The 115,343-nt window shown below is 60.2% G+C and carries 92 protein-coding genes and 1 riboswitch (2 of these 93 only partly in view); of the genes, 54 read left to right on the top strand and 38 right to left on the bottom strand.

Annotated elements, in window-relative coordinates; all coding sequences use genetic code 11:
* From BLU71_RS06745 to gspG, 9 genes are all read right to left on the bottom strand, one after another.
* A protein-coding gene (locus tag BLU71_RS06745) for a filamentous haemagglutinin family protein (RefSeq protein ID WP_083352620.1) crosses the window boundary here: on the bottom strand, window positions 1-10,516 show its 5' portion. It extends 1,970 nt beyond the left edge of the window; only the first 10,516 of its 12,486 coding nucleotides appear in the window; its start codon is at window positions 10,514-10,516; its stop codon lies beyond the left edge, outside the window.
* A gap of 192 nt (window positions 10,517-10,708) precedes the next feature.
* Window positions 10,709-11,815 (bottom strand): substrate-binding domain-containing protein, encoded by a 1,107-nt coding sequence (locus tag BLU71_RS06740; protein WP_064362798.1) that lies wholly within the window; start codon window positions 11,813-11,815, stop codon window positions 10,709-10,711.
* A 438-nt stretch (window positions 11,816-12,253) separates the two neighbouring features.
* The gene (gene gspF, locus BLU71_RS06735; RefSeq protein ID WP_083352619.1) at window positions 12,254-13,465 is read right to left on the bottom strand and encodes a type II secretion system inner membrane protein GspF; all 1,212 of its coding nucleotides are present in this window, start codon (window positions 13,463-13,465) and stop codon (window positions 12,254-12,256) included.
* Window positions 13,465-14,871 (bottom strand): type II secretion system ATPase GspE, encoded by a 1,407-nt coding sequence (gspE, locus tag BLU71_RS06730; protein WP_083352618.1) that lies wholly within the window; start codon window positions 14,869-14,871, stop codon window positions 13,465-13,467. Before gspE ends, gspF begins: the two co-directional genes overlap by 1 nt.
* A gap of 2,007 nt (window positions 14,872-16,878) precedes the next feature.
* Window positions 16,879-19,248 (bottom strand): type II secretion system secretin GspD, encoded by a 2,370-nt coding sequence (gene gspD / locus BLU71_RS06725; RefSeq protein WP_083352617.1) that lies wholly within the window; start codon window positions 19,246-19,248, stop codon window positions 16,879-16,881.
* Window positions 19,245-19,793 carry a type II secretion system protein GspM gene (gene gspM / locus BLU71_RS06720; RefSeq protein WP_083352616.1) on the bottom strand — a complete coding sequence of 183 codons (549 nt, stop codon included), beginning with the start codon at window positions 19,791-19,793 and terminating at the stop codon, window positions 19,245-19,247. Before gspM ends, gspD begins: the two co-directional genes overlap by 4 nt.
* Window positions 19,786-20,907, bottom strand: a complete 1,122-nt coding sequence (gene gspL / locus BLU71_RS06715) for a type II secretion system protein GspL (protein ID WP_083352615.1) — start codon at window positions 20,905-20,907, stop codon at window positions 19,786-19,788. Before gspL ends, gspM begins: the two co-directional genes overlap by 8 nt.
* Entirely contained in the window at window positions 20,904-21,824 is a 921-nt protein-coding gene (gene gspK / locus BLU71_RS06710; protein WP_083352614.1) for a type II secretion system minor pseudopilin GspK, read from the bottom strand. Before gspK ends, gspL begins: the two co-directional genes overlap by 4 nt.
* 47 nt (window positions 21,825-21,871) lie before the next feature.
* Complete coding sequence (gspG, locus tag BLU71_RS06705) at window positions 21,872-22,330, bottom strand: type II secretion system major pseudopilin GspG (RefSeq protein WP_042606813.1); 459 nt, start codon at window positions 22,328-22,330, stop codon at window positions 21,872-21,874.
* Between the two features lie 148 nt (window positions 22,331-22,478).
* On the opposite strand from gspG, the gene gspI reads away from it, so the two are divergent.
* The 3 genes from gspI (at window position 22,479) to BLU71_RS06690 (ending at window position 24,132) form a co-directional block, all read left to right on the top strand.
* The gene (gene gspI / locus BLU71_RS06700) at window positions 22,479-22,853 is read left to right on the top strand and encodes a type II secretion system minor pseudopilin GspI (protein ID WP_083352613.1); all 375 of its coding nucleotides are present in this window, start codon (window positions 22,479-22,481) and stop codon (window positions 22,851-22,853) included.
* Between the two features lie 269 nt (window positions 22,854-23,122).
* Window positions 23,123-23,854, top strand: coding sequence for a hypothetical protein (locus tag BLU71_RS06695; RefSeq protein ID WP_083352612.1), 732 nt, complete (start codon window positions 23,123-23,125; stop codon window positions 23,852-23,854).
* A gap of 38 nt (window positions 23,855-23,892) precedes the next feature.
* Window positions 23,893-24,132, top strand: a complete 240-nt coding sequence (locus BLU71_RS06690; RefSeq protein ID WP_083352611.1) for a hypothetical protein — start codon at window positions 23,893-23,895, stop codon at window positions 24,130-24,132.
* A gap of 76 nt (window positions 24,133-24,208) precedes the next feature.
* On the opposite strand, the gene BLU71_RS06685 is transcribed toward BLU71_RS06690, so the two are convergent.
* Window positions 24,209-24,568, bottom strand: coding sequence for a DUF6124 family protein (locus BLU71_RS06685; protein WP_016774969.1), 360 nt, complete (start codon window positions 24,566-24,568; stop codon window positions 24,209-24,211).
* 546 nt (window positions 24,569-25,114) lie between these two features.
* Between BLU71_RS06685 and BLU71_RS06680 the strand changes: the two genes are divergently transcribed.
* The 5 genes from BLU71_RS06680 (at window position 25,115) to BLU71_RS06660 (ending at window position 29,325) form a co-directional block, all read left to right on the top strand.
* Window positions 25,115-26,257: an XRE family transcriptional regulator gene (locus tag BLU71_RS06680; protein WP_231982474.1), complete on the top strand. Its 1,143-nt coding sequence runs from the start codon at window positions 25,115-25,117 to the stop codon at window positions 26,255-26,257.
* On the top strand, window positions 26,247-26,828 hold the full coding sequence (locus tag BLU71_RS06675; protein WP_034115143.1) for a hypothetical protein: 582 nt from the start codon (window positions 26,247-26,249) through the stop codon (window positions 26,826-26,828). The genes BLU71_RS06680 and BLU71_RS06675 overlap by 11 nt, the downstream gene beginning before the upstream one ends.
* A 99-nt stretch (window positions 26,829-26,927) precedes the next feature.
* The gene (locus tag BLU71_RS06670; RefSeq protein WP_231982469.1) at window positions 26,928-27,977 is read left to right on the top strand and encodes an adenosine deaminase family protein; all 1,050 of its coding nucleotides are present in this window, start codon (window positions 26,928-26,930) and stop codon (window positions 27,975-27,977) included.
* Window positions 27,974-28,534 carry a non-canonical purine NTP pyrophosphatase gene (locus BLU71_RS06665; RefSeq protein WP_083352610.1) on the top strand — a complete coding sequence of 187 codons (561 nt, stop codon included), beginning with the start codon at window positions 27,974-27,976 and terminating at the stop codon, window positions 28,532-28,534. Before BLU71_RS06670 ends, BLU71_RS06665 begins: the two co-directional genes overlap by 4 nt.
* Window positions 28,531-29,325 (top strand): SIR2 family protein, encoded by a 795-nt coding sequence (locus BLU71_RS06660; protein WP_083352609.1) that lies wholly within the window; start codon window positions 28,531-28,533, stop codon window positions 29,323-29,325. The genes BLU71_RS06665 and BLU71_RS06660 overlap by 4 nt, the downstream gene beginning before the upstream one ends.
* A gap of 286 nt (window positions 29,326-29,611) precedes the next feature.
* Here the strand turns inward: BLU71_RS06660 and BLU71_RS06655 are convergent, their stop codons facing one another.
* Together BLU71_RS06655 and BLU71_RS27270 are read right to left on the bottom strand one after the other, a co-directional pair.
* Window positions 29,612-30,826: a hypothetical protein gene (locus tag BLU71_RS06655; protein WP_083352608.1), complete on the bottom strand. Its 1,215-nt coding sequence runs from the start codon at window positions 30,824-30,826 to the stop codon at window positions 29,612-29,614.
* Window positions 30,827-31,321: 495 nt separating this feature from the next.
* A complete protein-coding gene (locus BLU71_RS27270; protein ID WP_156889216.1) occupies window positions 31,322-32,752 on the bottom strand; it encodes a HEPN domain-containing protein in 1,431 nt (476 codons plus the stop codon).
* Window positions 32,753-33,087: 335 nt separating this feature from the next.
* Here BLU71_RS27270 and BLU71_RS06650 point away from each other — a divergent pair, with 335 nt between their 5' ends.
* The 4 genes from BLU71_RS06650 to BLU71_RS06640 all read left to right on the top strand — a co-directional run bounded on the left by BLU71_RS06650 (window position 33,088) and on the right by BLU71_RS06640 (window position 37,103).
* Window positions 33,088-33,666, top strand: coding sequence for a hypothetical protein (locus tag BLU71_RS06650; RefSeq protein WP_083352607.1), 579 nt, complete (start codon window positions 33,088-33,090; stop codon window positions 33,664-33,666).
* Window positions 33,667-34,129: 463 nt separating this feature from the next.
* The gene (locus tag BLU71_RS06645; protein WP_083352606.1) at window positions 34,130-35,263 is read left to right on the top strand and encodes a hypothetical protein; all 1,134 of its coding nucleotides are present in this window, start codon (window positions 34,130-34,132) and stop codon (window positions 35,261-35,263) included.
* Window positions 35,264-35,717: 454 nt separating this feature from the next.
* Window positions 35,718-36,020, top strand: a complete 303-nt coding sequence (locus tag BLU71_RS27265; protein ID WP_156889215.1) for a hypothetical protein — start codon at window positions 35,718-35,720, stop codon at window positions 36,018-36,020.
* Between the two features lie 504 nt (window positions 36,021-36,524).
* Window positions 36,525-37,103 carry a hypothetical protein gene (locus BLU71_RS06640; protein WP_083352605.1) on the top strand — a complete coding sequence of 193 codons (579 nt, stop codon included), beginning with the start codon at window positions 36,525-36,527 and terminating at the stop codon, window positions 37,101-37,103.
* Between the two features lie 285 nt (window positions 37,104-37,388).
* On the opposite strand, the gene BLU71_RS06635 is transcribed toward BLU71_RS06640, so the two are convergent.
* A complete protein-coding gene (locus BLU71_RS06635; protein WP_083352604.1) occupies window positions 37,389-37,826 on the bottom strand; it encodes a type II secretion system protein N in 438 nt (145 codons plus the stop codon).
* 120 nt (window positions 37,827-37,946) lie between these two features.
* Between BLU71_RS06635 and gspH the strand changes: the two genes are divergently transcribed.
* Window positions 37,947-38,393: a type II secretion system minor pseudopilin GspH gene (gspH, locus tag BLU71_RS06630; RefSeq protein ID WP_083352603.1), complete on the top strand. Its 447-nt coding sequence runs from the start codon at window positions 37,947-37,949 to the stop codon at window positions 38,391-38,393.
* Window positions 38,390-38,998 (top strand): prepilin-type N-terminal cleavage/methylation domain-containing protein, encoded by a 609-nt coding sequence (locus BLU71_RS06625; protein ID WP_083352602.1) that lies wholly within the window; start codon window positions 38,390-38,392, stop codon window positions 38,996-38,998. The genes gspH and BLU71_RS06625 overlap by 4 nt, the downstream gene beginning before the upstream one ends.
* A gap of 180 nt (window positions 38,999-39,178) precedes the next feature.
* Here BLU71_RS06625 and BLU71_RS06620 read toward each other — a convergent pair whose 3' ends face one another.
* Genes BLU71_RS06620 through BLU71_RS06610 form a run of 3 tightly spaced genes read right to left on the bottom strand, consistent with a single transcriptional unit; the run spans window position 39,179 to window position 41,420 of the window.
* Complete coding sequence (locus BLU71_RS06620) at window positions 39,179-40,117, bottom strand: FecR family protein (RefSeq protein ID WP_083352601.1); 939 nt, start codon at window positions 40,115-40,117, stop codon at window positions 39,179-39,181.
* 32 nt (window positions 40,118-40,149) lie between these two features.
* On the bottom strand, window positions 40,150-40,701 hold the full coding sequence (locus BLU71_RS06615) for an RNA polymerase sigma factor (protein ID WP_042606800.1): 552 nt from the start codon (window positions 40,699-40,701) through the stop codon (window positions 40,150-40,152).
* Window positions 40,698-41,420 (bottom strand): secretin and TonB N-terminal domain-containing protein, encoded by a 723-nt coding sequence (locus BLU71_RS06610; RefSeq protein WP_083352600.1) that lies wholly within the window; start codon window positions 41,418-41,420, stop codon window positions 40,698-40,700. Before BLU71_RS06610 ends, BLU71_RS06615 begins: the two co-directional genes overlap by 4 nt.
* Window positions 41,421-41,585: 165 nt before the next feature.
* Here BLU71_RS06610 and BLU71_RS06605 point away from each other — a divergent pair, with 165 nt between their 5' ends.
* Window positions 41,586-41,873 carry a hypothetical protein gene (locus BLU71_RS06605; RefSeq protein WP_231982518.1) on the top strand — a complete coding sequence of 96 codons (288 nt, stop codon included), beginning with the start codon at window positions 41,586-41,588 and terminating at the stop codon, window positions 41,871-41,873.
* Window positions 41,874-43,177: 1,304 nt separating this feature from the next.
* On the opposite strand, the gene BLU71_RS06600 is transcribed toward BLU71_RS06605, so the two are convergent.
* On the bottom strand, window positions 43,178-43,618 hold the full coding sequence (locus BLU71_RS06600) for a carboxymuconolactone decarboxylase family protein (RefSeq protein ID WP_083352598.1): 441 nt from the start codon (window positions 43,616-43,618) through the stop codon (window positions 43,178-43,180).
* Between the two features lie 313 nt (window positions 43,619-43,931).
* Here BLU71_RS06600 and BLU71_RS06595 point away from each other — a divergent pair, with 313 nt between their 5' ends.
* The 3 genes from BLU71_RS06595 to BLU71_RS06585 all read left to right on the top strand — a co-directional run bounded on the left by BLU71_RS06595 (window position 43,932) and on the right by BLU71_RS06585 (window position 46,605).
* Entirely contained in the window at window positions 43,932-45,365 is a 1,434-nt protein-coding gene (locus tag BLU71_RS06595) for a PLP-dependent aminotransferase family protein (RefSeq protein WP_083352597.1), read from the top strand.
* Window positions 45,366-45,488: 123 nt separating this feature from the next.
* Window positions 45,489-45,782 (top strand): antibiotic biosynthesis monooxygenase family protein, encoded by a 294-nt coding sequence (locus BLU71_RS06590; protein ID WP_064363423.1) that lies wholly within the window; start codon window positions 45,489-45,491, stop codon window positions 45,780-45,782.
* Window positions 45,783-46,203: 421 nt separating this feature from the next.
* Entirely contained in the window at window positions 46,204-46,605 is a 402-nt protein-coding gene (locus tag BLU71_RS06585; protein ID WP_064363424.1) for a cupin domain-containing protein, read from the top strand.
* 160 nt (window positions 46,606-46,765) lie between these two features.
* On the opposite strand, the gene BLU71_RS06580 is transcribed toward BLU71_RS06585, so the two are convergent.
* Together BLU71_RS06580 and BLU71_RS06575 are read right to left on the bottom strand one after the other, a co-directional pair.
* The gene (locus tag BLU71_RS06580; RefSeq protein WP_042606793.1) at window positions 46,766-51,661 is read right to left on the bottom strand and encodes an NAD-glutamate dehydrogenase; all 4,896 of its coding nucleotides are present in this window, start codon (window positions 51,659-51,661) and stop codon (window positions 46,766-46,768) included.
* A gap of 479 nt (window positions 51,662-52,140) precedes the next feature.
* Window positions 52,141-53,535: a hypothetical protein gene (locus BLU71_RS06575; RefSeq protein ID WP_083352596.1), complete on the bottom strand. Its 1,395-nt coding sequence runs from the start codon at window positions 53,533-53,535 to the stop codon at window positions 52,141-52,143.
* 292 nt (window positions 53,536-53,827) lie between these two features.
* Here BLU71_RS06575 and BLU71_RS06570 point away from each other — a divergent pair, with 292 nt between their 5' ends.
* From BLU71_RS06570 to BLU71_RS06515, 12 genes are all read left to right on the top strand, one after another.
* Window positions 53,828-54,184, top strand: coding sequence for a hypothetical protein (locus tag BLU71_RS06570; protein WP_083352595.1), 357 nt, complete (start codon window positions 53,828-53,830; stop codon window positions 54,182-54,184).
* Between the two features lie 519 nt (window positions 54,185-54,703).
* Window positions 54,704-55,447, top strand: a complete 744-nt coding sequence (locus BLU71_RS27260) for a YcaO-like family protein (protein ID WP_159245439.1) — start codon at window positions 54,704-54,706, stop codon at window positions 55,445-55,447.
* 468 nt (window positions 55,448-55,915) lie between these two features.
* Complete coding sequence (locus BLU71_RS06560; protein ID WP_064363428.1) at window positions 55,916-57,622, top strand: ATP-binding cassette domain-containing protein; 1,707 nt, start codon at window positions 55,916-55,918, stop codon at window positions 57,620-57,622.
* A 167-nt stretch (window positions 57,623-57,789) separates the two neighbouring features.
* Window positions 57,790-58,749 carry an AAA family ATPase gene (locus BLU71_RS06555; RefSeq protein WP_007913915.1) on the top strand — a complete coding sequence of 320 codons (960 nt, stop codon included), beginning with the start codon at window positions 57,790-57,792 and terminating at the stop codon, window positions 58,747-58,749.
* Window positions 58,750-58,754: 5 nt separating this feature from the next.
* Window positions 58,755-59,699 (top strand): DUF58 domain-containing protein, encoded by a 945-nt coding sequence (locus BLU71_RS06550; protein ID WP_083352594.1) that lies wholly within the window; start codon window positions 58,755-58,757, stop codon window positions 59,697-59,699.
* A complete protein-coding gene (locus tag BLU71_RS06545; RefSeq protein ID WP_042606790.1) occupies window positions 59,696-60,193 on the top strand; it encodes a DUF4381 domain-containing protein in 498 nt (165 codons plus the stop codon). Before BLU71_RS06550 ends, BLU71_RS06545 begins: the two co-directional genes overlap by 4 nt.
* Window positions 60,186-61,265 (top strand): vWA domain-containing protein, encoded by a 1,080-nt coding sequence (locus tag BLU71_RS06540; RefSeq protein ID WP_083352593.1) that lies wholly within the window; start codon window positions 60,186-60,188, stop codon window positions 61,263-61,265. Before BLU71_RS06545 ends, BLU71_RS06540 begins: the two co-directional genes overlap by 8 nt.
* Window positions 61,262-62,998: a vWA domain-containing protein gene (locus BLU71_RS06535; protein ID WP_083352592.1), complete on the top strand. Its 1,737-nt coding sequence runs from the start codon at window positions 61,262-61,264 to the stop codon at window positions 62,996-62,998. The genes BLU71_RS06540 and BLU71_RS06535 overlap by 4 nt, the downstream gene beginning before the upstream one ends.
* Window positions 62,995-64,626 carry a BatD family protein gene (locus BLU71_RS06530; RefSeq protein WP_083352591.1) on the top strand — a complete coding sequence of 544 codons (1,632 nt, stop codon included), beginning with the start codon at window positions 62,995-62,997 and terminating at the stop codon, window positions 64,624-64,626. The genes BLU71_RS06535 and BLU71_RS06530 overlap by 4 nt, the downstream gene beginning before the upstream one ends.
* 153 nt (window positions 64,627-64,779) lie before the next feature.
* Window positions 64,780-66,024 (top strand): exonuclease SbcCD subunit D C-terminal domain-containing protein, encoded by a 1,245-nt coding sequence (locus BLU71_RS06525; protein ID WP_083352590.1) that lies wholly within the window; start codon window positions 64,780-64,782, stop codon window positions 66,022-66,024.
* Window positions 66,021-69,662 (top strand): AAA family ATPase, encoded by a 3,642-nt coding sequence (locus tag BLU71_RS06520; protein ID WP_083352589.1) that lies wholly within the window; start codon window positions 66,021-66,023, stop codon window positions 69,660-69,662. Before BLU71_RS06525 ends, BLU71_RS06520 begins: the two co-directional genes overlap by 4 nt.
* Window positions 69,659-70,261: a glutathione S-transferase gene (locus BLU71_RS06515; protein ID WP_083352588.1), complete on the top strand. Its 603-nt coding sequence runs from the start codon at window positions 69,659-69,661 to the stop codon at window positions 70,259-70,261. The genes BLU71_RS06520 and BLU71_RS06515 overlap by 4 nt, the downstream gene beginning before the upstream one ends.
* Before the next feature lie 64 nt (window positions 70,262-70,325).
* On the opposite strand, the gene BLU71_RS06510 is transcribed toward BLU71_RS06515, so the two are convergent.
* The 8 genes from BLU71_RS06510 to BLU71_RS06470 all read right to left on the bottom strand — a co-directional run bounded on the left by BLU71_RS06510 (window position 70,326) and on the right by BLU71_RS06470 (window position 77,074).
* Window positions 70,326-70,583: a hypothetical protein gene (locus BLU71_RS06510; RefSeq protein ID WP_083352587.1), complete on the bottom strand. Its 258-nt coding sequence runs from the start codon at window positions 70,581-70,583 to the stop codon at window positions 70,326-70,328.
* A complete protein-coding gene (locus BLU71_RS06505; RefSeq protein WP_042606783.1) occupies window positions 70,580-70,792 on the bottom strand; it encodes a hypothetical protein in 213 nt (70 codons plus the stop codon). The genes BLU71_RS06510 and BLU71_RS06505 overlap by 4 nt, the downstream gene beginning before the upstream one ends.
* 257 nt (window positions 70,793-71,049) lie before the next feature.
* On the bottom strand, window positions 71,050-71,229 hold the full coding sequence (locus BLU71_RS06500) for a hypothetical protein (RefSeq protein ID WP_016775003.1): 180 nt from the start codon (window positions 71,227-71,229) through the stop codon (window positions 71,050-71,052).
* Between the two features lie 156 nt (window positions 71,230-71,385).
* Entirely contained in the window at window positions 71,386-72,561 is a 1,176-nt protein-coding gene (locus BLU71_RS06495) for a lactonase family protein (protein ID WP_083352586.1), read from the bottom strand.
* Window positions 72,548-72,859, bottom strand: a complete 312-nt coding sequence (locus BLU71_RS06490) for a DUF5629 family protein (RefSeq protein ID WP_083352585.1) — start codon at window positions 72,857-72,859, stop codon at window positions 72,548-72,550. The genes BLU71_RS06495 and BLU71_RS06490 overlap by 14 nt, the downstream gene beginning before the upstream one ends.
* Window positions 72,860-73,025: 166 nt before the next feature.
* The gene (locus BLU71_RS06485) at window positions 73,026-74,606 is read right to left on the bottom strand and encodes an aldehyde dehydrogenase (NADP(+)) (protein WP_083352584.1); all 1,581 of its coding nucleotides are present in this window, start codon (window positions 74,604-74,606) and stop codon (window positions 73,026-73,028) included.
* 9 nt (window positions 74,607-74,615) lie between these two features.
* Window positions 74,616-75,608 (bottom strand): AraD1 family protein, encoded by a 993-nt coding sequence (gene araD1, locus BLU71_RS06480; protein ID WP_083352583.1) that lies wholly within the window; start codon window positions 75,606-75,608, stop codon window positions 74,616-74,618.
* A gap of 143 nt (window positions 75,609-75,751) precedes the next feature.
* Window positions 75,752-77,074 carry an MFS transporter gene (locus BLU71_RS06470; protein WP_042606778.1) on the bottom strand — a complete coding sequence of 441 codons (1,323 nt, stop codon included), beginning with the start codon at window positions 77,072-77,074 and terminating at the stop codon, window positions 75,752-75,754.
* Window positions 77,075-77,266: 192 nt separating this feature from the next.
* On the opposite strand from BLU71_RS06470, the gene BLU71_RS06465 reads away from it, so the two are divergent.
* Window positions 77,267-79,003, top strand: coding sequence for an IlvD/Edd family dehydratase (locus BLU71_RS06465; protein ID WP_042606777.1), 1,737 nt, complete (start codon window positions 77,267-77,269; stop codon window positions 79,001-79,003).
* Window positions 79,004-79,188: 185 nt separating this feature from the next.
* Window positions 79,189-79,908 carry a FadR/GntR family transcriptional regulator gene (locus BLU71_RS06460; protein ID WP_042606776.1) on the top strand — a complete coding sequence of 240 codons (720 nt, stop codon included), beginning with the start codon at window positions 79,189-79,191 and terminating at the stop codon, window positions 79,906-79,908.
* A gap of 274 nt (window positions 79,909-80,182) precedes the next feature.
* Here BLU71_RS06460 and BLU71_RS06455 read toward each other — a convergent pair whose 3' ends face one another.
* Window positions 80,183-82,567 carry an efflux RND transporter permease subunit gene (locus tag BLU71_RS06455; protein WP_042606775.1) on the bottom strand — a complete coding sequence of 795 codons (2,385 nt, stop codon included), beginning with the start codon at window positions 82,565-82,567 and terminating at the stop codon, window positions 80,183-80,185.
* Window positions 82,564-83,607 (bottom strand): WD40/YVTN/BNR-like repeat-containing protein, encoded by a 1,044-nt coding sequence (locus BLU71_RS06450; protein ID WP_064363440.1) that lies wholly within the window; start codon window positions 83,605-83,607, stop codon window positions 82,564-82,566. The genes BLU71_RS06455 and BLU71_RS06450 overlap by 4 nt, the downstream gene beginning before the upstream one ends.
* Window positions 83,608-84,043: 436 nt before the next feature.
* On the opposite strand from BLU71_RS06450, the gene BLU71_RS06445 reads away from it, so the two are divergent.
* From BLU71_RS06445 to BLU71_RS06415, 7 genes are all read left to right on the top strand, one after another.
* Window positions 84,044-84,634, top strand: a complete 591-nt coding sequence (locus BLU71_RS06445; RefSeq protein WP_007968626.1) for an amino acid synthesis family protein — start codon at window positions 84,044-84,046, stop codon at window positions 84,632-84,634.
* Between the two features lie 32 nt (window positions 84,635-84,666).
* The gene (locus BLU71_RS06440) at window positions 84,667-85,500 is read left to right on the top strand and encodes an alpha/beta fold hydrolase (protein ID WP_042606773.1); all 834 of its coding nucleotides are present in this window, start codon (window positions 84,667-84,669) and stop codon (window positions 85,498-85,500) included.
* Window positions 85,497-86,978 carry an aldehyde dehydrogenase gene (locus tag BLU71_RS06435; protein ID WP_083352582.1) on the top strand — a complete coding sequence of 494 codons (1,482 nt, stop codon included), beginning with the start codon at window positions 85,497-85,499 and terminating at the stop codon, window positions 86,976-86,978. Before BLU71_RS06440 ends, BLU71_RS06435 begins: the two co-directional genes overlap by 4 nt.
* 12 nt (window positions 86,979-86,990) lie before the next feature.
* The gene (locus BLU71_RS06430; protein WP_042606771.1) at window positions 86,991-87,476 is read left to right on the top strand and encodes a flavin reductase family protein; all 486 of its coding nucleotides are present in this window, start codon (window positions 86,991-86,993) and stop codon (window positions 87,474-87,476) included.
* Between the two features lie 134 nt (window positions 87,477-87,610).
* Complete coding sequence (locus BLU71_RS06425) at window positions 87,611-88,000, top strand: carboxymuconolactone decarboxylase family protein (RefSeq protein WP_024013190.1); 390 nt, start codon at window positions 87,611-87,613, stop codon at window positions 87,998-88,000.
* Between the two features lie 57 nt (window positions 88,001-88,057).
* On the top strand, window positions 88,058-88,822 hold the full coding sequence (locus BLU71_RS06420; RefSeq protein ID WP_042606770.1) for a GntR family transcriptional regulator: 765 nt from the start codon (window positions 88,058-88,060) through the stop codon (window positions 88,820-88,822).
* A gap of 1 nt (window position 88,823) precedes the next feature.
* Complete coding sequence (locus tag BLU71_RS06415; RefSeq protein WP_065616190.1) at window positions 88,824-89,387, top strand: NUDIX hydrolase; 564 nt, start codon at window positions 88,824-88,826, stop codon at window positions 89,385-89,387.
* Between the two features lie 122 nt (window positions 89,388-89,509).
* Here the strand turns inward: BLU71_RS06415 and BLU71_RS06410 are convergent, their stop codons facing one another.
* The gene (locus BLU71_RS06410) at window positions 89,510-89,806 is read right to left on the bottom strand and encodes a DUF1330 domain-containing protein (protein WP_083352581.1); all 297 of its coding nucleotides are present in this window, start codon (window positions 89,804-89,806) and stop codon (window positions 89,510-89,512) included.
* A 68-nt stretch (window positions 89,807-89,874) separates the two neighbouring features.
* Here BLU71_RS06410 and ribBA point away from each other — a divergent pair, with 68 nt between their 5' ends.
* The 5 genes from ribBA (at window position 89,875) to BLU71_RS06385 (ending at window position 95,225) form a co-directional block, all read left to right on the top strand.
* Window positions 89,875-90,984, top strand: coding sequence for a bifunctional 3,4-dihydroxy-2-butanone-4-phosphate synthase/GTP cyclohydrolase II (gene ribBA, locus BLU71_RS06405; protein ID WP_016775017.1), 1,110 nt, complete (start codon window positions 89,875-89,877; stop codon window positions 90,982-90,984).
* Window positions 90,985-91,306: 322 nt separating this feature from the next.
* Window positions 91,307-92,332 carry an ABC transporter substrate-binding protein gene (locus BLU71_RS06400; protein WP_016775018.1) on the top strand — a complete coding sequence of 342 codons (1,026 nt, stop codon included), beginning with the start codon at window positions 91,307-91,309 and terminating at the stop codon, window positions 92,330-92,332.
* On the top strand, window positions 92,329-93,237 hold the full coding sequence (locus BLU71_RS06395) for an ABC transporter permease (RefSeq protein ID WP_064363445.1): 909 nt from the start codon (window positions 92,329-92,331) through the stop codon (window positions 93,235-93,237). Before BLU71_RS06400 ends, BLU71_RS06395 begins: the two co-directional genes overlap by 4 nt.
* Window positions 93,238-93,243: 6 nt before the next feature.
* The gene (locus tag BLU71_RS06390) at window positions 93,244-94,053 is read left to right on the top strand and encodes an ABC transporter permease (RefSeq protein WP_007918021.1); all 810 of its coding nucleotides are present in this window, start codon (window positions 93,244-93,246) and stop codon (window positions 94,051-94,053) included.
* A 17-nt stretch (window positions 94,054-94,070) separates the two neighbouring features.
* Window positions 94,071-95,225 carry an ABC transporter ATP-binding protein gene (locus BLU71_RS06385; RefSeq protein WP_064363446.1) on the top strand — a complete coding sequence of 385 codons (1,155 nt, stop codon included), beginning with the start codon at window positions 94,071-94,073 and terminating at the stop codon, window positions 95,223-95,225.
* Between the two features lie 201 nt (window positions 95,226-95,426).
* On the opposite strand, the gene map is transcribed toward BLU71_RS06385, so the two are convergent.
* Both map and BLU71_RS06375 read right to left on the bottom strand, forming a co-directional pair.
* Window positions 95,427-96,218, bottom strand: a complete 792-nt coding sequence (map, locus tag BLU71_RS06380; RefSeq protein ID WP_083352580.1) for a type I methionyl aminopeptidase — start codon at window positions 96,216-96,218, stop codon at window positions 95,427-95,429.
* Window positions 96,215-96,442: a ParD-like family protein gene (locus tag BLU71_RS06375; RefSeq protein WP_003225727.1), complete on the bottom strand. Its 228-nt coding sequence runs from the start codon at window positions 96,440-96,442 to the stop codon at window positions 96,215-96,217. Before BLU71_RS06375 ends, map begins: the two co-directional genes overlap by 4 nt.
* A 115-nt stretch (window positions 96,443-96,557) precedes the next feature.
* Window positions 96,558-96,752, top strand: a riboswitch (cobalamin riboswitch).
* Window positions 96,753-96,892: 140 nt separating this feature from the next.
* On the opposite strand from BLU71_RS06375, the gene BLU71_RS06370 reads away from it, so the two are divergent.
* Genes BLU71_RS06370 through BLU71_RS06360 form a run of 3 tightly spaced genes read left to right on the top strand, consistent with a single transcriptional unit; the run spans window position 96,893 to window position 99,680 of the window.
* The gene (locus BLU71_RS06370; RefSeq protein WP_083352579.1) at window positions 96,893-97,906 is read left to right on the top strand and encodes an ABC transporter substrate-binding protein; all 1,014 of its coding nucleotides are present in this window, start codon (window positions 96,893-96,895) and stop codon (window positions 97,904-97,906) included.
* Window positions 97,903-98,919 carry a FecCD family ABC transporter permease gene (locus BLU71_RS06365; RefSeq protein ID WP_083352578.1) on the top strand — a complete coding sequence of 339 codons (1,017 nt, stop codon included), beginning with the start codon at window positions 97,903-97,905 and terminating at the stop codon, window positions 98,917-98,919. The genes BLU71_RS06370 and BLU71_RS06365 overlap by 4 nt, the downstream gene beginning before the upstream one ends.
* The gene (locus BLU71_RS06360) at window positions 98,916-99,680 is read left to right on the top strand and encodes an ABC transporter ATP-binding protein (protein WP_083352577.1); all 765 of its coding nucleotides are present in this window, start codon (window positions 98,916-98,918) and stop codon (window positions 99,678-99,680) included. Before BLU71_RS06365 ends, BLU71_RS06360 begins: the two co-directional genes overlap by 4 nt.
* Here the strand turns inward: BLU71_RS06360 and BLU71_RS06355 are convergent.
* Together BLU71_RS06355 and metE are read right to left on the bottom strand one after the other, a co-directional pair.
* Window positions 99,619-100,170 (bottom strand): GNAT family N-acetyltransferase, encoded by a 552-nt coding sequence (locus BLU71_RS06355; RefSeq protein ID WP_083352576.1) that lies wholly within the window; start codon window positions 100,168-100,170, stop codon window positions 99,619-99,621. The two genes, BLU71_RS06360 and BLU71_RS06355, sit on opposite strands and share 62 nt — an antisense overlap.
* A gap of 186 nt (window positions 100,171-100,356) precedes the next feature.
* Window positions 100,357-102,645, bottom strand: a complete 2,289-nt coding sequence (gene metE / locus BLU71_RS06350) for a 5-methyltetrahydropteroyltriglutamate--homocysteine S-methyltransferase (RefSeq protein WP_083352575.1) — start codon at window positions 102,643-102,645, stop codon at window positions 100,357-100,359.
* Window positions 102,646-103,089: 444 nt separating this feature from the next.
* Between metE and BLU71_RS06345 the strand changes: the two genes are divergently transcribed.
* The 3 genes from BLU71_RS06345 (at window position 103,090) to BLU71_RS06335 (ending at window position 106,420) form a co-directional block, all read left to right on the top strand.
* Window positions 103,090-104,466 carry a pyridoxal-phosphate dependent enzyme gene (locus BLU71_RS06345; protein ID WP_083352574.1) on the top strand — a complete coding sequence of 459 codons (1,377 nt, stop codon included), beginning with the start codon at window positions 103,090-103,092 and terminating at the stop codon, window positions 104,464-104,466.
* Window positions 104,463-105,635, top strand: a complete 1,173-nt coding sequence (locus tag BLU71_RS06340; protein WP_083352573.1) for a cystathionine gamma-synthase — start codon at window positions 104,463-104,465, stop codon at window positions 105,633-105,635. The genes BLU71_RS06345 and BLU71_RS06340 overlap by 4 nt, the downstream gene beginning before the upstream one ends.
* A 254-nt stretch (window positions 105,636-105,889) precedes the next feature.
* A complete protein-coding gene (locus BLU71_RS06335; protein WP_083352572.1) occupies window positions 105,890-106,420 on the top strand; it encodes a hypothetical protein in 531 nt (176 codons plus the stop codon).
* 50 nt (window positions 106,421-106,470) lie between these two features.
* Here BLU71_RS06335 and BLU71_RS06330 read toward each other — a convergent pair whose 3' ends face one another.
* Entirely contained in the window at window positions 106,471-108,099 is a 1,629-nt protein-coding gene (locus tag BLU71_RS06330; protein ID WP_083352571.1) for a hybrid sensor histidine kinase/response regulator, read from the bottom strand.
* A 114-nt stretch (window positions 108,100-108,213) separates the two neighbouring features.
* On the opposite strand from BLU71_RS06330, the gene BLU71_RS06325 reads away from it, so the two are divergent.
* A complete protein-coding gene (locus BLU71_RS06325; protein WP_065616177.1) occupies window positions 108,214-108,816 on the top strand; it encodes a LuxR C-terminal-related transcriptional regulator in 603 nt (200 codons plus the stop codon).
* A 7-nt stretch (window positions 108,817-108,823) separates the two neighbouring features.
* On the opposite strand, the gene BLU71_RS06320 is transcribed toward BLU71_RS06325, so the two are convergent.
* A complete protein-coding gene (locus BLU71_RS06320) occupies window positions 108,824-109,822 on the bottom strand; it encodes a bile acid:sodium symporter family protein (protein WP_083352570.1) in 999 nt (332 codons plus the stop codon).
* Window positions 109,823-109,905: 83 nt separating this feature from the next.
* Between BLU71_RS06320 and BLU71_RS06315 the strand changes: the two genes are divergently transcribed.
* Window positions 109,906-110,694, top strand: coding sequence for an AraC family transcriptional regulator (locus BLU71_RS06315; protein WP_065616175.1), 789 nt, complete (start codon window positions 109,906-109,908; stop codon window positions 110,692-110,694).
* Window positions 110,695-110,933: 239 nt separating this feature from the next.
* Window positions 110,934-111,908, top strand: coding sequence for a TerC family protein (locus BLU71_RS06310; RefSeq protein WP_083352569.1), 975 nt, complete (start codon window positions 110,934-110,936; stop codon window positions 111,906-111,908).
* Window positions 111,909-112,023: 115 nt separating this feature from the next.
* Here the strand turns inward: BLU71_RS06310 and BLU71_RS06305 are convergent, their stop codons facing one another.
* Together BLU71_RS06305 and BLU71_RS06300 are read right to left on the bottom strand one after the other, a co-directional pair.
* Window positions 112,024-113,124: a polyamine ABC transporter substrate-binding protein gene (locus BLU71_RS06305; protein WP_064363459.1), complete on the bottom strand. Its 1,101-nt coding sequence runs from the start codon at window positions 113,122-113,124 to the stop codon at window positions 112,024-112,026.
* A gap of 255 nt (window positions 113,125-113,379) precedes the next feature.
* On the bottom strand, window positions 113,380-114,786 hold the full coding sequence (locus tag BLU71_RS06300) for a purine-cytosine permease family protein (RefSeq protein ID WP_083352568.1): 1,407 nt from the start codon (window positions 114,784-114,786) through the stop codon (window positions 113,380-113,382).
* 322 nt (window positions 114,787-115,108) lie between these two features.
* Here BLU71_RS06300 and BLU71_RS06295 point away from each other — a divergent pair, with 322 nt between their 5' ends.
* Window positions 115,109-115,343, top strand: partial view of a flavin reductase family protein gene (locus BLU71_RS06295; RefSeq protein ID WP_042606747.1) — the 5' portion only. The gene runs 251 nt beyond the window's last position; only the first 235 of its 486 coding nucleotides appear in the window; it begins with the start codon at window positions 115,109-115,111; its stop codon lies beyond the right edge, outside the window.

The raw sequence follows: 115,343 nt of genomic DNA, 5'->3' as shown, positions 1-115,343 counted from the left end.
CGGCGGACGGGCCGGCATAGATCGAACCCTGTGCCGCGACTGCGCGCAGGATCGACGGATAGACAAAGCGGCCATCCGTCGGCGCCGTGTTGCTGCCGGTGACCAATTGGCCGTTGTAGAACTCGGCCATCTGGGTGCTCGGCGCGAGATTGCCGCCAGCGGAAAACAGCTCGATGGCGGTGTGATCGGTCCACAGCGAAAAACTGCTCAAGCCGCCGCCGGCATGCTCGACGCCGTCATGATCGGTGAACGGCGTCGAGTTCTGCAAGCGCACCCGACCTGGATCCGCCGCGCCACCCAACACCAGATCGCCGCGTGTGCTCAAACGCATCCCCGAGTCGCCGGGGATCAGCGCCAGGCCTCCGCCGGCATTGCCAACCGTTGCCGTGAACGGATCGTAGGCACGTACTTCGCGCGGGTCCTGCAGGGCGGCTGACGCGCCGTACTGCAAGTTGATGCCGCCCAGCGCGGCACTGTTCATCTCGGCCGCACCGCGCAGGTTGATCAATGCGCCTTGCAGGTCATGGCGCGGTACCGAAATGCCGTTCTGCCCTGCCCGAGCCTGCAACGATGGGTTGAGCGTACCGCCGATGCGAATGTCCATGTCGCCGCCGCCGGTCAGTTGCAGGCTGCCGTCGCTGGCGACTCGCCCGGTACTGCCCACCGCCACGATCAAGCCCTGACTGCGCGGATTGAACTGCGTGTCGCCGAGCGTCTTGAGCATGCCGGCATCGCCACCGGCGCGCAGGCTGATATTGCCGCCACCCAGCGTGCCAAATCCGGTGAAACCCACCAGATAAGGCCCGGTATCGACACTTTGATCCGGCAGCGGTTGGGTCGCATAGCTGCCGAAATTGATCCACCACGCAGTGGGCACGTCAGCGTTGCCACTGCCCTGGCGCCACAGCCAGTTGCCCACCGAGACACTGGCGACCTGTTCGCGAAGGTCGGCTTGCGAGTTGACGGCGCGACGGCCAACCGTATCGCCGGAAAGCGACCCGCCGGCATGGACAGTGAGATTGCCGCCAAGCGTCGGATACCAGGCCTGGTAGAGACTGTCGGCACCGCCATCCACCCACTTTTCATAGTCGGCGCCGCCGCTGCCCAATACGCTGCCGTTGTCGGTCAGGCGGCCGCGCGGCTGATTGAAACGCGGATCGACATCGCTGGCCTGGGTGCCGGCGGTGTACACACCGAACGGCGAGTCCATGCTCAGATTGCCGGCCGCCAGCAGGTCGAGATCGCCAGTGCCGGTGCGCAGCACGCTGAACATCTGCGTGTGCGGAGAAACCGTGATGCCGCCCTTGTTTGGCGTGCAGGACGCAGGATCGGCATCGCACCAGAACATCTCGTCATCGGTGACCGGCGTACCCGCCGGCATGCCGGCGATGTTGTCCGGGGCCCAGAGGAACTTGGCCGGTGCGATGCAGGCGCCCGGCAGGATATCGCACAGGTACAGGTCGTCGGCGCTGACCACATCGCCCGCCGGGTAACCCATAGGGTTGCCCTCAGCCCAGACGGTATCGAGTTGTTTCTCGACCACTTTCAAACCGTAATGGGTGTCGGCCAGACGCAGATCACCGTCGCTGGTCAACGGTTTCACCGCGCGGGTATCGGCCGCCGCCAGATCGGCGCCGGCCACCACGCGCATCGACCACGAGGCACTGCCCGATGGCAACAGGCTCGCCACCGCCCAGTTGCTGCCCTGCTGGGTGGCGTTACTGTAACCACGCAGCTCGATAAACGCAGTGCCGTCGGCCAGGACCACGTCGGTCATCGACGGAATCAGCGACCCGCGCAACAGCGCCAGGGCGCCGCTCAACTTGACGCCGACGGTGGTGTTGTCGACACCCAGCGCGCCGGGCAGTGGCACACCCTTGGGCCAGAGCATCGCTTGCAGCGCCGTGGCGTTGCTCAAGCGAGTGCCGGCGCCCAGGCGACTGCCGGCAGGCAGACTGACGCTGTCGCGCAGCAAGGTGCCGGCGGCGTACAACAAATTGCCCGACGCATCGTGGATCGCACCCGCCAGCACGGTTCCGGCGCTGATTGTGTAAGCCTCGGCCAGCGTCCCGTCAGTGGGCAGCACTGTGCCGCTGGCTAACGTGCTGGCCTGAATCGGCAGGTCGTAGTTCAGTGTTGTGCCCGAGGGAAATTGCGTACCTTCGGCCAGGGTCACGCCGCTGCCGGGCACGATCAGGTCGCCGCCAAACGGCTGTACCCCCGGCAGCAGCTTCCAGCCGGCGTCATCGACCGTTTCCGGCGGCGGCGCGAAACCGTCGTTGAGACTGCCGTGGATATCGAGATTGCCACCGGCGCGCATGACCAGGCTGCCGGATTCGCCGGAGCCGTAAACCGCGGTCTTCTGCGTGTGCGGATTGAGGCTCGCATAGCGATAACGTGACAGGTCGATATCACCCTCAACCAGCAGATCGCCATCGCTGCGGTTGCTGACAATCTCGACCCCCGGACGCAGATGGAACGCATCGGCATACGTGGCATTGTTCAGGCCGGCGAGTTTGCGTTGCAGCAGATCCGAGTTGGCCAGCGCGGCATCAATGAAGTAGGTGCTGTCGACATCGATGCGATCGAACAGCGCCTGATCGATCACTTGATACGGCCGGCCACTGGCGGCCGGATCAACGCCGTCGCGGGCATCGCTGTAGCGGCGCACACCGTTGAGACCGATGGAGCGTGCGCCTTGCACGGTCAGCGTACCGCTGGCGTCGATGGCGATGTCGTTGCTGCCCAGACGCGGCGCATTGAGTTCAAGCGTGCCGCGCGGCAGACCATCGTTCTGCCCTGGCAGATTGCCGACCGGCGCATCGGTGCCGTGGCGCAGATCGATACGGGCACCGGAGGCGAGAGTCAGCGTGCCGTCCCCGGCGTTGAGTTCGACCATGGCGCGGTTCGGTGCGTCGATGAGCTTGCCGTAGCTGTCGACCCGCAGCACCCGGCCGTGAGCATCGAGCAGCGCATTGCCGGCCACTGTCAGACCGTTTTTCGCCGACAGACGAATGTTGCCGACCCGCTCGCCACTGGCGTCAATCACGCCGGCCACGGTGAGGCTGCCATTGTCCACTGAGACATTGACCTCACCGGCCCTGAGTCCATCGCCAATCAGCAGATCACCTTGCTTGAGCTGGAAGCTACGGCTGCCGAACACTTTGCCGGCATTCAAGCGCTGGTTGAGCGCGGCGAATTGCTCGCTCAGCTCGCCGCCCAGGTTTTGCGCCCGGATATCCACGCCGCCGGCCTTGTACGGCACCAGCGTGCCGCCGGCGTCGTAATAACCGCCGCTGGCGCCAAGGATCTCGCCTTGCAGGTCGACTACCCCGGCGTCGGCCGCAAGCGCCACTGCGCTGAGGCTGCCCGCCTGATGGTTCTGCGCCGACAGATCGATTCGCGAGCCAGCGGCCTGGCGGATATTGCCGTTGTGGCTGAACAACGCCACATCACCGCCCCAGCTGTATTTGTTGACATCGTTGAAGACCAACGTGCGACCGGCCAGATCCAGCCCTGCGTTGCTGGTCAGCGTCAGGTCGTCCTCTGCCTTGACTGTCAATTTGCCGCTGGCCAAAGCGATGCGCCCATCGATCACGACATTGCGCGCCGCGAGCGTCAGCTCGGCGCCCAGCGCATCGGCCGATGCCTGGCCGCCGCTACCGGTCAGGAGCAAATCGTTGCCGGCCCTGAAGGCGTTGACCGAAGCCGCTTCGCCCGTGAGCAAAGGCGTGCGCAGGGTCAGATTGCCGCCGCTGTAGGCGTAGCCGTTGACCGGGTCGTACGCGCCCTGTTGCTGATACACCGCGAGGCTGCCCTTATGGTTGGCGGTGATGCGCTCGCTGGCGCTCAGGTTGACGTTGGCAAACCCCAGCGCAAGGCGATCGTTCTGATCCAGGCCGCTGGCTTGCGGGTTCGGGCCGTAACCGAATTCGATGCGCTGCGCCTGAATGTCCAGTGTGCCTGCCCCGGTGCCAGCCCCCAGGCTGACGACACTGCCGGGACGCTGCGGGGCGCCGTTCCAGGTGAGCCGGGCAGTACGGAGGGTGGCCACGTCAGTAGCCTCGCCCTGACCGTAAATGGCCGGCGTGGTCAGAATCAGATTCTGCAATCGGCTCTGGCCGGTCTGCCGGTCCAGCGTATCGAGGGACAGACTGCCGAAGAAATTGAAAGCGTCGCGGGCGGTCAGGCTCAGGGTTTCCAGTGCGGGAGCGCCGTACTGCGTGTCGCCCTGCAGCAGCCGGTCAAGCACGTTCTGGCTGAGGGTCAGCCCCGCCGGCACGCGCTCGCCCGCTGCGGCCAGCGCCTGGGCACTGCCGGCGTTCACATTGCCCACGGCGAGGGTCAGGTGGCGGGTGCCGAAGCGTACCGACTCGCCGAGTTCGAACTGTTTGTCAGTGGCGGCGGTGATACTACCGGCCGAATACAGCAGCGCCGGCGCCTTGCACACCTGCGCCAGGCAAGTGCCGATGCAAATGGTCCCGGCCGCCGTGCTGTCGTTCACTTCCGGCGCAAGGACGTTGGTCCAGCCGTTGGATGCGAGCAGCAGGCTCGCCGCGCCCGGCTGATAGATATAGCCGGCCGAAGAGTCGTACGACACCTCACCACGGCCGAGCGTGTTGATCCCGGCGCCGGCTTCGACCGTGATGCCACCGCGCGCTGTGTTGGTCCGCAAGACCACCTCGGGGGCCGACAGAATCGCCCCTTCGCGCAAGGTGATCGCCGACATCGCGCCCTCGAACGAGATGATATTGCCAGCCGTGGCGTACTGCACGGTTGGCTGTGCACCGAGGGTCAAGCGCCCGGCGTTGAGCCTGTTCAGGGTCTCGGCATACAACGACACGCCGCTGAAACCGGCGCTGCGCTGGTGTCCGGCACCGAGCACTTCAATCTCGTCCGCGCCGCCGCGTACCACCGCGCCACCGGTCATGCCGCCTGCGGTCGGCTTGAACAGGACCTGGCCATTGAAATCCACGGCACTGTCGCGCTCGCCGCCCTGAAGCAATAGCAGGTTGAGGGTTTTGCCGTCCATCGGCGCCAGCGCTCGCGGCACGCCACGCCGCGCGGCGTCACTGCGCACGAAATCGGTGAAGCTGGTTTCGTTGTACTGCGAATAACGGCGCAGCACGTCAGCCGAAGTAATGATGAGCTGGCTGGCGATACTGTCGCGCACGCCGGTGTTGGCGATCGACATCTGCCCGGCACTGTTCCATGAGCCGTTGCGCATTTGCTGCGCGGCGCCTGTGAGACTTTGCGCAACCTGACCATTGACCTCGACCCGAAACGCGCCGGGCAGCAAGGCAAAGGTCGAGGGCAGCAGCGTGTAGGTACCAGCCGCCAGGCCCGGCACGCCGACGCCAATCGTCACCTGCTGGCCAATACGCGGATCGACCGCACCCGCCTCCCCCAGCATCGGCGCGTAGGCGCTCTGGTTGCCCGGCACGATCGCATAGACCGGATTACTGGCCAGCCCCGGCAGACTGAAAGTGCCGTCGGCGGCATTGCGCACCAGTGGGTTGAAACGGGCATCGGTGGAACCGCCGCGTCCCGAGACAAACCCGGCGCCGCGCAGATCACCGCCACCGGACAGATCGATAACCGCGCCGTTCTGCACATCGACATATTGCGATTTCAGCGTGACGCCTGCAGGCCCACCGGCGATGCCCTGCAACACCACCGACGCGCCGTCATAGCGATAGTCGATGCCATCGGTGGTGCCGCCATAAGGCATGAGCAGACCGGCGCCGCTGACCGATGTAACACTGCCCGGCAGCAGGTTCAGCTCGCGGGTCTTGGTGAAGATATCATCGCCCAGGCTGATCGCGCCAAGTGGTGCGCGCAGCGTGCCGCCCTGCTCGATGTGGCCGGCGATCAGCGACAGGCTGCCAAACACCGAGTAAGGCAGCGCGACCGGTGCCGGCCCGTTCTGAGCGACGCGCAGGGTATGCACCGGGTCGTCAGTGCCGTCCTGATAGCCGACGCGCACTTCGGCGGTAACGCCGCTGGCGGGATAGATCTGCGCTGCCGTGAGATTCAAGTCGCCCGCCGTCCACAACTGCGTTTTGCTTTTGTCGGCCGGCGCGAGGAAACGCAGGTCGCCACGGCTGCCCAGCGTCACCTGTTCGAAGCCGCGTCGGCTGACCTCGCTGGCCGGCGCATTCAATTGCGCGACCGAGCCCTTGGCGCCGAAAGACAGGCTGTTGGCCACATCGAGCAAATCCGCCGACGCTGTGAATTGCGCGGACGACAACGCCGGGGTCGGGCTGTTGAGCACTTGCGGACGGATAGAACCGGGGATGGAAAAATACGTGCCGATGCCGGACAGGCGAATGTACGGCGCCGTCAGATTGATACGCGACGCGTCCGGCGAATTTTCTGCCAGCGACAACGCACCGGCATACACATTCAGGCTCTGCTTCATGTGCAGATCGACATCGCCATCGAATGACAACAGGCCGTTGCTGAACAGACTCAGATTGTCGAAACCGCCGGACATCAAGCGGTCGGCGCTCAGACGTGCCTGGCCATAGTGCAAGCCGTCATCGGCAGCGCCTGGCTGCAAATCATTCGGCAGCAACGCGGCCTGCGCTTGCTGACCGATGACGATTTCACGCGGACGGCGCACCGTGTTCTGCGCTGCCGACAGCAGGTACAGCGGCGTATCCAGCGCAATCTCCAACTGCCCGCCTGCAGCCGTTGCACCACCCGCCGCAGCCTGAAGCTGACCATCGATGTACAGGCCGTTGTAGGAACTCAGACTGATCCGGCCACCGTCGCTGGCGACTCGGGTCTGACCTTGCCCCACGACATCGATCACCGCCTCGGTGCCGCTCGCCTCCAGCCGCGCGCCCTCGCGCACAATGATGTAGGCATCCGCCGCCGTCGCCGTGGCCTGTTGCGCATTGATCTCGCCGCCAATGACGATGCTGCCGCCCTTGTCGACCTTGCCGTAGGTACGCCCCAGCACATCGCTGGCCGTAGCCGATCGACCGGCGACATCGAGCACTGCCTGTTCACCGATCCAGATCGAGCGATCATGAGCCTGCGGGCCAAGGTTGTCGCCGAAGGTTGCCGGGTTGATCGCAGCAAACTGCTGCTGGCGAATGTCGATGGAGCCGCCCCAGGCATTCAGTTCGCCGTTGACGGTGATTTGCCCGCCGCCGCGCAGGTCGATGCGCTGGCCGGGGTCGACCGTGATCCGCGAGCGCTGGCCCAGCGTCAGGGTGCTGGTAGTCGGGTCGATCAACCCGATCCGGCTGGCGCCGGCCTGCAACGCAAGACTGGCGCCCGCGCGCTGGGTCAGCACGCCCTTGAGCGGATCCTGCTGGTACAAGTCCGGGGTCCACAATTGCAGTGCCGAGCGCGGATCGGCACCGCTGGCCTGGCTGGCAGCCGCCTCGGCAAAGCGGTACACCGGCATCGTTACATCGATCGCCGCACCGTCGGCAAGGTCCAGCCCCTTCAGGCCGATGACGCTGTAAGCGGCGAAACCTTTATTGAACAGATTCGAATTCAATTGCAGCGTGTCATCGGCCAGCGCCTGGTCGGTCTGGCCGATCAGCACTTTGCCGGCCTGAATCGTCAAGGTGCCGCCGCCCGTCACGCCATAACCACGAATGTCGCCGTCGAGACGCAGATGCGTGGCGCCCGGGGCGGTAATGGCGTTGGACTCCAGCGTCACATCCCCGCCCTTGCCGCCGCGGGTCTTGCCGTTGACCAACACCGCACCGCCGGAAGTCGCGTCGAGCAGGCTGCCACTGCCGATCTCGATATCACCACTGCTGCGTATCGCGACGCGGCCAGCGTTCACATAGGCCAGGCTGGCGCTGTCATCCGGGTTGGTGCGCAGGTTGCTCCACAGCCCGCGAGTGTCGAGGCGCACGCCGTCGCCGAGCGAAACTCGGGTCGGCTTGCCCGCTTGCGCGGTGATCAGCGTGTCGGTGCGGGTGGTCGACAACAGTTGATTGAGCACGTTGCCCAGTTGCAGGCTGCCGCCGCGTGCGGTCAGGTCGGCGTTGACCTGCACATCCGGCGCGTACAGGGTGATGTCGCCACCGGCATCCACGCTGAGTGCATCGTTGACCTCGATGCGGTCTCTCGCAGCAATCTTCACTGCCCCCGGACGCCAGCTGTCGAGCTGCGCGGTGTCGAGATACAACTTGCCCTGGCGCGCCTCGGCAACTGCCCCGGCAAGTCCGGTATCACCGGCATCGACCGGGCGCTCGCCGCCGAGCTGCACCTGATCGAGCAACGGGTTGAGGCTGTACAACAAGCCCCCGGCCGACGCGATATACGCCGGGTCATAACTGCCGACGATCAATTGCCCACGCCGGGCCAGCGCGGTCTGGCTCTGCGCGTAGCCATCGATGACCGCACGCGGTGCCTGGGTCTGGCGCTCGCCCTGATAGACCTCACCGAGCATCTGCCCCTCAAGTACGGCATTACCGGTGGCAATCACCAACTGACCGGCATCGCGGCCCACGGTGTAGCCGGATTCCCGACGACTGCCCGGCGCGATCAACGGGCTGTAGTAATAGTGGCTTTGGCCCCAGCGTGCGCTGCTGTTCTCGTAGCCTTTGTACAACCCGGTGTAGAGCAGGTCTCCCGGTGCGCGGGACACCTCGTACAACTTGCCATCCGCGCCGCGCAGCCAGCTCTGGCGAATCTCGCCGCTTTGCACATCGAGCGTGCCGCCCGACAGATTGATCAGCGAACCTTTCTCGGTGACCACATCATTGCCAGCGAAGCTCAGCGTACCGCCCTGCGCCATCCACTCGCCGATGCCATGACCCTGGGTGCCAAGGTAGCCGCCCACCTCAAGCAATCCGCCCGCCGTGTACCAGCGATCCGTGGCATAACCATTGGTGCCGGCCGGCACATGCACCAGTTCACGCACGTCGACCCAGATATCGTTGCTGTTGAGCGCACCTTTTTCCCGATTGACCGACGCATCACGCTGCTCGTTGCCTTGCACGTTGATCTTGATGCTGTTGTTTTCCATCGCGACTTTCACGCCAATGGCCCCCGACACATCGATCATCGCGCCGTCGCGCACCACGCTGCGACGCCCCGCTGTCACCGCGACCTGACCACCGGTCGCGAGGGTGATCGAACCCTGCTGGAACTCGACGCTGCCGCCACTCTGAATGTCGATGCGCGACTGATCGCTGCGGATTCTGTTGTTGGCGTTGACCCCGGTCAGCGCCGCCTGGTGCTGGCTGTCGAGCGCCGTCAGGTCACTGCTGTCGAGCAGAATGGCCGTGGCACTGCCCTGCCCCAGCGTGACACTGCCGGTGCTGTCACTTGCCGGGTTGAGCAAATGCACGGTGCCGCGCGTGGCCACCGAAGTGCTGGCCAGCGCCACGCCGTTTTGCTGCACGTCATGCCCGGTCAGGGTGATGTCGCCGGTTGCTGCCTGAATCAAGCCCTGGTTACTGACTTTGCCGGCGGCGGAATCGGCGTTGAAGCCGGGAACCACCTCGTTACCGAACGTCGTGGAAAAACCGTTGCCCTCGGTACCCGAGCCTTTGCGGATATAAAAACGATCGCCCGCGCCAAGCACGGTCTGGCCTTTGGCGGTGCTGATGCTGCCGTCGTTCTGCACTTCGTTGCCGAGCAGCAAGGCATAGCCGCCGGCATCGGTGGACTTGCCGGGCTTGTGGGTTGCAATCGTGGCGCCGCGCTCTACCAGTACCTTGCCGGCGGCATCAGTGAAGGTCGGTTGACTGGCGCTACTGTCGACATACAGCCCACGCTCGCTAAATTGAATGTCGGTGATATTGGCAGCGGCGGCGACCAGATTGCGTACGTTGACCTGGCTGCTGCCGCTGAAGACGATGCCGTTGCGGTTGATCAGCATCACCGTGCCGTCGCCCTTGATCTGGCCCTGAATCTGACTCGGCCGCGCCGTCGGATCGTTGACCCGGTTCAGAACCGCCCAATTCGCCTGCTGGGCAAATTCGACGGTAGTGTTACGGCCGACGTTGAAGGTTTCCCAATTGAGAATCGCCTTATCCGCCGTCTGCTCGATACGCACTTGGGTCTTGCCATCAGCCTGGGTCTGCTGCGGGCCTTTGGCGTTCTGCCAACCCTGCGTCAGGCTGTTGTCGACCTTCAGACCGCCCTCGCCGAGACCGTCCGGGACGAACTGCACCGAACCCAACGCAGTCGCCCGACCGGCCGCCTGCGCAGCCTGTTGCGCGGCGATCGCGGCCACCGTGTTGTTCAACGTCTGAATCGAGCGTTGCAACTGCTGAGTGGCTTTCTGCTGCTGTGCCAGCGGCGGCGCCATGCCCGGCAACCCGCCCGCGTTCGGTCGGGCCGCTGCGCTTTGCTGGGCGGCACCCTTGGCGGCAAACCAGCCCGAGCTGAATGCCGTTTGTGCGTGCGCGCTGCCAGCCACCAGACACAACGCCACAGCCTGCGCCAGCGGCTTGAGCAGCCACAGCGCCGGGTCAGCGGTTTCTCGTTGGGACGAGGGGGCGTTGTTACGACGACGGGACGGGCGAGCAAGCATCACGACAAGATCCTTTTCTGATAAGCCGCAGATCGGCAACAACCTGCTGTCAGGACGTAGGCGGTTGTCGCCGGCCACGACCGAACAGATGTCACACAAACTTCATGAATGAGGAGTAACGGCGCCCCAAGGCAAAAAAAATGGCAGCCCGAAAACGGGCTGCCATTCGTGTTGCCGGGTGAAACCGCAGGCTTATGGGCGGCCGATGGCGTTGCACACGCTGGCGTTGTTGATGTCCAGCTTGTTGCCCGAAGTGTTGCTGACGAAGTTGGCGGTAATCGCGTTCTTCCAGTTGGTTGGCACGATGCTGAAGCCGTGCGCGAGGGTTGCGGCGGCGTTGCCCGGCACGCTGTAGTGGGTGGTCAGGAACGCTTTGACGTCAGCGGCCACAGTCGCATCCTTGTAGCACTGACCCAGGATCAGGTTGGTGTAGGCGGAGATCGGGTAACCGCTGGCCGGGTTGGCGACCACCGGAGCCCACTGCTCAGGTTTGGTCGGATCAGTCGGCAGAGCGGCGGTCGACAGCGCCGCCGTTACGTTGGCCTGAGTTGGCTGTACGCCGTTGACGCGGGCAACCACCGCGTTGTTGGCGGCGGCAACACCGTCCGGACCGACATAACCGAGCGAACCGTCAACCAGGTTTACGGTTGGCGCTACGTTGGCGGTATCGGCAACGCCTACCCAGTTCGAAGGCAATGCAGAACCGGCTGGCAGGCGCGCATTGGTGAACGTCGAGTTGGTGGCGAACTTGGTTGGGCAGATCGACGCCAGGTGACGGCTGAAGATTTCCGTGGTGCCGCTGGAAGTGCTGCGGTAAACGATGCGGATCGGCGTGGTGTCAGCGGTGCCGAGCAATTGACCCCAAGTGGTCTTGGTGCCGGAGAACGCGTCGCACAGTTGCGCGCTGGTCAGGTTCAAAGCGGTCTGACCGGACTTTTTGTATGGCACGGCAACCGAAGTGGCTACCGATGGCAGCTGGATCAGCGGGCCGTACGCAGTGCCGAAGTTGGTGGTGTAAGTGGTCAGCTCAGCGGTGCTCAGTACCGAATCGCTACCGGCGAAGTGCACGGTGCCGGTGGTGTTGAACAGTGCCGAGTTGTTGGTCAGGAAAGCGCTCTTGCCAGTGCCGCTACCGGTGCCCAGGTAGCTGAAGTTGGCTGGCAGGATGCTGTTGGCAGAACCTTTGTACAGCGCGGCAGGCAGCGTCGCGCCACCACCGGTAACGTTGGCGGCCATGGCCTGGGCGGAAGCCAGAGCGGCGACGGTCAGTGAGGCGGCGATCAGAGTGCGCTTGAACATGAAGAATCTCCTTTTCAACTTGGTTTGGAACACAGGTTTCGGAAGGCTTGCATGACACCGGGAGGGTCCACCGTGGTGGAGCCGCAGGGAGAAATTCGCAGTTTCCGGTGACAGATAAAGGAAAAAACCTCGGGAGCTGCGCGGGGATTTTTGTGCGGATTTCTCGGGTGTTCGCGGGGTATCGCGGGGCGTCTGGATCGCGGGTTTGGCTGAATCGGGCTGGAGCCGTTGGCGGGTGGTTGCAGATGACAGAATGGAGAACCCGAGGATGGTCGGATTGGCGCTCGGGTGGTGCTGAGGCTGGTGAAAAATATTTGAGTTTTTTCGTGTCGGGACCGGCGCTTTCGCGAGCAGGCTCGCTCCTACAGGGGAACGCTTTCCAAATTGTAGGAGTGAGCCTGCTCGCGATAGGGCCAGTCCAGCCACAACCGATTCTGCCTATTGCACGAGTTGGTTGATCTCAATAATCGGCAACAACACCGCCATCACAATTACCAAAACCACCCCGCCCATCACCACAATCATCAGCGGCTCGAGCAACGCGGTCATGCCCATCGCCCGTCGTTCGATATCCCGCGATAGGGTCTGCGCCGCGCGCTCAAGCATCGGCGGCAGCGAGCCGGTTTTCTCGCCGCTGGCGATCAGGTGAATCAGCACCGGCGGGAACACATTCTCCACCCGCAACGCGGCGGCGAGGTTGACGCCTTCGCGCACTTTCGCCGTGGCCTCGCTGACGCTCAGGCTCAAGCGGTCGTTAGACAGGGTCTGCCGCGCCGCTTCCAGTGCGCGCAACAGCGGCACCCCCGCGCCGCCGAGAATTGCCAGCGTAGATGCGAATCGCGCGGTGTTCAGGCCGAGAATGAAACGCCCGAACAGCGGCAATTTCAGCACCCGGTGATGCCAGCTCAACCGCGCTGCCGGACTGCGCAAGTACAAACGCCAACTCCAGAACGCCCCGGCCATGATCGCTGCGCACAACCAGCCCCAGGCGCGAATGAAATCACTCGCTGTGAGCATCGCCAGCGTCAAACCGGGTAAATCCTGCCGCGCCTGGGAAAAAGCGCTGACCACCTGCGGCACCACGTAACTGAGGAGGAAAATCACAATGCCGATCGATACCAGCCCGACCACACCGGGATAGATGAACGCAGTAAGAATCTTGCCGCGCAGGTTGTTGCGTTCCTCGATGTAATCGGCCAGGCGTTCCATCACCTGGGCCAGATCACCGGACTCTTCGCCGGCGGCAATCAGCGCGCGGTAGATCTCGGGGAAATCCCGTGGCCGCGACGCCAGCGATTCCGCCAGACGCATGCCGCTGCGCACATCGGCGCGTACGGCGCTGAGGGTCTGGGCGATGTGTTTTTTTTCGGCCTGCTCGACCGTGGCACTCAGCGCTGCTTCCAGCGGCAGACTGGCGCCGAGCAGGCTCGCCAGTTGCCGCGTGGCCCAGGCGAGGTCGTTGTCGGAGAGTTTGGCGCTGAACAAACCACCGCCACCGTGTCGGGCGACGTTGCTTTCCTCGTGCACCGACAGCGCCGTCAAACCGCGCCCGCGCAAGGCACTGAACGCAGCACTCTGGCTGTCCGCCTCAAGGTGCCCGGACTCGATTTTTCCCGCGGCATCCGCCGCTTCAAAACGATAGCGATTCATCAGGCGTCCCGTGTCACACGAAGGATTTCTTCCGGCGCGGTGGCACCGCTGCGAATCCAGCGTTCGCCGTCCTCGCGCAGGCTGAACATCCCCGCTTTCGACGCCGCCGCGCGCAAGGCCTGCTCCCCTGCCCCTTGGTGAATCAGCGTGCGGATGTCGTCGTCGATGCAGAACAATTCATGGATGCCGGTGCGACCGCTGTAACCGGTGTGGTTGCACGTCGCGCAGCCGACCGGGCGCCAAGTGCCAGGGGTGGCCGGGTCTTCCTGTTTGCACTGATTGCACAGGCGCCGCACCAAACGTTGCGCAAGGACGCCAAGCATTGATGACGCCAGCAAGAACGGTTCGACGCCCATGTCGATCAGACGATTGACCGCCGACACTGCGTCGTTGGTGTGCAGCGTCGCCAGCACCAGATGCCCGGTGAGCGAGGCCTGCACGGCGATTTGCGCGGTCTCGAGATCGCGGATCTCGCCGATCATGATGATGTCCGGGTCCTGCCGCAGAATCGCCCGCAGTGCGAGGGCAAAGGTCATGTCGATCTTGGCGTTGACCTGAATCTGACTGATCCCCGGCAGGTCGTATTCCACCGGATCTTCTACGGTGAGGATGTTGCTGGTGCTCGCATCCAGACGCGCCAGCGCCGCGTAGAGGCTGGTGGTCTTGCCGCTGCCGGTCGGCCCGGTCACCAGCACGATGCCGTGGGGCTGGCGGATCAGGTGGTCGAGTCTGGCCAGCACCTGTGCGTCCATGCCGAGGGTTTCCAGCTGCAGGCGCCCGGCCTGTTTGTCGAGCAAGCGCATCACCACACGTTCGCCATGGCCGGTCGGCACTGTCGAGACGCGGATATCGATCGGCCGCCCCGCTACGCGCAACGCGATCCGCCCGTCCTGGGGCAGGCGTTTTTCGGCGATGTCGAGCTGGGCCATGATCTTGATCCGCGACACCAGCGCACCGTGCAACGCCTTGCGCGGCGAGACCACGTCACGCAGGGTGCCGTCGACGCGGTAGCGCACCACCGAATGGGTTTCAAACGGCTCGATGTGAATGTCGCTGGCCTCGTCGCGCGCGGCCTGAGTGAGCAAGGCGTTGATCATGCGAATTACCGGCGCGCCGTCCTGGGTGTCGAGCAGGTCGGTGATTTCCGGCATGTCCTGCATCAGCCGATCGAGATCGACCTCGTTCTCGGCCGCGCCGACCACCGCCGCCGCACTGCCGGTGTCGGCGTAAGCGCTGGCGAGCAAACCGTCGAGCTCATCATCGCGCACCCGCTCGACCTGCGTCGCACCGAACTGCCTGCGCACTTCACTGATCGACCAACCGGGCGTCGACGGGCACACCGTCAGCACATCGTCACGCAGCAGAATCCGCTGCGCCTTGGCCCAGGCATAAGGCAATCTACTCACGAAACACTTCTCCCAAAGACCCACGACTGCACCTGATCCGTGTGGCTAGGGAGCCCGAGCACTGAACAGCGAAGACCGAAACAGAGGCCACCCCTCCCAAACTCCAACACACCCCCTGTGGCGAGGGAGCTTGCTCCCGCTGGGCTGCGCAGCAGACCCAAACCCGGCAAACCGGTTTTTTCAGGTACACCGAGTGCAGCGAATTCGCGGCGGCTGCGCCCCCGAGCGGGAGCAAGCTCCCTCGCCACAGTCATCATTCGGCTCAGGAGCATGGGCACTCTTGGACAGCGAAGACCGAAGCAGAGACCACCCCTCCCAAAAGCGCACATCCCCCCTGTGGCGAGGGAGCTTGCTCCCGCTGGGCTGCGCAGCAGACCCAAACCCGGCAAACCGGTTTTTTCAGAGACACCGAGTGCAGTGGACTTGCGGCGGCTCCGCCCCCGAGCGGGAGCAAGCTCCCTCGCCACAGGCATCATTCGGCTCAGGGGCATGGGCACTTTTGAACAGCGGAGATCGAAGCAGAGACCATCCCTCCCAAACCCCCACACACCCCCTGTGGCGAGGGAGCTTGCTCCCGCTGGGCTGCGCAGCAGACCCAAACCCGGCAAACCGGTTTTTTCAGGTACACCGAGGACAGTGGACTTGCGGCGGCTACGCCCCCGAGCGGGAGCAAGCTCCCTCGCCACAGTCATCATTCGGCTCAGGGGCATGGGCACTCTTGGAAAGCGAAGACCGAAGCAGAGACCACTCCCAAATGCCCACACCCCCCCTGTGGCGAGGGAGCTTGCTCCCGCTGGGCTGCGCAGCAGACCCAAACCCGGCAAACCGGTTTTTTCTGATACACCGAGGACAGCGGACTTGCGGCGGCTGCGCCCCCGAGCGGGAGCAAGCTCCCTCGCCACAGTCATCATTCGGCTCAGAGGCATGGGCACTGTTGAACAGCGGAGACCGATGCAGAGACCACCCCTCCCAAACCCCCACACACCCCCTGTGGCGAGGGAGCTTACTCCCGCTGGGCTGCGCAGCAGACCCAAACCCGGCAACCCGGTTTTTTCAGACACACCGAGCACAGCGAATTCGCGGCGGCTCCGCCCCCGAGCGGGAGCAAGCTCCCTCGCCACAGTCATCATTCGGCTCAGGGGCGTGGGCACCCTTGAACAGCGGAGACCGAAGCAGAGCCCACCACTCCCAGACTCCAACACATCCCCTGTGGCGAGGGAGCTTGCTCCCGCTGGGCTGCGCAGCAGACCCAAACCCGGCAAACCGGTTTTTTCAGACACACCGAGTGCAGCGAATTCGCGGCGGCTCCGCCCCCGAGCGGGAGCAAGCTCCCTCGCAGTCATCATTCGGCTCGGGGGCATGGGCACCCTTGAACAGCGAAGACCGCAGCAGAGACCATCCCTCCCAAACTCCAACACACCCCCTGTGGCGAGGGAGCTTGCTCCCGCTGGGCTGCGCAGCAGACCCAAACCCGGCAAACCGGTTTTTTCAGATACACCGAGTGCAGCGAATTCGCGGCGGCTGCGCCCCCGAGCGGGAGCAAGCTCCCTCGCCACAGTCATCATTCGGCTCAGGGGCGTGGGCACTGTTGAACAGCGAAGACCGAAGCAGAGCCCATCCCTCCCAAACGCCCACATCCCCCAGTGGCGAGGGAGCTTGCTCCCGCTGGGCTGCGCAGCAGACCCAAACCCGGCAAACCAGTTTTTTCAGATACACCGAGCACAACGGAGTTGCGGCGGCTGCGCCCCCGAGCGGGAGCAAGCTCCCTCGCCACAGTTATCATTTGGCTCAGAGGCATGGGCACTGTTGAACAGCGGAGGCCGATGCAGAGCCCCCCCCTCCCAAACGCCCACACACCCCCTGTGGCGAGGGAGCTTGCTCCCGCTGGGCTGCGCAGCAGACCCAAACCCGGCAAACCGGTTTTTTCAGGTACACCGAGTGCAGCGAATTCGCGGCGGCTGCGCCCCCGAGCGGGAGCAAGCTCCCTCGCTACAGTCATCATTGGGCTCATAGTCGTGGGCCTGCTTCGATCGGAACCGCTTTAATCGTGGCGCGAGGACCTGAAGGTGGGACGCCCTCGGCCGCCGCGGGCAATTGCGGCGCTTGCATGTCCGGCATCGCCCAGCTGCGTTCCGGTTGCAAGCCGCCCTGGGCGCGGCGCATGAAGTCGTAGCGATTGAGGGTGATGCTGCGCCCCGCTTCGCTGTCGCGGATGATGTACGGGCGCAGGAATACCATCAGGTTGGTCTTGGTGATGGCCCGGCGTTCGTTGCGAAACAGCGCGCCAAGTCCCGGAATCGTCGACAGCCACGGCACCGCATCATTGCTCTGGCTGTAACCGTCCTGCAGCAACCCGCCTAGGACCATAATCTGCCCATCGTCGAGCAGAATGCTGGTGTCGATCGCACGTTTGTTGGTGACGATGCCCGCCGAGGTCACGCTATTGGAGGCGCGCTCATCGATGCTGCTGACTTCCTGATAAATATCCAGCTTCACCGTGCCGCCCTCGGAAATCTGCGGGCGTACGTTGAGCTTGAGGCCGACTTCTTCGCGGGTCACGGTCTGGAACGGGTTGTTGCTGGTGCCCCCTCCGCCGGTGACGTAGCTGCCGCTGACAAACGGGATGGTCTGGCCGACAAATATGCTCGCCGCTTCGTTGTCCAGGGTCAGCAGGTTCGGCGTTGACAGCACGTTGGTGCCGCCCTTGCTCTTCAGCGCCCGGGCCAGCACTTTCAGGTCGAGAATCTTGCCGATGCCGGGAATGTCGACGGTGCCGTTGACGTAGCCGAGGTTCAAACCCTGCGGCAGTACGTCGATGCTGTTCTTGGCACCCGTGTTGAGACCCGCGCCGCCGAGATTGGCGCCACCGATCACGCCTTTGCCGCCAAGATTGCCGGTCTGCCATTGCACACCGAATTCACTGGCATCGTCCTCGCCAACCTCAACGATCAGGCTTTCGATCACCACTTGTGCACGGCGCTGATCAAGCAAATCGATGACCTCGCGCAAGTTGCGATACAGCGGCTCCGGTGCGGAAATCAGCAGCGTGTTGGTGGTGGCATCCGCCTGAATCGTCACGCCACCAGCGCTGAAAGCCACGTTCTGTTCGCTACTCTGCGTACCGCCATTGCTGGCCGCACCGCCACTGCCCTGCGCATAGCTGCCGCCAGTTCCGCCGCTGCCAGTCGACGTTGTCGTGCCCGTGCTCGGCGTGCTGCTCTGGCCGTTCTGCCCGGCATTGCCGCCGGTGCTGCTGCCCATCGCGCTGAGCACCGATCGCGCCGCGTCGCTGCTGCCGCTGTCGCTCTCGCCGGTGAGCAAACCGCGCAACGCCTGCGCCAGTTTCGCCGCTTGCGCGTTGCGCAGATAAACCACATGCAGATTGCTCGGATTGCTCTGCGCATTGTCGAGTTTGTAGATCAGGTTGCGCGCCAGCTCGGTGCGCTCGGGGCTGCCGGCGCGGATGATGATGGTGTTCGAGCGCGGGTCGCCAATCACCGCGATTTTCTGCGTCGGATCGTTACCCGGTGCGTCGAGCAAGTCAGCCACCATCGGTGCGATATCGGCAGCGATGCCGTTCTGGATCTGCACCACATCGGTGTCGATCGCGCTCGGCGTGTCGATGCTCTCGATCAGTTGCGCGACGCGGGTAAGGTTCTCGGCGTAGTCGGTGATCACCACGGTGTTGTTGCCCGGATAGGCATTGATCGGATTGTTCGGCGAAACGATCGGGCGCAGCACCGGGATCAGGTTTACCGCGTTCTCGTATTGCAGGCGGAACGTGCGCGTGAGCATGCCGTTGCCGGCCGGTTTGTCGGCGCTGTAGATCGGCCCGCCGAGCAGTTTGGCGTCGGCCTCGGGAACCACCTGCGCAACGCCGCCGACATCGACCACGCTGAAGCCTTGCATGCGCAACGCCGCGAGCAGCATGTCGTAAGCCTGACGGGCCGGCACCTGACCTTCCGAGACCAGGGTCAGATTGCCCTTGACCCGTGGATCGATGAGAAACTGCTGCCCGGTGGCACGCGACAGCGCACGCACCACCGCCTGAATATCCGCCTCGACGAAATTCAGCGTGACCGGCTGCTCGCCCAACGGATTACGCGCGACCGAGTTGCTCGGCGCGCCACCGCTACTGCGCCCGCGCTGACTGATGTTGTGCAATTGCTTCGGCACCGGCCGCGCCTGGGCCTGCGCACGCTCGCGATCGGCCACCGCATCGCCGCTGCGCTGGGTGTTGGCCAGCGGCCTGCCGAGTTCACTGTCGACCAATAACGGCGGCTGATTGTGCGGCGCCGTCGTGCTGTTGCACGCGCTCAATGCCATCAGCAACAACGGCAGCGCCAGACGTGCCGGTTTGCAGCGTGACTCCTTCATGAAGCTTCCTTAGCGCCCTGCGCCTGATCCATGCGAACGGTGCCTGACAATGTGCCGGCGGTGACGTCGGTCGAGGCCTCACTTGCGCGCTGCAACTGCGCCTCGACCACCTGCAGAGAAAGTTGTGACGGCTGGCTGAGCAGCCAGTCCAGCAGCACATCGGCCGGCGCGGCGTCGACATTCAACTGCCACGCCCCGCCGTCTGCCGCTTGTAATTGGTAATGCCCGGCCAGCCCCGCCGCTTGCAGACTTTGCTCCAGCGACTCGCCAACGCTTTGCCCTTGCGGACGCACATTGACGCTGCGCAACAGCACTTCCAGCGCCTCGGTTTGCGCGCGCAACTTGGGCGTTTCGCTCTGCCAAAAAGTGATCCTGGCCAACGGCGGCTTGACCAGCGTCAGCCAGATCAGCAGACCGACGAGCACCGCCGCCATGCCGGCGACCATGCGTTTTTCACGCAGCGCCAACGGCTGCCAACGCGCCTGCAACTGGCTGCTGAAGCGCTGCCAGCGCGCACGGTAAATCGCCAGCGTCGCTCTACTCATCGTCTGCTCCGCTGTCGTCGTCTTCGTTGGTGTTGGCGGTGGATTCATCGGTCGGGCGCAAGGTCCAGCCTTGGTCATCGGCGGTGACGCTGATGCCGGCCTGGGCCAAGGTGCTTTGCCAGTCCATGTCGCTACCGCCACGGTTTGCATCGCTGAGTAGCGCCAGTTGCAAGACACCGTCGCGGAAAGTCAGGCGCTCGACACTGCCGGCCATGAACGGCATGCCTGTACCGGCCTGCAACACCAGCCGATTGAAGTTCTGCGCCGGGTCATCGACCGCGCCTTTTTGCCGCTGCTCCAGTTGCTGACGCGCCTGTTGCAGCGGGTTGAGAATCACCGGTAATTCGGGAAACGCCTGTTTCACCCGCTGACTCATCTGCGCCTTCAACTGCTGGCCCTGACGCGCTTCGCGAGCGGCGTACAGATTCAGCCCGACCACCCAAACGACCACGGCCAAAGCCACACAGCCGAGCGCACGACCCCAGCCGCGTTGTTCGCCGCCGGTTTGCTGCAGACCACCGTGCAAACCCCAACCGGGCAAGGGACCGATCCAGCGTTGTGCTGAACCGGCTTCAAACGATGCCTCATCAACTTCGTCACCGAGCAACGGCTCAACCTGCGCGTTATTCAAACTCTCGCGTTTGAGTACGTGACCGTCCGCTACACAAGCGACAACCCCCGGCAGAACCGGCAGGCTATACGGCGCCGGATACAAACCGCGCAGACTCAACCCTGCCTGCTTCAGCACCTTAGCCAGACGCTGCAAGTGCTGCCGCGAGACCCAGGCAATCTGCACCTGCCCGCCCTCATCGCGAGGGCTGTGGCCGATATGCATCTGGCTGCTGTCGCCGAGCATCAACGCCTGCGCCGCGCACTGCACAGCGGCCGCCGTTTTGTTCGCGGGCAGCGGCGGCAGATCAATGCTGGCGAGCAGGCTGTCGGCCGGATGCAGAAAACACAGCAGCGGCGGTTGCTTTGGCCGTTGCCCCAACTCGATAAGACTCAGCCGCTCTTCATGAGTGACCTGCCCCTGACGATCCAGCCAGGCGCAGCTCACTTCGCTGTGCAACTCCAGCTCCGCCAGCGGCAGCAAAGCGACGCGCAACTGGCTCATGCGCCCACCCGCGACCAGATCACCTGCGGCAGGCGATCTTCACTACGGTGCAGCAAAGCGTCGAGGCTGACCCGGCGCTGATCCCGTCGCGCCTCACCGCGCAAACGAAACCAGTCACTGGTGATGCCGACCTTGACGCTGCTCATTTCCAGCTGCGGCATGCGCAAGCGGTTCACAAAATCGCCGCGATTGATAAACCAGCGCCCCGCGTCACGCTCGGCAATCAACGCCGTCGCCCGCTCCAGCGAAAGCCCCGGCACATACGCCGCCAGCACCTGCGCCGTAGCGGTATTGCCGTTGATCCACGTCGTCGCCGGAATTACCGTCACGTACGGCGCCAGTTGGCCGATCAGTGCATCGGTGACCCCTTCGACGCTGCGCAGATCATCGAGTGTGCGCAGCATCGGCACCTTCGGCGGTTGCGGTTTATGCGCGGCATCCGGCGAAGTCGCGCGGCCACTGTCGAAACCCGCTTTGCCAGTCGCACCAATTTGCGCATTGAGCAAATGCGGATAACCGGCAATCACCCGCTGACGGATGCGCTGGCTGACAACGCCACTCACGCCGACGAGCTCGCACAAACGCTCGAACGCCTGCACTTGCGCCGCATCGATCCGCTCATTGGCCACCAGATTGCGCAGGTTGAACTTGCCCTGCTCGTCCTCCAGCCGCCCGGCAAAACCCGCCGCCAGCAGCGGCTGCGCCCAGGGCTGATCACGCCGGGTCAACGGATCACGCAGGCGCGCATCCCAGAGCAACTGCCGGCTGATCTCCAGACCACCCTGCGCCACCCAACGCCCCTGCACCCGCTGCTGATCGGCCTCCAGCGCCCGGGTCGCCACGCTCTGACGCGTCAACATCCCCGCCGCAATCACCGCCACCACCGCCGCAATCAACAAAGCGCTGATAATCGCCATGCCCCGTTGCTTCGCCCCGTTGAGCGAACCTGTGTTCACGGCCGGCCTTACAACTGCCAGGAACCGATATCGGCATTCACGCCATCGCCGTCAGGCTGACCATCGGCGCCGAGGGAAAAGATATCGACCTCACCATTCGCGCCCGGGTTGAGGTACTGATAAGGCCGGCCCCACGGGTCGTTCGGCAAACGCTCCAGATACGAACGCCAGTTGCTGTTCTTCGCATCCGCCGGCCGCTCGACCAGCACCTTCAGCCCCTGATTCATGCTCGGATAGGTGCCGTGATCGAGGCGATACAACTTCAACGCCTGCATCAACCCACCAATATCCTGCTTCGCCGCCGTCGCCCGCGCCTGATCCGGCCGGTCGAGCACCTTGGGCACCACCATCGCCGCCAGAATCCCCAGAATCACCACCACCACCATGATCTCGATCAAGGTAAAACCCTGCTGGCTACGCGGCATGCGCGGCGACTGACTGAGCGTTTTCAAAGGTGCGATATCCATCTCGACATTCCCTGGCTTGACCTGATTTCGACGCGCAGTGTTGCAAGAAGATATGTCAGGGATGTTGAAAATCCTCGGGTGTTTCCGTCGTCAAGCCGTCAAGGACGGGGGTTAGCGTCGAGGGCTGGGTTTTGCTTTTGGGCCATGTATGCGCGCGCGTTCGCGAGAGGAAGGATTCACTCTGATTGAAGTGCTGGTGGCACTGGCAATCATCGCCGTCGCCATGTCCGCCGCCGTGCGCGTGGCCGGGTTGATGACGCAGAGTAATGGGCTGTTGCGGGATCGATCGATCGCGTTGATTGCCGCGCAGAGCCGGATGGCTGAGCTACGGCTGGAAGGTCGATTGCCGAATGGGGTGAAGGCTGTTGAATGTGATCAAGGGCGGCTTATGTTGCGCTGCGAACAGGTGATCGCCAGCGCAGAACATGGACGGCTGCTCAAGGTTGGAATCCAAGTATTCGACCGCAATCAAGACGCCCCGCCACTCGCAAAACTCGAGACCCTACTGACCCGCCCACCGTAGGAGCTGCCGAAGGCTGCGATCTTTTGATCTTCCTCCCGCAATAAACACAAATCCCCCTGTGGGAGCGAGCCTGCTCGCGAATGCGCAGTATCAGGCACCGAAATGGTCACATGTGCCACCGCCAGCCTCGCCAGCCAGGTTCCACAAATTTGAGCGTTCATGACGGTCTCCAATCCGGCTTCAAAATCCCGTCGCTAGTATTGAAAAATAATGATGTGATTACGGTTGAGCCAAAAGTGTTGGCCTGAGAAAACAACCTAAGGATGGCTATGAGCAAATCTACAGTCCGTTTTGCACCATGGGTCGGCGCCCATTACGAGCGCGGCATCCACGGTCTACGCATTCTCGTGGTCTGCGAATCTCACTATGGCGCCAAAGAACATGAACGCCCGACAGCCACACCCGAGGTATTGAAGGCCCTGGCCTTGGGTCAGAAACACCCTCAAGCGACAGCTAAGCTTCGGCAACATGCACATTTCACCAAAATAATGGCTTCTATCCTGAATGCTAAAAAGCACTTTTCCAAAGCAGATAGGAGTGATTTTTGGCATAGCATTGCCTACTACAATTTCATCCAAGAGTTTTTACCCGGCATCCGCAAACCGCCATCGGCCGCAGCTTGGGAGAAAGGTAAACAATCGTTTACTGAAGTCTTGGAGGTGCTGGCACCAGAGTTGATCGTCTGCTTCAGCAAACGAAACAGAGGTCGAGTTACCGCGCTAGCGGGCGGTATACCTGTGGCAGTGGTTAATCACCCTTCTTCGCAGTTTGCTTACTCCAAAGTCAATCCCATCATCGCTAAACAGATCAAGCAGGCATTGGCGCGCAAGGCGCAACTAACAGATTTCGCCAGTACCAGCGTTCTGTATTCACGTTGGTGCGAGGCCACAGCTTCCGCCTTGCCTACACCAGGAAAACGTCTTTCGGTTTCGGACGAGCTTGAGCTAATTGCGAAGCGCAGGGAATCGATGGCTGCGGTCGACGAAGCTGCACTGGCGTAGATCAGCGCCATAAAGGCAGGGGAAAACGAGCTATGAGTATGAAACATGAACTTTGGTTGGAACCTGATGGTTGCCAGACTTTCTGCCTGGCCGGAATTCACGGTGATGACGCGCGCAGTCTACTTTCACCAAACTCCCAGCTGATCTGGACAGTCGAAGCTGACAGTTACTTCGAGGCGATGACCAAATACTATTCCTTCATGGAGTGGGGTGAATACCGGACAGACTTTCCGGAGCATGATCAGATGTCCTACGCAGAGCACGGATGGGATGAGTAACGGGGCCACGAGATAGGATCGCGAAGGCGCCAGCTCTGACGACAAATCACCTTTCTGGCGCCCACGGACATCTACCTCACCCCGCCACCTCCAAATTATCCATCACCCGATTCACCGCCAGCTCCCCCAACATGATCAGTTGAGCAACCCCCAACAACGCCCGCCGCTGCGGCGCCGGCAACAGACTGGAAATGTCCTGAGCAATCGTCTTCGCCGAAGCCAGCGTTTCACTCGCATCGGCCAGCAGTTCTTCATTCTTGGTATCCGCCGTTACCGCATACATCCCACGTGCCTTGCGCGGCGGAGGCAGGAGATTGTTGGGCGACAGGTAATGATCGAGCGCGCGGTCGGCGGCTTCGTGGAGCTTGTTTGAATCGAGGGATTCGTACGGAGACGTGGGGTCGGTTTCGGGTGGGTTGGGTGTTGGTTTGATCATGGTAAAGCTCCTTGATGACTGGAGCCGCCACCGTTCGCGGTCAAACAAACAGGGTGGCAGCTGTACGCGGGTTGACCGACCGGACATCAAGGAATCCGGCACACCCGAAGGTGTCCCACGCACAGCCACCGCAACAGAAATTCAGACAATGCCTGAATACGTGCAGAACGCTGGCGCGCCTTGATATTGGGCGGACGGTCAAATCCGATCGCTGATTCGTCAGCGACCGCACCACAATAGAACCCGCCCCCTAGGCGCACAAGCCGGCGGATTCTGGCTTAGCTGTAGGCAAAGGCGCAAGGATATGTAGCCTGGGAGAGTGACTGGAGATGTCTTTTTAAACGCTTGTGTTTACTAGGAGCAATCGCGCCACATTGGGCGGGGCAGATTCTTCCCGCGTCGGCCTGTTGAGCTTACTTTCACGCGTGCAAACGGGTGCTATCGGCCAAAAGCGGCCTTTGATCATCGGCAAAATCAGGATCTATTCAGACTGGAATGAACGGGCTACTACATTTAGGATCGTCATGCCCCACAAGGAGAACGGGTATGACAATAAACCTGATAGCGTTGGGCTCGAAGTTGTCTCGCTATCGCGAACAGCTTCAGCTGAGTACTGAGGAAGTGAGTTCGGCCATTCGCATCTCTCCCGACCGATTACGGTCCGTTGAGGCGGGTATTTTGGAGCCCTCGGGCGATGAGGTGCTTATGCTGGCCGATCTCTATCGTTGTGACTTCAAATTCTTCATCTCGAATGAGCAGCTAGCTCCGTTTGAGCAGACGGATATTCTTTATCGTAAGCACGGTAGTGAGTTCACCAAGGACGATCGCAGGGCCATTCAAGAGTTTCTTTACCTCTGCGAAACTGAGCACTTCCTGATGGAGGAGCTGAATGCCACCCATCGCGAGTTCTCGGCCCCCCCAGTATCGGGACATTTCAAGACCGACGGGATTAAAGCGGCTGAGGCTTTCCGCCGCTTCAATCAGCACCAGAGCAATGAAGTTCCAAGGGATGTTTACAGTGAAATCCGCCAAACAGGCGTGCATGTGTTTCGCCACAAGCTAGGCAATTCCAATATCTCAGGCTTGTTTCTGGCCCATCCCAAGGCCGGCAAATGCATTCTGGTTAACTACAGCGAGGATGTGTATCGGCAGCGATTTAGTGCAGCTCATGAAATGGCACATGCGCTTTTCGATGCGAAGGGTGGCCCCAGCATCACCTATTCCCGCATTGATAAAAACGATTATGTAGAACTGCGCGCAAACACTTTTGCTTCCCGATATCTAATGCCCCCGGAAGTCCTCCGGCAGCTTCCCAATCCCGAGCGATGGACCCCAGCCGACGCCGGGCATTGGGCACAAGAGCTTCGAGTAAGTTGCCATGCCTTAAGCATAGGCCTAAAGGCCGAAAGGCTCGTCAGTGAACACGCATTCCAACGAATCAAATCCGGCCGTGTTCCCCGGGCCAGCAAGATTGACCCTGAGCTGCCGGCTCATCTGACAGACCGGCAGCTAGAACGCAAAATGCGTCTATTGGAAAGAGGGCTTTCTAGTAGCTACGTCGCGCTATGTTTGGATGCCGCGAGCCAGGGGCTTATAACTCAAGGCCGTCTAGCTGAGGCACTTCTGTGTGACTCCGCAGAGCTGCAGGGTTTGCTCGCTCTTTACGGGAGGGCGCCCAATGTCGATTGATCCGTCCCGCTTCCACCCCATCAACGTGACAGATACGTGTTCGGTCTGGAATCTCTTATCTTCAGTCACGTTGTACAGAGCTGCGCTCGCCGCTCAATGCCACTTCTGTGTCACCGGTTTCGTGAACTATGAGTGTTTAATCAAGCCTCGCACGTTGCCAACCGCTGTCACCCGTGAGCTTCAACATCGATTGGAAGAGGCGCGTTGCGCCGGCCAGTTCGAAATCCATTCCTGTAACCTGGACGACCTTCAGATCATCAGTATGCTGGAAGGCCGTAAGCGACTGGGTAAGGGCGAACTGTCATCAATCGCCTTCGCTATGGGCCGCGGCCTAGCTGTGCTAACGGATGACCAAGGGGCAAGGAAGCTATCATCGGCAGCAGGTAACCACCCTACGCAGACGACTCCTCACCTGCACAGCTGGCTGATCTTTACAAGGAAGCTTGATGACTCAGACCACTCGAATGTGCTGAGCCAACACCGTCAAATGGAAGGCAGCCTGGCGCGTCATCTCCAGGATGCGTATTTCCTAGCGCTTCAATGCGCTCGCAACGCATTACCTCCAACTTAGGCTGAATCTGCCTCACCGTTGCGTCAACGCAGTATCCAGTACCTAACCGGCCAACCTATACCCACGTATGACGCTCGTTGAGCAAACTAAGGAAAGTTATTGAACCAGAGCCAACCCCATTTACCTTGGATGCAGGGCGGTGTCAGCAGAGGCAACGAGGCAGAACACGGCAAGGCGAAGGCAGCCAGTGCACGCGACCGAGGAGAACTCCACGTGCACTTCAATGGAGCGATTCCCACACCTATAATTCGAGAGATTCTAGCCGACGAAGCAACCGAGCTGCCGCCCGGGTTTCTGATCGAGCGTGACCTGCTTCGAAACACTCCCTGCCAGTCCTTGGCGTCATACTTAACTCCGTGGCAGGCACTGAGGCTCTTTCCCAAGAAGCGCGAGAACTTGGATCGCATTTCCAGGGCAGTCTTCGCTGGCTTCGTGGAGAACGGAATACGCTTTGTCGAACTACGAAGCAGCGTCTTGTACCTCGCCCATCTGCAGAATTGTTCGCCCACACAAGCGCTAGAACATCTGATCGAATCAACCAGACACGCCGCGCATTGCCACGGCATTCATCGCGGTCTGATTCTTACAGTGACGCGCGGCGACTACGGTGCGGTTTGCCTTTCCACACTACTACAGGCCTATCAAGACCTCGGTGAGCCGAAAGACGTGGTGGGGCTCGATCTTGCGGGTGATGAGGAAATCGCCTATCCATCGGAGTTGCCGTCACTCTTCCGAAAGGCAAAAGATCGATTCGGACTCGGGGTCACCATACATGCCGGAGAAACCGGCCGCGTGGAAAACGTTCGGGCTGCTGTTGAGTTATTTGGTGCCGATCGTATTGGCCATGGGACAGCAGCAGGTAAGGATCCTCACCTGCTAGACAAATTGGGAAAGCAGGACATCTGCATCGAGGTATGCCCGATTAGCAACAGACTAACCGGCGCGGTACCTTTCGATGAAGCCCATCCTCTTCAAGAATTTCGGCGCTTTGGGGTTCCGTTTGTTATCTGCTCAGACAACCCTGCAATTCATCAGCGCGGTCTTGTGGATGAACAAAGGATCGCGCTGGATGAGGGCCTTACCGCCAGCGACCTGGACCGGCAGTACGAAGCAGCTAAGCGCTACTCATTCATAAGGGATCTAGATTGAAAATTCGATTCATGTCTGGAAATGCGCACAAGATCGCCGAGGTGCAACGGATCTTGGTACAGGCTGGTGTGGAAATAGTGCCTGTATCAAGAAAGATTGAGGAGTTGCAGACCGAAGATGTTGATCGCTTAGTACGGGACAAGCTGATTAAGGCATTCGAGGTTATCGGCCGTCCTCTTTTCGTAGAGCACACTGGCCTGTACTTGAGAGGTCTCAACGATTTACCGGCAGGATTGACTCAAATCTTTTGGGACAAGCTGGAGGCGGATCGCTTCGTCAACCTCGTCGCGGGCCTCGGAGATACGACTGTAATGGCGAAGACGGTACTCGGCTATTGTGATGGGCGCGAGATTCGCCTGTTCGAAGGTTCCATTGAAGGAACAGTGCCACCTGCGCCGGTTGGCCCAAGGGGCTTCCAGTGGGACTGCGTTTTCGTTCCGAATGGACACATCCAAACCTTCGCTGAAATGGGTGAGGCCAAAGACGAAATTTCAATGCGTCGCAAAGCCCTTGACCATTTCGCGGCATACCTCAATTCCGTAAGAGGCGTGAAATGAACGCTGAACTACTTCACGCTCACCGCACCAACAAGCTGATGCTTTTTGTAGGTTCCGGAGTGTCTGCCAATCTCAACCTGCCGACCTGGAGCCAGCTGACAGCACACATCGCAACGGAACTGGGTTACGACCCTAAGATTTTCGATACCTACGGCTCCAACCTAGCTCTTGCGGAGTTCTACAAGAAGAAAAAAGGAAGTATGGGGCCGCTAAGAAGCTGGATGGACCGTGAATGGCACAGGCCCGATACAGATATCACTCAATCGGAGATTCATCGGCTGATTACCCTAGGGAAATTCTCGCGGATCTACACAACCAACTACGACCGGTGGCTGGAAATCGCCCATGAAAAATTCGGCGTTCCCTACGATAAAGTCGCAAGCGTAGCCGACCTCGTGTCCGTTACAGACGGCCGTCGCCAGATTGTGAAGTTCCATGGGGACTTCGATGACGACGCATCAATCGTCCTTGATGAGACCAGCTATTTCCAGAGGTTAAATTATGACTCGCCATTGGACATCAAACTCAGCAACGATGTCTTAGGGAACTCAGTTCTCTTCATCGGATACAGCCTATCCGACATCAATATCCGACTCCTTTTTTATCGACTGACAGAGATGTGGGGCCGTTCCGCCATCTCGTCTGCAAGACCCAAGTCCTACGTGTTTACGAACCGACCCAACCCGGTTGCACAGGAGGTTTTGGGGCAATGGGGAATCGAGATGATTGTTTCAGAGGAGGACGACCCGAAGAAAGCACTGACCGATTTCCTTAAGGAACTTGTGAGTTAATTAAGGCTGGCCGCGATTGGGTGGCTATTTTCTTTAAGGATGGAGTCAACCCGGAATTTGCAGGCGTTGCTGGGTGGCCGCTTCTGCCGGTTTGCTGCTCTTTGCGGCGGGCAGCTAACGACCCATAGCGGTCGTTCAAAATGGGCAACTGATGGTCATAAGCTGCAAGTAAACGCCTACAACCAAGAAATAGAGGGATAAGGGGGCAGATTTAGTTCAAACCTCATATCCCTCAAAAATAGAGCTGGCCCGTTTTGAGCCTGTGCGTCAACTATTGACGCGCCCGCTATCTATTGCGTTTGCGAGAGGCTTTCGCAATTTTCCTTGTTTGCTTTTTTTGAGACTTTGCGCCCTCCCTTTTTTTCCTGATATTGGCCACTTTCCTTAGCTCTTTCGCACAGTATTCGGGGTTGAACCTCTCGAAGGTCTCTGTTTTCAACTGGTCGATTAACAAAGGAGGTAAGATATTGGTGTGAAATCGCGAGACTATGAGTGGATGATTTCCTTGCTGGTAGCACCCACAGGCATCCTTGGAGAACTGAGCCAACTGGGAAAATAGCTCTATATCAAGAGGGTTGCTGGCATATGGGTTGTGGAACACATACAGGCCGTCCAGCAAGGTCTCCGGGTTGTCCGAAGTAACCTCATGTAGCCGAAAGTGAGGTTGCTCAGTAACATACCTGACATTTAAGATACTGTCGAAGGTGGGGTTGTTGGATTTGTAGAGAGAGACGAGCTTTCCTAGGGTTAGCGTGCTGCTGAAAATCACAGCGGAAACTTCATGGTGTGAGGCGTCAGTAAATAATCCCAGGTTTATGTCTGCATTTGTTCCTGGTTTTTTAATTGAGGATTTACTTGCGTACTTTTTAGTCAGTGGATCGAAATACTGACCGTAAAGCAAGGCATTCATCGAGTAGGTGAATTCTCGGCCATACGAAATTTGATCATAAGAAGAAATTGCTATAATATACGGTGTGTTTTGATCGACCCAGTCACATTCAACGTAACCCTTGGTTTTTTTGCCTTTATTTTCAAATCCACGATATTTCTTTAGCTTAGAAAAGAAGGCGCTAGAGTGCCGGACAATGGCTTCATCAATAAGCTCAGCAAATTCTTCGCGGGTAGAAATAGGATGCAAGTTCCGTTCGACATCCTCAATAGTTCTATGCTCTTCGGACTTTCCGTCTTTGCGAATTTCAGAAACTACGGCTTCAATGTAAAAATTGGCAGGCTCTCTAATGATGAAGTCCGGCCGGCTATGCAAGGTGCATTGAGTAAAACCTAGTTCCTTAAGTACAGCATGAAGGTACAACTCCCAGAACGTTGAGTGGAAGGTTGTTTGGAATTCAGTTTTTGCCTTCTTATCTTTGTCATGAAAATCCTGTCCCCAGCCAGAGATTACCTCCTTGGCCCCCATGTAGCCAAACTGGTTGCACAAGTCATTAAACTTTGGATGCAAGGTATCCAAATCGGTATTTTTATCAATCTCGAAGAAGTTCATTAGACTCGTCCTTGTCCATCTTTAAATTTAATTTTGTTTTACGGAGTTATTTTTGCATGCTAGTCAATATTTTAGCTATGCATTAATGCACGAAATTAACAGTAAGCTATGTAGTGCGTCAGCACACGAAGATGGTTCGTTGAATAGACCGCTCTAGGCCTTGGGCCATCAAGAATCGTGAAGCACGACCTTCGCAGCCTATCACACAAGGATAATGTCACCATACCATAAACACCTAACGTCCTCCGAAGACGTCCTAGGACTAGTAGTGAGCAAGTTCAGTCGATTCTACCGACTCCGATCGGCAGGTCGAAAGCCGCCGTTCGCAAGTGACCGCTTTCGACCCATAGCTGCCCTTCGGAACGGGCGGAGACTAGGCCGGTAACAGTCATGTGACGATGCCCCGCACTTTAGAAGCAGGAGTCAATTGTTATGCGGTATGCGCCTGGTTCCTCTTACTTTTGAGAATTCGGTCAAGAATTAATTTAGTTCGCTCTACTTGATATGGAGCCCAACTTCGTTGAGGGTGTATTTGATTCTACTGGACGCGCGACCAGTGCTGAGCATGTTAAGTAAAAGCGAGTCATTTACTCCGCATAGTTTGAGAATTATAGCGGGATAGATATTACTAAGCGCATTGTTGAGCGAGTAGATTTTTGCCAGAAAATCTCCATAACCTCCTGGCGTACGCTGCCCTCCAAAATGTGAAATATCATTACGTTTGCCAGCGCACTCGTTACAAAAATCGCGAAGTGATTCTGCTGGAAAATTTAACGGCAAAAGTTTTATACATTCAACCAAGCGTTCGGCGAGAGAGGGTTCGGCAGAATGCTCAAGTTTAGCTTCCAACCATTTTCGATCCTTGGCCACTGTAATTTGCCCAATAATGCGTTGAGCTTTCAGCTCTAGCTTCGTCGGAGGTGCGTCTTTATTTAGTGTGCGATGCAACGATTCGAGCCCCCATATTAAATTAACAAATCGATGCTCAACGTATAGCTCGACGCCACGGCGCGTTCCTAGATATAGGCTCATTCCGGGCCCTAACTCCTCCCTTTTAATTTGCCACTGTTGAAAAAGACGACCAAATTCTTTTCGAATAGCTGGGAATGTTAACAAGCAATTATGACGTATGGGTGGAGCGGCTGAGTTTCTAGATCTTAAAAAATAAAACTTATATGATTTAGTGTTGCTTGCAGTGCGACCTATTGTTAGAGATGGCCACTCCATATTATAGTCTGAACCAGTTAAAATTAAGAAAAAATCCGTAATAGAGAAAAAGTACTTTTTAAGCTCTGATGATGTTTTCTTGGGTTTGGATAGGTACTTAAAGCTGATTCTCTCAGTGATGTTTATCACGTGATTTAGTTGATTGCCGAACATTGGGGCAAGCAAGTCAAACTCTATTGATATAGTACTGCTGTCTTCTAGCGTGTATTTAATATTTTTCTGTGTCTTGTGGGTTGCTGTTAGCTTTCTTTTTGTTCTACTCGTCTCAATGGAGCCTAAGCCTAGCCATTCCTCAAATCCAGTCAGCGGAATTGAAAGACCGTCAAACATTATTTCCCCTTTCGCTTCGGGGAGCGGTTTAGAACCAATTAAGCAATTTGTTGCTCCATAGTTTTCATAAGAAATTCCACCAAAGGATGCTTTTCCTCCTTGGGTATAGACGTCCGTCAGTAGCACATGCTCGCTTGAGTTTTTGAGCCGGCCTTCAATATCAGGGCATGAATTTCCCGACCCCACAAAAATTCTGGACATCGGGTGATCCGCTGAGGGTAAATACCCATGCAGCTCAATGCTTATTCGTCCGTCATCAGTAATTATCAAATCACCTGCTACTGCTGACTCCGGGACAATGTCGTCCTCAGGAATAGGCTCGTTTCGCCACCAAAAGTAGCCGCTTTCCTCAATCGTCTTGCTTTCCATAATCAACCCTATTTTTCATGTTTGGATGCTTGTAGGCTTGGCAGGCTACACAGCGAGACCTCAAGGTAGCCAGTAAAAGGGCTCACGTCGACTGCCCTACTGATTGCCTCAACGCGACTAATGCAGGAATAAGAAAGGTCGTTTCGACCTCCCTTATGCGCTGCATGCCTAGACAAGTGGCAGCGTTCGCCATCTGACGAAACCAGAGACGCGTAAGTCGTCTGCTTTTGGCCGTTTTCTGACGGTCTAGAATACAAAGTGATGGTCAAGTCAGTAAAATTACTGACGCCTGACAGAGTGCTATGATAAGGCCATTATTGAATAGGTACGTGTGTATGAGCTTCCTTGAAACGTATGGCAAAGAGATCTTTGCGGTGATCGTAGCAGCAGTTCCTTGGCTGCTTGATCGATTCAAAGGAAAGGCCCGTCTTCAGTACTCTCAGTCGCACAGCCATAATTTTTTGGTGCAGCAGCCACTTTTCAATCCGGATGGGGAGCTAGTTCGTGAGGTGCAAACGGCGAACACAAGATCGTTCATTGTGCACAACGCTGGTCGCGAAACGTCGACAAAGGTCGAGATTGTCTTCAATTGGAAACCGATCTGTAATATTTTGCCCTTAAGGCATCATACAGAACACGTAATGCCTGATAACCGCTACGCAATTGTGTTTGACAGCCTCTCTCCAAAAGAAAGTATAAGTATCCATATCCTCGCCGTGAATGAAGAGCTACCGATGCTCACGACTGTTCGAAGTGACCAAGCGGTTGCTGAATATGTGGACACGCATCCCATGCAAATTGTCAGCAGATTCAAAATCCGCATCTTTACCGCGATGTTCTACATTGGGCTTTTCACCTGCGTTTACATGCTTCTTCTTGGCGTGCAAAAACTAGGGCTGATACCTGCTACATAGAATCCCTTTTTTCTCCCAATACGTATTTTGAACGTGGCTCATTCAGCTTTGCCAGACATACGCAGTAAATGCTCTCTGTCGTACAACGAGGTGGCTGCGGATGGCTAGTGCGGTGTTTTATCTACCAAAGCCAATAACGACTTGATTTTAGATTCGACTCGCTTCAGCGCCTTGAAGAGTTTAAGGCTGATTCAGCTTTCAAGTATTTTGTAGTTTTGTGTTTGGAGGATATTAATAATATAGACATGAAAAGATGTCAGGTGGTGCGCATTTCCAAACAATTGGAGAGATACACCAAGCTTTTAAGAATGAGCAATGCGCTTACTCCTGAAAAGTGAGCTATCTGATAAGTAGGCGTGATTTCTAGAGCTTCTTCGAGCACCAACGTAGACGTTGGAGGCGTGATGGGAATCGGTCGTACTGGTAAGATGCCGCCTCTCAATATTTTGGAAGGGATGCGTCTGTGAGCTTCAACAAAAAGGAAGATAGACTGAAGTCGGCTTGGATCTGGATCGGGTTCGCCGTCTTCGTTTTCGGGGTCGTCCTCTTCACTATCTATGGCGTGAAGCTAGGAGCTATCTCACATGATCACACTGCTTGGTCCAGCTTCGGTTCACTGCTGGGCGGCTTCTTCATGATTGCCAGCACAGGTGCAACGGTAGCCACGCTTTTCTTCCTTGCGCACCAGAACAAAGAGATACAGAGGGTCAACGTTTACCAGCGTGAAGTAACACAAGCTCAACTGGCTGCCATGAATTTTGAACAGTACATCAACCATCGTCGGCTCTTCATGGACCGTCTGGTGGAGCTACAGACCTCCTACGAAAACAAATTCGTCTTCGTGGATGGTGAGAGTTTGTACAACAAGATCTTCACGAAGAACGGTCCCACCAATCTTGTGTTTAAGGTTGACCTTGACGACACAGAGGATGGCGAGAACCTGCTACGCCGTATTGGCACTCGGCTGGATCGATTGGATAAATTCTTGGACCAGTCCCAATGGAATCACAATGAGACTCGCAAGCTCGTTGGTATGCTGATTGACGTGTACGGTGATCTTCAGATTCGCTGGACCGGCGAAGCCTTCGACGGCGATGTTATGTTTTTTGGAAAGCATACAGGGGTTAACATTTACTCCTTGGACGATTTTCTAGCCATAGCCAGATCTATCTATAACTCTCTTTTATTTTACACCGGCAACAAAAAATATGATGGGCTGAACAAATCAATGATGCGTTACCCTTGCGATGCCTTGATTGAATTCTTCCTGGAGTACCACAAGCTCAAAGATGCAATTGACGTGGTAAAAATAATTCCGGGTCTTGCGGTGATAGAACGTCTGTATTTGGATTTGGAATCCTTTCGAGGATTCGACAGTGATTGGCTGCTGAAGAGCACTTATTCTTCCTTGCTCGATGTGTTTAGGAGTAAGGAACACGTTAGGACGCTAAAAGATGATGTTTTTATGGCCAATTTTGTTTCAGTCGCCATGAAGGAGTGTGCTTTGGCTCTGGAGACTGTTGGTGAAGAGGGTGATAATTACCCATTGCTCCTAAAGGCTCAGGAAGAAATTAATTCGCTACATTCTCGATACTGATTTCTTCCTTTATATAGAAGCCAACCTTGTTGGCTTTTTTTACGACTGCTATTTATTGGGGACAACAATTTTGAAACCTCTTGCTGATAGATTGAGAGACGATATAGCCAAGGCTACTGAGTGACCTCGCAGAAAAGCAGAGCCCGCACATGCGGACTTTTTCTCGAGGTTCCGCACCGCCAAAAAAAGTTAGGAACGACCGACCTCTTCTGGCCGAATGCTGACTGTCGCGATAGGCAGCAATCGGCCGATTGCTGCCTGTATATACTCTCAGTCACGTTGATGACTGTGCAACGTTTATAAGCACTGCCACTGGTCGGAAAACAATGTCGCGCACTGAGTCTGCGCTATACATAAGCTTAATAAGAGGTCTCGTAAAATTTTACTAATAGCGACCAGACAGTGAGATTCCTGCATTTGTGGGAAAATCATCTCTCAAAATTGGAGGCGCAAAATGTCAGACGACGTAGCCGAAATTCAAAAAAAATTGAAAGCTGAGTTTGCCAGCGTTGAGCGAGCTGATGGATATTTGGTGATTTCAAGATATGGTTTTAAGAAGACTGAAGTTGCTGGCAAATATTATCTTGAACCCATGAGTAAAGACGAAGCCGATGCCATCCATTCTCCAGCTGCCCCCCATCCTCTAATAGGCTATTGTATTACAGCATCTGCTGGGCAATGCATTCAAGCAGACGGATGTAATTTCTGTCAATCTTATATTGCAAATGGTTCATTCTATTGTAGTTGCACGCGCTAATAGCCCGTCGGGGAACGAAAAGGGGGCTGATCTAAGATCTGTCCTTTTATCTATCGAGCAAATTTAGGAGAACGTCATGTCCAGTTGTCGGTCTATGGCGCCTCAGTGGGTAGTTGAAGAGGTACGCATTGGAGGTAGATGCTCTGATAAGTTAATCCCATTATCGCATGGGCCGATATGTTCCTGCGTGGGATATTGGAACGCATTGACCTTAGTCGGCAACCCACGCTACACGCAGATCAGCAGATCCGCTCCAATTTTCCCAAGATATTACTGTGTTTTTGGAAGAAATCTGCTCCAGAAAACATCACGTTTTTAGTTGTAACGTTCTCATAAGTCATCTCCCTGAGAAGCAATGTGCTTTGCATGTAAGAATATTCACAGCTTTTAACTGTAGTTGATCTCCCGATAAAGCATTGAGGCATTAGCGATAGTGCCATTGTTTACAATAGCGATTTAATATAACTGATAATCTGATCTCGTTTTACAATGGATTAAATTACTTTGAGTGCCGTCATTATGCCTTCATATAAATTTAAAGTCATTTCGGCATCAATTGCTGAGTTGAAAGAAAGACTTCATATTATTCACTTTTTAGCTAGACTAGTGCCCGCAAAGCCGGGAAATGATAAGCCGTATATTTACATGTTCAGATTTGGCTATGACTACACGCCGGGTAGCGGTCAAGTCGATGTGTTTGGCGGAAACTTGTGGGTCTTTCATCAAATATTGGCTCAAAGCGATAAGTTTGACGACTCAATAAATATCGTCTTGAAAAAGTCGATAGAGGAGTTTCATAGCGCTGAGTATGATAACGCCTATCACATGTATAATTATTATCCAGGAATAATAGACGGCACTCACATCGACATAATTGAAATAAAAAAAAATCTGCCCCAGAAAATTGTTACGAATTCATGTGGTCAAAAAGGATTCACTCCGAGTAATTTTGAAAGCCAGCAGGCAACTTACGAATCAGCTCGGTCGAACACGCCTCTGCTAAGATCCTGGTTCCAGCATTCGGTAATCAGCAGCCCACATCAGAGCCTCCTTGCCTATGGTTGCTTCCTTGGCAAAAGTTAGGAACGGAGCAGCACAAATCTAACCAAGATCCAGAGCGTTATCATTCGTTAAAATCTTCACGAACGCCACTAGTTTGACACCACTGTGACGTGCTTGGAGAATTTCGTTTGAACGTTCATTACGAATGTAGATAGGCGTATGAGCATCACCGGTATAACCGCGGTGCGAAGGTCGTTAGCCGTGGCCCCTTGATTCCCTTACCGATCTCAACGACAGGCAGCTATTGGCCGATAGCGGACAGACACAATTGCAACGCCAAGACCTATGGATTGTCCCTTTTCCGCTCTACAATTCGGGCCTCACTAACCTCGGCAACACCACCCCCTCCCCCAACCTCTCAACCCCCAACCGCACCCTCTCCCCACCCCGTTCAATCACCACCCCATCCCCCTCAACCCCCACCAACTTCACCCCAACCCCAACCTTCTCCCCCACCAAAAAACTCCTCGGCGCGCCATCGTTCAGACTCAATATCGCCACCGTCCCACTCCCGCCCGCGATCACCCCGCTCACCTTGATATCCACCGGTGCGGTCTCATTGGAAAACCACTGTAACGCCCGGCTATCACTCCTCCCCGCCAGCACTTGCGGTGTCGCCGCTGGTGTGTGCGATTCCGCCGATGTCAGCAGCAGCGACGACCACGTGGCGACGCCAACCAGGGCGGCGAGCAGTGCCAGGGTCTGGACGGTTTGTGCCGGGGTAATCCGTGCGGTGAATTTCATGGGTTGTCGCTCCTTGTTGTCCCTGTTGCCAGCCTACGCGGTAATTCTCTCCGTTTTATTTCACATGCCTTACATGTTCGCCGGGCACGATAGGGTGGGACGCCAAGGAGCGCGTGGGTGATGAGCAGGCAACGTGGTTTTACGTTGATCGAGTTGATGGTGGTGCTGGTGATCATCGGGATTGCCAGCGCGGCGATCAGTTTGAGTATCAAGCCTGATCCGTTGCAGTTGTTGCGCAAGGATGCCGAGCGGGTTGCGCAGTTGTTGCAGGTGGCGCAGGCGGAGGCTCGCGCCGATGGGCGGCCGATTGTGTGGGTGACGGATGCCAAGGGGTTTCGGTTTGGGCGGCGCGGGGATGATGGCGTGGGGTTTGAGTCGTTCAAGGAGGATGCGCAATTGCGGCCGCGTGCGTGGCAGAGCCCGAAGGTGGAGGTGCGGGTGGAGCCGCGGCAGACGGTGGTGTTGAATGCCGAGTGGATCAATCCGCCGTTGCGGCTGATTTTGTCTGATGGGGCCAATCGGCTGAGTGTGCTGCGCGATGGCAGTGGGCGGATGAGTATTCAATGAAGACTCAGCAAGGGTTCACTCTGATTGAGGTGATGGTCGCGATTCTGCTGATGGCGGTGGTGAGTCTGATTGCCTGGCGCGGGCTGGACAGTGTGACGCGGGCGGACAGTCATTTGCAGGCGAGCAGTGAGCAAAGCGATGGGTTGTTGCGGGTGTTGAATCAGTTGCAGCGCGATGTGGACATGCGCGCGGGGGTGGAGTTGAGCGAGCCGCGCAAGGTCGGGGCTGAGGATGAGGCGCCGACCGCGCCGCCGGCGGTGACGGTGCGCAGTAGTGACAGCAAGGGGTTTCGGCTGGACATTATTCGTAGCGCGGCGGATCAGCCGGGGGCGTTGCAGCGGGTGCGCTGGTGGGTCAAGGGGGATACGTTGTATCGGGCGGTGGCTGAGGCGCGCAGTCGCTATCCGTTGCCGGCGCCTGGGAATGGGGTTGCGGTGTTGAATGAGGTGAGTGATGTGCAGGTGCGGGTTTGGGAGGTGGATAAGGGGTGGCGGCAGTTGAGCGGGAATCGGCGGGAGGATCCGTTGGGGTTGGAGATTAGTTTGAGTCGGCAGACGGCGCAGGGGGTTGAGCGGTATCGGCAGGTGATTGGGTTGTTGCAATAGCCGGGATCACCGCGGCTTTTTTGTAGGAGTGAGCCTGCTCGCGATTGCGGTGGGTCAGTCAATGTTGTTGCCACTGGTAGACCGCTTTCGCGAGCAGGCTCGCTCCCACAGAGAGCGAAAGCAAGATCAAAAGATCGCGGCCTTCGGCAGCTCCTACAGTTGGATCGCGGTCGGCTTTGGTTAGCTGAGGACGACCACGCCGCCGGGGAGTTCGGTGCATTTGATGCCGTAGGCGTCGCGGATAAGCAATGCGACACCCGCGAGTTGGTCGAGGTTGAAGCGGGCCTGGACGCGGCGTTGGCCGAGTTCGCGGTTGAGCAGCAGGAGCATGCCGGGGCGATAGCGGTTGATTTCGTCGATCATCTGGCTGAGGGTCGCGCCGTTGAACACCAGCACTTGTTGGCGCCAGTTCATCACGGCGGCAGTGTCGACGGTTTGTACGTTGCCCACCTGACCTTTGTCGTAGGTGATTTGCTGGCCCGGTTGGAGGCGCAGGCTAAGGCCTGCAACGTCCACTTCGACCGCGCCGTCGAGGCAGGTCACGCAGACTTGCTGGTCGGTGTTGCGCAGGTTGAAGCGGGCTTGGCTGGCGCGCAACCACCCTGCTCCGGCCTGCATCGCCAGCGGCAGGCGTGCGGTTTGCACTTCGACTTCGCCGCTGACCAGTTCAAAACCCTGCACGCCGTTTTCGACGCTGCGCTGGTTGATGCGGGTCTGGGTGTTCAGTTCGAGGCTGACGCCTTGTGCCGGCTCGACCCGGCGTTGCTGGCCGACTTCGGTGATGTAGTCGGCGCCCAAGCCTTCGAAGCCGCCGGGAATCGTGCCGCGCACCAGCAGGAATGCGGCGGACGCGGCAACCGCGCCGCCGAGAAATGCCCGTCGACCGAAGCTCCGTCGGCCTTGCAAGGCTTCTGCGGCCGGTTGCAGGCGATGCCACAGGCGCTTGGTTTCTTCGAACGCCTGGGCGTGTTCGCCGCTCTGCGCACACCACTCGCGCAGGGCGCGGGCGTCGGCGACGGTGGCGCGGCCCGAGGTCAGCAGGATCAGCCAGTCGCGGGCTTCGCTGTGCAGGGACTCGTCGGCCGAAGGCTCGGCGGGTTTCAGTCGAAAGATGTTCAAACGCGCAAATTCTCAACGGATTAATCGGGTCACTATTCGCTAGACGGTTTTCCGGCCCCGCGACCGAACCGCTGAAACACTTTTCTTTCCAGTTTCGCCGCGCAGAAGCTCAACGCGGCTTTGATTTCCTTCTCGACCATGCGCGTGGAAATGCCGAAACGCTGGGAAATTTCCAGGTGCGGCGCCTCCTCGAGCCGCGCGGCGATGAAGATCCGCCGACGCCGTGCGGGCAGTTCGTACAAGGCGCTAAGCAGGGCCTGCATCTCTTTTTGCCCGCCGACGACCCGCGCCGGATCGAGGGCTTCGTCGCCCAGTTGCAGCAGTTCCTCGACTTCGGTGCCGGTGAGCAAACGCGCATCGGCCTGACGTCGGTCGGCGGCAATGTTGAGGGCCATGCGATACAGGTAGGCGTTGGGCTTGAGCAGGTTCGGTGGAGTCTCCATGCGATCGACGCGCAGCCAGGTTTCGTGCAGCACGTCGTTGGCCAGGTCCTCGGAGCCGAGGCGGCGGCGCAGGCGCACGCGAAAATCCTCGTAGGAGCTGAGGAACAGCTGGCCCATCAAGCTTTGTCCGGCGTCTTTCATCCCCCGGAAACTCCTTCCCATCTGGTGCATTCCATGCGTTTCCCTGACGACTCCGGTAACAACAGCAACGTGACCGGCTGGCGCAAGGCGCTGGGCGTCGGCCGATCGATTGTGAGGTTGCGAAAACTTTCCACCAGCGCGTTATCGCGCCGTACATCGCCGGTCGACGTCACCAACCGGTTGTGCTGCACCACGCCGTCGCGCCCGACCCACACCTGCAACACCGCGCGATAACTGCCCGGCCGTGTCAGCGGCGAACGGCACAGTTTGCGCTCGATCGCTGCTTGCACCGCCGTCGCGTAACTGCGATTGACCGCGACAGCGGCCGGCGTGGGTTTGTCCGTCGGCGCTGGCAGATCCTCCACCTGCGCCGCTTGCAAGGTGAACGCGTCGGCGCGGGCGTAGCGTGCCATCAACCCGGTGCCGCCGAGCAAATGGCGCAAGGCGTCGGCGGCGGTGTATTCGCCATCCACGGCAAGGGAACGACGGCCCCGGCTCAACTGGCTGTCGACCAACACCGCGACGCCGGTGGCACGGCTGTACTGATCCAGCGCCCGGGCCAGTTCCTGCGCGGGGATGTGCAAGGTCATGCGCATATCCGCCGGTGCAGCATCGGCATTCACTGCGCTGGCCAGCAGACCAAGCAGCCACCCCAGACCCGCGCGGCGCACAAGCGTCGCCGAGCGCTGAAGACTGATCCGCGAACTGCCTCGCTGCACGACTGGCGCACCCCTGAAAATCGCTATCCTGCGGGGCATTTATGACTCTGGTATGACGGGCGGTGCAAAAAAACCATCACGGGTTTTGCGCCGCGCTTGCACTAGACTCAAACCCCAGAGCTGCCCAATCGGGCGGGCCAGGAGGCGGACATGAAAACACGGTGGATGTGGGTCTTGCTGATGACGGTGGGCACGGCGCAGGCGGAGGAGCCGCTGGGCTGTGTCGAGGTCACGGTCGGCGGCTACAAGGCGCCGAATTACGACTGCCTGAGCCAGCAGATGGGTAACAATCCGGACGGCGCGGCGGCGGCGCAGAAGAACATGGAAGCGTTGAATGTGCCGGTGCACAAGCGACCGCCGAATCAGGTCGGGCTGGCGACACCGGCGGCGACGAGTACGCGGATGGGGAATACGTTTGGCACCTCGGTGAAGCCGCAGCGGCCGGCCCACTGAAAACCATGCATTGAGGTGATCAATCTCTGTGTGGGCTGAGATTGCCATTTTGTAGCGAGGGAGCTTGCTCCCGCTGGGGTGCGTAGCGCCCCCAAACCTGCCGAACCGATTTTGCCTGACACACCGCATGCTCAGGCTTCGCGACTGCTGCGCAGCCGAGCGGGAGCAAGCTCCCTCGCCACAGGGTTGTGTGGTGATCAATTTCTGTGTGGGCTGAGATTGCCTTTTGTGGCGAGGGAGCTTGCTCCCGCTGGGGTGCGTAGCGCCCCCAAAACTACCGAACCGGTTTTGCCTGACCCACCGCATGCTCAGGCTTCGCGACTGCTGCGCAGCCGAGCGGGAGCAAGCTCCCTCGCCACAGGGGTGTGTGGTGAACAGTCTCCGAGTGAGCTGAGATTGCCATTTTGTGGCGAGGGAGCTTGCTCCCGCTGGGGTGCGTAGCGCCCCCAAAACTGCCGAACCGGTTTTGCCTGACACACTGCATGCTCAGGCTTTGCGACTGCTGCGCAGCCGAGCGGGAGCAAGCTCCCTCGCCACAGGGATGTGTGGTGAACAGTCTCCGAGTGGGCTGAGATTGCCATTTTGTGGCGAGGGAGCTTGCTCCCGCTGGGGTGCGTAGCGCCCCCAAAACTGCCGAACCGGTTTTGCCTGACACACCGCATGCTCAGGCTTCGCGACTGCTGCGCAGCCGAGCGGGAGCAAGCTCCCTCGCCACAGGGTTGTGTGGTGAACAGTCTCCGAGTGAGCTGAGATTGCCTTTTGTGGCGAGGGAGCTTGCTCCCGCTGGGGTGCGTGGCGCCCCCAAAACCTGCCGAACCGGTTTTTCCTGACCCACTGCATGCTCAGGCTTTGCGACTGCTGCGCAGCCGAGCGGGAGCAAGCTCCCTCGCCACAGGGATGTGTGGTGATCAATCTCTGTGTGGGCTGACATTGTCATTTTGTGGCGAGGGAGCTTGCTCCCGCTGGGGTGCGTAGCGCCCCCAAAACTGCCGAACCGGTTTTGCCTGACCCACCGCATGCTCAGGCTTCGCGACTGCTGCGCAGCCGAGCGGGAGCAAGCTCCCTCACCACAGGGATGTGTGGTGAACAGTCTCCGAGTGGGCTGAGATTGCCATTTTGTGGCGAGGGAGCTTGCTCCCGCTGGGGTGCGTGGCGCCCCCAAAACCTGCCGAACCGGTTTTGCCTGACCCACCGCATGCTCAGGCTTCGCGACTGCTGCGCAGCCGAGCGGGAGCAAGCTCCCTCGCCACAGGGTTGTGTGGTGATCAATCTCTGTGTGGGCTGAGATTGCCGGTGTGTGGTGATCAGTCACTCGGGGTCTGGCGGAAGCTGACGGCGAGGCGATTCCAGCTGTTGATGGTGCTGACGGCAACCGTCAGGTCCACCAGCTGACCTTCATCGAACTGCTTGCGCGCCTGCTGGTAGACGTCATCGGGCACGTGGCTTTCGGACAACAGCGTCACCGCCTCGGCCCAGGCCAGCGCGGCCCGTTCGCGGGGGTTGAAGAAGTTGCTGTCGCGCCACACGGCGATCGCATACAGGCGCCGGTCGCTCTCCCCGGCTCGCCGCGCGTCCACCGAGTGCATGTCGGTGCAGAACGCACAGCCGTTGAGTTGCGAGGCGCGGATTCGGATCAGTTGCAGCAGCGGCGCTTCGATACTCAGGTTGCTGGTCAGCGCCTCCATGGCAATCATCGCTTTCATCGCCTTGGGCGAAGCGTTGTAGTAATCCAGACGCAGGGACATGGCGCGGCTCTCGGCAGGCGGAATGATGAGTTCACGGTAAGGGCTGGGATGACCGCATGACAGACCCAATTTGACGATTAATGAGGACACCACCGAACCACGGCCACACACATTTCCCTGTAGGAGTGAGCCTGCTCGCGATAGCGATCTGTCATTCAACATTGATGGTGGCTGATTCACCGCCATCGCGAGCAGGCTCACTCCTACAAGGGACATGCGCCAATTTGCGGTTTTTACTCCACGCAACTACTGCCAAAAGCCCAACAACGCTAATCTGACCGACACTTCATTCACCTCCGGGAGCCTCGTCGGTATGGAACTTCATGTCGTGATCAACGGCCGCAAGGATCTTGCCGGTCAGTTGTATCAGCAGTTGCGCGCGGCGATTGAATCCGGGCGACTGGCGGCGGGTACGCAGTTGCCGCCCAGCCGCTTGCTGGCCGAGCAGTTGGGCATCTCGCGCAAGACCATTTCCGACACCTATGCGCAGCTGACCTACGAAAATTTCCTCACCGGGGTGATCGGCAAAGGCACCTACGTCAACGCCCGCCCCGCCCAGGTGCAGCGCAAGCAGAGCCACACCGAGCTGGCCAGTGCCGAGGTGATCGAGAGCTGGCGCAATCTGCCGGTGTTTCTGCGTCACCCGACGCTGGAGGGTTCGCTGCGCTACGACTTCATCGGTGGCGCCACCAGCAAGGGCCAGTTCCCGCAGGATGACTGGCGCCGCTGCGTCGCCCATGCGATGCGGCAGATGGCGCAGTCGAAAGGTTTCTACAGCGTCGCCGAAGGCTTGCCCGCGCTGCGCAACGCGATCGCCCGGCACATCGCCTTTTCCCGTGGCATCAATTGTCAGGACGAGGACATCGTCGTATGCAACGGCGCACAACAGGCGCTGGACCTGATTGCCCGCGTACTGACCCGTCCCGGCAGTCTGGTGGCGATGGAGGATCCCGGTTATCCGCCCGCGCGCTTGCTGTTCGGCACGCACGGCGCCGAGGTGGTCGGGGTGCCGGTGGATGTCGAGGGCATTCAGGTCGAGCAGATTCCCGACGGCACAAGGCTGATTTATGTAACGCCGTCGCACCAGTTTCCGCTGGGCATGGCAATGAGTCAGGCGCGCCGCGAGGCCCTGCTCGCCCGCGCTCATGAACTGGGCGCGATCATCATCGAGGACGACTACGACAGTGAATTCCGCTACGAAGGCCGGCCCACCGATTCGCTGTACAACCTCGATCAGCGCGGGATCGTCGCCTACGTCGGCACCTTCTCGAAAACCCTGCTGCCGGAGTTGCGCCTGGGCTACGCGATCTTGCCGCCGTCGATCATCGAGGCGGTGATTCGTGCCAAACAGTTGACCGATCTGCATGCCTCGACCCTGCCGCAATGGGCGCTGGCCAAGTTCATCGCCGAGGGCTGCCTGCTCAAGCACATTCGCCGCTGCCACACGATCTACGCGCAACGGCGCGAACGGATTCTCGAGCGCATGGCGACCGATCTCGCGCCATGGCTGCAAGCCGTGCCAGCCAGTGCCGGGTTTCACATGGCGGTGTTCTGCAAGGTGCCGATTGATTTACCGCTGGTCATCGAGCTGGCGAAAAAGGTCGAAGTCGGCTTGTATGCGATCAGTGGTTTCTACTACCAGCAGCCGGCGAAGGAAGGCTTGTACTTCGGCTTCGGCGCCATCGAAACCCTTGATATCGACACAGCCCTCGATCGCCTGCGTGACATCCTCGAACAGCTGTCATGAGCCATTGGTATAAGGCTTTTACCGCCGATTGGTTATTGGTGATTCATGGCGGCAGGCCTATTCTGCACAGGCGTTATCCCTCAGTGAGCAGGATTCGTCCGGCCTGATTCAGGAGTGTGAGCAATGTCCAACGAAGTGATCAACACGGTTCAGGTGAAGGCTGTTGCGGGCCGCTCGGAAGAGCTCGGCAAGCAATTGCAGAAGATCGTCGACACCCTGCGCGAAACCCCGGGCTGCGATTCCTACCTGGTCGACCGCTGCCCCGAGGACAGCCACCGCTGGACGGTCAGTGCGCGCTGGCAGTCGGAAGCGGCGATGCAGGCGCATTTCAACCGGCCCGAGGCGCAGGGGTTTATCGACCTGATCGATAGCCGCCTGGCCAATAGCGTCGATTTCAACAGCTTCCCAATCGTTTAAAAGCAAGATCAAAAGATCGCAGCCTTCGGCAGCTCCTACTCTGGAATGCGTTCCCCTGTAGGAGCTGCCGAAGGCTGCGATCTTTGCTTTTGACAAAGATTGGTCACCTGATCTTCCCGCATTGGCCGTTTGCCCCGGCCCGCAGGGGCAACAGCTTTCCCATCGTCTAGCACGCACCTGTGGGAGGGAGCTTGCTCCCGCTCGGCTGCGCAGCAGTCGTCAAACCGGGCAAAGTGATTCTCCTGAAGGAATCGGATCGCAGGTTTTGGGGGCGCTGCGCACCCCAGCGGGAGCAAGCTCCCTCGCCACGGTTTCTCGTCTTGCCTGGATTGGTCACCTGATCTTCCCGAATATTGGCCGTTTGAACCGGCCCCTTTGCGGCCTACTGTGATTACACCTCAACCCTCACAGGTAAACCGCCATGAAAGCCCTGCCCTTCTTCGCCGCTGCCCTCGCCTTCACCCTGTCCGCATCGGCGATGGCCCACGATCCGTCCGAGAAAATTACCGTCCTGCAGGAACAACTGCTGAAAAACGCCCCCGGCAAGAAAGCCATGATGATCGAAGTCGACTACAAACCCGGCCAGTCCTCGATCGCCCATAAACACGAAGGCACCGCGATGGCCTACGTGCTGGACGGCGAAATAATTTCCCAAGTGAAGGGCGAACAGGCGATCACCTACAAGAAGGGCCAGTTCTGGTACGAGCCGGCCGGCTCCGAGCATCTGGTGTCGAAGAATGCCAGCTCGACCAAGCCTGCCAAGTTGCTGGTGTTCATGGTGCTGGCGCCGGATGAGCAGGTGCTTATCCCGTTGGAAAACTGATGGCCGGGTGATCAGCCATCGATCAGCAGGAGGATGTACAGGTGGCGGCGTTGCAGGAGTGAGCCTGCTTTCGCCTTTCGCTGCGCCGATGCGTTCTGAATGACGGACAAGAAAAAGCCCCGCCTCTTTCGAGAGCGGGGCTTTTTCATTCAGCCACTACTTACGCCAGTTCAAGCTCGGCATTCGCGGTGGCAGCAGGCACGATCGCTTGCCCGCTCAACGCCAGATCCAGCAGTTCACGGTTGGCCACTGCGTACATGGCGTAGTCCGTGCCGCTAGCCGCGCGGATTTCCACCAGCATGGCGCGCCAGCGCTCGATCATGCTTTCGTGCTGGGCCATCCACAGTGCCAGGCGTGCTTCCACGTCCTGGGAGCCGTCGCCCTGTTGCAGGACGGAGATGGTGATCGCCCGCTGCTGCCAGTCGACGTCATCACGGAACGCTTCACGGGCCAGGGCCTGCCAGTTGTTTTCCACCGGCAGCGCGCTGATCTGTTGCAGGTACCAGGTGATGTCCAGCGCAGAGCCGACGGCGAAGTAGGCCTTGGCCACTTCGGCCGGGTTCTGCCCGGTGACGTCGGCCGCTTCGATGATCGGCAGCAACGTGTACAGGTGCGAAGTGCCCGCAACCATACGCGCCAGCAATTCCGGCACACCGGCTTCGACGTAGGCCTGATAACGCGACTGCCAGTTCTCGCGGATTTCGCCGCTGAGCAGTTCGTCGAGTTTCAGACCCAGTTCTTTCAGGTGCGGACCGAAATGCGCGACGTCACGGGCAGCGTTCTGCTCGTTGCGACGGGCACGCAGGAACCAGCGGGTGGCACGGCGCCCCAGACGCATCAACTCGTCCATCAGCTCCAGCTGCACGTCAGCGGAAACCTGGTAGTCCAGCGCTTCGATCTGACGGAACCAGTGCGGGAGGTGGAAGATGTCACGCACGATCACGTAAGCGCCCGCCACGTTCGCCGGGCTCATGCCGGTCGACTCTTTGAGTCGTTGCACGAAGGTGATGCCCATGTGGTTGACCAGATCGTTGGCGATCTGGGTGCTGACGATCTCGCGCTTCAGACGGTGACGACGCATGGCTTCGGAGAACTTGCTGACCAGGGTCGGCGGGAACGCCGTTTCCATGTCGCGGGTCAGGTAGTCGTCGTCCGGCACCAGCGAACCGAGCAACTGTTCCTTGAGGTCGATCTTGCTGTAGGAAATCAGCACCGACAGCTCAGGACGAGTCAGGCCGTGGCCCTCCGCGACGCGCTCGGTCAGTTGCTCTTCGGTCGGCAGGAACTCGATGGCGCGGTCCAGCTTGCCACGGCCCTCGAGATCGCTCATCAGACGCTTGTACTCAGCGATGCGCGCGTAGGCACGGCGCGCCGCCAGGGACAGGGCCTGGGTCTGCTTGTAGTTGTTGCCCAGCACCAGATTGCCGACTTCGTCGGTCATGCTCGCGAGCAACTGGTTGCGTTGCTTGTCGGTCATGTCACCGGCCTGAACCACTTCGTTCAGCAGGATCTTGATGTTCACTTCGTGGTCGGAGCAGTCCACGCCACCGGCGTTGTCGATGAAGTCGGTGTTGGAACCGCCGCCATTGAGACCGAATTCCACACGACCCAGTTGGGTCATGCCGAGGTTACCGCCCTCGCCCACGACTTTGCAGCGCAGCTCGTTGCCGTTCACGCGCAGCGCGTCGTTAGCCTTGTCGCCGACATCGGCGTGGCTTTCGGTGCTGGCCTTGACGTAGGTACCGATACCGCCGTTCCACAACAGATCCACCGGCGCCTTGAGCAAGGCATTGAGCAGTTCGGTCGGGGTCAGCTTGTCAGCCTGGATGTCGAAGCGTTCTTTCATCTGCGGCGAGATCGCGATGCTCTTCGCGCTGCGCGAGAAGATACCGCCACCTTCGGACATGATGCTGGTGTCGTAATCGGTCCAGGCCGAACGCGGCAGGTCGAACAGACGCTGACGCTCGACGAAGCTGGTCGCCGGGTTCGGGTTCGGGTCGATGAAGATGTGCATGTGGTTGAACGCAGCGACCAGTTGCAGCTTGTCGGACATCAACAGGCCGTTACCGAACACGTCGCCGGCCATGTCGCCGACGCCAACCACGGTGATGCTGTCTTCCTGGACATTGATGCCGCGCTCGCGGAAGTGGCGCTGTACGCCGACCCACGCGCCCTTGGCGGTGATGCCCATTTTCTTGTGGTCGTAACCGGCCGAACCACCGGATGCAAACGCGTCACCCAGCCAGAAGCCGTAGTCGATGGCGATGCCGTTGGCGATATCGGAGAAGGTTGCAGTGCCCTTGTCCGCTGCGACCACCAGGTACGGGTCATCGTCGTCATGACGCACGACATTGACCGGCGGCACCAGCGCGCCGTCCTTCAGGTTGTCGGTGATGTCCAGCAGACCGGAAATGAAGATGCGGTAGCAGGCGATGCCCTCGGCCGCGATCTCGTCACGGCTGCCGCCCAGTGGCAGGCGACGCGGCAGGAAGCCGCCCTTCGCGCCCACTGGCACGATGACCGAGTTCTTCACTTGCTGGGCTTTTACCAGGCCGAGCACTTCGGTACGGAAGTCTTCTTCACGATCGGACCAGCGCAGACCGCCGCGAGCGACGTTGCCGAAGCGCAGGTGCACGCCTTCGACGCGTGGCGAGTAGACGAAGATTTCGAACTTCGGCACTGGCTTCGGCAGTTCAGGGATCGCATGCGGGTTGAACTTGAAGCTGAAGTACGACTTGTTCTGGCCGTTGGCATCGGTCTGATAGAAGTTGGTGCGCAGGGTGGCTTTGATCAGGTCGAGGTAACGACGCAGGATGCGGTCTTCGTTGAGCACCTGAACATCGTCCAGTGCGGTCAGAATCGCTTGTTCCAGACGCAGCTGCTTGTCTTCCAGATCATCGCTGCCGAGTTTGCGCGCCAGGTAGAAACGGGTCTTGAACAACCGGGTCAGTTCGCGAGCGATGTCGGTGTGGTTGTTCAACGTGCTGGCGATGTAACCCAGGTCGAAGCCCAGACGAATCTGCTTCAGGTAACGGGCGTAGGCACGCAGCAGCGCAACGTCGCGCCATGGCAGACCGGCGGTCAGCACCAGACGGTTGAACGCATCGTTCTCGGCGTCGCCACGCACGATGTGCACGAACGCGTCCTGCAGGGTGTCGTTGAGTTGCTGGATGTCGAGGTCCAGACCTTCGGCGGCGGTGAAGGCGAAATCGTGAATCCAGAATTCGCGGCCGTTGGTGTGGCGCAGGCGATACGGGAATTCACCCAGTACGCGCAGGCCGAGGTTTTCCAGAATCGGCAGGACGTCGGACAGCGCCAGCGGCGTGTCGGCGTGATACAGCTTGCAATGCAGCTCGCGCTGGCCGGAGACCTGGCCCAGCGGCTGGTAGAAACTCATCACCAACGGATTTTTTTCGTTGAGGCTCAGCAGGTGCTGCATGTCGACCACGGCCGAATGCGCCGCGAAGCGCTCGCGGTAACCGGCCGGGAAGCCTTTCGGGAAGTCGGCCAGCACGTTGGTGCCATGGGCTTCGCCGAAGCTTTCGACGGTCAGTGCGGCGTAGTCGTCCTGCCAGCTGCGGCAGGCCTGGACCACTTCTTTTTCCAGCAGCACCGGGTCGATGTCGAGGCGGTTCTTCGGATCGACGCGCAGAATCAGCTGCACGCGGGCCAGAACCGACTCGGAGAAGAACGTCCAGAATTCGCAGTCAGAGGCTTTCAAGCGCTCCATCAGCACTTGCTGGATCTTCTGGCGGACTTCGGTGGAATAGATGTCGCGCGGCACATAGGCCAGGCAGTAGCAGAAGCGACCGTACGGGTCTTTGCGCAGGAACACGCGGATCTTGTTGCGTTCCTGAATCTGCACGATCGACATCACGGTGGTGAACAGTTCGTCGACCGGGGTCTGGAACAGGTCGTCACGCGGCAGCACTTCGAGCACCTGCGCCAGTTCCTTGCCCAGGTGAGCCTTGGACTGGAAGCCCGAGCGGCGCTCGATTTCTTCGACCTTGCGGCGGATGAACGGGATGACCCGCACGCTCTCGCCATACACCGACGAGGTGTACAGGCCCATGAAGCGGTGTTCCTTGATGACTTTGCCGTCGGCGTCGATTTCACGGATCGACACGTAGTCCGGGTAGGCCGGACGGTGCACACGGCTCGGGTGCGCGGCCTTGGCGAACGACAGCAGGGTCGGTTCGCGCAGATAGGCCACGGCGTAGTCTTCGATGCGCAGGTCTTCGTAGGTCAGGCCGGTGCGCAGCAGTTTGGTCAGGCCGAGGAAGGAGTTCTGGTCGTACTCGATGTGGCCGCCATCGGCCTGATCTGTGACCACGAACTCTTCGTAGCCGAGGAAGGTGAAGTGGTTGCCCACCAGCCATTCCAGGAAGCTTTTGACTTCGTTCTTCTCGTCGGCATCAACCGGATAAGCGCTGTTGTCGAGACGGGTGAGGATGTCCTGCACCTTGGCTTTCATCGGCTCGAAGTCAGCAACGGCGACGCGCACTTCACCGAGCACCTGCTCAAGCTCTTTGCTCAGCACGTTCAGCTCGGCCGCGTTGGCGCAACGGTCGATTTCCAGATACATCAGCGATTCGTGCAGTACGCCTTCGCCGGTGCTGCCTTTTGGCAGGATTTCCAGCAGTTCGCCCTTGCTGCCACGACGCACGCTGAGCACGGTGGTCTGCAGGGTGTGAATGCTGTAGCCGCGACGGTTCAGCTCGGTACGCACCGAGTCGACCAGAAATGGCAGGTCGTGGTGCAGCACTTCGACCGCGGTGTGGGTCGACTGCCAGCCGTGGCGTTCGTAATCGGGGTTGTAGACACGCACTTGCGGTTGCGCGTGATCGAAGCGCTCAAGCAGGCGCCACGCAGAGAGAGTACAGCCAGCGAGGTCGGAGAGGCGACGTTGAGTCAGCTCGTCCAGGGAAATGATGCCAAAGAATTGTTCAGCGAACAGCGCCACTTGTGGCAGTGCCTGTTCACTGATGTGCTGCGCCAGTGCCGCTTGCAGTTGGTGCTGGAAGTCGGCTTTGCTGGCTGCGGTGAAGAACGCCATCTGTGGTACTCCGCTTAAGCTTGTTATTGATGGAAAGCGTCGCGTGCAACAGCCCTTTCGGGCCTCGTGTCGCCCTGTTCCTGATTCTCGGGCAGAGGAAACAGGGAGACAGGTGGGTGAAGCTGGACGGGACACTCAGGTCACATTCACCTTCCATGAATGAGCATCTGCAAAAGCGACTGCCAGCGCCGCCAGCAATGCCTTTACGGGTGCTCATCCGTTGCGCAGCTTAATGGGTGCGACAATGTGTCTGCTTGCGGTGCTGCGACATATTCGGTCATTGGCACGTAAATGCAGGGTTTCGCCTGCTTCAACACTAGCAGGCGTGGACTCAAACGCAGGTTCGAAACCCCGGTTTCACGGGACTTTCGTGCCAGTACGGTCGCCAGGAACGTTACATATCCGGAAACGAAAACGCCCAAGGCCCTTTTATCGACCCTGAGCGTGGCATCCGGTTCAGCGCCAGCGGATGACGCGGATCAGTCTGGCAGCTCCTCAAAGGCTCTGAATTTGCTCACCGTGGCGCAGTCGTAGCACATCGTTTGCAGGATCTGCTTGTCCATGCTGGCGTCGATGTTGCTCGAATCACATTCGCGACAGAACAGGCGCAGATGGCTGAGCAAGTCGCTGTCGAACGCTACGGCGCTGAAGAATTGCGGGACCAGTTCGTCACGCCAGTACATGCCCGGCGATTTGGAAAACCCGGCGCCACTGTCCTTGAGCACGACGTCGTAAAGCAACCGCTGCAAGGCCGTTTGCGGCACCCGCGCATCGCGATGGGCATTCTTGCGCCAGTTGCGCGCCAGCGCGTCCTGCGCCGTGCCCAGCATGTTGCGTGGAATGGTGTTGGAGGCGTGACTGCGCCCTTTGGAATTGCCGGTGGCATAGAAATGCGCGGCGTTTCTCACTGCCAGCCGGGCGAAGTAATAGAGCTGGCTGACCGAAAAGTCCTGCAGCAACTGCCCGACCACCTCCTCGGCGCGGGCTTCGGCCGTGAAGGCGAAGTCCACTTCATGGGCCAACACACGGATGTATTGAATGGACTCTTCGCGGGCCAGACTGAAAACCAGCGAATAGATTTCGCTTTTCCAGGCAGCTTGTACGCTGCCTGACAACTCCTGATACAGCATCAGGTACAGATTCTCTCGGGTACTGCGCGCGGCGCCGTCGAGCGTGACGTTGGGCAGCCAACGCACCGCGCTGTACTCGCGAATGCTGCAGCCCTCACTGCGATCGAACGCGTTGATGTCGGAATCGGTGGAAACCGTCAGCACCCCGGCTTCATGCAGGCTTTTGAGCAACTCTTCTCGAGCCTCATAAGTCTGGGCGAGCAGTTCCTCTCTGGATGGCGCATTCAGCGGCGCAATCCATTCAACGTTGGCGCCATAGCCGTCATCCAGCAAGGCGAGCAACGTCAACTTCTGCACAAACCCCAGATTGGCGTAAGGCACTGCAGGTTTTCGCGCGGCATATCGCGCCTCCAGCTCCAAACGGTCCCGCGCGGCCCGGACCGCCAGTTGCTGCTGGCGCAACTTGAAGCATTCCTTGCAGTTGCATGTGGTGTGGCGGCGATTGGCGGCGGTCACGCTGTGCTGGTGTTCACAGCGTACGCATTTGAAGGTACTGCGCAGCGAAAGCGGCGTGCCTCTGGCGTGTCGGCGCACCCACATCGGCAATTCGCAATAGGGGCAGGTGAGGTCTGCACTGACAATCGGTGGCAGAACCCTGAGCAGACTGCGCACCGTAGAAGGAATCTGGAACTCCTCCATCAGTTGTGCAGTTTTCTCGCCTTCCAGATAGCGCTTGTAGATCTCCTCGATCTGCTCATCGGACAAGTGGCGGATTTCTTCGGCGCGTTCGAAATATTGGGTCATGGCAAAGGTCCTTTTTGGGGTTTGGGTAACGCACTCCATTGCGCAAGAGCGGCGAAACTACCGATAAAAAGGTGGCTATCACAAGCGAAAAATCGCAATTACGCCCGAATTTTGCGCATCCGGTAATTGCCTTACGCTGACGTCGGATTTCCCCTTCTCGCTACTCGGAAGTGGGCGACGGAAATGTCCTGCTTTGCCACTTTTTGCCGATGCAGGCAGCGCGAATGAGCAGAGACTGGCAAAATCGCGCCTTCGAACAGGTTTAACGCCGCCACTGCCCAGGATTTTCCCCATGCAAATGACCACCGCCCTACTGATCGTCAACCCGTGCGACGAGGAAGAAGACAACATGGCCATGCTGTGCTGCCACAGCGACAAGGGTGAGATGTTCCTGATGAGCCGCTATCCGGATGAGGATGAGCTGGAGATCACCCTGGACGGAGAGCCTTCGACGCTGGACGGGGTCAAGGTCACGCTGACTTCGAAACTGCTGAAGATCGAGATCGCTGCGGCGGATGCCGATGCTTTGAATGGGGATGATGTGCTGGAGATCAGCTTTAACCCGGATATGGTGGATATGGATGAGGTTATCGAGACTTTGACGAATATTCTCGATGGGACCGGGACTTTTGTAATTAATCTGGAATAACCAGTTCGACTCACATGGCAAGATAAATGACGACGGCATTTGATCGCCCCTTATGCCATCGTCATTAATTACACGCTGATCGATACCTCTACAAGCTCTAAACACCTGCAAACCATAATTCGCGCTAATTTTCTGCATAGAACGCCGCTGTGTTTAACAGCACGAAGTTCGATCCTACTACTCCTCAAGAAGCGTCCTACGCAATCATCGGAAGCCGTCTGATTGCGGGCCCAACCCTCCCTTGTTATTACTCGTTGCGCTTGCAAAAAAACATGCAAGCTCGGCGCACAAAAAAGTGCCGACAACGTGATATTCAATGGAGTCATATGTAATGGGTAGAAAACGTTCTGAAATAAACACCTTCGATGATTTGCCTTATGGCTCGGGCCACTTTGAAGGTTTCCTGGCGACGGAACTGGACTTCTTCGCCTCCCTGACCCGCTGACTCGGCCTCCCGATCAGCCAATCCTGAAAATGCCGAAAGTCGATCTTTCGGCATTCAAGCCCACGAGGCTCACCATGTCAGAGCGTGAGATTTCATCCAGCGAAGCGTTTGTCCGAATAAACAATGTTATCCAGACACTGGGTTTGAGAGCGCGAGTGCGCTATGTCGATGACGGTAATCTGGTCGCTACTGCCGAACTTTATAACGAATACAACACGCTGATTGAATCAGGCGCAGGCAAAGGTCCCGACGCGCTTGTAGGTGCACTTGCTGAAAGCCTTGAGCACTACGCAATGTTTCACGCCGAGCCGCCATTTTGCACAACGCTTGGTTGCAGTGACATCGCTTCGCAGAACGGGGTCGAGTCGGACGGCATTTTCACAAGTCTGCAAAAAAACATCGAGCCTCTACAGTGTCTGCAGCTTGCAGCACTCGACGGCTGCGCCGGGCTTTTTGTGCCATGCGCCCTGCTGTATCCGGTCAAAGATGAACGTAAAACAACGAGTCAACCGACGCGCTTTTTAAATCGCTACGCCTCTAACTCAGGAACTGCTTTCGGCTGCACGAAATCAGAAGCACTGCTGCACGGTACCCTGGAACTGATTGAGCGACACCTGTTGTCCCGGTTTTTCATGGCCGTCTGCAGACTGATACCTCCGATCGATCTCTACTCACCATCGGCGCCCCTGCTTGCGCAAGCCCTGTTCAACAACTCATACGCGCTACGGGCTGCCGAAGCTTTGCAGATCATCATTATCAAAGACGAGTCAGAAGTTTATCTGGCAGTTGCATTCCCACGAACCGGCCCCGGCGACTGACATATATCCGCAATCGGCTCCGGCTGTTCTTTGGACATATTTATCGCCATCCAAAGAGCGGTAACGGAGCAGTTCCAATCAAACGCCTTATACGACGCCAACGATGAAATCGCGGACCGAAAGGTACTTGATGTGCTTTGTCAATCCGAGAAACTGAAACAGCTGATAGACTTCGCACCTGTTAAAAACTTGAAACTCAATACCCTGGCACCCTCAAAAAACCAACCTGCACTCTCTGTTCCTGAACAACTTGCCTTGCTCCGAAAAAACCTGAGCGGCATGAACAAAGTCCTATTTTTCAGAACAGTCATGGAGTATCCCGGGACCAACGTAGTTACCCAGACTTATATCCCGGGTCTCGAACGATTCAACATAATCAGAAATGGCCAACCCGTAGCTCCTCAGCACATTTTGCTCGGCACCAGGAGTTCGCCAACGGCGTGATTCAAAACGACCACAGGCACACTCATGCATACATTTATAAGAACAGCCTGCGAGAAACATCGACTCCTGCTGGTGATGACAATAGGCGCAACCATCACCCTGAAAATCCTGGCCCTGGCCCCTCCTTTGTTGTTGGGCAAGATCGTCGATTCACTAAACGATGCCGATCACACAACGCTGCGTACGCTGCTTTTTTTCACCGCAGCTTTTACGCTGGCCGGTTGCATTCAGTCGATGACCACCCCCCTGCAAACGCTGCTGCTCTCAAAGCTCGTCCAGCGAATTGTCATGGATGCTTCCATCAATTGGATGGCGCGGTTGATGGGCAAGGACTTTTCCCAGTTCGGCACGTGGCGAATAGGACAGTTCATCAAGTCGGTCGAGCGCGGAATCACTGCCCACGAACAGTTGCTGATGTTCTTCGTCACTACGGGTTTTCCCCTGTGTCTGGAATTTCTCATTGTGGCCGGCGCATTCTGGTATATGGGCGGAGCCTGGGTTTTCTGCGCGCTAGCAGGCCTCGGTGGCTGTTATCTCTATGCAACTCACCGGATTATTCGATGGCGCAGAAAACACATCGATGCTGTTAATGACCAGGAGGATGAGCTGAGTGCAACCTTGGTCAATACTTTGAGGGCTGGTAAATCGATAAAACTGGAACGCGCCGAACGCACGGCCCTGCAACCCTTGAACCGAGCGTTTGAGCGCTACGCCAATGCTGCGGTGACCGTAGCAGGCTCGGGCGGACTGTTGAGCGCGGCGAAGATTTTGTTTATCAGCCTGTCCACCGGCGGTTTGTTGGCTTGGGGAGTCATGGATCAGACGTCCGGACAAGCAAGTATCAGCGTCGGTCAGTTGGTCGCCATTTTCTCTATTGCTGGTACGTTCCTGTTGAATGTATCGGCGCTGACCGAAGGCTATCGGGTGCTGGATCAATTCTCGGCTGATCAACGGCGACTCAAAGAATTACTTGCAACTGGTGACTTCGATAACGATCGCCGCAATTACTCTGATGCGTTGCATAACCTATCAACATTACGGCTCGAGCCCTGCGAGATCACCCATAACGGCGTTGCGCGGCTATCAATTGCCCGCCAGATCAGCTTCCGACAGGGCCAATCCGTCGCGATCATCGGGCCCAGCGGCGCTGGCAAATCCACGTTACTCGAAGCGCTGGCAGGACTGGATTTTTCGGTGCGGCCTCGGCTGTTCATCGACGAGCTATGCATAGATCGCTTAAATGCTCGCGCTCATCTGGAAACGGTGCGTTACAGCCCCCAGTCTCCGCAGTTCCTGGAAGGAAGTTTTGAACAGTCCGTACTTTTCGGTGTTGAGCGGTCGAAGACCTTGAACGAGGCAATTCAATGCCTCCAGCTTGATGAAATCATTGGCCGAGGTCACATCGCTGAAAACGCCACCAATATCTCCGGAGGTGAAGCGAAGCGGCTTTCGTTGCTGCGACTCCTGAATCGACCGGGCAAATTCAATCTGTTTGATGAGCCGAGTGCTTCGATTGAACCGAAACTCGCCACACCAGTGTGGGATTTGCTATTCAAGACATTCGCTGGACAGGGCTTTATATGTGTCACCCATGATGTTGAACATCTCCATCGTTTTGACCGCGTGCTCGTCATGCAGCAAGGCGCCATCGTTGATGAAGGCAAATGGTTCGAACTGCTTGAGCGCCCCGCCATCAAGGTCATATTGCACAGCTTGCACACGCAGACCTGAATCGCAAAAACGTCCAGAAACGGCCCCACACAGTGCAAACGAGGGCCGATACTGACAAATCGCGCAAATGCCGTTAGTCGCCGCCCCCCGCGATGGATTAAAGTAACGCCCCCAGCCCCGGCGTTATCCGAACGCCCCGGCCACTCCTTTTCCAGGAACAGTCACCGATGGAACATCGTGAAGCGCTGCTAGCGCTGCGAACCTTTCTTTCAACGCAGATTCTCGGCCAGGAAAAACTCATCGAGCGCTTGCTCATCGCCCTGCTCGCCGACGGCCACATGCTGGTCGAGGGCGCTCCCGGTCTGGCCAAGACCAAAGCGATCAAAGAACTCGCCGAGGGCATCGAAGCCCAGTTCCATCGTATTCAGTTCACCCCCGACCTGCTGCCGGCCGACATCACCGGCACCGAGATCTACCGCCCGGAAACCGGCAGTTTCGTGTTCCAGCAAGGGCCGATCTTCCACAACCTCGTGCTGGCGGACGAAATCAACCGCGCGCCGGCCAAGGTGCAATCGGCCCTGCTCGAAGCGATGGCCGAGCGTCAGGTCAGTGTCGGGCGCAGCACTTATGAACTGTCGCCGCTGTTCCTGGTGATGGCGACGCAGAACCCGATCGAACAGGAAGGTACCTACCCGCTGCCGGAAGCCCAGCTCGATCGTTTCCTCATGCACGTCAAGATCGGCTTCCCCGACGCCGCCGTTGAACGCCGCATCCTCCAGCAGGCCCGTGGCGAGGCGTTGAACGGTGAGACCAAGCCCGAGCGTCGGGTCAGCCAGCAGGCGATCTTCGCCGCGCGCAAGGAAATCCTCGGTTTGTACATGGCCGACGCCGTGGAGGAATACCTGGTGCAACTGGTCATGGCCACGCGCAACCCGGCCAAGTTCGACCCGGAAATGGCCGAGTGGATCGCCTATGGCGCCAGCCCGCGCGGTTCGATCGCGCTGGATCGCTGCGCCCGCGCCCACGCCTGGCTGGCCGGTCGCGACTTCGTCAGCCCGGAAGACATTCAGGCCGTGCTGTTCGACGTGTTGCGTCACCGCATCATTCTGTCGTTCGAAGCCGAAGCCGCTGGCATCGATCAGGACCGCGTGGTGCAGCGGATTCTCGACGTCGTCGCCGTCGCTTGACCCCCATGAACGCTGCCCTGCCCCCCGAACCCGGTATCCGCATCAGCCTCGCCGAGCTGATCGAGATGCGTCACCGCGTGCGCGAGGTGCAACTGTTTTCCACGCCGAGTCAGCGCAGCCCGTTGATCGGCCTGCATCACTCGAAATTTCGTGGCCGTGGCGTCGACTTCGATCAGGTGCGGGTGTATCAGGCCGGCGACGATGTGCGCACCATCGACTGGCGCGTCACCGCGCGCACCCAGGAGCCGCACACCAAGCTGTTCCATGAGGAGCGCGAGCGGCCGATTTTCATCATGGTCGAGCAGAGCACGCGGCTGTTTTTCGGTTCGGGGCTGATGTTCAAGTCGGTGCTGGCGGCACAAGTCGCGGCGTTGATCGGCTGGGCCGCGCTGGGGCACAACGATCGCGTCGGCGGGCTGGTGTTCGGCGACAACGAGCACTACGAAATCAAGCCGCGGCGCAGCAAGCAGAGCCTGCTGCAATTGCTCAACCGCCTGGTCAAGGTCAATCAGTCGCTGCACAGCGAGCGCGAGCCGGATCGCGATGCCTTCGGCGTGGCCCTGCGCCGCGCGCGGGAAGTGCTGCGGCCGGGCAGTCTGGCCATCGTCATTTGTGATGAGCGCGCGTTGTCCGACAGCGCCGAGCGGCAACTGAGCCTGCTGGCGCGGCATTGCGATCTGCTGATGTTGCCGCTGTCCGATCCACTCGATCACGCCTTGCCCGCCGCCGGCCTGCTGCGCTTCGCCGAGCGTGGCGCACAGCTGGAAATCGACACGCTGAATTTCGACCTGCGCCAGACCTACCGCGCCCAGGCCGAAGCGCGCATCGCTCGCTGGGAATTGCTCGCGCAAAAGCTGCGAGTGTTGCTGATGCCGTTGAGTACGCAGAGCGAAATGGTCGAACAGATGCGCGAGTTCTTGAACCCGCAGCGTCCGGGGAAAGGTCGATGAACGGCCTCGAGCAACTGCAACCGCTGATCTCACCGCCGCCGATTGCCTTCTGGCCGCCGGCGCCGGGCTGGTGGCTGCTGCTTCTGCTGTTGCCGCTGCTGGGTTTCGCCGTGTGGAAGCTGCGCCGTTTCATTCCGATGAAGAAACGCCCGGTGGTGCGTGCCGAGCAACCGCTGGACCCAGTGCGCATCGCCGCCCTCGCCGAATTGGCGCAAATGCCCAAGCCCTACGACGGCGCCCCGGCCGGCGCCTGGCTGCAACAACTCAACGGCCTGCTCAAGCGTCTGTGCCGCAACCACTATCCGTACAGCCAAAGCCACACCCTCAACGGGCGCAAATGGCTGGCCTTCCTCGACAACCGCTGCCCCGCTGCCGGCCTGACGCGCTGGATGGTGCTGGTCGAAGGCGCGTACAAACCGGAATGCAAACTCGATGACAAAGCCATCGCCGGCCTGACTCAGGCAGTCGACACGTGGATTCGCAAACATGTTTGAGTTCGCCTGGCCGTGGATCTTTGCGCTGCTGCCGCTACCGTGGTTGATGCGTCTGGTCCTGCCGGTGGCCGACAGCGGCGAGCCGGCGCTGAAAGTCAGTTTCCTCGCCGACCTCGAAGGCCTCGCCCGCCGCCGTGCCCGCGCCAACTTGCCGGCATGGCGGCAGCAGGCGCCGTTCATTCTGTTATGGCTGATCCTGCTGACCGCCGCCGCGCGCCCGCAATGGCTCGGCGAACCGCTGCCGATTGCCGCCAGTGGCCGTGATCTGCTGGTGGCAGTGGACGTCTCCGGCTCGATGGATTTCCCCGACATGCAGTGGCAGGACGAAGAAGTCAGTCGCCTGTCGCTGGTGCAGCATTTGCTCGGCGATTTCCTTGAAAGCCGCGATGGCGACCGCGTCGGTCTGATCCTGTTTGGCAGTCAGGCCTACCTGCAAGCGCCGCTGACCTTTGACCGGCGCACCGTGCGGGTGTGGCTCGACGAGGCGCGGATCGGTATCGCCGGCAAGAACACCGCGATCGGCGATGCCATCGGCCTGGCCTTGAAACGCCTGCGTCTGCGTCCGGCGCAAAGTCGCGTGCTGATTCTGGTCACCGACGGCGCCAACAATGGCGGCGAAATCAATCCCCTGACCGCTGCGAAACTGGCAGCCAGCGAAGGCGTCAGAATCTATCCGATCGGCATCGGCGCCAATCCCGAGGACAGCGGCTCGACCGGCCTGCTCGGGGTCAATCCGAGCCTTGACCTGGATGAACCGGCGCTCAAGGCCATTGCCGAAGTCACCGGCGGCCAGTACTTCCGCGCCCACGACGGCAAAGAGCTGCAAGCGATCAAGGACACCCTCGATCAGCTCGAGCCGGTGACCCAGCAACCGACTCAGGCACGCCCGGCGCAGGCCTTGTATCACTGGCCGCTGGCGTTGGCGCTGTGGTTGAGCCTGTTGCTGGTGGTTCGCGAATTGTGGCCGGACAACCCGCTGCAACGCCTGTTCAGCAAGCAACTGTATTTGCAAAGTCCGTTGCCGGACTGGCGTGAGCGCCTGCAACGTTTGCGTCTGCGGAGGCGCCGATGATCGCGCTCTGGCCGCACTGGTTCCGCCCCTGGTGGCTGTTGCTGTTGCCGTTGCTCGGCTGGCTGCTCTGGCAACTCTGGCACCGGCAGAAGCGCGCCGGTCGCTGGCAGATGATTCTGCCACCAGCGTTTCACGCGGCCCTGCTCAGTGGTGGCAGCGGGCGCCAGAGCAAATTGCCGTGGATCGCCCTTGGCGTGGCGTGGTTGCTGACCATTCTGGCGCTGCTCGGGCCGAGCTGGGAGCGCGTCGAACAGACCAGCCAGAAACCCGCCGATCCGCTGGTGGTGGTGCTCGAACTGACGCCAGAGATGCTCGCCACCGACTCGCCGCCAACACGTCTGGAGCAGGCGCGGCGCAAGCTGTTCGACCTGTTGCAGGCGCGCAGCGATGCGCAGACTGCCATCGTGGTTTATGCCGGCAGCGCGCACACGCTGGTGCCGCTGTCGGATGATCTGGCGACCAGCCGTAATCTGCTCGATGCACTCAAACCGTCGCTGATGCCGCAAAGCGGTCACCGCGCCGATCTGGCAGTGGACAAGGCACTGGCCTTGCTCAAGCAAGGGGCGCTGGGTGAGGGACGGATTCTGTTGATCGGTTCGTCGCTCAATGAAGAGGAACGGCGCGGTATTCGTCGCGCGCTCAATGGCGAGTCGACGCAACTGCTGATGCTCGGGATCGGCACCGCTGAAGGTGCGCCGATTGCCCAGGAGGACGGCAGTTTCCTCAAGGACGAGCAAGGCGCGATCCGCGTGCCTCAACTCGACAGCCCGGGTTTGGCGACCTTCCTCAACAGTGTCGGCGGCGAGTATCGCTCGGCGCGACTCGACGAGGCTGATCTCGGCGCCCTTGGCCTGCTCAACGGCCCGCGCAGCCTGCGTGACGATGGCCAGACCGTGCGCCTCGACACCTGGGCCGATCAGGGTTACTGGCTGCTGTTGCCGCTGCTGTTGCTGGCGGCCTGTGCCGGGCGTCGCGGCTGGCTGTTCTGCCTGCCGCTGCTGTGGTGCCTGCCGCAACCGAGCTACGCTTTCGACTTCGAAGACTTGTGGCTGCGCCCTGACCAGCAGGGTTTGCACCTGCTCAAGCAGAAGCGCCCGGCCGAGGCCGCGCAGCATTTCGATGATCATCAGTGGCAAGGGGTGGCGTTGTACGAGGCCGGCGACTACAGTGGCGCCGCTCAGCGCTTCGCCGAGGGCAGCGATGCCCGCGCCCACTACAATCGTGGCAACGCCCTGGCAAAAAGCGGTGAGCTGGAAGCAGCAATCGACGCCTACGAACAGGCGCTGGAGCTGCAAGCGGATCTGCGTCCGGCGCAGACCAACAAGGCGTTGGTGGAAAACCTGCTGAAGCAGAAAAACGCCTCGCCGCCGACCGAACCGGATAACCAGCCGAACCAACAAAGTCTGCCCGGCGATGAGCCCTCGCCGACCACCGCGCCCCCTCCGGCGGTGACCAGCGAAACCCAGAGCGAGGCGCAACCGGCCGAGTCCGCGAGCGAACCACCTCCGACCGCCCCGCCACTGCCAGGCCCCAACGAAATCCCCGGCAGCAACGAGGAAGAGGAAACCGACACGGTGCCGACCCTGCGCCCGAGCGAGAACAATCTCGAAGGCGAACAGCGTCAGGCGCTCGAGCAATGGCTGGGCAAGATCCCGGACGACCCGGGTGAACTGCTCAGGCGCAAATTCTGGTACGAACAGCAACAACATCAGGATCAGGAAAACATTCGATGACCCGCTTCACCGCTCTCTTGCTGCCCCTGCTGATCAGCACGTTTACCGCTCAGGCGGCCGAGCTGACCGCCAGCGTGGATCGCAGTCGCCTGAACTCCGGCGAGACGGTCGAGCTCACCCTCGAAACTGATGACGTCACCCAGTTCGGCAAGCCGGACCTGTCGGCGCTGGAAGCGCTGTTCGAAGTGCGCGGCACGCGTCAGGTCAACCAGCTCAACACGCTCAACGGCGACACCCGTGCGACCACGCGCTGGATCATCACCCTGCTGCCGAAAGAGAACGGCAGCGTGACTATTCCGCCGCTGCAACTGGGCGAAGCGCATAGCCAGCCGATCACCGTGCAGGTGTTTGCCAGCGATCACCGCGAAGACACCAACAGCCTCGATCCGGTGTTCATCGAAGCCAGCCTCGATCAGACCAGCGTCTATGTACAGGCCCAGGCCATCCTGACCCTGCGCATCTATCATTCGGTTTCGCTGTACGACGACAGCAGCCTGAGCCCGCTGCAAATCGCCGATGCGCGCATCGAACAGCTCGGCGACACGCGCGCCTACGAAAAAGACATCAACGGCCTGCGCCACGGCGTGATCGAGATGCGCTACGCGATCTACCCGCAACACAGCGGCCTGCTGACGATCGCCCCGCAGACCTTCAGCGCCACATTGGTCGATACCGCGCCATCAGCAGACGCCTCGGGGCCGAAGCCCGGCAAATTGATGCGCGTCAGCTCTGCGTCGATCCCGTTGACGGTCAAACCGAAACCGCTGACCTACCCGGTCGACGCACCATGGTTGCCGGCACGCAGTCTCAGCCTCAGCGAAAGCTGGAGCCCGGAACCGGATCACACCCAGGTTGGCGATTCCCTGACCCGCAGCCTGACCCTGAAAGTCGAAGGCCTCGCCAGCTCGCAGTTGCCCGCCCTGCCCGCCACCGACGTCAACGGCCTGCGCCGCTACCCCGATCAACCGGTGCTGAGCAACCAGAGCAGCGACCGCGGCATCATCGGCAGCCGCGAAGAACGCGAAGCCCTGGTACCAAGCCGCAGCGGCGCGATCGACCTTCCGACCGTCGACGTGGTCTGGTGGAACACCTTCGAAGATCACCTCGAACACAGCAGCCTGCCCGCACGCACTCTGCAAATCGCGAACAACCCGAGCCTGCAAATCGACACCCCGGCCGGCACCCTGCAACCGAGCACACCCGACAACGACACCCTGTGGTGGTGGAAACTCAGCACCCTGATCCTCGCCTGCACCACCCTGCTCGGCTTCGGCCTCTGGTGGCGCGCCCGCTGGCAACCGGCAGTCCACCGCGCCGCGCAGGCCGGCCCGAGCCCGCGCACCCTGCTCGACGACATCAAACGCGCCAGCCAGGCAAACGACCCGCACGCCACCCGCCAGGCACTGGATGCCTGGGCGCGGCAACAACCGGAGACACTGGCGGACATGGCCGCGCGGTTCGTGCCGTTGTCGGATGCGTTGGACGGGTTGAACGGCGCGCTGTACAGCGAGACCGGACAGCATTGGCAGGGTGAGGATTTGTGGCGGGCAATCCGTACTATTCCAGCGGCGGAGCGAGTGCAGGATCCGGTGAGTGAGAGTGGCTTGCCGCCGCTTTATCCGAAGTAACACGCCAAAGATCGCAGCCTTCGGCAGCTCCTACGGATTCTGTGCAGGAGCTGCCGAAGGCTGCGATCTTTTGATCTTGCCAGTAAACTCACCTTTCTCAAGCCGCCCCGTTCTTTTGCGGCCATCACCTCTTTTAACGTTGCGGAGTCCACCTTGCGTCTGTTCCACACCTCCGACTGGCACCTTGGGCAAAACCTGCACGGCCAGGAGCGCGATTTCGAGCACGCGTGTTTTCTCGAATGGCTGCTGCGTCAGTTGCAACTGGCGCAGCCGGATGTGCTGCTGATCGCCGGGGACATCTTCGATACGGTCAATCCGCCGGTCAAAGCTCAGGAACGCCTTTACGACTTCATCGTCAGCGCTCACGAACAGCAGCCGCTGCTGACCATCGTGATGATCGCCGGCAACCATGATTCCGGCTCGCGGATCGAATTGCCGGCGCCTCTGATGCGGCGTTTGCGCACCCACGCGTTGGGCCGGGTGCTGTGGCTGGATGACGGCCAGCTCGATGCCGAGCGCCTGTTGCTGCCGCTGCCGAATGCGCAGGGCGAAATCGCCGCGTGGTGTCTGGCGCTACCGTTTCTGCGTCCGGCGGAAGTTACTGGTGCGCATCTGGGCGACAACTATTTGCGCGGCATCGGTCAGGTGCATGAGTGGCTGATCGCGGCGGCGAATGCCAAGCGTCAGCCCGGGCAGGCGTTGATCGCTATCAGCCACGCGCACATGGCCGGCGGTTCGGTATCGGAGGATTCCGAGCGCAGCCTGATCATCGGCAATGCCGAAGCGCTGCCCGCCAGCCTGTTCGGCGAAAGCATCAGTTACGTCGCCCTCGGCCATTTGCACAAGCCGCAGAAGGTCAACGGCGAGGAGCGCATCCGCTACAGCGGCTCGCCGATTCCGCTGTCGTTCTCGGAGATCGGTTATCAGCATCAGATTCTCGATGTCGTCCTCGACGGTGAAACTCTGGTCAGCGTCGAGCCGAAACTGATTCCGCGCTCGGTCAATCTGCAGCGCATCGGCCCGGCGCCGCTGGCCGAGATTCTGCTGCAACTGGCTGACCTGCCGAACGTCGATCTGCTCGCCGAAACCCAGCGCCAGCCATGGCTCGAAGTCCGTGTACGCCTGGATGAGCCGCAGCCGGATCTGCGCCATCAAGTGGAGACCGCACTGCAAGGCAAGGCCGTACGTCTGGTGCGCATCGCCGCTGAATACGCCGGCAATCGTGGCGCCGATGGCAGCGATGACGGCAGCACGCTGATCGAACTCGACCAGCTCACCCCGCAGGAATTGTTCAGCCGCGCCTGGCTCGACAACTACGGCAGCGAGGTCGATGAGCAGACGCTCAAGGACTTCGCCGAGTTGCTGCAAGACGTGCAACTGGAGGGCGAGCAGCCATGAAGATCCTCGCCATTCGTTTGAAGAACCTCGCCTCGCTGGCCGGGCCGTTCGAGATCGATTTCACTGCTGAGCCGTTGGCCAGCGCCGGTCTGTTCGCGATCACCGGCCCGACCGGCGCCGGCAAAAGTACCCTGCTCGACGCTTTGTGCCTGGCACTGTTCGGCGCCGTGCCGCGCCTGAACAACACTGGCCGCGATGCCAAAGTCCCCGACGCCGACGGCGAGATCGCCACTGGCGACCCGCGCACCTTGCTGCGTCGTGGCACCGGCGAAGGCTATGCCGAAGTGGATTTTGTCGGCGTCGATGGCCGCCGCTATCGCGCACGTTGGGAAGCCAACCGCGCTCGCGAGAAGGCTGGCGGCAAGTTGCAAGCGAGCCGGCAGAGCCTGCGCGATATCGATCAGGATCAATTGCTCGCCAGCCAGAAAGGCGAATACAAAACCCAACTGGAAGCCGCGCTGGGCCTGAATTTCGAACAGTTCACCCGCGCTGTGCTGCTGGCGCAGAGCGAATTCAGCGCGTTCCTCAAGGCCGACGACAACGACCGCAGTGAGCTGCTGGAGAAACTCACCGACACCGCGCTGTACACTCGCCTGGGCCGTCGCGCTTTCGACAAGACCAAAGAAGCTCGCGAAGCGCACAAGCTGCTGCAGGATCAGGCCACCGGGGTCACGCCACTGGCACCTGAAGCGCGCGCCGAACTCGACGAGCGCTTCAACACCGCGCAGCAACAAATGAAAGCGCAACAGGCGCAGCTCAAACAGCTTGAGCAACAACACGGTTGGCTGAAGGATTTGCGTCTGTTGCAAGACGCGCAAAAAGCCGCCAGCGAACAACTGCAAACCGCGCAACAGCAATGGCAAGCCCTGGCTGGAGAGCGGGTGAAACTGACGCGTCTGGAGCAGCTTGGCCCGCAGCGTCATCAATTTGCGCGCAAGGCCGAGCTCGATGCGCTGCTGACACCACTGGCGGCGCAGATTGCCGCGCACACGCAAGAACATGCGGCCCTCGGGGAACGCCAGACGCAACTGGCGCAAAACCTCGACGCAGCAAAAGTCGCCCTGAGCCAAGCGCAACAACGCCAGAGCGAAAACGCGCCGCTGCTGCGTCAGGCATTCGAAGAACAAAGCACCCTCGCCCGCCTGATCAAGGACACTGCCAGCAGCGCCGAAGCCCGGCAAGCGGCCGAGCAAGCGTTCAAGGATGGCCAGAGCGCGATTCAGGCTTTGCAGGAAAAACAGGCTGAGGTCGCCGAGCGTCTGCAACGCATCGCCACCGGGCTTGAGCAGAGTGTGCATCTGGCGCCGTTGAGCGATGCCTGGAGCGCCTATCGCGATCGTCTGCAACAGCTGATGCTGATCGGCAACCGCTTGAACAAGGGCCAGACCGAACTGGCGTCCCTTGAACAGAACGCCGCGCACAGCGCTGAACAACTGGCTGCGCATAAACAGCAACTGGAAGTCCTGTTCAAGGAGGCCGGTGCTGAACCGGATGCGGTCGCCGAACAGATCGGCCTGCTCGGCACTTTGCTGCAGGACAACCGCAAACAGCTGCGCGCGATCGAAGACCTGTCGCGGCTGTGGGCGTCTCAGCAGGATCTCGACAAGCGCAGCGCCGAGTTGCAACAACGTCAGCTCGACGCGCAGCAGCAACGTGAACGTCTGACCCAGGACGGTGTGAAAACCAAGGCCGAACTGACCGTCGCCGAGCAGACCCTCAGCGTCACTCGCGAACTGCTCGAGCGTCAGCGGCTGGCGCGCAGTGCCAGTGTCGAAGAGTTGCGCGCGCAGTTGCAGGACGATCAGCCCTGCCCGGTCTGCGGCAGCAACGAGCATCCCTATCATCAGCCCGAAGCGCTGCTGCAAAGCCTCGGGCGCCACGATGAAAGCGAACAGGCCAATGCCCAGCAAGTGGTCGATCAGCTCAAGGAAAAACTGATCGAGCTGCGCGGCGAAGTCGGTGGCGTGATCGCGCAACAGAAAGAATTGCTCCAGCAACAGGAACAATTGGCTGCGCAGCAACAAGCCCTGGCGCCGAGCCTCGATGCGCATCCGCTGGCCGCGCAACTGCTCAATCAGGACGCCGACAAACGCGACGCCTGGCTCAGCCGCCAGAACGAGCAGTTGAACCAAAGCATCACTCAGGACGAACAACGCCAGAGCGCCCTGCTCACCTTGCAGCAGGACGCCGCGCGCCTGTCGCAGCAATTGCGTCAGGCCGAGGTCGCCCATCAGCAAGCGGCGCAACAGCTGAGCCATCAGCAACATGAGCTCAACAGCGACCGTCAGCGCCTTGAGGAGGAACTCAACGCGTTCGGCCCGCTGCTGCCGGCTGACACCCTCGAAGCACTGCGCCTTGAGCCGGCCGCGACGTTCCTGCAACTGGATCGGCAGATCGCCGAGCGTCTGGCCCAGCTCGAGCAGCAAAAGGAAGAACTGAGCGAACAGCAGCAACGCCAGCAAACCCTCGAGAAAGAACAGGATCGCCAGCAGTTGCGCACTCAGCAACTGCAAAGCGTCGAGGAGCAATTCACGGCGTTGACCGAGCAGCAGCAAAGCTGTCAGGAAAAACTCGCGCTACTGATTGGCGACCACACCAGCGCCGAGCATTGGCAGCAGCAGTTGGAACACGCGGTGGAACAGGCGCGTATTGCCGAGACCAGCACGGCTGAGGAACTGCAGACCGTACGCACGCAGCTGGTGCAAATCGCCGCTGAGCTCAAGGCGCAGCAGGATCGCCTGCAAGCACTGCAAGCTGAAGATCTGGCACTCGCCGCCAAGATCGCTGATTGGCGCGCCAACCATCCGGAACTGGATGACGGCGGCCTCGAAGACTTGCTGCGCTTTGATGACGCGCAGGTCGCCGAACTGCGCCAGACTCTTCAGCACAACGAAAAAGCCATCGAACAGGCCCAGGTCTTGTTGCAGGAGCGCGATCAGCGTCTGCTCGATCATCAGGCCCGGCAGGACGGTAATCTTGACGCCGAACAGCTCGATAGCGCCCTCGCTGAATTGCAAAAACAGTTCGCCGTCAGTGAGCAGCAGTGCGCCGAGTTGCGCGCCGAACAGGTTGAAGACCAGCGCCGGCAGAACGCCAATCAGGCGCTGGCCCGGCAGATCGCCGAGGCTTATGCCGAGTATCAGCGCTGGGCGCGGCTCAGTGCGTTGATCGGCTCGGCCACCGGCGACACCTTCCGCAAGATCGCCCAGGCCTACAACCTCGACCTGCTGGTGCATCACGCCAACGCCCAACTGCGCCAACTGGTCAAACGCTATCGGCTCAAACGCGGCGGCAGCATGCTCGGCCTGCTGGTGATGGACACGGAAATGGGCGACGAACTGCGCTCAGTGCATTCGTTGTCCGGCGGCGAGACGTTCCTCGTCTCACTGGCGTTGGCGCTCGGTCTGGCGTCGATGGCGTCGAGCACGCTGAAAATCGAATCGCTGTTTATCGACGAAGGTTTCGGCAGCCTCGATCCGGAATCGCTGCAACTGGCCATGGATGCCCTCGATGGCTTGCAGGCGCAGGGGCGCAAGGTGGCGGTGATTTCCCATGTGCAGGAAATGCACGAACGCATCCCGGTGCAGATTCAGGTGCGGCGCCAGGGCAATGGTTTGAGCACGCTGGAGGTGAAATGAACACGCTGTATTCGTTCCGCCGCTGCCCTTACGCGATGCGGGCGCGGATGGCGCTGCGTTATGCGGACGTACAGGTGGAGATTGTTGAGGTCAGCCTCAAGGACAAGCCGGCGCAGATGCTCGCGCTCTCGCCCAAGGGCACGGTGCCGGTGCTGAACGCCGATGGCGTGGTGATTGATGAGAGCCTGCAGATCATGCGCTGGGCGTTGGCGCAGAATGATCCGGATGATTGGTTGCTGGCCGGAGATTCATTCGCGGCGCTGTGGATGGAAAAGCTGATTGAGGGCAATGATCAGATTTTCAAAACAGCTCTGAACCGCTACAAGTATGCCGAGCGCTACCCTGAGCAGCCGATGGAAGCTTATCGGGCTGAAGGTGGATTGTTTCTGCAAAAGCTGGATGAGCTGCTCGAAGGCCGCGAATATTTGCTGGCCGATCATCAAAGCCTCGCCGACATCGCCCTGCTGCCCTTCGTCCGGCAGTTCGCTCATGTTGATCGGGAGTGGTTTGCGCAGACTCCGTACGTTCGTTTGCAAGCCTGGTTGCAGCGTTTCCTCGAATCCGAACTGTTCACTTCAATCATGAAGAAGTCGAGCTGAATCTCGGCCTCACACACACCTGTGGCGAGGGAGCAAGCTCCCTCGCCACAATGGTCCGCGTTGCCTACGCCAGTGCTTGGCACATGCCCAGTGCCATGCAATCCACTTCAAACGGTCCGAGAAAATCCACTGCGACCTTGGCCGGTGGATTGCCGGCCATCAGCCCCAGCGTGTTGGCGCGTTCGATGTTGTGCGTGATGTTGTGGTTGGCCTCTATGGCCCGGGCCAATCCGCCCACCGAGCCCTGGCCGAACCCCAGCAATGAGGCGCCGTTGGTCATCAATGCCAGACTGGCGATGACCCAGAGTCTGTAGCCTTTCATGCGCCGCCGACTCCTGCGAGTTCGGCCCTGTCGACCATCGCGCTTTGCGAGCGCAGTTCGAACTGGATGCCAGGGTGGGCGACGTCGATCGGGGCTTCGAAGCTGTGTTCCATCTGCGCGCCGATGCTGACGAACAGCACCACGGCCAGGTACAGACCGATGGCCAGATAGGCGCCGCGTTTGGCGGAAGTGAGGATTGCGCTGGCCATGGTGTTCTCCGTGGGCAAAGGTTTCGATGGCCACAGAATCAATCAAAAAAGCCGAGGCAACCACTCAGGGTTTGCCATAGTAAACATCAGCTTCGTTGATTATTTAGCCGCTCTATTTGCCGGCGAGAGAAAACCTATGAGTGGAGAACGCGTACGCGCGTAGGAGCTGCCGAAGGCTGCGATCTTTTGATTTTGCTTTTGAAAAACAAGATCAAGAGATCGCAGCCTTCGGCAGCTCCTACAGGGAGACGGGAATTTCAGGCTTGGGTTTTGTGATCCAGCGCGGCGTAGAAGTTGGCGCTTTGTTGCAGGTATTTCTGGGTGTAGCTCTGGGTGTGGGATTTTTTGCTGGCGATTTCGACGTTGGCACCGGCTGGCAATACCACGGTGGCAGAAATGGCGGAAGCGGCGATAACGGAGAAGAGATTGAAGTTCATGGCGGTAACCCTCGTGTTCGTTTGCATGTTTTGCCCGGTCGGGCTGTGAAACAAACGTAACGCTCGAGGGTTGTTCCCTTGAAATCTTTTGTAGCATTAGCCGTTATCAGTGCAATTAATACAACGATGCAGGCCCCGCAGACCGGGGCCTGTGGCTTATTGTCGCACTATAAATTTCAGATCGCTTGGCGCGTCGATCGGCAGTTTTTGCACGGTTTTGCCGAGCAGACCGGTCTTGGCATCACGTTCGACGACGACAATCTGGTTGCTCTTCTGGTTGGCGATCAGGACGAATTTACCGCTCGGATCGAGGGCAAACTCGCGCGGGTGATCACCCTCGACCGAGCGTTTTTGCAGCTCTTTGAGCTGGCCGCTCGCCGGGTCGATGCTGAACACCACCAGTTGATTGGCCGTGCCACGGTTGCTCACGTAGAGAAACTTGCCATCAGCTGAAGCATGCAGCGCCGCGCCCGCCTTGTCCGAGGTTGGCTGGCCCGCGGCGAGATCGACGAGTTGCGTCTGGGTCAGCACGCCATCGTTGTAATCGAACACTGCAACCTGCGCGCTCATCTCCATGGTCAGCCAGGCGTGTTTGCCGTCGGCGCTGAACAGCAGATGACGCGGGCCACTGCCGGCCGGCAAGGCTACCGAAGCGGTTTTCGCCGGAGTCAGCGGCAGGTGCGGGTTGGCCTTCGGATCATATTGATAGATGAAAACCTTGTCCGCGCCCAAGTCATTGGAGAACACGTAGCGACCGTCCGGCGAAGACACGGTCGAGTGCACGTGGTTGGAAGCCTGGCGCTCAGGGTTGACCCGACTGGCCGGGTGGCCGCTCATCTGCACCACCGGTTTCAGTTGACCGTCGCCATCGACCGGCAACACCGCCAGGGTGCCGCCCGGATCTTCCATCACCGAGTAGTTGCTGACGAACAGATGCTTGGCATCAGCACTGAGGCTGGAATGGGTCGGCTCGTTGCCCAGGCTCTGCACTTGATTGATCAGGCTCAGCGCATGGGTTTTCGGGTCGATGGCATAGCTGCTGACACGACCGACCGGATCGGTCTGGCCGGGGCCGTTTTCGTTGACCACGAACAGGCGTTTCTGGTCTTTCGAGAGTGTCAGCCACGATGGGTTTTCAGTCTTGACCACTTGCAGCGGCTTGGCATCGATCTGGCCGGTGGCGCTGTCGAACTGCATGCGGTAGATGCCCTGGCTGGAACCGGCGGTGTAAGAGCCGACCAGCAACTGCAAGGTCTCGGCGCTGGCGCTGGACAGGCCCATCGCGCCGACGCTGCCGGCCATCAGCAGGGGCCAGAAATTACGCATTTTCATTATCGTCATCCTCGTCGTCGCTGCTGCTGACTACGTCGCCGAGACACACCAGGCGATGCTCGCCCGTGGTCTTGGTGTCGCTGGCGAATCCGATGATCAGCCAGCTCTGCAGCGTCTCATCGAACGTCGCCGCCGCGACCTGCGCCGGGGTGAATTCCCAGTGCCTGGCTTCGCGACCGATCATGCATTCGATATGCAGGTTATCGTCCTCGTCGAGGGCGAATTCGAAGGCGTGCAGGCCATCGATTTCGACCATACCGCAGTGTTCGAGGGCGTTGAGAAGGGTTTGGGCAGTCATGGCAAACAGTCTTTCTAGGGGGGAAAGGGCCAATGATAGCTCATTGTCGAAACAGTCCCCTTGTAGGAGTGAGCCTGCTCGCGATAGCGGTGGGTCTCCAGCAGAGATGCTGAATTTAAGACCGTAATCGCGAGCAGGCTCACTCCTACAGGGGTTGTGGTTGGCTTTAGATCGCCTCACGCGATGGCTTGCCATCCACCAGGCGCTGGATACGCAGCGGGTTGGCGTTTTTCAGTGGCTCGGGCAGCAAGCTGTCCGGGTAGTTCTGGAAGCACACCGGGCGCAGGAATCGATCGATCGCCAGCGTGCCGACCGACGTGCCGCGCGCATCGGACGTCGCCGGGTATGGCCCGCCGTGCACCATCGAATCGCACACTTCGACACCGGTCGGATAACCGTTGAGCAGGATGCGCCCGACCTTCTGCTCCAGCAGCGGCGTCAGTTCGGCGAATTGCTCGAAGTCGGACTGTTCGCCGATGATCGTCGCGGTCAGTTGACCGTGCAGGCCATGCAGCGCCGCGCTGAGTTGGGCCTGATCGGCCACTTCAACGATGACCGTGGTCGGACCGAACACTTCTTCCTGCAGCACTTCGTCACCGTTGATCAACAGGCTGACATCGGCTTTGAACAATTGCGGCTGCGCCTGATTGCCCTGCTGCGGATTACCGGCCAGATGCTCGATGCCGCTGTGCGCCAGGAGTTTTTCCAGGCCTTTGCCATAGCTGCCGAGGGTGCCGGCATTGAGCATGGTTTGCGCCGGTTGATCGCCGATTGCAGCAGCGACTTGTTGGACGAACGCGCTGAACTGCGGCGAGCGGATACCGATGACCAGACCCGGGTTGGTACAGAACTGACCACAGCCCTGCACCACCGAAGCGGTGAGGTCACGCGCAACGGTTTCCGAACGCGTGGCCAGTGCCTGTGGCAGCACGATCACCGGGTTGATGCTCGACATCTCGGCAAACACCGGGATCGGTTGCGGACGTGCAGCGGCCATGTCGCACAAGGCGCGACCGCCCTTCAGCGAACCGGTGAAGCCAACCGCTTGAATCGCCGGATGCTTGACCAGCCATTCGCCCACGCCGCCACCGTAGATCATGTTGAACACGCCGGCGGGCATGCCGGTTTTTTCCGCTGCACGAATGATCGCGTCGGCGACCAGTTCAGCGGTGGCCATGTGGCCGCTGTGGGCCTTGAACACCACCGGGCAACCGGCGGCCAGTGCCGCTGCGGTGTCGCCGCCAGCGGTGGAGAACGCCAGCGGGAAGTTGCTCGCGCCAAACACCGCGACCGGGCCGAGGCCGATGCGGTATTGGCGCAGGTCCGGACGGGGCAGCGGCTGACGATCGGGCAATGCCAGATCGATGCGCGCGCCGTAGAAGTCACCGCGACGCAGGACTTTGGCGAACAAACGCATCTGGCCGCTGGTGCGACCGCGCTCGCCCTGAATGCGTCCGGCTGGCAGCGCGGTTTCGCGGCAGACCACGGCGACGAAATCATCGCCAAGAGCATCCAGTTCATCGGCGACGGCGTCGAGGAACTGCGCGCGGCGTTCGGCGCTGAGGCTGCGATACGTCGGGTAAGCCGCAGCGGCCGCTTTGGCAGCGGCGTCGACTTCTTCCGCCGTGGCCTGAATGAAATCGTTCGGCAGGGCCTCGCCAGTGCTGGCGTCGACCGAGTGCAGTTTGACGCTGCCGGCGGCGCTGCGCTGACCGCCGATGTAGTTGTGACCGAGAATCTGAGTCATGGGATCTCCTTAAAGGGTGCCGATGCTGTCCGGTTCAAAAGCCGCCTGGACCGGTGCGATACCGTTGACCAGCGGCGCGCCGAAGTCGGCTTGGCTGATCTCGAACTTGTCGCCCGGCTGGGTACGGATGCCGTCGGCAAAGGACAAAGTCGCAGTGCCGAAAAAGTGAATGTGCACGTCGCCCGGACGCAGGAACTGACTGTATTTGAAGTGGTGGTATTCGAGGTTCGCCAGGCTGTGGCACATGTTGGCCTCGCCGCTGAGGAACTCGTTTTGCCAGAGCACTTCGCCGTCACGCAGGATTCGGCTGGTGCCGGCAAGGTGTTGAGGCAATTCACCGGTGCGAAGTTCCGGGCCATAACTGCAACTGCGCAATTTCGAGTGTGCGAGGTAGAGGTAATTCTTGCGTTCCATGACGTGGTCGGAGAACTCGTTGCCCACCGCAAAACCGAGGCGATACGGCTTGCCGTCGTTGCCGATGATGTACAGGCCGGCCATCTCCGGCTCTTCACCGGCGTCTTCGGCAAACGGCGGCAGCGGAAACGGCTGCCCCGGACGCACGACGATGCTGCCGTCGCCCTTGTAGAACCACTCCGGTTGCACACCGGCCTGCCCCGCCGCCGGTTTGCCGCCCTCCACGCCCCATTTGAAAATGCGCATGGTGTCGGTCATCGCCGCTTCGTCGCCGGCCTGCTGGTGCATCTTGTCGCGGGCCGAAGCGCTGCCCAGGTGAGTCAGGCCGGTACCGCTGACCAGCATGTGCGCCGGGTCCGGGTGATCCAGTGGCGGCAGGATGCGCAGGTCTTTGAGCAACTGCGCGTAGTCATGGCTGGCGCCGAGGCCGAGGGTCTGCACTTGCTGCTCCAGGGAACCACCGGCCTCGATCGCGGCCAGGGCCAGATCACGGACACTGCGCGCGTCCTGGACTTCGCGGACCTGACCGTTGTCGACCACGCCGACCCGACGCTCGCCGTTGGATAATTCGAATTGAACCAGATGCATGATTTTCTCCTTTTCTCAATAACACCGCCGATCCCCTGTGGGAGCGAGCCTGCTCGCGAAAGCGGTGTGTCAGTCACCCACAATGCCGGGTGTGATGGCCTCTTCGCGAGCAGGCTCGCTCCCACAGGGCCAGTGTTGGTCAGTCAGGTTCGGGTCGCACCACGGGCACTCGCGGCGAACTGGTCGACGGGCAGCACATGCTTGCGTTCCAGAACGCGATAGACGATGCCCGTCAGAATCAGCCCGAACACCATCACGCCCGAGAGGAAATACAGCCCCGAAGCCAGATTGCCGGTGTACTCCTTCAATGCGCCGATCACGAACGGCCCGATGTAACCGCCGAGGTTGCCGACCGAGTTGATCAGGGCAATCCCAGCCGCAGCACTGGCACCGGCGAAGAAGCGCCCGGGCAGAGTCCAGAAAACGGCTGTGCACGAGAACAGCGCAAACGCCACCAGACACAGCGCCGCCAGTTGCGCGACCGGCATCGACAGCCAGGCGCTGAGGAACAGGCCCAGTGCACCGAGTACATAGAGCACCGCCAGGTGGCCGTAGCGATCATTCAAGCGGTCGGAGCTGCGCGGAATGATCAGCAGGCCAATGATCCCGAAAATGTACGGCACTGAAGAAACGAAACCGGTGACCAGATCGCTGCCGCCGAATTGTTTGATCAGCGTCGGCAGCCACAGGCCGAGGCCATAAATGCTCAGGGTCACTGGCAGATAGAACAGCGCCAGCAGCAACACGCGTTTGTCTTTCAGCGCGTGCAGCGGATTGCCGTGACGGGTCTGGCCGTACTCCTGCAGATCCTTTTTCAGTTCGCCGGTCAGCCAGTCTTTTTCCGCCTGATCCATCCATTTCACTTGCTGCGGACCGTCCGGCAGCCAGCGCAGCACCGGCCAGGTCAGCAGGATCGCCGGGGTACCGATGACGATGAACAGCCACTGCCAGCCGTGCAGACCGAGGATGCCATCCATGCCCAGCAAACCACCGGACACGGGACCGGTAATCATCATGGCGATCGGTTGCGACAGGATGAACAGGCCGAGGATCTTGCCGCGATGGCGCACCGGGAACCACTGGGTGATGTAGTACAGCACGCCGGGGAAGAAGCCCGCTTCGGCCGCGCCGAGCAGAAAGCGCATCACGTAGAAGCTGTGCGGCCCTTGCACGAAGGCCATGCCGATGGTGATCGCGCCCCAGGTGATCATGATCCGCGCAAACCAGCGCCGCGCGCCGAAGCGTTCGAGCATCAGGTTGCTGGGAATCTCGAGAAGGAAGTAACCAATGAAGAACAGCCCGGCGCCCAGGCCATAGGCCGCATCGCCGATGCCGATGTCGGCGCCCATGTGCAGCTTGGCGAAGCCGACGGCGGAGCGATCCACATAGGCGATCAGGTACAGCAGGATCAGGAAGGGAATCAGTTTCAGTGTGATGCGCCGGACAAGCCGCAGTTCCTGGCTCATGAGATCGGTCTCCGATTGTTGTTTTTATAGAACCTCGGGGGACGCCTCTCGCCAAAACAGCCAGGGCCTTCCCTCCGTCGAAAACGACTATATAGTAATACTAATTACCCAACAACACTTCCAAAGCGCCGATTTTGCGCTTAGATTAAGCGTCAGCTCGCAAACAATAGTCTTACAATAAGAGAAACGATCATGTCTGATAAGAAACCCACCCTGCGCTCCGCCCAATGGTTTGGCACGGCCGACAAGAACGGCTTCATGTACCGCAGCTGGATGAAGAATCAGGGCATCGCCGACCATCAGTTCCACGGCAAGCCGATCATCGGCATCTGCAACACCTGGTCGGAACTGACTCCGTGCAACGCGCACTTCCGCCAGATCGCGGAGCACGTCAAACGCGGGGTGATCGAGGCCGGTGGTTTTCCGGTGGAATTCCCGGTGTTCTCCAACGGCGAATCGAACCTGCGCCCGACCGCCATGCTTACCCGCAACCTGGCGAGCATGGACGTTGAAGAAGCGATTCGCGGCAACCCGATCGACGGCGTCGTGCTGCTCACCGGTTGCGACAAAACCACCCCGGCACTGTTGATGGGCGCGGCCAGTTGCGACGTACCGGCCATCGTCGTCACCGGCGGGCCGATGCTCAACGGTAAGCACAAGGGCAAGGACATCGGCTCCGGCACTGTCGTGTGGCAGCTCAGCGAACAGGTCAAGGCCGGCACCATCACCATCGACGATTTCCTCGCAGCCGAAGGCGGCATGTCGCGTTCGGCGGGCACCTGCAACACCATGGGCACCGCGTCGACCATGGCCTGCATGGCTGAAGCACTGGGCACTTCCCTTCCGCACAACGCCGCGATTCCGGCGGTGGATGCGCGGCGTTATGTATTGGCCCACATGTCTGGCATGCGCGCGGTGGAGATGGTTCGCGAAGACCTGAAACTGTCGAAGATCCTGACCAAGGAAGCCTTCGAAAACGCCATTCGCGTCAACGCTGCCATCGGCGGCTCGACCAACGCCGTGATCCACTTGAAAGCCATTGCCGGGCGCATTGGCGTCGAGCTGGATCTGGACGACTGGACCCGCATCGGTCGCGGCATGCCGACCATCGTCGACCTGCAACCGTCCGGGCGTTTCCTGATGGAAGAGTTCTACTACGCCGGTGGTTTGCCAGCGGTGCTGCGTCGCCTCGGTGAAGCCAATCTGATCCCTAACCCGAATGCCTTGACGGTCAACGGCAAATCCATCGGCGAGAACACCAGGGACGCGCCGATCTATGGCGAGGACGAGGTGATCCGCACCCTCGACAATCCGATTCGCGCTGACGGTGGCATCTGCGTGTTGCGCGGCAATCTGGCGCCGCTGGGTGCGGTGCTCAAGCCGTCCGCCGCTAGCGCTGAACTGATGCAGCATCGCGGGCGCGCCGTGGTGTTCGAGAACTTCGACATGTACAAGGCGCGGATCAACGATCCAGAGCTGGACGTCGATAAGGATTCGATTCTGGTGATGAAGAACTGCGGACCGAAGGGTTATCCGGGCATGGCCGAAGTCGGCAACATGGGCTTGCCGGCCAAGCTGTTAGCGCAAGGCGTGACCGACATGGTGCGGATTTCTGATGCCCGTATGAGCGGCACGGCGTACGGCACGGTGGTTTTGCACGTTGCACCTGAAGCCGCAGCGGGCGGGCCTTTGGCGGCGGTGCAGGAAGGCGACTGGATCGAACTCGATTGCGCCAGCGGCCGTTTGCACCTGGACATTCCCGACGCTGAACTGGCGGCGCGCATGGCGGATCTGCAAGCGCCGCAGCAATTGCTGGTGGGTGGCTATCGTCAGCTGTACATCGACCACGTGCTGCAGGCGGATCAGGGTTGCGACTTTGACTTCCTGGTGGGTTGCCGAGGGGCCGAGGTACCGCGCCACTCCCATTAACACAGCCACTCCCTGTAGGAGTGAGCCTGCTCGCGATGGCAATCTGTCAGTTGACAACTCTGGTGACTGACACACCGCAATCGCGAGCAGGCTCACTCCTACATTTGCTATGCATCAGCCTCAAGAATGCCGCACGCCTGCTATGATGCGCGGCATCTCCATCGCTCAGGATCGCGCCACTCCCCATGGATTACCGCAAACCTTCCGACCGTAAAAGCATGCACTCGCGCATCGTCCAAGAACTGGGCATGCAGATCGTCTCCGGACGCTTTTTGCCCGACGACAAACTGCCCGCCGAAGCCCTGCTCTGCGAGGAGTACGCGGTCAGTCGGCCGGTGTTGCGCGAAGCCACGCGGGTGCTGGTGGCCAAGGGGCTGGTGTATTCCAGGCCACGGGTGGGCACGGTGGTCAAGGCCCGTCGCGAGTGGCACATGCTCGACCCGGACGTGCTGCACTGGTTGATGCAAAGCAGCCCGCAGAATGAATTCTTCAACGTGCTGACCAGCGTGCGCAGCATCATCGAACCGGCCGCCGCCGCCCTCGCCGCCCAGCATGCGACGGATGCCGACATCGCCGCAATCAACGAAGCCTACCAACGCATGGAAGCCGCACCGACCCCGGAAGCGCTGTTGCAGCCGGACCTGGATTTCCATAGCCGGATTGCCGATGCGACCCACAATGACCTTCTGGCGAACCTGTGCAACATGTTGGCGGTGGCGATTGCCGAGGCGTTGAAGCATTCCAATCAGCGGCCGAATCTGCATGAATTGGCGTTGCCGAGGCACAAGGCGATTCTGACCGCCATCGAGAACCGCGATGCGCTCGGGGCCCGGCATGCGACGCTGGTGCAGTTGGATGATGCGCGCAGTGCGTTGAGTGTGGTGCTTGGGGCTGAGCTCTCTTAAGGCTTGAGACCGCTTGCCCTCACCCTAGCCCTCTCCCAAGGGGAGAGGGGACCGACCGGGTTGTGCTTCGTTATACATCGACCTGAAAAACCGAGTCGATTATGGATTCACAGCAGGGCGCTCAGGTCGGCGTAAATCTCTAATATCCCCCAATCAGTCCCCTCTCCCTCCGGGAGAGGGCTAGGGTGAGGGGCTCTTGACCTTGACCTTGATCTTCGTCCACAAAAAAGCCGCAACCCTCAAGGTTGCGGCTTTGTCATTTCAGCCTTTCAGATCAATGGGCAAACAGCGAATTGCCCTTCTGCCCCGCCAGTTTCTCCGGCTTGATCAGGAACTTCGCCAACGCTGGCAGCAGCCACAGTGCGCCGAACATGTTCCACAGCAGCATGAAGGTCAGCATCAGGCCCATGTCGGCCTGGAACTTGATCGCCGAGAAGATCCAGGTGCACACGCCGATCGCCAGGCACAAACCGGTGAACAGCACCGCTTTACCGGTAGATTTGAGTGTCTGGTAATAAGCTTCCTGCAACGGCAACCCGGCACGCAGGAAACTTTCCAGACGGCTGTAGATGTAGATGCCGTAGTCCACGCCAATCCCCACGCCCAGCGCGACCACCGGCAGCGTCGCGACTTTCACGCCGATGCCCATGAACGCCATCAGCGCGTTGCCGAGCACTGAAGTCAGCACCAGCGGCAGGACGATGCACAAGGTCGCCGCCCACGAGCGGAAGGTGATCATGCACATCACCGCGACGCAGATGTACACCAGAATCAGGATGGTCAGCTCAGCCTGCTTGATGACTTCGTTGGTGGCGGCTTCGATCCCGGCGTTACCGGCGGCGAGGATGAATTCCAGGCCGTCCTTGTTGTTTTCCTTGGCGAACTCCTGCACCGCTTGCACCGCGCGGTCGAGGGTTTCGGCCTTGTGGTCGTTGAGGAACACCAGCACCGGTGCCAGCGAGCAACTGTTGTTGTACAGGCCGTCGGCGCGGGCGATCGAGTTGTTCAGCACGTCCGGGTTGCGCGACAGGGTTTCCCATTTCAGGTTGCCCTCGTTCATGCCCTTGATCATCTGCTTGGACACAGTCACCAGCGAGATCGCCGACTGCACGCCCTCGGTGTTCTGCATCTTCCACATCAACTGATCGATCGGCGCCATGGCTTCATAACGCGAACAACCTTCGGCCTTGGTCTTGACCATCACCACCAGTACGTCAGAGCTGGTGGAGTAATTGCTGATGATGAAGTTGTTGTCCTTGTTGTAGCGCGAGTCCGGACGCAGTTCCGGCGCACCCTGGTCGAGGTCGCCGATTTTCAGGTTCTGGCTGTACCAGAGGCCGCCACCGAAGGCGATCAGCGCCAGCGCTACCGAGATCGGCGCGACTTTCGGGCTGGCAAAGTTCGACAGCAGGCGCCAGAACGGATGTTCGCGGTTGGCGTCCTTCTTGCTCTTGGCAATCGCGCGCTTGCTGATGCCGACATAGGAAATCGCCACCGGCAGCAGGATCAGGTTGGTGAACACGATCACCGCAACGCCGATGGACGCGCCGATGGCCAGTTCACGGATCACGCCGATGTCGATGATCAGCAGGGTGATGAAGCCCACGGCATCGGCGAGAATCGCGATCATCCCCGGCAGGAACAGCTGGCGGAAGGTGCGTCGTGCAGCGGTCAGGGCGTTATCGGCCTCGCTGGACTGCAGGGCGATACCGTTGATTTTCTGCACGCCGTGGGAAATGCCGATGGCGAAAATCAGGAACGGCACCAGCATCGAATACGGGTCGAGCCCGAAGCCGAAGAAGTGCATGAGTCCCAGTTGCCAGACCACCGCCACCAGCGTCGTACTCAACACGGCGATGGTGCTGCGCAGGCAGTTGGTGAACCACAACAGCAAAATCAGGGTGATGACGAAGGCGACACCGAAGAACAGCACCACCATCACCAGACCGTCGATCAGGTCGCCGACCTTCTTGGCGAAACCGACGATATGGATCTTGATGTTGGGGTTCTGCGCTTCGAACTTGTTGCGGATCTTGTCTTCGAGCTCATGGGAGAACTGGCGATAGTCCAGCGCCAGCAGCTTGCCTTGATCCTGCGGGTCCGGGTAGGCCTCCAGCAGCGGGATGTCGACGATGCTCGACTTGAAATCGTTGGCCACCAGACGCCCGACCTGACCGGACTTGAGCACGTTGTTACGCAGCAGGTCGAGGCTGTCCTGGGAGCCGTTGTAGCTCTGCGGAATCACTTCACCGCCGGCGAAACCCTCTTCGGTCACTTCGGTCCAGCGCACGCTCGGGCTCCACAGCGACTTCAGCCCGGAACGGTCGACGCCGGAAATGTAGAACACTTCGTCGTTGATCTGGCGCAGGGTCTCCATGTACTCCTTGGAGAAAATGTCGCCGTCGGTGGCCTCCACTGAAATGCGCACCGTGTTGCCGAGATTCGCCAGATCGTTGCGGTGCTCCATCATCTTTTCGATGAAGGGATGCTGCAGCGGGATCATTTTTTCAAAACTGGTCGACGGCCGGATCAGCGTGGCCTGCCAGAACAGGAAAATGCTCACCACCAGGCAGATCAGGATCACGGCCGGGCGGTTGTTGAAGATCAGGCGCTCGAGAACCGTCGCCTTTTCCTGCTGAGGAGTGATCAAGGAAGTCATAGCCCCGCCTTCTTGTTATTGGTCTCGGCACCGTTTGGCTGGGTGATGTGCAAACCACCCTGCCCGGTCAGAATCAGGTTGCCGTTGCCGGCGGCGGTGACCGACGACAGCGAAATGCGATCCGGGCGGTTGAACACGCTGAAGGTCTCGCCATTGTCACTGCTGCTGATCACCGAACCGCCGTTGCCGACGATGACGATCGAGCCGTCTTCCAGCAGTGTGCCGCCGGACAGTCCGAACTCCAGCGCACCGCGTGCGGCTTTCAGTTCGACCTGCTCCCAGTTACTGCCGAAATCGGTGGAACGGTAGAGGTTGCCGCGCAAACCGTAAGCCAGCAGGGTCTGCGGCTGGGCCGTGCCGATCACGCCGAACAATGAACCTTCGTACGGACCTTCGAGTTTTTCCCAGGTCTGGCCGTCATCGGCGGAGCGGAACATGCTGCCGGACTCGCCGACGATGAACAGCCCGGCGTCTTTCACAGAGGCGATGGCGTTGAGGTGGAACTGGTCTTCGTTGTCGAGGCGATCACTGACGTCTTCCCAGTGTTTGCCGCCATCGGTGGTTTCCAGCAGCGTGCCATAGGCTCCCACAGCAAAGCCGCTGCTGGCGTCCTTGAACCAGACGTCGAGCAGCGGCGATTCGCGTGCAAGGTCTTCGAATTGCTTGGTCCAGGTCAGACCGCCGTCTGCGCTGGCGAGAATCTGTGCGTCGTGGCCGACCGCCCAGCCGTTTTTGTCGTCGACGAAATACACGGCGGTAAGCAACTGGCGGGTCGGCACCTTGGCCTGGGTCCAGGTCTTGCCCTGGTCATCGGAATAGACGATGTGCCCGCGATCACCGACCGCGACCAGGCGCGCGCCGGCGTGGACGACATCGAGAATCAGGCTCTTTGCGGCCTTGGCCGATTCGGTGGCATAGACCACGTCAGCCGGGGCCTCGGCGGCAATCACAGGCGCCGATAACGTGGCAAAGCCCAGCAGCGAGAGAGCTGTGACCAGCAACGCGGTGTTGCGTAACGCCGGCGGGCGGCAACGACTCATAGACCTTCCCCTATTTATTATTGTTGGGCCATCGGGCCTTCAAGGGCGCCGCAAGGGTGCTCGACTACTGGCAGTTCAGAAGCATCCTCCTGAAACCCGCAATCCAGAGCCCCTTCGGAAGCTGGCTCATCCTATCGGGCTTTGCAAATGTCTGACAATCGGCGCCACGTTATCTTTTGTTAACCGCATTGCCGCTGATTTCCCGTGTAGGAGTGAGCCTGCTCGCGATGGCGGTGTTTCAGTCAGCAAATCATTGGCTGACAGCTCCCTATCGCGAGCAGGCTCACTCCTACAAGGGATCATGGGGGCTGGGAATTTGAACACATGACCATTCGCCGGGGTGATGAGGCAAATCTCGTCAGGGGGACTTGCAGGATCGGTATTATGGTATACCATCAGACGCACAGACACTCTCAATCCCCCAACGGAGCAGCTCATGAGTTTCGAAATTCGCAAGATCGTCAGCTATGTCGAAGAAACCTTCATCGAAGGCGGCAAGGCGACTGACAAGCCGGTGACCATGGTCGGCCTTGCCGTGGTGATGAAGAACCCTTGGGTGGGCAACGGTTTTGTCGAAGACCTCAAGCCACAGATCCGCGCCAACTGCTCCGACCTCGGCGCCATGATGGTCGAGCGTCTGGTCGGCATCATCGGCGGTGCCGAGAAGATCGAGGCCTACGGCAAAGCGGCGGTGGTCGGCGCTGACGGCGAGATCGAGCACGCGTCGGCGGTGATCCACACCCTGCGCTTCGGCAACCACTACCGCGAAGCAGTGAAAGCCAAGAGCTACCTGAGCTTCACCAACAAGCGCGGCGGTCCGGGCACGTCGATTCAGATCCCGATGATGCACAAGGACGACGAAGGCCTGCGTTCGCACTACATCACCCTGGAAATGCAGATCGAAGACGCGCCGCGTGCCGACGAAATCGTCGTGGTACTGGGTTGCGCCGACGGTGGCCGCCTGCACCCGCGCATCGGCAACCGCTACATCGATCTGGAAGAACTGGCCGCCGAAAAAGCCCAGTAATCACAACAAGAAAGGCATTGCAGGAGCGCTCCATGATTCGGCTCACCGCTGAACTCACCCCGGCTGGCACCAGTTACCTGGCGACCGGCCAAGGCCAGCCCGTGGTCTTGATCCACGGCGTGGGCCTGAACAAAGAAATGTGGGGCGGGCAGATTGTCGGCCTCGCCAGCCAGTATCAGGTGATCGCCTACGACATGCTCGGCCACGGCGCCAGCCCGCGCCCGGCCAGCGGCACCGACCTGCTCGGTTACGCTGATCAACTGCTCGAGCTGCTCGAGCACCTGAATCTGCCCCAGGCCGCGGTGATCGGTTTCTCCATGGGCGGCCTGGTCGCGCGGGCCTTTGCCCTGCATTACCCGGAGCGCCTGCAAAGCCTGGTGGTGTTGAACAGCGTGTTCAACCGCAGCGAAGAACAGCGTGCCGGCGTTATTGCCCGCACGGCGCAGGCCGCCGAGCATGGCCCGGACGCCAATGCCGAAGCCGCGCTGTCACGCTGGTTCAGCCGTGAATATCAGGCAGCCAACCCGGCGCAGATCGCCGCGTTGCGTCAGACACTGGCCAACAACGATCCGCAGGGTTACCTGACCACCTACGAATTGTTCGCCACCCAGGACATGTACCGCGCCGACGACCTGAGCAGCATTCAGGCGCCGACGCTGATCGCCACCGGCGAACTCGACCCCGGCTCGACCCCGGAAATGGCCGAGCAACTGGCCCGACGCATCCCCGGCGCGAAGGTTGCCGTGCTGCCCGAGCAACGGCATATGATGCCGGTAGAGTCGCCGCGTCTGGTCAATCAGATGCTGCTGGAATTCCTTCAATTCGCACACGCCCGACAAAACCATATAAAGGGGATCGTTGCATGACACTCGCACGCTTCCAGATGTGCATCGGCGGAGACTGGGTCGACGCCCTCTCCGGCAAGACCTTCGAAAGCCTCAACCCGGCCTCCGCGCAGGCCTGGGCGGAACTGCCCGACGCCGATGAAGCGGACGTCGAACGCGCCGTGCAAGCGGCGCAGACCGCTTTCGACAGCCCGGCGTGGCGTGGCCTCACTGCCACCGCGCGGGGCAAGTTGCTGCGTCGCCTCGGCGACCTGATCGCGGAAAACAAGGAACACCTGGCGCAGCTGGAAAGCCGCGACAACGGCAAGCTGATCCGCGAAACCCGTGGCCAGGTCAGCTACCTGCCGGAGTTTTTCCACTACACCGCAGGCCTGGCCGACAAGCTTGAGGGCGGCACCCTGCCGTTGGACAAGCCTGACCTGTTTGCCTACACCGTGCACGAAGCCATGGGTGTGGTCGCCGCGATCATTCCGTGGAACAGCCCGCTGTACCTGACCGCGATCAAACTGGCCCCGGCCCTCGCCGCCGGCAACACCATTGTGATCAAGCCGTCCGAACACGCCTCGGCAACCATTCTCGAGCTGGCGCGTCTGGCCCTCGAAGCCGGGATTCCGCCGGGCGTGGTCAACGTCGTCACCGGTTACGGCCCGAGCACCGGCGCCGCCCTCACCCGCCATCCGCTGATCCGCAAGATTGCCTTCACGGGCGGCGCGGCCACGGCACGGCATGTGGTGCGCAGCAGCGCCGAAAACTTCGCCAAGCTGTCGCTGGAACTGGGCGGCAAGTCGCCGAATATCATTTTTGCCGACGCCGATCTCGACAGTGCGATCAACGGCGCGATTGCCGGGATTTACGCGGCGTCCGGGCAGAGCTGCGTGTCCGGTTCGCGTTTGCTGGTGCAGGACGAAATCTACGACGAATTCGTCAATCGTCTGGTCGAACGCGCCCAGCGCATCCGCATCGGCAACCCGCAGGAAGACCATAGCGAGATGGGCCCGATGGCCACCGCGCAGCAACTGGCGGTGGTCGAAGGGCTGGTCGCCGATGCGATTGCCGAAGGCGCGCGTTTGCGCACCGGCGGCAAGCGTCCGGCGGATCTCGGCGAAGGCTGGTTCTACGAGCCGACGCTGTTCGAATGCGACCGTAATTCGATGAAGATCATGCAGGAAGAAGTGTTCGGCCCGGTGGCGTCGGTGATTCGCTTCAAAGACGAAGCCGAAGCACTGGCGATCGCCAACGACTCGCAGTTCGGCCTCGCCGCCGGCATCTGGACCCGTGACCTGGGCCGCGCCCACCGGCTGGCGCGCGATGTGCGCTCAGGAATTATCTGGGTCAACACTTACCGCGCAGTGTCGGCGTTGGCGCCGATCGGCGGTTTCAAGAACAGTGGCTATGGACGCGAAAGCGGCATCGACTCGGTGCTGGCCTACACCGAACTGAAAACGGTGTGGATCAACCTCTCCCAGGCGCCAATGCCTGATCCGTTTGTGATGCGCTAGGAGTCCTGCGAGATGATCGAACCCGGCATTTACAAAGACGTCATGAGCTCGTTTCCGTCCGGCGTCACGGTGGTCACCACCCTCGACCCGGACGGCGGCATCGTCGGCATTACCGCCAGCGCGTTCAGCGCGCTGTCGATCGACCCGGCGCTGGTGCTGTTCTGCCCCAACTACGCCTCCGACACTTACCCGGTGCTGCGCGACAGCAAGAAATTCGCTATCCACTTGCTCTCCGCCGAACAGACCGCCGAAGCCTACGCGTTCGCCGGCAAGGGCAAGGAAAAGGCCAAGGGCATCGAGTGGCATTTGAGCGATTTGGGTAACCCGATCCTGGCCAAGGCGACGGCAATCATCGAGTGCGAGTTGTGGCGTGAGTACGACGGTGGTGATCACGCAATCATCGTCGGCGCGGTGAAGAACCTGATCCTGCCCGAGCAACCGGTGACACCAATGATTTACCACAAGGGCAAGCTGGGTGCGTTGCCCACCCTGACCTGAAGGATTCACACAAATCCCCTGTGTAGGAGCTGCCGAAGGCTGCGATCTTTTGATCTTGTTTTCAAAAGTCAAAGTCAAAAGATCGCAGCCTTCGGCAGCTCCTACACCAGGGATCTGTGGTGACTGGAGGAATAATGAGTAACGAAAAGTACGAAAAAGGCCTGCAGATCCGTACGCAGGTATTGGGCGAAGCTTACGTGCAACGTTCAATAGAGAACGCCGATGACTTCACCCGTCCGCTGCAGGAAATGGTCACCGAATACTGCTGGGGCCATGTCTGGGGGCGCGAGGGTCTGTCGCTCAAGGAGCGCAGCATGATCAACCTGGCGATGATCTCGGCGCTCAACCGCCCGCACGAACTCAAGCTGCATGTGCGTGGCGCCTTGCGTAACGGCCTGAGTCGTGAGCAAATACGCGAAATTCTGCTTCAGGTCGGCATTTATTGCGGCGTTCCGGCGGCCGTGGACAGTTTCCGGCTGGCCCGTGAAGCCTTTGCCGAAGCCGACGCCGAGGCCTCCAGTTAACCCTCGGCTGTTTTGATGCCCGTCTGGCATGGACAGCCAAGCTCAAGAGCGGACCCGATGAAACGCCAGCCACTTGACGACAGCTTCAAGGTCAATCGCAACCCCGTTACCCTGCGCGAAATCGTGCTGGACAAACTGCGTAGCGCGATCATGAATTTCCAGCTCATGCCAGGTGATCGCCTGGTCGAACGCGACCTGTGTGATCGCCTCGGTGTCAGCCGCACTTCGGTGCGCGAAGCCCTGCGTCACCTTGAATCCGAAGGCCTGGTGGAATTCGCCGACGCCAAAGGCCCGCGTGTGGCGATCATCACCCTCGCCGATGCCGTCGATATCTACGAATTGCGTTGCGTACTCGAAGGTCTGATCGTGCAGTTGTTCACCCTGCGCGCCAAAGCCAAGGACATCAAGGCCCTGGAAAAGGCCCTCGATGACAACCGCAAGGCGTTGAAGGACGGCGAGTTGCAACAGGTGATCGACTCGGTGCAGGGCTTCTACGACGTGCTGCTGGAAGGCTCGGGCAACCATGTCGCTGCCACCCAGTTGCGCCAGTTGCAGGCGCGCATCAGCTACCTGCGCGCGACCTCGGTGTCCCAGGAAAACCGCCGCGGCGCGAGTAACCACGAGATGGAAAAAATGGTCGAGGCGATCAAGAGCGGTGATCCGCTGGCGGCGCATCAGGCCTGTGTCGATCACGTCCGCGCGGCCGCTGCCGTGGCCCTCGATTACCTCAAGCGCAAGCAGGAAGAAACCGGCGTCGCCGTCAAGGGCACCCCGGCGATCACCCTGCCGATCGCACTGAAAGAACCGCGCATAGGTCAATGACATGTTCAGCCCGAGCTTTTGCCCGAAATGCGGTGGCCCTGACCTCGGTCAGCAGACGCCGCCGGGCGATACGCACGAGCGCCTGATGTGCCGCGGCTGCGGCTATATCCACTACGTCAATCCGAAGATCATTGCCGGCTGCATCATTGAGCAGGACGGCAAATACCTCTTGTGCCAACGGGCGATCCCGCCGCGCCCGGGCACCTGGACCCTGCCCGCCGGTTTCATGGAAAGCTTTGAGACCACCGAGCAGGCGGCGCTGCGTGAAGTCTGGGAAGAAAGCGGCGTGCGCGCGGAAATCGTCTCGCCGTACTCGATTTTCAGCGTGCCGAAGATCAGCGAGGTGTACATCATCTTCCGCGCCATTGCCCTGGAGATCACCGGGCAGTACGGGCCGGAAACCCTGGATTACAAGTTCTTCGCCCCTGAAGACATTCCGTGGGAGCAGATCTACTACCCGGCGATCCGGCAGATTCTCGAGCGCTATATCGAAGAGCGCCAGGCCGGGGTGTACGGGATTTACATGGGCAATGATGACAGCGGCAAGATTCACTTCATGCGCTGACAACGCTTCGCTTTCTGTAGGAGTGAGCCTGCTCGCGATAGCGGTGTATCAGCTAGAGAATTGCTGACTGACACACCGCTATCGCGATCAGGCTCACTCCTACACGGGTTTGGTGGTGTTGCCTAAACTGGGGCGACGCCTTCGACGATGATGATCTCCGCCCTCGCCCATCCCTCGCGGTAACTTTTCGCTTCCTGATACGCCGCCGAGCGGTAGCACGCCACGGCCTGCTCGTAGCTCTCGAACTCGATGATCACCGTGCGCTGCGGCGTCTGCCGGCCTTCCAGCGCTTCGCTGCGCCCGCCTCTGGCGACAAACTTCCCGCCGAATGCAGCAATCGCCTGCGGGGTACGCTGGGTGTATTGGCTGTAGTGCTCGGCATCGGCTATATCCACGTGTGCAATCCAGTACGCCTTCATAGTGACCTCTTTGTTGATTTTGTATTATGGTATACCAATATATTTCCAACGAACCCTGAGAGTCCAGCATGGCCTTCAACAGCATCGAAGAAATCATCGAAGATTATCGCCTCGGCAAAATGGTCCTGCTGGTCGATGACGAAGACCGCGAGAACGAAGGCGACCTGCTGCTGGCTGCCGATCGCTGCACGCCGGAGGCAATCAGTTTCATGGCTCGCGAAGCGCGCGGGCTGATCTGCCTGACCCTCACCGACGAACATTGCCAGCGTCTGGGCCTGGAGCAAATGGTACCGGCCAACGGCAGCGTGTTCAGCACGGCGTTTACCGTGTCGATCGAAGCGGCGGTTGGCGTGACTACCGGCATCTCCGCGGCGGATCGTGCCTGCACCGTTGCCGCCGCCGTCGCGCCGAATGCCCGCGCCGAAGACCTGGTGCAGCCCGGTCACATCTTCCCGTTGCGCGCCAAGGAAGGTGGCGTGCTGACCCGCGCCGGGCATACCGAGGCCGGTTGCGATCTGGCGCGCCTCGCCGGTTTCACCCCGGCCTCGGTGATCGTCGAAGTCATGAACGACGACGGCACCATGGCCCGCCGCCCGGATCTGGAGCAGTTCGCACGCAAGCACGGGATCAAGATCGGCACCATCGCCGACCTGATCCACTACCGCCTGAGCACCGAGCACACCATCGAACGCATCGGCGAACGTGAGCTGCCGACGGTGCATGGCACGTTCCGTTTGATCACCTTCGAAGACCGCATCGAAGGCGGCGTGCACATGGCGATGGTCATGGGCGACTTGCGTCGCGAAGAGCCGACGCTGGTGCGCGTGCACGTGATCGATCCGCTGCGCGATCTGGTCGGTGCCGAGTACAGCGGGCCGACGAACTGGACGCTGTGGGCGGCGCTGCAACGGGTCGCGGCGGAAGGTCATGGGGTTGTGGTGGTGCTGGCCAACCACGAATCGTCGCAGGCGTTGCTGGAGCGCGTGCCGCAACTGACCCAGCCGCCGAGGCAGTTCAGCCGCTCGCAGTCGCGGATCTATTCCGAAGTCGGGACCGGGGCGCAGATTCTGCAGAATCTGGGGGTTGGCAAGCTGCGGCACCTCGGCCCACCGCTGAAGTATGCAGGGTTGACCGGGTATGACCTCGAGGTGGTTGAGAGCATCCCTTTCACCGAATAACTTTCGTCGAGCACGAATCCAAATGTAGGAGTGAGCCTGCTCGCGATAGCGGTGTGACATTCAGCAATGATGTTGACTGACACACCGCTATCGCGAGCAGGCTCACTCCTACAAGGGGTTTGCATTTCAGATCCATTTCTTCGAACCACAAAAAAGGACAGCTCCCAGATAACCGGTAAGGCAAAGTGCTTGCACAAAGTTTGGAATACCATAATATGATATTCCATAGACCGGGCGACCTGAAAAACCGTCCAGCTACTGCTCCCGACAGGCGGGCAACAACGCAAGGCCCGCTCAAAAACACAACAATGAGGGCGTGAACATGGTGTTGAACAAAGCTGCAACCGCGATCTTTTTCGCGGGACTGCTCAGCGTTACCGGCCAGGCTGCAATGGCCGCCGAAAGCGTGAATTTTGTCAGTTGGGGCGGTAGCACCCAGGATGCGCAGAAACAGGCCTGGGCCGATCCGTTCAGCAAGGCCAGCGGCATCACCGTCGTGCAGGACGGGCCGACCGACTACGGCAAACTCAAGGCCATGGTCGAAAGCGGCAACGTGCAGTGGGACGTGGTCGATGTCGAAGCCGATTTCGCCCTGCGCGCCGCTGCCGAAGGCCTGCTCGAACCCCTCGATTTCAAAGTGATCCAGCGCGACAGGATCGACCCGCGCTTCGTCAGCGATCACGGCGTCGGTTCGTTCTTCTTCTCCTTCGTCCTCGGCTACAACGAGGGCAAGCTCGGCGCCAACAAGCCGCAGGACTGGAGCGCGCTGTTCGACACCAAGACCTACCCGGGCAAACGCGCCCTCTATAAATGGCCAAGCCCCGGCGTGCTCGAACTGGCGTTGCTGGCCGATGGCGTCGCGGCTGACAAGCTCTACCCGCTGGACCTGGATCGCGCTTTCAAGAAACTCGACACCATCAAGAAAGACATCGTCTGGTGGGGCGGCGGCGCGCAGTCGCAGCAGTTGCTGGCGTCCGGTGAAGCGAGCATGGGCCAGTTCTGGAACGGGCGCGTCCACGCCTTGCAGGAAGACGGCGCACCGGTCGGCGTGAGCTGGAAACAGAACCTGGTCATGGCCGACATTCTGGTCATCCCCAAAGGCTCGAAGAACAAGGACGCGGCGATGAAATTCCTCGCCAACGCCAGCAGCGCCAAGGGCCAGGCCGATTTCTCCAATCTGACCGCCTACGCCCCGGTCAACCTCGACAGTGTGGAGCGTCTGGATTCGACGCTGGCGCCCAACCTGCCGACGGCTTACGCCAAGGATCAGATCACCCTTGATTTCGCATACTGGGCCAAGAACGGTCCGGCTATCGCGACACGGTGGAACGAATGGCTGGTCAAATGAAAATCGCGGCCACTGCGCCCCGTCCCTCCACTGCCACCGGGAGCGCCGCGGGCGCTACCGGCTCGGCGTTCAAACAACGCTGGCGCGGCGCCGGCAACCTCGTCCCGGCGCTGTTGTTTCTCGGCCTGTTCTTCCTCGCGCCGCTGATTGGTTTGCTGCTGCGCGGCGTGCTGGAACCGGTGCCTGGCCTTGGCAACTACGAACAACTGTTCGCCAACTCGGCCTATGCGCGAGTGCTGCTCAACACTTTTTCGGTGGCCGGGCTGGTGACGCTGTTCAGCCTGCTGCTGGGCTTTCCGCTGGCCTGGGCAATCACCCTGGTGCCGCGCGGCTGGGGGCGCTGGATCCTCAACATCGTGCTGCTGTCGATGTGGACCAGCCTGCTCGCCCGCACCTATTCGTGGTTGGTGCTGTTGCAAGCCTCGGGGGTGATCAACAAGGCGCTGATGGCCATGGGCATCATCGATCAGCCGCTGGAAATGGTGCACAACCTGACCGGCGTGGTGATCGGCATGAGCTACATCATGATTCCGTTCATCGTCCTGCCGTTGCAGGCGACCATGCAGGCCATCGACCCGATGATCCTGCAGGCCGGCTCGATCTGCGGCGCGAGTCCGTGGACCAACTTCTTCCGGGTGTTCCTGCCGCTGTGTCGGCCGGGTCTGGCCTCGGGCGGTCTGATGGTGTTCGTGATGTCGCTCGGTTACTACGTCACCCCGGCGCTGCTTGGCGGGGCGCAGAACATGATGCTGCCGGAGTTCATCATTCAGCAGGTGCAGTCTTTCCTCAACTGGGGCCTGGCCAGTGCCGGCGCTGCGTTGCTGATCGCAATCACCCTGGTGCTGTTCTACTTCTACCTGAAGCTTCAGCCGGAATCCCCGGTTGGGGCCAGTAACGCGAGGTAAGCCGACATGCTCCTGACTCCCAATGCCATGAGCCGGCGCATGCGCTTCGGCTTGTATGCAACCACCGGGCTGATCGGTCTGTTCCTGCTGTTGCCGATCGTGTTCATCGTGCTGCTGTCGTTCGGCTCCTCGCAATGGCTGGTGTTCCCGCCACCGGGCTGGACGCTGAAATGGTACGGCCAGTTCTTCTCCAATCCCGACTGGATGAACGCCGCTGCCGCCAGTCTCAAGGTTGCCGTGCTGACCACCATTTGTGCCGTGGCCCTCGGTTTGCCGACGGCGTTTGCGCTGGTGCGTGGACGCTTTCCCGGACGCGAGATGTTGTACGGCCTGTTCACCCTGCCGATGATCGTGCCGCTGGTGATCATCGCGGTGGCGGTGTACGCGCTGTTTCTCAAGCTCGGCTACACCGGGACGATGTTCGCTTTCGTCGTCAGCCATGTGATCGTTGCGCTGCCGTTCACCATCATCTCGATCATCAACTCGCTGAAGCTGTTCGATCAGTCGATCGAAGACGCCGCAGTGATCTGCGGTGCCTCGCGCTTGCAGGCGGTGTTCAAGGTGACATTCCCGGCGATCCGTCCAGGCATGGTCGCCGGCGCCCTCTTCGCCTTTCTCGTTTCGTGGGACGAAGTGGTGCTCAGCGTAATGATGGCCAGTCCCACCCTGCAAACCCTTCCCGTGAAAATGTGGACCACCCTGCGCCAGGACCTGACCCCGGTGATCGCCGTCGCTTCGACGCTGCTGATCGGCTTGTCTGTTTTGGTCATGGTGATCGCCGCCGCCCTGCGCCGGCGCAACGAAATCAGCGCCTGAGCGCCCAGGAGTACGACATGAGTGCCGTGATCAAAGACGCATCCCAGCAGAACGACAAACCCCTGGTCAGCCTGCGCAACCTGAACAAGCACTACGGCGATTTTGCGGCCGTCGACAATATCTCGCTGGACATCAAGGACGGTGAATTCCTCACCTTCCTCGGCTCCAGCGGCTCGGGAAAAAGCACCACGCTGTCGATGCTCGCCGGCTTTGAAACACCGAGCAGCGGCGAGATCCTCGTCAATGGCCAGTCGCTGGTCAACGTGCCGCCGCACAAGCGCGACATCGGCATGGTCTTCCAGCGCTATTCGCTGTTCCCGCACCTGTCGGTGCGCGACAACATCGCCTTCCCATTAGCGATTCGCAAACTGGCAGCCGCCGAGCGCGAAAAACGCGTCGATGCAATGTTGAAACTGGTGCAGCTCGAACAGTTCGCCCATCGCCGCCCTTCGCAACTGTCCGGTGGTCAACAGCAACGTGTCGCCATCGCCCGGGCGCTGGTGTACGAGCCGCGCATTCTGCTGATGGACGAACCACTGGGCGCGCTGGACAAGAAGCTGCGCGAGGATTTGCAGGATGAACTGCGCCAGCTGCACCGCCGCCTGGGCATTACCATCGTCTACGTGACCCACGACCAGGAAGAAGCCATGCGTCTGTCGCAACGCATTGCGATTTTCAGCCACGGCAAGATCGTCGGTCTGGGCAGTGGTTATGACCTCTATCAGAATCCGCCGAATGCGTTTGTCGCGTCGTTTCTGGGTAACTCGAACTTCCTCAAGCTCAAGGCGCAAGGCAATGCGGCGGCAAGTTTCGAGGGGCAGTCGTTGTCGATTCGGCTGACGGCGGGCTTGCACACCGATCAGGATGTGCTGCTGATGGTGCGGCCGGAAAAGGCCTTGGCGCTGAGCACGCAGCAAGCGCTGGATGAGCCGCTGGCGGCGGGTTGGAATGAGGTTTCGGCGAACGTTGTAGAGGTGCTGTTTCTCGGTGAGAGCCAGACGTGCAGCGTGGTGACTGCGGGCGGGACGTCGATGACGGTGAAAGCCCTGTCGGCGGCGGGCATGCCGCTCAAGGCTGGCGACCCGGTGCGAGTGCGCTGGGCGACGGCGGATGCGTGCGTTTATACCGAATGGACCGAGAGCGATTTGAACAAGGCCGCAGGTGCCCACTGATTGCGCTGAGTCAGTTGGATCTACCCCCTCACCCCAGTCCTCTCCTCCAGGGGGGCGAGGGGGAAAGGGAGCCGATCTTCATGCTGTTCAAATGCAAGATCGACTCGGTATCGCACCTCGGCGTATCTCGCAACAACACCTCGGTCAGTCCCCTCTGCCTCTGGGAGAGGGCTAGGGTGAGGGCAAGCAGGCGACGCGGTCTCAGCCAATGGCCCGGTACCCTTCAATCTCATCCGGCCACGCCGTCAGCACTTCGAATCCGGTCTCCGTCACCGCGACCATATGCTCCCACTGCGCCGACAACGAGCCGTCCTTGGTCAGCACGGTCCAGCCGTCCGGCATGTTCTTCACATGGCGCTTGCCGGCATTGAGCATCGGTTCCACGGTAAAGATCATCCCGGCCTTGAGCTTCAGACCCTGACCGGGAAAACCGTAATGCAGGATCTGCGGCTCATCGTGATAGACCTTGCCGATGCCGTGACCGCAATACTCGCGGACCACGCTGAAGCCCTCCGCCTCCGCCAGGCGCTGGATCGCATGGCCGATATCGCCCAGCGTCGCGCCCGGTTTGACTGCGCGAATGCCTGCGCACATGGCCTCGTAGGTGGTCTTGATCAGGTGCTGCGCTTCGGCGGTCGCCTCACCCACCACGTACATGCGGCTGGTATCACCGAACCAGCCGTCCTTGATCACGGCGATGTCGAGGTTGACGATGTCGCCGTCCTTCAACGGCGTGCCCGACGGAATCCCGTGACACACCACATCGTTGACCGATGCACAGACGGTTTTCGGGAAACCGTGATAACCGACATTGGCCGGCACGGCTTTCTGCACATTGACGATGTAGTCGTTGCACAACCGGTCGAGCTCATCGGTGGTCACGCCGGCCTTCACATGCGGCACCAGCATCGCCAGCACTTCGGCAGCCAGTTTGCCGGCGGCGCGGGATTTTTCGATGTCGGCGGGTGTGTTGATCCTGATCTGGTTTCTCATGCGCTGACGGCTTCCTGGGTCAGTTGATGCAGATCCAGTCCGCCGTTCTGTTCGGCGCGGATCAGCAGGCGGCAAATGGCGCTGTGGTCGAGGTTGGGGTGCAGCTCGGCGAGCATGCCGATGCGCATCCAGTGCTCGGCCTGCGCGTTGATCGAGCGGCTGAGTGCGTTGCTGGAGATGCGCAGATTTTCGTGCATGTCCTCTGAAATCTTTACGATGCCCATATATGAATCCACTACGATATGTATATGGTTCGTATACTAGCCAAACATTGCCCAGGATTGCAAACGCTCCGGCATGGAAACACGGCAGATTCGGCTCCCCTTCATCGGCCTGATCGACTACCATGCCCGCGCCGGTTTCCACACGGAATTAATAGGGAATCCGAAATGCTTGCACAGCATCAATCGGAACTGCCCCCGCAACTGTAGGTGCCGAGCCTGCTCCTCGACTGCCACTGGGTAATCCCCGGGAAGGCCGGAGCATGGCGATGACGCATCAGTCAGGAGACCTGCCGGCACAGTGACTGACTAACCGGCGGGGTGTCCGGGAAGGACATCGTGCCGTGCGCTTTTTCACCATGCCGGCCTTGCGCAGTTTCCACGACCGCGCCCGAGGTGTGTTTCCAGACCGTACCCGCCCGCTTCCGTACGGTTCCCCCTGGAGACTGCCTCATGCTGCTGCCCCGCGTTGCCACTTTGCTCACCTCTCTGAGCCTCTGCGCCCTGGCGCAAGCGGCGCCGACTGCCTATCCGCTGACCGTGGAAAACTGCGGCAGCAGCCTTACTTTCCAGCACGCGCCCGCACGCACGGTGACCATCGGCCAGGCCGGCACCGAAATGCTCTATGCCTTGGGCCTGGGCGACGAGGTTGTCGGCACTTCGCTGTGGTTCAACGACGTGCTGGGCACATACAAAGCGCAGAACGACAGGATCGAGCGCCTCGCCGATAACGAACCGAGTTTCGAAGCGGTGATCGGCAAACGCCCGGAACTGGTCGCCGTCGAGCTGGAATGGATGGTCGGCCCGCAAGGCGCGGTCGGCACCCGTGAGCAGTTTCACGAGCTGAAGATTCCGACCTACCTGCTGCCCTCCGATTGCGAAGCCAAGGACAACCTCGTCGGTGCGGACGGCACGCGGCTGGCGCCGTTTCGCATCGACAGCATCTACAAAGGCGTGAGCCAACTGGCGGCGATTTTCGACGTGCAGGCGCGTGGCGAACAGCTCAATGAGCAGCTCAAAGCCAGCCTCGCACAATCGATCGCCACCGCGAAAAACCAGCAGGGCAAAGACGTCAGCGCTCTGGTGTGGTTCTCCAGCGCCGAGATGGACATCGAGCCGTTCGTGGCCGGGCACAAAGGTGTGCCCGATTTCATGCTCAGCACCCTCGGCGTGCGCAACATCGTCGAGTCGGATGAAGAATGGCCGACCGTCGGCTGGGAAACCATCGCCAAGGCCAACCCGACGTTTCTGGTCATCGCGCGCATGGATCGCCGGCGTTTCCCGGCTGACGACTACCAGAAGAAGCTCGCATTCCTGCGCAGTGATCCGGTGACGCGCAACATGGACGCGGTCAAGCACAACCGCATCATCATCCTCGACGCCATGGCCATGCAGGCCAGCCTGCGCACCTTCGATGGCCTCGCACAACTGGCCACCGCCATCAACGGCTACGACCTGTCGCAATGAGCAGACGCCTGATCCGTGCCCTGCTGGTTCTGTTGACGCTGTCGGTTGCGCTGATCGGTGGTGTGGCCATTGGTGAGACCTCCATCGAGCCGAGCGTGGTGCTGCAGGTGCTGGCGAACAAGCTGTGGGGCGCCGGTTATGTGCTCGACCCGATCGACGAAGGCATCGTCTGGAACTATCGCCTGACCCGCGCGCTGGTCGCGGCGGCCTGCGGTGCCGGCCTGGCGACATGCGGGGTGATCCTGCAATCGCTGCTGCGCAATCCGTTGGCCGATCCGTATCTGCTGGGGATTTCCGCAGGTGCCTCGACCGGCGCGGTGATGGTCGCCCTGCTCGGCGTCGGCGCCGGAGCGATCTCGCTGTCGGCCGGTGCCTTCGCCGGTGCGGTGACCGCGTTCGTGCTGGTGATTCTGTTGGCGCGGGTCAGCGGCTCGGCCAGCGGCACCGGGCAGATCATTCTTGCCGGGATTGCCGGCTCGCAGCTGTTCAACGCCCTCACCGCTTTTCTGATCACCCGCTCGGCCAGCTCCGAACAAGCGCGCGGCATCATGTTCTGGCTGCTGGGCAATCTCGGTGGTGTGCGCTGGCCGTCGGTGTGGCTGGCAGTGCCGGTGGCTGTGTTGGGGTTGGTCGTTTGCCTGTGGCATCGCCGGGCGCTGGATGCGTTCACCTTTGGCGCGGATTCGGCGGCGTCTCTCGGCATTCCAGTACGACGTGTGCAGGTTCTGTTGATTGGCTGCGCCGCGCTGGTGACGGCGGTGATGGTGTCGATTGTCGGCTCGATCGGCTTTGTCGGTCTGGTGATTCCCCACGCCGCGCGGTTGTTGCTCGGCACCGGTCATGCCCGTCTGCTGCCGGCCAGTGCGCTGGGCGGTGCGGTGTTTCTGATTGCCGCCGATGTGCTGTCGCGCACCCTGATCAAGGGTCAGGTGATTCCGGTCGGCGTGATCACCGCGCTGGTGGGCGCACCGGTGTTCGCGCTGATTCTGGTGGGTCGGAGATCGGCGCGATGAACACGGTTCTGAGTTGTGCTGGTTTGGGCTTCAAGGTGCGTGGTGCCGAGTTGCTCAACGGTGTCAGTCTCGATGTTCAGCGTGGTGAAACCCTCGGTATCGTTGGCCCGAACGGCTCCGGCAAATCCACTTTGCTGAAACTGCTCGCCGGCCTGCGTGAACCGAGCACAGGCCAAGTGCAGCTCGACGGCCAGGCGCTTTGCAAGTTGTCCCGGCGCAGCATCGCGCAAACGCTCGCGGTGGTTGAACAGCAGGCCGATACCGATGATGGCATTCGCGTGTTCGACGCCGTCGCGCTGGGGCGTACGCCATGGTTGTCGGCGCTGCAACCGTGGTCGCCGGCCGATGCCGCCATTGTCGAGCAAGCGCTGGTCGACGTTGACGCCGTGCACCTGCGCAACCGCCTCTGGCGCAGCCTCTCCGGCGGTGAACGCCAGCGCGTGCACATCGCCCGCGCCTTGGCGCAGCGCCCGCAGATTCTGCTGCTCGACGAGCCGGCCAACCACCTCGACATCCAGCATCAATTGAGCATTCTGCAAGTGGTGCGCACTCTGCCGGTGACTACACTGATCGCCCTGCACGATCTCAATCAGGCGCTTAAATGCGATCGCCTGGCGGTGCTGGAACGCGGGCGGCTGGTGGCGCTCGGCGAACCGCTGCACGTGCTGACGCCGGAGCGCTTACAGACGACCTTCGGGGTCAGGGCGCACTACCTGACGGATCCGTTCGATGGCGCGCAGATATTGCGTTTTCATTCATGAACGATTGCATGTGCGTGGTCTGCCAGACCGGGTCCTTGTCGACCTGAGCAATGGCAAAACCCTGGCGCTGCCAGAACTCGATGGCGCCCGGCAGAAACGGATGGGTGTGCAGGTAGATCAGCTCCACGCCGTTGGCTAGCGCGTGTTCCTTCAACGCCCGATACAGCGCACCAGCGAGTCCTGATCGGCGCTGCGAAGGCAGGACGAACAGGCGCACGACTTCCACCACTTTCAGGCCGGGATACACCAGTTGCGGGAAGCGTCGGTCATACGGCAGATAGCCGATCGAGGCGACGATCTGCCCTTCCTGACGAGCGATCAGAAAGCAGCCTGCGCCATGCAGATAAACCTCGGCGAAACGCGCCAGATCGTCAGGCGTGCCGGAGGCGCTGAGTTTGGGAAACAGCTCGGCGCGGGCCTTGAGGGTAAAATCGAGGATGGCCGGGATGGCGGCTTCAGAGGCGGCTTGAATGACTGGCTGCGGGTCCATGAGTGCGGGAGGTACCTGGGTTGCGGTGGGTCACGGTAACAATTGCGAGCCTGCCGTGCCATCCGGAATCACACACCCCCTGTAGGAGTGAGCCTGCTCGCGATAGCGGTGGGTCAGTCGCTTATGTGTTGAATGACACTCCGCTATCGCGAGCAGGCTCACTCCTACAGGGAACTGCGTTGGCTACTATGCCCACTCTTTGCGCAGCTGCCGCGCGGCCGTGACCATGTGCACCAACGCCGCTTCGGTCTCTGGCCAGCCTCGGGTTTTCAAGCCGCAATCCGGGTTGACCCACAGGCGCTCAGCCGGAATGCGCCGGGCAGCTTTGCGCAGCAGCCCGACCATCTCCGCCACATCGGGAATGCGTGGCGAGTGAATGTCGTAGACGCCCGGGCCGATGTCGTTCGGGTGGGCGAATGCTTCAAACGCTTCGAGCAGTTCCATGTCCGAACGCGAGGTTTCGATGGTGATGACATCGGCGTCCATCGCCGCGATCGACTCGATCACATCGTTGAACTCGCTGTAGCACATGTGCGTATGGATCTGCGTCTCGTCGCGCACCCCGGAGGCGCACAGGCGGAACGCTTCGCTCGCCCAGTGCAGATACGCCTGCCACTGCGCCCGGCGCAACGGCAAGCCCTCACGGAACGCCGCTTCGTCGATTTGCACGATGTTGATTCCGGCGGCTTCCAGATCATTGACTTCATCACGGATTGCCAGCGCCAGTTGTCGTGCCTGGACCTCACGGCTGACGTCCTCGCGCGGGAACGACCACATGAGCATGGTCACCGGACCGGTCAGCATGCCTTTCATGACTTTGTCGGTCAGACTCTGGGCGTAGCGGATCCACGCGACCGTCATTGCTCGCGGGCGGCTCAGGTCGCCGAAAATCACCGCCGGTTTCACGCAACGCGAACCGTAGCTCTGCACCCAGCCGAAGCGGGTAAAAGCGTAGCCATCGAGTTGTTCGGCGAAATACTCGACCATGTCGTTCCGCTCGGCTTCACCGTGCACCAGCACATCCAGCCCGAGGCGCTCCTGAATCTCCACCGCGTGGCGAATTTCGCTGTGCATGGCGTCGGTGTAATCCGCCGCGCTGAGCTTGCCCTGCTTGTAGCCCTGACGCGCCAGACGAATCGCCGCCGTTTGCGGAAACGAACCAATGGTGGTGGTCGGGAACAGCGGCAGATCAAGCTTGCGCCGCTGTTTGACAATGCGCTGGGCAAACGGCGATTGCCGTTGCGCATCGCCGGCCGTGATCGCCGCTACCCGTGCCTGCACCGCCGGTTTGTGAATGCGCGGCGAGGCGGCGCGACTGGTCTGCACCGCACGGCTCTGCGCCAACGCGCGCAGCACCTGGGGTGCTTCCGGCTCGCTGACAGCCTGGGCGAGCACGGCGACCTCTTCGCACTTCTGCACGGCAAACGCCAGCCAGCTTTTCAGTTCGGCATCGAGCTGGTCTTCACGACTCAGGTCCACCGGGCTGTGCAGCAACGAGCAGGACGGCGCCACCCACAAACGATCTCCCAGACGCTCATGGGCATGCCGCAGCGTCGCCAGCGCGTTGTGCAGATCGCAGCGCCAGACGTTACGACCATTGACCACACCGAGAGACAGCACTTTATAGGCCGGCAGACGATCCAGAATGGTCGGGTACTGATCCGGCGCGCGCACCAGATCGATGTGCAGGCCATCGACCGGCAGGTTCGCTGCCAGACCGAGGTTTTCTTCCAGACCACCGAAGTAGGTGGCGAGCAGTTTTTTCAGCGGATCGCGCTGGATCTGGTTGTAGGCGCGCTCGAAGGCATTCTTCCAGTTTTGCGGTAGATCAAGCACCAGAATCGGCTCATCGATCTGCACCCATTCCACGCCCAGTGCCGCCAGCCGCGCAAAGATCTGCCCGTACAGCGGCAGCAGGCGATCAAGCAACTCGAGCTTGTCGAAATCGGTGCCTTTGGTTTTGCCCAGCCACAGATAGGTCAGCGGGCCAATGATCACCGGTTTGACGTTGTGCCCCAGCGCGCGGGCTTCTTCGGTTTCTTCAAACAGCTGCTCCCAACCCAGCTGGAATTGCTGGTCGGCGCTGAATTCCGGGACGAGGTAGTGATAGTTGGTGTCGAACCACTTGGTCATCTCCTGGGCGTGAGCGCCGCCGCAGCAAGCGTTGCTGACACCGCGAGCCATGCTGAAGAGGGTTTGCAGGGGGGCTTTGCCATCGTGCGGGCGGAAGCGCTCGGGGATCACGCCGAACATCAGCGAGTGGGTCAGCACCTGGTCGTACCAGGCGAAATCGCCGACTGGCAGCAAGTCGATGCCGGCGTTTTTCTGCAGGTCCCAATGGGCCTTGCGCAGGTCACGCCCGACGTCACGCAGGCCCGCCTCGTTCAGTTCTCCTTTCCAGAACGCCTCTTGCGCTTTCTTCAGTTCGCGGTCGCGACCGATGCGCGGAAATCCAAGGGAATGGGCCAGTGCCATGAGAACAACTCCAGGTGCTTATTCGATGGCGGCCATTGTCAGGAACGAGGCTTGATGAAACAAACTCAATTTATTCTAGATCATCACAAGTTCTACTCATGCACAGACGCCCCTGTAGGAGCTGCCGAAGGCTGCGATCTTTGGACCGTAGGGACGCAGAGCGTCCCCGGTTGCATTCCCACGCAGAGCGTGGGAACGATCATAACTGCGACGCCCAGATCAAGCTTTTGTCGCGGCGAAGACGCCCTTTGAATACTGGATGACGCCTCGCTGTAAACACGTTCGAACTGTTCCGGCAGCTTGGCAAATTCGTTCTATCGTTAGATCCAAATGGCTGGATTTCTCAAGGATTAAAGGTTGCGAGGGAAGATGTCTGCGCCTAAGTTGCACGCGAGTCTTTTCCCCGCGATCGGAACGCGATCAACACCATAAAGAGGTGAAGAAATGTCGAAGGAATCACGCCCTGCCGTGCTTGGGCTGATAGGCAATACTCCGCTGGTTCGGGTCACCCGTTTTGATACCGGACCGTGCACGCTGTTTCTCAAACTCGAATCGCAGAATCCCGGCGGCTCGATCAAGGACCGCATCGGTCTGGCGATGATCGACGCCGCTGAACGTGACGGCCGCCTGCAACCGGGCGGCACGATTGTCGAGGCCACTGCCGGCAACACCGGTCTCGGTCTGGCGCTGGTTGGCCGTGCCAAAGGCTATCGTGTGGTGCTGGTGGTGCCGGACAAGATGTCCACCGAGAAAGTCCTGCACTTGAAGGCCATGGGTGCCGAAGTGCACATCACTCGCTCCGACGTCGGCAAGGGTCATCCCGAGTATTACCAGGACGTCGCCGCGCGTTTGGCCAAGGATATTCCCGGGGCGTTTTTTGCCGACCAGTTCAATAATCCCGCCAACCCGCTGGCCCATGAATGCAGCACCGCGCCGGAGATCTGGGCGCAGACCGAACATGATCTGGACGCCATCGTTGTCGGCGTCGGTTCGGCCGGGACGCTGACCGGGTTGAGTCGTTTCTTCAAACGTGTGCAGCCGAATCTGGAAATGGTGTTGGCGGATCCGGTCGGTTCGGTCATGGCCCAATACAGCCGCGACGGCAGCCTGCCAACCCCCGGCTCGTGGGCGGTCGAGGGCATCGGCGAAGACTTCATTCCATCGATCACCGACCTGTCCAGCGTGCGCCATGCCTACTCGATCAGCGACGAAGAAAGCTTCGATCACGCCCGCCAGTTGCTCAAGGCCGAAGGCATTCTCGGTGGCTCTTCGACCGGCACCCTGTTCGCCGCCGCGCTGCGCTATTGCCGCGAACAGACCGAGCCGAAACGCGTGGTCAGTTTTGTCTGCGACACCGGCACGCGTTACCTGTCGAAGGTCTACAACGACCAGTGGATGACCGATCAGGGCTTGTTGCAACGCAAGGGCTACGGCGATTTGCGCGACTTGATCGCCCGGCGTTTCGAGGACGGCCGGGTGATCAGCGTCGGCCCTGACGATACCCTGCTCACCGCGTTCCAGCGCATGCGTCTGGCGGATGTTTCGCAACTGCCGGTGCTGGTCGAAGGCAAGCAGCTGGTGGGCGTGATCGATGAGTCCGACATCCTTCTCGGCGTGCACGAAGACGCCGCGCGCTTCAGCCAGTCGGTGTCCAGCGTGATGACCGACAAACTGCAAACCCTTGCGCCGGCCGCGACCCTGGCCGAGCTGGAAGCGGTGCTCAGCCGTGGCCTCGTTGCGATCATCGCCGACGCCTCCGGCTTCCATGGCCTGATCACCCGCACCGACATGCTCAACCAATTACGGAGATCCCTTGCATGAGTCAGCACGACGATAAATCCCAAGGCTTCGCCACCCGGGTGATCCACGCCGGGCAGGAGCCGGACCCGACCACCGGCGCGCTGATGCCGCCGATCTATGCCAACTCCACTTACCTGCAAGACAGCCCCGGCGTGCACAAGGGCTTCGATTACGGCCGCTCGCACAACCCGACGCGCTTCGCCCTGGAACGCTGTGTCGCCGACCTCGAAGGCGGCACCCGCGCATTCGCCTTCGCCTCAGGGCTGGCGGCGATTTCCACGGTGCTGGAATTGCTCGATGCCGGCTCGCACATCGTTTCCGGCAATGATCTTTACGGTGGCACGTTCCGCCTGTTCGACAAGGTTCGCCAGCGCAGCGCCGGGCATCGTTTCAGCTTCGTCGATCTGGCCGACCTGTCGGCGTTCGAAGCCTCGCTGCAGGACGACACGCGCATGGTCATGGTCGAAACCCCGACCAACCCGCTGCTGAGTCTGTCGGACCTGGCCGCAATCGCGCGCATCTGCCGCGCTCGCGGGATCATCTGCGTCGCCGACAACACCTTTGCCAGCCCGTACATCCAGCGTCCGCTGGAGTTGGGCTTCGACATCGTGCTGCACTCGACCACCAAATACCTCAACGGCCACTCCGACGTGATCGGCGGCATTGCCGTGGTCGGGCAGAACGCCGAGCTGGCGGAAAAACTCGGTTTTCTGCAGAACGCCGTCGGCGCGATTTCCGGGCCGTTCGATGCGTTCCTGACCTTGCGCGGGGTGAAAACCCTGGCGCTGCGCATGGAGCGCCATTGCAGCAATGCCCTGGACCTGGCGCAGTGGCTCGAGCAGCAACCGCAGGTCAAGCGCGTCTACTATCCGGGCCTGACGTCGCATCCGCAGCATGAACTGGCCAAGCGCCAGATGCGCGGTTTTGGCGGGATGATTTCCGTCGATCTGAACAGCGACCTGGCCGGTGCACGGCGGTTTTTGGAAAACGTGAAGATCTTTGCGTTGGCCGAAAGCCTCGGTGGCGTGGAAAGCCTGATCGAGCATCCGGCGATCATGACCCACGCGACGATTCCGCCGGAAACCCGCGCGAAGCTGGGGATTGGCGATGGGCTGGTGCGGTTGTCGGTCGGGGTTGAAGACGTCGAAGACCTGCGCGCCGACCTGGCACAGGCACTGGCGAGCATATAAGAAGCCACGCACAACGAAGCCCGCGCAATGCGGGCTTCGTCTTTTTTGTCCGTCGATCTGCCCGCCGTGGCAGTTCCCGAGGCCGATCCTATACTCAATCGGCTCGATCAAAATTATCTCGACACCCGCACGCCGTTCGGTGTGCCCGTGCCTTTCGCCAACCAGGTAAAACCCAAGCCAATGAGTCACAGCGCCGGGCATACGCAACGGACGACATCTCATCGCTTTCTGGCTGCTGGGTCGTGGAGAAAACCATGAAATACAAGTTGTTGTCAGGCGTGCTTCTTGCGGTAGCGGCCGGTGTCGCAGTGCCTAGTGCGTGGGCGGCGCAACCGCAGGCGTTGGCTTCGGATGGGGCTGATCATGTTGGGGCCGGGGCGGTAGCTGCCGATGGCGCCGATAAGGTCGGTGCCGGGGCAGTGGCTTCTGACGGTGCTGATCGTGTGGGTGCCGGCGCGGTGGCCTCCGACGGCGCTGATAAGGTCGGTGCTGGAGCAGTGGCTTCCGATGGCGCCGATAAGGTCGGTGCCGGCGCAGTGGCTTCCGATGGCGCTGACAAGGTCGGTGCAGGTGCGGTGGCTTCTGACGGTGCCGACCGTGTCGGTGCGGGCGCGGTGGCCTCTGACGGTGCCGATAAGGTCGGTGCCGTCGCGCTGGCAGCGGATGGCGCAGATCGCACCGGCGTCAACCGTGTGGCCTATTCTCGGGTCGGAGTCGGCTCTGATCGCGTGGCATCGGCGCTGATGACCGGCAGCTATTCCGACCAGTTCAACAGTCCGCAATAAACGCCCCGAAGAAACGGGCGGGCTCCCGAGCCGCCCGTTTACATCAGCCTCTACAGCGTCTTTTCGACCGCTTCGCCTTGTCGATCACGCAGGGCGCGTAATGTCGCGCGCAGCTCGGCCGGGCGCACCGGTTTCGACAGAATGGCGATCTGCCGATCGTGCAAGGCTGCCTGAATCTTTTCGATGTCGTGACCGGTGATGATCATCGCTGGCACTGCCCAGCCGCGTTGCCGGCGCACCTCATCGATGCACTCGATGCCAGTGGCGTGGGTGCCGAGGTCATAGTCGGCGACGATGATGTCGCAGTCGGTGACCAGATCCTCAGCCGACCACTCGGCCTGCACCACGCAGCCCCAGCGCTCGAGCAACGCCGACGTCGCCAACAGCACGTTGCGATCATCCTCCACCAGACACACTTTCAGACCCGTCAACAACCCCACCTGCCGCGCTTCATCGCGCATGACCGGTGACGGTGGCGCCGCTGCGAACGATAAACCGGCGAGGGTTACTGCTGTGCCGCGCTTTACCCGCGAACGCAGAGCAACCTGCACATCGATCAACTCACCCAGACGCTTGACGATCGCCAGACCCAGTCCGACCCCCTCGACGTCTTTATCGCGCACTTGTCGCACTCGATAGAACTCTTCGAAAACCTTCGGCAGATGCTCTTCGGCAATGCCGTTGCCGCGGTCATGGATGACGATGGCCAGCCCTGCCCCGCGCTTACGCACACCGATCAGCACCGGCCGTTGCGCGCCGTATTTGAAACAGTTGGAGAGCACGTTCTGCACCATGGTCGCCAGCAGCGCCGGGTCGGTTCTGACCCAGTGGTGACAGGGTCGCAAACGCAGCTCGACACCCGCCCAACGCGCCGCTTCCTGATGTTGGCGGACGATGTCCGCGAGCCATTCGCCGAGGTTCAGCGTTTGCCATTTCGCCTCGACCCGGCCGTTATCCAGCGTATAAAGATCGAGAATCGAACGGAACAACTGCGAGACGTTAAGCAGCGAGCGGTCGATGTTGTCGACCAGCCGTCGCTCGTCGTCGCCCAAACGCGACTCGCGAAGACAGGCAGTGAACAAGCCAATGGAATGAATCGGCTGACGCAAATCGTGACTGGCCTGCGCGAGGAAGCGCGATTTCTCCAGATTCGCTGCGACCGCTTCTTCCGACGCCTTGCGCGTACGCTCCAACAGCAAGTGCGCGTAAAACGGAATCACCGTGCTGGTGATCAACAGCATCAACACCATGAACGGTTGCGCCTGCCAGTACGGCGTCAAGCGATAGACCACCAGCAGCGCTACGAGCGCCAGGCCGGTGGCAATCGCCAGATAACGCGAGCCGTAGCGCATGCCGTTGCCGAGGTTGACCCAGACCATCACCGCGTACAGTGGCAGCGCCGCTTCGCCGCCGATCACCAAACCAAAACAGGTGCCGGTGTAATCGTGGACCATGGCGAAAATCCGTCGCGCCGGATAATGCCCCGGCCAGCGCGCAATGGCTTGGCGGAACACAATCGAGGCGAGCAGAAACAGGACAATGTAAGTGATGACCGGCAGGTAGGTATCGAAGCGCTGGCCCGGCAGAAAACCCAGCACAACCATGTAAACCACCGCGATGGCGGCGATGATGATGCGCAGGTTGGCCTGGTCGAGTTCGGTATTTTTCTCGAACTTCATGGTAAACGTCCTTGTGCAGCAATCGTCAGTTTCGGAAGCAGCCTACAGGCAACCTTCGCGTCCAGTGCTAAGGTGCAGGCCTTGAATCACGCCTGACCCAGGGAGGGTCACGTCATGACATGCCGGATCATCATAGCCGACGATCATCCACTGTTTCGCGAGGCGATGCTGCGCACCGTACAGCGCGTGCTGCCCGCAGCGAATATCTGCGAGGCCGGCGACTTCGACGCTGTGCTCGAGCTGCTGCCACAGGGCGACGAGCCGGACACGCTGATGCTCGATCTGCGTTTTCCCGGGTTGACCTGCATCACCCAGCTCGCCGACTTGCGAAGACGATTGCCGCGCACCACGCTGATCGTAGTTTCGATGGTCGACGACCAGGCGTTGATCAGTGAAGTCATGGCGGCGGGCATTGACGGCTTTATCGGCAAGAACATCGCGCCGGATGAAATCGGCCAGGCGATTCTGGCGATCCGTGATGGCGAGGTGCTTGTGAAGTCGGCGCCGTCCGGCTTGCTGCCGCTGGAAACCGCGACGACGCTGACGCCGCGTCAGCAGGACGTGCTGCGGTTGATCGCGCAAGGCAAGACCAACAAGGAAATCGCCCGTGAACTGGATATTTCGCCGTTCACGGTGCGCATCCATGTGTCGTCGTTGTTGCGCACGCTGGATGTGCCGACGCGGGCCGCGGCGGCGGTCAAGTATTCGGGGCTGTGAAGGGTTTTTACGGATCAACCTGCGCCATCAGATCAGGCACCGACTCCGGCCGCTTGGCATAGCGCTGGGCCAATACCGCGCAGACCATCAGTTGAATCTGGTGGAACAGCATCAGCGGCAGAATCAGCACGCCGATGGTGCTGCCGGCGAACAACACCTGCGCCATCGGCACGCCGGTGGCCAGGCTCTTTTTCGAGCCGCAGAACAGAATGGTGATGCGGTCTTCCTGATTGAAGCCGAAGGCTTTGCCAAGCAGGCTCGAGGCCAATAGAACCAGGGCGAGCAGGATGCAGCAGACCACCACCAAGCCGAGCAGCTCGAACAATGGAATCTGCTGCCAGATGCCTTCGTTGACCGCTTCGCTGAACGCGCCGTAGACCACCAGCAGAATCGAGCCCTGATCAACGAATTTCAGCCAGTTCTTGTTGCGCCCTACCCACGCGCCGATCCAGCGGCGGGCGATCTGCCCGGCGATAAATGGCAGCAGCAACTGCACGCTGATTTTCACGATCGCATCGAGGGTCGAGCCGCCGTCGCCGTGGACGTTGAGCAGCAAAGTCACCAGCAGCGGCGTAAGAAAAATCCCGAACAGGCTGGACGCCGCCGCGCTGCAGATCGCCGCCGGAATATTGCCTCGCGCCAGCGAAGTGAACGCGATGGCCGACTGCACCGTGGCTGGCAACGCGCAAAGGTAGAGCATGCCCATGTACAGCTGATCGCCGATCAGCGATGACAACAGCGGTTTGAGCGCCAGACCGAGAATCGGGAACAGCACGAAAGTCAGGCCAAACACCAGCAGATGCAAACGCCAGTGGCCGGCGCCGGCAATGATCGATTCGCGCGACAGCTTGGCGCCGTGCAGGAAAAACAGCAGGGCAATAGCGATGTTGGTCAGCCAGCCGAAGCCGACCGCGACCTGGCCGCTGGCGGGCAGGAAGCTGGCCAGCAGGACAACGCCGATCAGAGTGAGGGTGAAGTTATCGGGCAGAAAACGTGGGCGCGTCATGAGATTCATCCGGGGGGTTGCCAGTGCGTGCCGACGACTCTAACGTGACTGGCAATTACCGACTAACGCCGAAGAGCCGCAAGATGCCGCCCAAAGGACATACCAAGAGCGTTCGCCGCAGTGTTCCCGGGTTGCCCAGCCTGCCGCGTCCTGTGTATGGACGCACCGAATCACTGCCCAATCGCGCCCTCACCCGCCGTCATAGCCATCCGTGGGTGCAGTTGTCCTATGCGATTCAGGGCGTGCTCGAAGTGCAGACCAGCGCCGGCCGTTTCGTCGCACCGCCGGAGCGTGCGGTGTGGATACCGGCGGGCGTACCGCACCGGGTGTTCAGCGCACCGCACACGGAAATGCGCAGCCTGTATATCGACAGCAGCGTCACCGGTTGGGCGGCCGAACATTGCCATGTGCTGGGCGTCAGCGATCTGCTCAGGGAGTTGATCCGCGCCTTCAGTCAGGTTCCGGTGGAGTATGACGAGAGCGGCCCTGACGGACGCCTCGCCCAAGTCATCCTCGATCAGCTGGCCGATGCGCCAACCATCGACCTGATGCTGCCGCTGCCACAAGACCCGCGCTTGAAGCAGATCTACCAGAGCCTGGAGCAACATCCGGAACAGCAGACCACGCTGAGCCACTGGAGCGGCAAATTCGGCGTCACCGAAAAGACCCTGACGCGGCTGTTCCTGCGCGACACCGGCCTGACCTTCCGCGCCTGGCGCCAGCGTCTGCGCCTGCTCGGGGCGCTGACCCCGCTGGAGAAAGGTGAGCGTGTGACCGATGTCGCGCTGGCCTGCGGATACGACTCGACATCGGCGTTCATTGCCGCGTTTCGTCAGCAGTTTGGTGAGACGCCGGGGGAATTCTTTCGCTGATACTTCGTTTTTGCCGAACTGTCAGTCAGAAATAAACGATTTTTCTTTGGCATAAATCCGTCGCTAGCATGGCCCCGTCTGACTTTGATCGAGAAGTGAAGATGATCCCTGTGGGAGCGAGCCTGCTCGCGAACGCGGTGTGTCAGGCAACCTCAACTTCACTGTTCCATCGCATTCGCGAGCAAGCTCGCTCCCACAGGAGATGTGCTTGCTGCAAGTAAAAAGACAGGGAGCGTGCCATGCCTGCCACGAACATCAATATCGGCGAACCCTGGATGTGGGGCGCCTTCATCGTCTTCGTTCTGGCCATGCTGGCCCTGGACTTGTTTGTCTTTGGCGGCCGCAAGGCGCATCGGGTCTCGGTGCGTGAAGCGTCGGCCTGGGTGGTTGCCTGGTGCCTGCTGGCGCTGAGCTTCGCCGGTTTGCTCTGGTGGTACCTGCACGGCGAATTTGGCGGTGAAATCGCCCGGCAGAAAACCCTGGAGTTCCTCACCGGTTATTTGATCGAGCAGTCGCTGTCGATCGACAACATGTTCGTCTTCGTGATGATCTTCAGCTACTTCGCCGTGCCCCCGGAATTGCAGCGGCGCGTGCTGCTATATGGCGTGCTCGGCGCGATTGTCATGCGCGCGATAATGATCTTTGCCGGCGTATGGCTGGTGTCGCAGTTCGAATGGCTGTTGTATGCGTTCGGTGTGTTCCTGATCATCACCGGGATCAAGATGCTGGTGTTCGCCGACCAGCAACCGGATCTCGACAACAACCCGCTGTTGCGCTGGGTGCGCGGGCATATGCGTATTACCAGCGGTTTCCACGGCGAGCGGTTTTTCATCCTGCAAAACGGCGTGCGCTGGGCAACACCGATGTTCCTTGTGCTGGTGCTGATCGAGGCCAGCGACCTGATGTTCGCGGTCGACAGCATCCCGGCGATCTTCGCCGTCACCACTGACCCTTTCATCGTCTTCACCTCGAACATCTTCGCGATCATGGGCCTGCGCGCGCTGTACTTCCTGCTGGCGGACATGGCTGACCGTTTTCACCTGCTCAAATACGGGCTGGCGATCGTGCTGGTGTTCATCGGCGGCAAGATGGTGCTGATGCCGTGGTTTCACATGCCGGTGGAGTGGTCGCTGGCGGTAGTGGGTTCGGTGATTCTGGGATCCGTGCTGTTGAGTCTGGTGACCACCCGCGAGGCTGAACGCAGCACCGAATGACCCACACAAAACCCTTGTAGGAGTGAGCCTGCTCGCGATCGCGGTGTATCAGCCAACATCTACGTCAACTGACACACCGCGATCGCGAGCAGGCTCACTCCTACAGGGAATGGTCTTATTTATCGGATTTGATACTGGTCCACACCCGCGTGCGCACCCGCTCCATTTTCTGCGGCAACGGCTGGACCACATACAGGGTTTTCAGCGCTTCGCGGGTCGGGGTCAGGTTGGGGTTGTCGGTGATCTCCTTGTTGACCAGCGGCATCGAGTCCTTGTTGGCATTCGGGTAGCCGAGGAAGTCGCTGATCGGTGCGATCACTTTCGGATCGAGCAAGTGGTTGAGGAATTCGTGAGCCTCGGCGACGTTCTTCGCGCTCTTCGGAATGGCGAACGTGTCGAACCAGATCGGCGCGCCCTCCTTCGGCAAGCGCCAGTCGACCACCACGCCGTTGCCCGCCTCTTTGGCGCGATTGCCGAACTGGTAGAAGCTGCCGGAATAACCGATCGCCACGCAGATGTCGCCGTTGGCGATGTCGGTCATGTACTTGGCCGAGTTGAAGTAGGTCACGTAGGGGCGAATCTTCATCATCAAGGCCTTGGCCTTTTCATAGTCCGCCGGGTTCTGGCTGTTCGGATCGAGGCCGAGGTAATGCAGGGCCAGCGGCAGGATTTCCGACGGCGAATCGAGCATCGCCACGCCGCACGCCTTGAGCTTTTCCATGTTCTCGGGCTTGAACACCAGATCCCAACTGTCCACCGGCGCATTCTCGCCAAGGGCAGCCTTGACCTTGGCCGGGTTGAAGCCGATCAGCACGGTGCCGTACATGTAGGGCACACCGTACTGGTTGCCGGGGTCGTTGGCCTCGAGCAACTTGAGCAGGGCCGGATCCTGATGCTGCCAGTTCGGCAGTTTCGACTTGTCGAGTTTCTGAAACACGCCCGCCTTGATCTGGGTTTCGATGAACTGATTGGACGGCACTACCAGGTCGTAGCCGGAGTTGCCGGTGAGGAGTTTGGCTTCCAGTGATTCGTTGGTGTCGAAGGTGTCCCAGGTCACTTTGATCTTGCTTTGCTCGGCGAAGTCCTTGGGCACTGACGGCAGGATGTAATCCGCCCAGTTGTACACCCGCAGTTCGCGCTGCTCGGCCTGGACGGCGCTGGCCAGCAGCGTCAGGCCACACACGGTGGCGCCCAGAATGCGTTTGATCGTGACCATGGTTGTTTCCCCGAATGCGGCGTGAGATCGATGGTTTTTATGTTCTGTACACGGCAGTGGCTGTAACGAAAGCCAAGGGCAAAAAAGGTCGAGCCTGTTGTTATGGTTTCGATTCTTGCTGACAGCGTAGCGCGATGACAGTAGGCGGCAGGCCAAAAGGGGATCGATATGGCCAATTTGCGTGACCGCTGAAATACTCGGGACGGCCGAAAACCAGTTGTGGCGAGGGAGCTTGCTCCCTCGCCACAGAATTGCTTACGAGCGATAGCTCAGTTTTGCCGCCCTGCTCCGCTGCGCCTGACCACGGGTCGCGAGGCAGTAATAGAGCGGCACGGTGACCACCAGGCCAACCAGCCACGACAGATCCGCACCTTCGACCAGATTGGCGTACGGCCCGACGTACAGCGAGGTGTTGGCGAACGGCAGCTGCACGATGATGCCGATGAAGTAGGCAATGATCGCGTGCAGGTTGAAACGCCCGTAGATCCCGCCGTCGGCGCGGAAGATCGAGGTGATGTCGTAGTTGCCGCGCTTGATCAGGTAGAAGTCGATCAGGTTGATCGACGCCCACGGCACCAGCACCAGCAACAGCGCCAGAATCAGCCCGATGAACTGGGAAATGAAATCCGCCGAAGCGCCGAGGGCGACCACGCAGCATCCGCCGAGGATCACGCTCGACAGCACCACGCGCACCTTGATGCCCGGCGTCCACTGGCTGGCGAAGGTCTGGATCGAGGTAATGATCGACAGCACCGCGCCATACAAGTTGAGCGCGTTGTGGCTGATGATATTGAGCAGAAACAGCACCATCAGAATCGGCCCCAGCCAGCCGGTGGACTGCTTGACCGCCGCCATCGCCTCAGTGCCTTCCGGCGTCGCCAGCACCGCAACCGCGCCAAAACTGAACGACAGAATCGTGCCCAGCGTCGCGCCCAGATACGTCGCCCAAAATGGCTTGGCAATGCCGATGTCCGCCGGCAGATAACGCGAGTAGTCGGAGACGTACGGCGAGAAACTGATCTGCCAGATGATGCCCAGCGATACCGTCGCCAGCCAGCCCGAGAGGTTGAAACTGCCGCGCGTCAGGAAGTCCGCCGGCAAGTCATGGGCGAAGATGTAGATAAACCCTGCGAGCAACGCGCCGCCCATCACCCAAGTGCCAATGCGATTGAGCGTGTGGATGAAGTTGTAGCCGATCACTCCGATCGCGGTAGCGGCCAGCGCGCCGATCAGAATGCTCAGCGGGGCCGGCACCGACGGCGCAATACCGACGATGGATTTGCCGGCCAGCACGATGTTGGAAATGAAGAAACCGATATAGATGAGAGCCGCAAAGAACACGATCAGCAGTGCGCCATATCGGCCGAACTGGCCGCGACTCTGGACCATTTGCGGAATGCCCATGCGCGGGCCCTGGGCCGACGCCAGTGCAATCACCACGCCGCCGATCATGTGCCCCAGCGCAATCGCCAGCAGCCCCCACCACAGATTGAGATGGAACACCTGAACCACCATGGCGCCGGTGACGATGGGCAGTGGCGCGATGTTGGTGCTGAACCACAGAGTGAACAGGTCGCGGGCCTTCCCGTGGCGTTCCGCGAGTGGGACGTAATCGACCGTATGATTCTCGATCAACGGATCTTGCCGGGACATCTGGGACATATGCATGAACTCGAGTTTGTCTGTTTTTATCTTTGTATGAAGCCAAACCGGGAGGACTCTTGGGTCGCCCCTCAGATGCAGACCATATTATGGTATTCCAAGCTTTGCACAAGCCTGATCCGCTGATTCTGTCGTTCTCTGATCCGTTATCCTCGCTGATCCTGCCCCTCATCGGCTAGCTGAAAGCCCCGTAAACATGGACTTTCCGACGAAATCCGCACGTTTATCGGTTCACCAGAAAAGCCCTTGCAAGATATGTATTACGGTATACCATCAGACCTACAAATCATAAAAACCGTGTCACACACCCGAGGACCACCCAATGATCGATGCTGCCATTTACAAACAAGTCATGGGCTCGTTCCCGTCCGGCGTCACCGTCATCACTACCCTGGACGACGACGGCCAGATCGTCGGCCTGACCGCCAGCGCCTTCAGCTCGCTGTCGATGGACCCGGCGCTGGTGCTGTTCTGCCCCAACTACAGCTCCGATTCCTATCCAGTGCTGATCAAGAACAAACGCTTTGCGATTCACCTGTTGTCCAGCGTGCAGCAAA

It is taken from the genome of Pseudomonas moraviensis (assembly GCF_900105805.1).
Lineage (GTDB): Bacteria > Pseudomonadota > Gammaproteobacteria > Pseudomonadales > Pseudomonadaceae > Aquipseudomonas > Aquipseudomonas moraviensis_A.
Note: the sequence above shows the minus strand (reverse complement) of the source record. Positions and strands in the feature narration are given on the sequence as shown.

Bases quoted from the DNA above. Each gene is read 5' to 3' on its own strand.
- BLU71_RS06740 (WP_064362798.1), bottom strand. From the start codon at position 11,815: ATGTTCAAGCGCACTCTGATCGCCGCCTCACTGACCGTCGCCGCTCTG.
- gspF (WP_083352619.1), bottom strand. From the start codon at position 13,465: ATGAATCGCTATCGTTTTGAAGCGGCGGATGCCGCGGGAAAAATCGAG.
- gspD (WP_083352617.1), bottom strand. From the start codon at position 19,248: ATGAAGGAGTCACGCTGCAAACCGGCACGTCTGGCGCTGCCGTTGTTG.
- gspM (WP_083352616.1), bottom strand. From the start codon at position 19,793: ATGAGTAGAGCGACGCTGGCGATTTACCGTGCGCGCTGGCAGCGCTTC.
- gspL (WP_083352615.1), bottom strand. From the start codon at position 20,907: ATGAGCCAGTTGCGCGTCGCTTTGCTGCCGCTGGCGGAGCTGGAGTTG.
- gspK (WP_083352614.1), bottom strand. From the start codon at position 21,824: ATGGCGATTATCAGCGCTTTGTTGATTGCGGCGGTGGTGGCGGTGATT.
- gspG (WP_042606813.1), bottom strand. From the start codon at position 22,330: ATGGATATCGCACCTTTGAAAACGCTCAGTCAGTCGCCGCGCATGCCG.
- gspI (WP_083352613.1), top strand. From the start codon at position 22,479: ATGCGCGCGCGTTCGCGAGAGGAAGGATTCACTCTGATTGAAGTGCTG.
- BLU71_RS06695 (WP_083352612.1), top strand. From the start codon at position 23,123: ATGAGCAAATCTACAGTCCGTTTTGCACCATGGGTCGGCGCCCATTAC.
- BLU71_RS06690 (WP_083352611.1), top strand. From the start codon at position 23,893: ATGAAACATGAACTTTGGTTGGAACCTGATGGTTGCCAGACTTTCTGC.
- BLU71_RS06685 (WP_016774969.1), bottom strand. From the start codon at position 24,568: ATGATCAAACCAACACCCAACCCACCCGAAACCGACCCCACGTCTCCG.
- BLU71_RS06680 (WP_231982474.1), top strand. From the start codon at position 25,115: ATGACAATAAACCTGATAGCGTTGGGCTCGAAGTTGTCTCGCTATCGC.
- BLU71_RS06675 (WP_034115143.1), top strand. From the start codon at position 26,247: ATGTCGATTGATCCGTCCCGCTTCCACCCCATCAACGTGACAGATACG.
- BLU71_RS06660 (WP_083352609.1), top strand. From the start codon at position 28,531: ATGAACGCTGAACTACTTCACGCTCACCGCACCAACAAGCTGATGCTT.
- BLU71_RS06655 (WP_083352608.1), bottom strand. From the start codon at position 30,826: ATGAACTTCTTCGAGATTGATAAAAATACCGATTTGGATACCTTGCAT.
- BLU71_RS27270 (WP_156889216.1), bottom strand. From the start codon at position 32,752: ATGGAAAGCAAGACGATTGAGGAAAGCGGCTACTTTTGGTGGCGAAAC.
- BLU71_RS06650 (WP_083352607.1), top strand. From the start codon at position 33,088: ATGAGCTTCCTTGAAACGTATGGCAAAGAGATCTTTGCGGTGATCGTA.
- BLU71_RS27265 (WP_156889215.1), top strand. From the start codon at position 35,718: ATGTCAGACGACGTAGCCGAAATTCAAAAAAAATTGAAAGCTGAGTTT.
- BLU71_RS06635 (WP_083352604.1), bottom strand. From the start codon at position 37,826: ATGAAATTCACCGCACGGATTACCCCGGCACAAACCGTCCAGACCCTG.
- gspH (WP_083352603.1), top strand. From the start codon at position 37,947: ATGAGCAGGCAACGTGGTTTTACGTTGATCGAGTTGATGGTGGTGCTG.
- BLU71_RS06625 (WP_083352602.1), top strand. From the start codon at position 38,390: ATGAAGACTCAGCAAGGGTTCACTCTGATTGAGGTGATGGTCGCGATT.
- BLU71_RS06615 (WP_042606800.1), bottom strand. From the start codon at position 40,701: ATGAAAGACGCCGGACAAAGCTTGATGGGCCAGCTGTTCCTCAGCTCC.
- BLU71_RS06605 (WP_231982518.1), top strand. From the start codon at position 41,586: ATGTGGGTCTTGCTGATGACGGTGGGCACGGCGCAGGCGGAGGAGCCG.
- BLU71_RS06600 (WP_083352598.1), bottom strand. From the start codon at position 43,618: ATGTCCCTGCGTCTGGATTACTACAACGCTTCGCCCAAGGCGATGAAA.
- BLU71_RS06595 (WP_083352597.1), top strand. From the start codon at position 43,932: ATGGAACTTCATGTCGTGATCAACGGCCGCAAGGATCTTGCCGGTCAG.
- BLU71_RS06590 (WP_064363423.1), top strand. From the start codon at position 45,489: ATGTCCAACGAAGTGATCAACACGGTTCAGGTGAAGGCTGTTGCGGGC.
- BLU71_RS06585 (WP_064363424.1), top strand. From the start codon at position 46,204: ATGAAAGCCCTGCCCTTCTTCGCCGCTGCCCTCGCCTTCACCCTGTCC.
- BLU71_RS06580 (WP_042606793.1), bottom strand. From the start codon at position 51,661: ATGGCGTTCTTCACCGCAGCCAGCAAAGCCGACTTCCAGCACCAACTG.
- BLU71_RS06575 (WP_083352596.1), bottom strand. From the start codon at position 53,535: ATGACCCAATATTTCGAACGCGCCGAAGAAATCCGCCACTTGTCCGAT.
- BLU71_RS06570 (WP_083352595.1), top strand. From the start codon at position 53,828: ATGCAAATGACCACCGCCCTACTGATCGTCAACCCGTGCGACGAGGAA.
- BLU71_RS27260 (WP_159245439.1), top strand. From the start codon at position 54,704: ATGTCAGAGCGTGAGATTTCATCCAGCGAAGCGTTTGTCCGAATAAAC.
- BLU71_RS06560 (WP_064363428.1), top strand. From the start codon at position 55,916: ATGCATACATTTATAAGAACAGCCTGCGAGAAACATCGACTCCTGCTG.
- BLU71_RS06555 (WP_007913915.1), top strand. From the start codon at position 57,790: ATGGAACATCGTGAAGCGCTGCTAGCGCTGCGAACCTTTCTTTCAACG.
- BLU71_RS06550 (WP_083352594.1), top strand. From the start codon at position 58,755: ATGAACGCTGCCCTGCCCCCCGAACCCGGTATCCGCATCAGCCTCGCC.
- BLU71_RS06545 (WP_042606790.1), top strand. From the start codon at position 59,696: ATGAACGGCCTCGAGCAACTGCAACCGCTGATCTCACCGCCGCCGATT.
- BLU71_RS06540 (WP_083352593.1), top strand. From the start codon at position 60,186: ATGTTTGAGTTCGCCTGGCCGTGGATCTTTGCGCTGCTGCCGCTACCG.
- BLU71_RS06535 (WP_083352592.1), top strand. From the start codon at position 61,262: ATGATCGCGCTCTGGCCGCACTGGTTCCGCCCCTGGTGGCTGTTGCTG.
- BLU71_RS06530 (WP_083352591.1), top strand. From the start codon at position 62,995: ATGACCCGCTTCACCGCTCTCTTGCTGCCCCTGCTGATCAGCACGTTT.
- BLU71_RS06520 (WP_083352589.1), top strand. From the start codon at position 66,021: ATGAAGATCCTCGCCATTCGTTTGAAGAACCTCGCCTCGCTGGCCGGG.
- BLU71_RS06515 (WP_083352588.1), top strand. From the start codon at position 69,659: ATGAACACGCTGTATTCGTTCCGCCGCTGCCCTTACGCGATGCGGGCG.
- BLU71_RS06510 (WP_083352587.1), bottom strand. From the start codon at position 70,583: ATGAAAGGCTACAGACTCTGGGTCATCGCCAGTCTGGCATTGATGACC.
- BLU71_RS06505 (WP_042606783.1), bottom strand. From the start codon at position 70,792: ATGGCCAGCGCAATCCTCACTTCCGCCAAACGCGGCGCCTATCTGGCC.
- BLU71_RS06500 (WP_016775003.1), bottom strand. From the start codon at position 71,229: ATGAACTTCAATCTCTTCTCCGTTATCGCCGCTTCCGCCATTTCTGCC.
- BLU71_RS06495 (WP_083352586.1), bottom strand. From the start codon at position 72,561: ATGAAAATGCGTAATTTCTGGCCCCTGCTGATGGCCGGCAGCGTCGGC.
- BLU71_RS06490 (WP_083352585.1), bottom strand. From the start codon at position 72,859: ATGACTGCCCAAACCCTTCTCAACGCCCTCGAACACTGCGGTATGGTC.
- BLU71_RS06485 (WP_083352584.1), bottom strand. From the start codon at position 74,606: ATGACTCAGATTCTCGGTCACAACTACATCGGCGGTCAGCGCAGCGCC.
- araD1 (WP_083352583.1), bottom strand. From the start codon at position 75,608: ATGCATCTGGTTCAATTCGAATTATCCAACGGCGAGCGTCGGGTCGGC.
- BLU71_RS06470 (WP_042606778.1), bottom strand. From the start codon at position 77,074: ATGAGCCAGGAACTGCGGCTTGTCCGGCGCATCACACTGAAACTGATT.
- BLU71_RS06465 (WP_042606777.1), top strand. From the start codon at position 77,267: ATGTCTGATAAGAAACCCACCCTGCGCTCCGCCCAATGGTTTGGCACG.
- BLU71_RS06460 (WP_042606776.1), top strand. From the start codon at position 79,189: ATGGATTACCGCAAACCTTCCGACCGTAAAAGCATGCACTCGCGCATC.
- BLU71_RS06455 (WP_042606775.1), bottom strand. From the start codon at position 82,567: ATGACTTCCTTGATCACTCCTCAGCAGGAAAAGGCGACGGTTCTCGAG.
- BLU71_RS06450 (WP_064363440.1), bottom strand. From the start codon at position 83,607: ATGAGTCGTTGCCGCCCGCCGGCGTTACGCAACACCGCGTTGCTGGTC.
- BLU71_RS06445 (WP_007968626.1), top strand. From the start codon at position 84,044: ATGAGTTTCGAAATTCGCAAGATCGTCAGCTATGTCGAAGAAACCTTC.
- BLU71_RS06440 (WP_042606773.1), top strand. From the start codon at position 84,667: ATGATTCGGCTCACCGCTGAACTCACCCCGGCTGGCACCAGTTACCTG.
- BLU71_RS06435 (WP_083352582.1), top strand. From the start codon at position 85,497: ATGACACTCGCACGCTTCCAGATGTGCATCGGCGGAGACTGGGTCGAC.
- BLU71_RS06430 (WP_042606771.1), top strand. From the start codon at position 86,991: ATGATCGAACCCGGCATTTACAAAGACGTCATGAGCTCGTTTCCGTCC.
- BLU71_RS06425 (WP_024013190.1), top strand. From the start codon at position 87,611: ATGAGTAACGAAAAGTACGAAAAAGGCCTGCAGATCCGTACGCAGGTA.
- BLU71_RS06420 (WP_042606770.1), top strand. From the start codon at position 88,058: ATGAAACGCCAGCCACTTGACGACAGCTTCAAGGTCAATCGCAACCCC.
- BLU71_RS06415 (WP_065616190.1), top strand. From the start codon at position 88,824: ATGTTCAGCCCGAGCTTTTGCCCGAAATGCGGTGGCCCTGACCTCGGT.
- BLU71_RS06410 (WP_083352581.1), bottom strand. From the start codon at position 89,806: ATGAAGGCGTACTGGATTGCACACGTGGATATAGCCGATGCCGAGCAC.
- ribBA (WP_016775017.1), top strand. From the start codon at position 89,875: ATGGCCTTCAACAGCATCGAAGAAATCATCGAAGATTATCGCCTCGGC.
- BLU71_RS06400 (WP_016775018.1), top strand. From the start codon at position 91,307: ATGGTGTTGAACAAAGCTGCAACCGCGATCTTTTTCGCGGGACTGCTC.
- BLU71_RS06395 (WP_064363445.1), top strand. From the start codon at position 92,329: ATGAAAATCGCGGCCACTGCGCCCCGTCCCTCCACTGCCACCGGGAGC.
- BLU71_RS06390 (WP_007918021.1), top strand. From the start codon at position 93,244: ATGCTCCTGACTCCCAATGCCATGAGCCGGCGCATGCGCTTCGGCTTG.
- BLU71_RS06385 (WP_064363446.1), top strand. From the start codon at position 94,071: ATGAGTGCCGTGATCAAAGACGCATCCCAGCAGAACGACAAACCCCTG.
- map (WP_083352580.1), bottom strand. From the start codon at position 96,218: ATGAGAAACCAGATCAGGATCAACACACCCGCCGACATCGAAAAATCC.
- BLU71_RS06375 (WP_003225727.1), bottom strand. From the start codon at position 96,442: ATGGGCATCGTAAAGATTTCAGAGGACATGCACGAAAATCTGCGCATC.
- BLU71_RS06370 (WP_083352579.1), top strand. From the start codon at position 96,893: ATGCTGCTGCCCCGCGTTGCCACTTTGCTCACCTCTCTGAGCCTCTGC.
- BLU71_RS06365 (WP_083352578.1), top strand. From the start codon at position 97,903: ATGAGCAGACGCCTGATCCGTGCCCTGCTGGTTCTGTTGACGCTGTCG.
- BLU71_RS06360 (WP_083352577.1), top strand. From the start codon at position 98,916: ATGAACACGGTTCTGAGTTGTGCTGGTTTGGGCTTCAAGGTGCGTGGT.
- BLU71_RS06355 (WP_083352576.1), bottom strand. From the start codon at position 100,170: ATGGACCCGCAGCCAGTCATTCAAGCCGCCTCTGAAGCCGCCATCCCG.
- metE (WP_083352575.1), bottom strand. From the start codon at position 102,645: ATGGCACTGGCCCATTCCCTTGGATTTCCGCGCATCGGTCGCGACCGC.
- BLU71_RS06345 (WP_083352574.1), top strand. From the start codon at position 103,090: ATGTCGAAGGAATCACGCCCTGCCGTGCTTGGGCTGATAGGCAATACT.
- BLU71_RS06340 (WP_083352573.1), top strand. From the start codon at position 104,463: ATGAGTCAGCACGACGATAAATCCCAAGGCTTCGCCACCCGGGTGATC.
- BLU71_RS06335 (WP_083352572.1), top strand. From the start codon at position 105,890: ATGAAATACAAGTTGTTGTCAGGCGTGCTTCTTGCGGTAGCGGCCGGT.
- BLU71_RS06330 (WP_083352571.1), bottom strand. From the start codon at position 108,099: ATGAAGTTCGAGAAAAATACCGAACTCGACCAGGCCAACCTGCGCATC.
- BLU71_RS06325 (WP_065616177.1), top strand. From the start codon at position 108,214: ATGACATGCCGGATCATCATAGCCGACGATCATCCACTGTTTCGCGAG.
- BLU71_RS06320 (WP_083352570.1), bottom strand. From the start codon at position 109,822: ATGACGCGCCCACGTTTTCTGCCCGATAACTTCACCCTCACTCTGATC.
- BLU71_RS06315 (WP_065616175.1), top strand. From the start codon at position 109,906: ATGCCGCCCAAAGGACATACCAAGAGCGTTCGCCGCAGTGTTCCCGGG.
- BLU71_RS06310 (WP_083352569.1), top strand. From the start codon at position 110,934: ATGCCTGCCACGAACATCAATATCGGCGAACCCTGGATGTGGGGCGCC.
- BLU71_RS06305 (WP_064363459.1), bottom strand. From the start codon at position 113,124: ATGGTCACGATCAAACGCATTCTGGGCGCCACCGTGTGTGGCCTGACG.
- BLU71_RS06300 (WP_083352568.1), bottom strand. From the start codon at position 114,786: ATGTCCCAGATGTCCCGGCAAGATCCGTTGATCGAGAATCATACGGTC.